General features: G+C 44.2%; 98 protein-coding genes, 3 tRNA genes and 1 riboswitch (2 of these 102 only partly in view). Of the genes, 55 read left to right on the top strand and 46 right to left on the bottom strand.

The genetic code is table 11. The features are described from left to right. A protein-coding gene (locus AAA942_RS10725; protein ID WP_338220268.1) for a tetratricopeptide repeat-containing sensor histidine kinase crosses the window boundary here: on the bottom strand, positions 1-279 show its 5' end (the start). 1665 nt of this gene lie to the left of the window's left edge; 279 of the gene's 1944 nt are visible here — the first part of the coding sequence; its start codon is at positions 277-279; the stop codon falls past the left edge of the window. A 179-nt stretch (positions 280-458) separates the two neighbouring features. Between AAA942_RS10725 and AAA942_RS10730 the strand changes: the two genes are divergently transcribed. The 6 genes from AAA942_RS10730 to AAA942_RS10755 all read left to right on the top strand — a co-directional run bounded on the left by AAA942_RS10730 (position 459) and on the right by AAA942_RS10755 (position 6154). Continuing rightward, positions 459-1217, top strand: a complete 759-nt coding sequence (locus AAA942_RS10730; RefSeq protein WP_338220269.1) for a hypothetical protein — start codon at positions 459-461, stop codon at positions 1215-1217. 48 nt (positions 1218-1265) lie between these two features. After that, the gene (locus tag AAA942_RS10735; protein ID WP_338220270.1) at positions 1266-1685 is read left to right on the top strand and encodes a nuclear transport factor 2 family protein; all 420 of its coding nucleotides are present in this window, start codon (positions 1266-1268) and stop codon (positions 1683-1685) included. A gap of 50 nt (positions 1686-1735) precedes the next feature. Continuing rightward, entirely contained in the window at positions 1736-2368 is a 633-nt protein-coding gene (locus tag AAA942_RS10740) for a DUF2306 domain-containing protein (protein WP_338220271.1), read from the top strand. A 97-nt stretch (positions 2369-2465) separates the two neighbouring features. After that, positions 2466-3338 (top strand): SDR family oxidoreductase, encoded by an 873-nt coding sequence (locus tag AAA942_RS10745; RefSeq protein ID WP_338220272.1) that lies wholly within the window; start codon positions 2466-2468, stop codon positions 3336-3338. A 74-nt stretch (positions 3339-3412) separates the two neighbouring features. Next, on the top strand, positions 3413-4579 hold the full coding sequence (locus AAA942_RS10750) for a DmpA family aminopeptidase (protein WP_338220273.1): 1167 nt from the start codon (positions 3413-3415) through the stop codon (positions 4577-4579). 264 nt (positions 4580-4843) lie between these two features. Beyond that, complete coding sequence (locus AAA942_RS10755; RefSeq protein WP_338220274.1) at positions 4844-6154, top strand: APC family permease; 1311 nt, start codon at positions 4844-4846, stop codon at positions 6152-6154. A 39-nt stretch (positions 6155-6193) separates the two neighbouring features. Here AAA942_RS10755 and AAA942_RS10760 read toward each other — a convergent pair whose 3' ends face one another. Then, a complete protein-coding gene (locus AAA942_RS10760) occupies positions 6194-9466 on the bottom strand; it encodes a S41 family peptidase (protein WP_338220275.1) in 3273 nt (1090 codons plus the stop codon). 211 nt (positions 9467-9677) lie between these two features. Here AAA942_RS10760 and AAA942_RS10765 point away from each other — a divergent pair, with 211 nt between their 5' ends. The 3 genes from AAA942_RS10765 to AAA942_RS10775 all read left to right on the top strand — a co-directional run bounded on the left by AAA942_RS10765 (position 9678) and on the right by AAA942_RS10775 (position 14883). Then, the gene (locus tag AAA942_RS10765) at positions 9678-11336 is read left to right on the top strand and encodes a carboxylesterase/lipase family protein (RefSeq protein ID WP_338220276.1); all 1659 of its coding nucleotides are present in this window, start codon (positions 9678-9680) and stop codon (positions 11334-11336) included. A 179-nt stretch (positions 11337-11515) separates the two neighbouring features. After that, complete coding sequence (gene glgP, locus AAA942_RS10770; RefSeq protein ID WP_338220278.1) at positions 11516-13174, top strand: alpha-glucan family phosphorylase; 1659 nt, start codon at positions 11516-11518, stop codon at positions 13172-13174. Positions 13175-13242: 68 nt separating this feature from the next. Next, entirely contained in the window at positions 13243-14883 is a 1641-nt protein-coding gene (locus AAA942_RS10775) for a GMC family oxidoreductase (RefSeq protein WP_338220279.1), read from the top strand. Positions 14884-14895: 12 nt separating this feature from the next. Here the strand turns inward: AAA942_RS10775 and AAA942_RS10780 are convergent, their stop codons facing one another. From AAA942_RS10780 to AAA942_RS10855, 16 genes are all read right to left on the bottom strand, one after another. Then, positions 14896-16569: a PQQ-dependent sugar dehydrogenase gene (locus tag AAA942_RS10780; protein ID WP_338220280.1), complete on the bottom strand. Its 1674-nt coding sequence runs from the start codon at positions 16567-16569 to the stop codon at positions 14896-14898. A gap of 144 nt (positions 16570-16713) precedes the next feature. After that, positions 16714-18507 (bottom strand): acyl-CoA dehydrogenase family protein, encoded by a 1794-nt coding sequence (locus AAA942_RS10785; RefSeq protein WP_338220281.1) that lies wholly within the window; start codon positions 18505-18507, stop codon positions 16714-16716. Positions 18508-18550: 43 nt separating this feature from the next. Beyond that, entirely contained in the window at positions 18551-18910 is a 360-nt protein-coding gene (locus tag AAA942_RS10790) for a four helix bundle protein (RefSeq protein ID WP_338220282.1), read from the bottom strand. 54 nt (positions 18911-18964) lie between these two features. Then, on the bottom strand, positions 18965-20140 hold the full coding sequence (locus AAA942_RS10795; RefSeq protein ID WP_338220283.1) for a thiolase family protein: 1176 nt from the start codon (positions 20138-20140) through the stop codon (positions 18965-18967). Between the two features lie 62 nt (positions 20141-20202). Then, complete coding sequence (locus AAA942_RS10800; RefSeq protein WP_338220284.1) at positions 20203-20562, bottom strand: four helix bundle protein; 360 nt, start codon at positions 20560-20562, stop codon at positions 20203-20205. A gap of 67 nt (positions 20563-20629) precedes the next feature. Beyond that, positions 20630-23035, bottom strand: coding sequence for a 3-hydroxyacyl-CoA dehydrogenase/enoyl-CoA hydratase family protein (locus AAA942_RS10805; protein WP_338220285.1), 2406 nt, complete (start codon positions 23033-23035; stop codon positions 20630-20632). Between the two features lie 42 nt (positions 23036-23077). Then, complete coding sequence (locus AAA942_RS10810) at positions 23078-23539, bottom strand: MarR family winged helix-turn-helix transcriptional regulator (RefSeq protein WP_338220286.1); 462 nt, start codon at positions 23537-23539, stop codon at positions 23078-23080. Positions 23540-23887: 348 nt separating this feature from the next. Continuing rightward, positions 23888-25636, bottom strand: a complete 1749-nt coding sequence (locus AAA942_RS10815; RefSeq protein WP_338220287.1) for an AMP-dependent synthetase/ligase — start codon at positions 25634-25636, stop codon at positions 23888-23890. A 431-nt stretch (positions 25637-26067) separates the two neighbouring features. Then, complete coding sequence (locus AAA942_RS10820; RefSeq protein ID WP_338220893.1) at positions 26068-27672, bottom strand: Ig-like domain-containing domain; 1605 nt, start codon at positions 27670-27672, stop codon at positions 26068-26070. A gap of 71 nt (positions 27673-27743) precedes the next feature. Further along, positions 27744-28637, bottom strand: coding sequence for a class I SAM-dependent methyltransferase (locus AAA942_RS10825; RefSeq protein ID WP_338220288.1), 894 nt, complete (start codon positions 28635-28637; stop codon positions 27744-27746). A 1-nt stretch (position 28638) separates the two neighbouring features. Next, entirely contained in the window at positions 28639-30504 is a 1866-nt protein-coding gene (gene mnmG / locus AAA942_RS10830; protein WP_338220289.1) for a tRNA uridine-5-carboxymethylaminomethyl(34) synthesis enzyme MnmG, read from the bottom strand. Between the two features lie 69 nt (positions 30505-30573). After that, positions 30574-30999, bottom strand: coding sequence for an rRNA maturation RNase YbeY (ybeY, locus tag AAA942_RS10835; RefSeq protein ID WP_338220290.1), 426 nt, complete (start codon positions 30997-30999; stop codon positions 30574-30576). Between the two features lie 3 nt (positions 31000-31002). After that, positions 31003-31404, bottom strand: coding sequence for an ATP-binding protein (locus AAA942_RS10840; protein WP_338220291.1), 402 nt, complete (start codon positions 31402-31404; stop codon positions 31003-31005). 34 nt (positions 31405-31438) lie between these two features. After that, a complete protein-coding gene (locus AAA942_RS10845) occupies positions 31439-32206 on the bottom strand; it encodes an exodeoxyribonuclease III (RefSeq protein WP_338220292.1) in 768 nt (255 codons plus the stop codon). An 83-nt stretch (positions 32207-32289) separates the two neighbouring features. Continuing rightward, positions 32290-32649, bottom strand: a complete 360-nt coding sequence (locus AAA942_RS10850; protein WP_338220293.1) for a hypothetical protein — start codon at positions 32647-32649, stop codon at positions 32290-32292. A gap of 3 nt (positions 32650-32652) precedes the next feature. Beyond that, entirely contained in the window at positions 32653-32997 is a 345-nt protein-coding gene (locus tag AAA942_RS10855) for a carboxymuconolactone decarboxylase family protein (protein WP_338220294.1), read from the bottom strand. 334 nt (positions 32998-33331) lie between these two features. On the opposite strand from AAA942_RS10855, the gene AAA942_RS10860 reads away from it, so the two are divergent. From AAA942_RS10860 to AAA942_RS10880, 5 genes are all read left to right on the top strand, one after another. After that, complete coding sequence (locus tag AAA942_RS10860) at positions 33332-33772, top strand: ComF family protein (RefSeq protein ID WP_338220295.1); 441 nt, start codon at positions 33332-33334, stop codon at positions 33770-33772. 8 nt (positions 33773-33780) lie between these two features. Beyond that, the gene (locus AAA942_RS10865) at positions 33781-34326 is read left to right on the top strand and encodes a YfiT family bacillithiol transferase (protein WP_338220296.1); all 546 of its coding nucleotides are present in this window, start codon (positions 33781-33783) and stop codon (positions 34324-34326) included. Positions 34327-34329: 3 nt separating this feature from the next. Next, on the top strand, positions 34330-35088 hold the full coding sequence (locus AAA942_RS10870; protein WP_338220297.1) for an SDR family NAD(P)-dependent oxidoreductase: 759 nt from the start codon (positions 34330-34332) through the stop codon (positions 35086-35088). 89 nt (positions 35089-35177) lie between these two features. After that, entirely contained in the window at positions 35178-35708 is a 531-nt protein-coding gene (locus tag AAA942_RS10875; protein ID WP_338220298.1) for a hypothetical protein, read from the top strand. Positions 35709-35718: 10 nt separating this feature from the next. Beyond that, positions 35719-36171 carry a PaaI family thioesterase gene (locus AAA942_RS10880; protein ID WP_338220299.1) on the top strand — a complete coding sequence of 151 codons (453 nt, stop codon included), beginning with the start codon at positions 35719-35721 and terminating at the stop codon, positions 36169-36171. Positions 36172-36226: 55 nt separating this feature from the next. On the opposite strand, the gene AAA942_RS10885 is transcribed toward AAA942_RS10880, so the two are convergent. Then, positions 36227-36760, bottom strand: a complete 534-nt coding sequence (locus tag AAA942_RS10885; protein WP_338220300.1) for an RNA methyltransferase — start codon at positions 36758-36760, stop codon at positions 36227-36229. A gap of 78 nt (positions 36761-36838) precedes the next feature. On the opposite strand from AAA942_RS10885, the gene mutS reads away from it, so the two are divergent. From mutS to AAA942_RS10940, 11 genes are all read left to right on the top strand, one after another. Next, positions 36839-39442, top strand: a complete 2604-nt coding sequence (mutS, locus tag AAA942_RS10890) for a DNA mismatch repair protein MutS (RefSeq protein ID WP_338220301.1) — start codon at positions 36839-36841, stop codon at positions 39440-39442. Positions 39443-39499: 57 nt separating this feature from the next. Then, positions 39500-40297: a LuxR C-terminal-related transcriptional regulator gene (locus AAA942_RS10895; RefSeq protein WP_338220302.1), complete on the top strand. Its 798-nt coding sequence runs from the start codon at positions 39500-39502 to the stop codon at positions 40295-40297. A 123-nt stretch (positions 40298-40420) separates the two neighbouring features. After that, positions 40421-40496, top strand: a tRNA-Gly gene (locus AAA942_RS10900). 80 nt (positions 40497-40576) lie between these two features. After that, positions 40577-40660: transfer RNA gene (locus AAA942_RS10905), tRNA-Leu, on the top strand. Between the two features lie 132 nt (positions 40661-40792). Further along, complete coding sequence (locus AAA942_RS10910) at positions 40793-43996, top strand: CHAT domain-containing protein (protein WP_338220303.1); 3204 nt, start codon at positions 40793-40795, stop codon at positions 43994-43996. Between the two features lie 55 nt (positions 43997-44051). Beyond that, on the top strand, positions 44052-45242 hold the full coding sequence (locus tag AAA942_RS10915) for a serine hydrolase domain-containing protein (protein WP_338220304.1): 1191 nt from the start codon (positions 44052-44054) through the stop codon (positions 45240-45242). A 70-nt stretch (positions 45243-45312) separates the two neighbouring features. Next, positions 45313-45870, top strand: a complete 558-nt coding sequence (locus AAA942_RS10920; protein ID WP_338220305.1) for an RNA polymerase sigma factor — start codon at positions 45313-45315, stop codon at positions 45868-45870. Continuing rightward, positions 45870-46601, top strand: a complete 732-nt coding sequence (locus AAA942_RS10925) for a tetratricopeptide repeat protein (protein WP_338220306.1) — start codon at positions 45870-45872, stop codon at positions 46599-46601. Before AAA942_RS10920 ends, AAA942_RS10925 begins: the two co-directional genes overlap by 1 nt. Positions 46602-46668: 67 nt before the next feature. After that, positions 46669-49182: a hypothetical protein gene (locus AAA942_RS10930; protein WP_338220307.1), complete on the top strand. Its 2514-nt coding sequence runs from the start codon at positions 46669-46671 to the stop codon at positions 49180-49182. A gap of 109 nt (positions 49183-49291) precedes the next feature. Continuing rightward, positions 49292-50500 carry a hypothetical protein gene (locus AAA942_RS10935; protein ID WP_338220308.1) on the top strand — a complete coding sequence of 403 codons (1209 nt, stop codon included), beginning with the start codon at positions 49292-49294 and terminating at the stop codon, positions 50498-50500. Between the two features lie 31 nt (positions 50501-50531). After that, positions 50532-52712, top strand: coding sequence for a hypothetical protein (locus AAA942_RS10940; protein ID WP_338220309.1), 2181 nt, complete (start codon positions 50532-50534; stop codon positions 52710-52712). Between the two features lie 126 nt (positions 52713-52838). On the opposite strand, the gene AAA942_RS10945 is transcribed toward AAA942_RS10940, so the two are convergent. Together AAA942_RS10945 and AAA942_RS10950 are read right to left on the bottom strand one after the other, a co-directional pair. Continuing rightward, complete coding sequence (locus AAA942_RS10945; protein WP_338220310.1) at positions 52839-53306, bottom strand: nucleoside triphosphate pyrophosphohydrolase family protein; 468 nt, start codon at positions 53304-53306, stop codon at positions 52839-52841. Positions 53307-53383: 77 nt separating this feature from the next. After that, entirely contained in the window at positions 53384-54139 is a 756-nt protein-coding gene (locus AAA942_RS10950) for a superoxide dismutase (protein ID WP_338220311.1), read from the bottom strand. Positions 54140-54308: 169 nt separating this feature from the next. On the opposite strand from AAA942_RS10950, the gene dapF reads away from it, so the two are divergent. The 9 genes from dapF (at position 54309) to AAA942_RS10995 (ending at position 64753) form a co-directional block, all read left to right on the top strand. Then, positions 54309-55094: a diaminopimelate epimerase gene (dapF, locus tag AAA942_RS10955; protein WP_338220312.1), complete on the top strand. Its 786-nt coding sequence runs from the start codon at positions 54309-54311 to the stop codon at positions 55092-55094. 76 nt (positions 55095-55170) lie between these two features. Further along, positions 55171-58551, top strand: a complete 3381-nt coding sequence (gene secA / locus AAA942_RS10960; protein ID WP_338220313.1) for a preprotein translocase subunit SecA — start codon at positions 55171-55173, stop codon at positions 58549-58551. Between the two features lie 5 nt (positions 58552-58556). Continuing rightward, entirely contained in the window at positions 58557-59102 is a 546-nt protein-coding gene (locus AAA942_RS10965; RefSeq protein WP_338220314.1) for a hypothetical protein, read from the top strand. After that, complete coding sequence (locus tag AAA942_RS10970) at positions 59083-60270, top strand: M20 metallopeptidase family protein (protein ID WP_338220315.1); 1188 nt, start codon at positions 59083-59085, stop codon at positions 60268-60270. The genes AAA942_RS10965 and AAA942_RS10970 overlap by 20 nt, the downstream gene beginning before the upstream one ends. A 59-nt stretch (positions 60271-60329) precedes the next feature. Beyond that, positions 60330-61100, top strand: a complete 771-nt coding sequence (locus AAA942_RS10975; protein ID WP_338220316.1) for a S1/P1 nuclease — start codon at positions 60330-60332, stop codon at positions 61098-61100. A 76-nt stretch (positions 61101-61176) separates the two neighbouring features. Beyond that, positions 61177-63048, top strand: a complete 1872-nt coding sequence (locus AAA942_RS10980) for a tetratricopeptide repeat-containing sensor histidine kinase (protein ID WP_338220317.1) — start codon at positions 61177-61179, stop codon at positions 63046-63048. 12 nt (positions 63049-63060) lie between these two features. Then, positions 63061-63711, top strand: a complete 651-nt coding sequence (locus AAA942_RS10985; protein ID WP_338220318.1) for a response regulator transcription factor — start codon at positions 63061-63063, stop codon at positions 63709-63711. Between the two features lie 83 nt (positions 63712-63794). Further along, positions 63795-64295, top strand: a complete 501-nt coding sequence (parS, locus tag AAA942_RS10990) for a type II RES/Xre toxin-antitoxin system antitoxin (protein WP_338220319.1) — start codon at positions 63795-63797, stop codon at positions 64293-64295. After that, the gene (locus AAA942_RS10995; protein WP_338220320.1) at positions 64295-64753 is read left to right on the top strand and encodes an RES family NAD+ phosphorylase; all 459 of its coding nucleotides are present in this window, start codon (positions 64295-64297) and stop codon (positions 64751-64753) included. The genes parS and AAA942_RS10995 overlap by 1 nt, the downstream gene beginning before the upstream one ends. A 75-nt stretch (positions 64754-64828) precedes the next feature. Here the strand turns inward: AAA942_RS10995 and AAA942_RS11000 are convergent, their stop codons facing one another. The 4 genes from AAA942_RS11000 to AAA942_RS11015 all read right to left on the bottom strand — a co-directional run bounded on the left by AAA942_RS11000 (position 64829) and on the right by AAA942_RS11015 (position 69088). After that, a complete protein-coding gene (locus AAA942_RS11000) occupies positions 64829-66916 on the bottom strand; it encodes a protein-disulfide reductase DsbD family protein (protein WP_338220321.1) in 2088 nt (695 codons plus the stop codon). Between the two features lie 88 nt (positions 66917-67004). After that, complete coding sequence (locus AAA942_RS11005; protein WP_338220322.1) at positions 67005-68393, bottom strand: dipeptidase; 1389 nt, start codon at positions 68391-68393, stop codon at positions 67005-67007. A gap of 147 nt (positions 68394-68540) precedes the next feature. Further along, the gene (locus AAA942_RS11010; RefSeq protein WP_338220323.1) at positions 68541-68849 is read right to left on the bottom strand and encodes a type II toxin-antitoxin system PemK/MazF family toxin; all 309 of its coding nucleotides are present in this window, start codon (positions 68847-68849) and stop codon (positions 68541-68543) included. After that, positions 68846-69088 (bottom strand): hypothetical protein, encoded by a 243-nt coding sequence (locus AAA942_RS11015; protein WP_338220324.1) that lies wholly within the window; start codon positions 69086-69088, stop codon positions 68846-68848. The genes AAA942_RS11010 and AAA942_RS11015 overlap by 4 nt, the downstream gene beginning before the upstream one ends. Positions 69089-69183: 95 nt before the next feature. On the opposite strand from AAA942_RS11015, the gene AAA942_RS11020 reads away from it, so the two are divergent. Next, positions 69184-70158, top strand: coding sequence for an NADPH:quinone oxidoreductase family protein (locus tag AAA942_RS11020; RefSeq protein ID WP_338220325.1), 975 nt, complete (start codon positions 69184-69186; stop codon positions 70156-70158). A 271-nt stretch (positions 70159-70429) separates the two neighbouring features. Here the strand turns inward: AAA942_RS11020 and AAA942_RS11025 are convergent. Together AAA942_RS11025 and uvrA are read right to left on the bottom strand one after the other, a co-directional pair. After that, positions 70430-70504: transfer RNA gene (locus tag AAA942_RS11025), tRNA-Val, on the bottom strand. A 52-nt stretch (positions 70505-70556) separates the two neighbouring features. Further along, complete coding sequence (uvrA, locus tag AAA942_RS11030) at positions 70557-73373, bottom strand: excinuclease ABC subunit UvrA (protein WP_338220326.1); 2817 nt, start codon at positions 73371-73373, stop codon at positions 70557-70559. A 375-nt stretch (positions 73374-73748) separates the two neighbouring features. Between uvrA and pnuC the strand changes: the two genes are divergently transcribed. Continuing rightward, complete coding sequence (pnuC, locus tag AAA942_RS11035) at positions 73749-74366, top strand: nicotinamide riboside transporter PnuC (RefSeq protein ID WP_338220327.1); 618 nt, start codon at positions 73749-73751, stop codon at positions 74364-74366. After that, positions 74353-74880 (top strand): ATP-binding protein, encoded by a 528-nt coding sequence (locus tag AAA942_RS11040; RefSeq protein WP_338220328.1) that lies wholly within the window; start codon positions 74353-74355, stop codon positions 74878-74880. The genes pnuC and AAA942_RS11040 overlap by 14 nt, the downstream gene beginning before the upstream one ends. Positions 74881-74901: 21 nt before the next feature. Here AAA942_RS11040 and AAA942_RS11045 read toward each other — a convergent pair whose 3' ends face one another. Both AAA942_RS11045 and AAA942_RS11050 read right to left on the bottom strand, forming a co-directional pair. Continuing rightward, the gene (locus tag AAA942_RS11045; RefSeq protein WP_338220329.1) at positions 74902-75984 is read right to left on the bottom strand and encodes a serine hydrolase domain-containing protein; all 1083 of its coding nucleotides are present in this window, start codon (positions 75982-75984) and stop codon (positions 74902-74904) included. Continuing rightward, on the bottom strand, positions 75981-78050 hold the full coding sequence (locus tag AAA942_RS11050; protein WP_338220330.1) for a S9 family peptidase: 2070 nt from the start codon (positions 78048-78050) through the stop codon (positions 75981-75983). Before AAA942_RS11050 ends, AAA942_RS11045 begins: the two co-directional genes overlap by 4 nt. A 152-nt stretch (positions 78051-78202) precedes the next feature. On the opposite strand from AAA942_RS11050, the gene AAA942_RS11055 reads away from it, so the two are divergent. Then, a complete protein-coding gene (locus AAA942_RS11055; protein ID WP_338220331.1) occupies positions 78203-79168 on the top strand; it encodes an alkaline phosphatase family protein in 966 nt (321 codons plus the stop codon). A 294-nt stretch (positions 79169-79462) separates the two neighbouring features. Here AAA942_RS11055 and AAA942_RS11060 read toward each other — a convergent pair whose 3' ends face one another. Further along, positions 79463-81028, bottom strand: coding sequence for a M20/M25/M40 family metallo-hydrolase (locus tag AAA942_RS11060; RefSeq protein WP_338220332.1), 1566 nt, complete (start codon positions 81026-81028; stop codon positions 79463-79465). A gap of 161 nt (positions 81029-81189) precedes the next feature. Here AAA942_RS11060 and AAA942_RS11065 point away from each other — a divergent pair, with 161 nt between their 5' ends. Continuing rightward, positions 81190-81393, top strand: a complete 204-nt coding sequence (locus tag AAA942_RS11065) for a type II toxin-antitoxin system HicA family toxin (RefSeq protein ID WP_338220894.1) — start codon at positions 81190-81192, stop codon at positions 81391-81393. 59 nt (positions 81394-81452) lie between these two features. Continuing rightward, positions 81453-81737, top strand: coding sequence for a type II toxin-antitoxin system HicB family antitoxin (locus AAA942_RS11070; RefSeq protein WP_338220333.1), 285 nt, complete (start codon positions 81453-81455; stop codon positions 81735-81737). Between the two features lie 6 nt (positions 81738-81743). Here the strand turns inward: AAA942_RS11070 and AAA942_RS11075 are convergent, their stop codons facing one another. The 3 genes from AAA942_RS11075 to AAA942_RS11085 form a co-directional block, all read right to left on the bottom strand. After that, complete coding sequence (locus AAA942_RS11075) at positions 81744-82319, bottom strand: sugar O-acetyltransferase (RefSeq protein ID WP_338220334.1); 576 nt, start codon at positions 82317-82319, stop codon at positions 81744-81746. A 70-nt stretch (positions 82320-82389) separates the two neighbouring features. Continuing rightward, positions 82390-82776, bottom strand: coding sequence for a PIN domain-containing protein (locus tag AAA942_RS11080; RefSeq protein ID WP_338220335.1), 387 nt, complete (start codon positions 82774-82776; stop codon positions 82390-82392). Position 82777: 1 nt separating this feature from the next. After that, positions 82778-82972, bottom strand: a complete 195-nt coding sequence (locus AAA942_RS11085; RefSeq protein WP_338220336.1) for a type II toxin-antitoxin system VapB family antitoxin — start codon at positions 82970-82972, stop codon at positions 82778-82780. Positions 82973-83164: 192 nt separating this feature from the next. Between AAA942_RS11085 and AAA942_RS11090 the strand changes: the two genes are divergently transcribed. The 9 genes from AAA942_RS11090 to AAA942_RS11130 all read left to right on the top strand — a co-directional run bounded on the left by AAA942_RS11090 (position 83165) and on the right by AAA942_RS11130 (position 93484). Next, positions 83165-84052 (top strand): EboA domain-containing protein, encoded by an 888-nt coding sequence (locus AAA942_RS11090; protein ID WP_338220337.1) that lies wholly within the window; start codon positions 83165-83167, stop codon positions 84050-84052. A 49-nt stretch (positions 84053-84101) separates the two neighbouring features. Beyond that, on the top strand, positions 84102-85013 hold the full coding sequence (locus AAA942_RS11095) for a TatD family hydrolase (protein ID WP_338220338.1): 912 nt from the start codon (positions 84102-84104) through the stop codon (positions 85011-85013). Positions 85014-85016: 3 nt separating this feature from the next. Next, entirely contained in the window at positions 85017-85931 is a 915-nt protein-coding gene (eboC, locus tag AAA942_RS11100; RefSeq protein ID WP_338220339.1) for a UbiA-like protein EboC, read from the top strand. A gap of 72 nt (positions 85932-86003) precedes the next feature. Beyond that, positions 86004-87158: a 3-dehydroquinate synthase gene (locus AAA942_RS11105; protein WP_338220340.1), complete on the top strand. Its 1155-nt coding sequence runs from the start codon at positions 86004-86006 to the stop codon at positions 87156-87158. Positions 87159-87172: 14 nt separating this feature from the next. After that, positions 87173-88384, top strand: a complete 1212-nt coding sequence (gene eboE / locus AAA942_RS11110) for a metabolite traffic protein EboE (protein ID WP_338220341.1) — start codon at positions 87173-87175, stop codon at positions 88382-88384. Between the two features lie 257 nt (positions 88385-88641). After that, positions 88642-90012, top strand: a complete 1371-nt coding sequence (locus AAA942_RS11115) for an alkaline phosphatase family protein (RefSeq protein WP_338220342.1) — start codon at positions 88642-88644, stop codon at positions 90010-90012. Positions 90013-90085: 73 nt separating this feature from the next. Further along, the gene (locus tag AAA942_RS11120) at positions 90086-91210 is read left to right on the top strand and encodes a DUF4221 family protein (protein WP_338220343.1); all 1125 of its coding nucleotides are present in this window, start codon (positions 90086-90088) and stop codon (positions 91208-91210) included. A gap of 6 nt (positions 91211-91216) precedes the next feature. Continuing rightward, positions 91217-92338 carry a DUF4221 family protein gene (locus AAA942_RS11125; protein ID WP_338220344.1) on the top strand — a complete coding sequence of 374 codons (1122 nt, stop codon included), beginning with the start codon at positions 91217-91219 and terminating at the stop codon, positions 92336-92338. A 6-nt stretch (positions 92339-92344) separates the two neighbouring features. Next, positions 92345-93484: a DUF4221 family protein gene (locus AAA942_RS11130; protein WP_338220345.1), complete on the top strand. Its 1140-nt coding sequence runs from the start codon at positions 92345-92347 to the stop codon at positions 93482-93484. On the opposite strand, the gene AAA942_RS11135 is transcribed toward AAA942_RS11130, so the two are convergent. The 5 genes from AAA942_RS11135 to AAA942_RS11155 all read right to left on the bottom strand — a co-directional run bounded on the left by AAA942_RS11135 (position 93485) and on the right by AAA942_RS11155 (position 97215). Then, a complete protein-coding gene (locus tag AAA942_RS11135) occupies positions 93485-94066 on the bottom strand; it encodes an HD domain-containing protein (protein ID WP_338220346.1) in 582 nt (193 codons plus the stop codon). Beyond that, positions 94066-94956, bottom strand: coding sequence for a YitT family protein (locus AAA942_RS11140; RefSeq protein ID WP_338220347.1), 891 nt, complete (start codon positions 94954-94956; stop codon positions 94066-94068). Before AAA942_RS11140 ends, AAA942_RS11135 begins: the two co-directional genes overlap by 1 nt. 128 nt (positions 94957-95084) lie before the next feature. Next, positions 95085-95687 carry a trimeric intracellular cation channel family protein gene (locus tag AAA942_RS11145; protein WP_338220348.1) on the bottom strand — a complete coding sequence of 201 codons (603 nt, stop codon included), beginning with the start codon at positions 95685-95687 and terminating at the stop codon, positions 95085-95087. A gap of 24 nt (positions 95688-95711) precedes the next feature. Further along, the gene (locus AAA942_RS11150; protein ID WP_338220349.1) at positions 95712-96338 is read right to left on the bottom strand and encodes a class I SAM-dependent methyltransferase; all 627 of its coding nucleotides are present in this window, start codon (positions 96336-96338) and stop codon (positions 95712-95714) included. Continuing rightward, positions 96313-97215, bottom strand: a complete 903-nt coding sequence (locus tag AAA942_RS11155; protein WP_338220350.1) for a patatin-like phospholipase family protein — start codon at positions 97213-97215, stop codon at positions 96313-96315. The genes AAA942_RS11150 and AAA942_RS11155 overlap by 26 nt, the downstream gene beginning before the upstream one ends. Before the next feature lie 56 nt (positions 97216-97271). On the opposite strand from AAA942_RS11155, the gene AAA942_RS11160 reads away from it, so the two are divergent. From AAA942_RS11160 to AAA942_RS11170, 3 genes are read left to right on the top strand one after another with little or no spacing between them, the layout of a single operon-like run. After that, positions 97272-97694 carry a VOC family protein gene (locus tag AAA942_RS11160; protein ID WP_338220351.1) on the top strand — a complete coding sequence of 141 codons (423 nt, stop codon included), beginning with the start codon at positions 97272-97274 and terminating at the stop codon, positions 97692-97694. A 9-nt stretch (positions 97695-97703) separates the two neighbouring features. After that, the gene (locus AAA942_RS11165; RefSeq protein ID WP_338220352.1) at positions 97704-98765 is read left to right on the top strand and encodes an aminotransferase class I/II-fold pyridoxal phosphate-dependent enzyme; all 1062 of its coding nucleotides are present in this window, start codon (positions 97704-97706) and stop codon (positions 98763-98765) included. Then, entirely contained in the window at positions 98762-100000 is a 1239-nt protein-coding gene (locus AAA942_RS11170; protein WP_338220353.1) for a serine hydrolase, read from the top strand. The genes AAA942_RS11165 and AAA942_RS11170 overlap by 4 nt, the downstream gene beginning before the upstream one ends. Positions 100001-100244: 244 nt before the next feature. Here AAA942_RS11170 and AAA942_RS11175 read toward each other — a convergent pair whose 3' ends face one another. Beyond that, positions 100245-101681 (bottom strand): DASH family cryptochrome, encoded by a 1437-nt coding sequence (locus AAA942_RS11175; RefSeq protein ID WP_338220354.1) that lies wholly within the window; start codon positions 101679-101681, stop codon positions 100245-100247. Between the two features lie 172 nt (positions 101682-101853). Between AAA942_RS11175 and AAA942_RS11180 the strand changes: the two genes are divergently transcribed. Further along, positions 101854-104259 (top strand): alpha-L-rhamnosidase-related protein, encoded by a 2406-nt coding sequence (locus AAA942_RS11180; RefSeq protein WP_338220355.1) that lies wholly within the window; start codon positions 101854-101856, stop codon positions 104257-104259. A gap of 54 nt (positions 104260-104313) precedes the next feature. Then, positions 104314-105282, top strand: a complete 969-nt coding sequence (locus AAA942_RS11185; RefSeq protein WP_338220356.1) for a TlpA family protein disulfide reductase — start codon at positions 104314-104316, stop codon at positions 105280-105282. Positions 105283-105290: 8 nt separating this feature from the next. Here the strand turns inward: AAA942_RS11185 and AAA942_RS11190 are convergent, their stop codons facing one another. The 4 genes from AAA942_RS11190 to AAA942_RS11205 form a co-directional block, all read right to left on the bottom strand. After that, a complete protein-coding gene (locus AAA942_RS11190) occupies positions 105291-107507 on the bottom strand; it encodes a DUF5916 domain-containing protein (protein WP_338220357.1) in 2217 nt (738 codons plus the stop codon). 85 nt (positions 107508-107592) lie between these two features. After that, on the bottom strand, positions 107593-108024 hold the full coding sequence (locus AAA942_RS11195) for a secondary thiamine-phosphate synthase enzyme YjbQ (protein ID WP_338220358.1): 432 nt from the start codon (positions 108022-108024) through the stop codon (positions 107593-107595). A gap of 22 nt (positions 108025-108046) precedes the next feature. Then, positions 108047-108763 carry a DUF4919 domain-containing protein gene (locus AAA942_RS11200; protein WP_338220359.1) on the bottom strand — a complete coding sequence of 239 codons (717 nt, stop codon included), beginning with the start codon at positions 108761-108763 and terminating at the stop codon, positions 108047-108049. After that, positions 108760-109605 carry a fumarylacetoacetate hydrolase family protein gene (locus AAA942_RS11205; protein ID WP_338220360.1) on the bottom strand — a complete coding sequence of 282 codons (846 nt, stop codon included), beginning with the start codon at positions 109603-109605 and terminating at the stop codon, positions 108760-108762. Before AAA942_RS11205 ends, AAA942_RS11200 begins: the two co-directional genes overlap by 4 nt. A gap of 92 nt (positions 109606-109697) precedes the next feature. Further along, a riboswitch (TPP riboswitch) is annotated at positions 109698-109794 on the top strand. A 142-nt stretch (positions 109795-109936) separates the two neighbouring features. Here AAA942_RS11205 and AAA942_RS11210 point away from each other — a divergent pair. Further along, on the top strand, positions 109937-112324 hold the full coding sequence (locus tag AAA942_RS11210; RefSeq protein ID WP_338220361.1) for a TonB-dependent receptor: 2388 nt from the start codon (positions 109937-109939) through the stop codon (positions 112322-112324). A 67-nt stretch (positions 112325-112391) separates the two neighbouring features. Here the strand turns inward: AAA942_RS11210 and AAA942_RS11215 are convergent, their stop codons facing one another. The 3 genes from AAA942_RS11215 to AAA942_RS11225 all read right to left on the bottom strand — a co-directional run. Continuing rightward, positions 112392-112805 carry a hypothetical protein gene (locus AAA942_RS11215; protein WP_338220362.1) on the bottom strand — a complete coding sequence of 138 codons (414 nt, stop codon included), beginning with the start codon at positions 112803-112805 and terminating at the stop codon, positions 112392-112394. A gap of 497 nt (positions 112806-113302) precedes the next feature. Beyond that, positions 113303-114415 carry an amidohydrolase family protein gene (locus AAA942_RS11220; RefSeq protein WP_338220363.1) on the bottom strand — a complete coding sequence of 371 codons (1113 nt, stop codon included), beginning with the start codon at positions 114413-114415 and terminating at the stop codon, positions 113303-113305. A 79-nt stretch (positions 114416-114494) separates the two neighbouring features. After that, positions 114495-115343: the 3' portion of a M14 family metallopeptidase gene (locus AAA942_RS11225; protein WP_338220364.1), read on the bottom strand. It continues 1704 nt past the right edge of the window; only the last 849 of its 2553 coding nucleotides appear in the window; the start codon falls outside the window, past its right edge; the stop codon is at positions 114495-114497.

Raw genomic sequence — 115343 nt, forward strand, 5'->3', positions numbered from 1 at the left:
GGCTTTTTGGGCTTCTTCCAATCCCTGATTGATCAGAATAAGGGATTTTCGGAGATTTCTCGTGTGAGAATAATAGCCCAAATCCCAAAGCATTTGAAGTTTGAGTTCGGTCTTCTTTACTTTTGGCAGTGATTTTTCGATGAGTTCAAGATATTCTGGACCAAAGTCATCAGTTTCTTCAAAAACAACTTGATATTCAGGCTGGCCCCCATTTTCAGAAATTTGGGCTCGAACTGATAGGGTAAAACTCAGTAAAAAGAAGATTAAAATTCTTTTCATTATTGAAAAATAATCAATTTTAAGTATTTGAAAATCATTTTTTTGCATTTTAAATGCATTGGGATCGAAAATAGCTTTCGTTGGGACAAAAAAATGCAAGTTCCGTCCTGAATCATTTTTTGAATTGCTTATTCCAAAGGAGATTGATCCAAATAATTTATCAATCTAAAAAAATAAAGATGAAAGCTACACTAAGATTATTCTTGGGGATTGTATTTCTATTTACAATCAGCCCCTTTATAAATGCTCAAGATGCTCCATTGGGGCCACTTACCTCCATCACTGAGTTTACCATAAAACCCGGTCATACCATGCAGTTTCGAGAGGGAATCAAAGCCTGGAAAGAATGCTATTTAAAGGCTGGAGGAGAATGGACATGGCGAATGTGGGAAAGACAGCAAGGAGAAGGAACTGTGTACATATTGGCCACCAACATGCCTAATTGGGCTGAAATGGACAAAACTGATGAAAAAGGAAAAGATTGCCAGTTGCTCGCTATAAACATGATCAATGCGCATATAGAAAAGGCCACAAACCATATGACCCGCTTCATGCCAGAAATTAGCAATACCAATCCTTTTGAGGCAAACCTTATTCGAGTTAGCTTCTTTAAAGCGAACCAAATCAATGGGTACAAAATGATGGAGGTGGTTAAAGAAGTCGAAGGAATCCGTAAAAATGCTGGATTAGATATCAGAGGATATTGGTACAATTGGCAGACTTCTGATCCTGATAGCCCAAGCTTTCATGTGGTAATTGGTTATCAAAATTACGCTGAAATGGATGTAATACAGGATAGTGTCTGGAAGTCTGTAGAAGATGCTGAAGGGAAAGAAAGGAGAGATGCCTTACAGGCAAAATTCCGATCATCTTTAGAAAGTACTTGGAGCTATATCTATAAAATGGACAAAGATATCAGTCACCTCGGAGGTAACTAAATACATACGTTCCTGCTCTTTTCCCTATTAAACCAAATCTAAAAACCCATGGAAGATTTAATCAAACAATCAACTGAAAATAAAGCAATTGTCGATCGCCTTTACGAGGCATTTTCAAAAGGGGATGTCCCGGGAGTTCTATCTGGCATGGATTCTAAAATAGTTTGGAATGAAGCCGAAGGAAATAAATATGCCAATGGAAACCCCTATATCGGACCAGATGCGGTACTAAATGGGGTATTCGGGCCTATTTTGGCTGATCATGAATACTTCAATTTGAAGGACATCGAACTCCACGAGATGCTCAACGGCAAAGTGCTAGCTACTTTGCGCTATGATGCCAAAACCAAAACAGGGAAGGCCTACAATGCGCAGGTAGCTCATTTATGGATCTTAAAAGGAGGCAAAATCACAGGCTTCCAGCAATTTGTGGATACCAAAAAACTAGATGAGGCCATGACCTCATGAGTTTTTCAAAGCTACCCGGCTAGCGCCAAGACCTGACCTATTCCCGTGCTATGAACAAAAACCCTTCTCTTGCTCCTATTCCCTTCAAAACTTGGATTTCCTGGTTGGGGATTACTTTTCTGGTGGTTTTTGCGGGTAGGTTTGTTCTAAATGATGCGCTTCCCTATTTCGGCTTAGAAGAGTCTGTTTTTGGGAGATTCTGGGTAATGAAATGGCCCTTGATCGGGCATATCTCAGGAGGTCTGATTGCCTTGACCTTGGGGCCATTTCAGTTTTGGACAGCATTTAGAACCCACTATCTCAAAGTTCACCGGATGATGGGAATGGCTTATATCTCTGGAATTTTGGTCGCAGTGATAAGCTCTATTGCGCTATCCCTGACCACTGGCATCGCCATTCATTGGACTTGGAGTCTCGCATTAATTGGCTTGGCTTTAGCTTGGTTTGGCACCACTGGCATGGCTTTTCGATTTATTCTTTTGCGTCGGATTACCCTCCATAAGGAGTGGATGGTTCGGAGCTATGTGGTGACCTTTGCCTTTGTCCTATTTCGGTGGTTGACGAGACAGCCTTTTTATGATGAATTGGGTCCTTTTGTGGAGACGGGTCCTACCGCAATTTGGCTTTCATGGGTCCTGCCACTTTTTATCACCGAGATCGTGCTTCAGTGGAATAAGCGATGAGCTATGTCTCTTAGAACTATCAATTGGCTTTCTGACTTAATAACCTAAGCATTTTTAAACATTCACTAATCCCAAAAGAACTATAATTCTAAAAATCATGAAAAAAATACTCATTACCGGTTGCAGTACCGGATTCGGATTTGAAGCAGCAGAATATCTGGCTGAAAAAGGGCATCATATCTACGCAACCATGCGGAATGTCCACACCTCAAACGCTGCTGCCGCAAAGGCTCTTAGCGATTTTGCAGAGAAAAAAAACTTGAAATTGGAGGTAATAGAACTGGATGTAACTTCAGACGAAAGCGTAGCCAAAGCCATGAAGAACATCCCTAGTGTAGATGTACTCATCAACAATGCCGGTAGAGGATTTGGAGGTGCAATCGAGACCTTCAGCTTAGAAGAATGCCGAGCACAATTTGACCTGAATGTACTGGGTAATATACGGATGATCAAAGCCGTGCTTCCCGGCATGCGGGCTCAAAAATCCGGCTTGATCATTCAGTTGAGTTCGATCGCGGGCCGATTAGCGGTACCTGGCTTTGGGATCTATTGTGCCAGCAAATGGGCCGTAGAGGCTATGAGTGAATCGCTTCGCTATGAAGTTGGCCCTTTAGGAATTGATGTGGCTATCGTCCAACCGGGACCTTTTTCCACCAAATTTCTTCCCAATGTCATCATCGGCAATGAAGATGAAGTGACAAAAGCCTACCCTCACATCCAAGCATTTAATGAAGGCTTTGTGGCCAATTCGGAAGCTGCCTTTGCAAACCAAGATGCACCTACAGACCCAATGATTGTGGTCAAAATATTTGAAGACTTGATCGATGCCCCGGCCGGACAGCGGCCATTGCGGACGGAAGCAGGGTTGGACTTTGGTGTTAAAGCCATCAACGAGTCCTTGGAACCACACCGAAGCACTACCATGAGCATGTTCCAAATCACCGATTGGGATGGAGCGAAAGTGAGCTAGCCTTTGACCACTTATCTTCCGATCAAGAAAAGAAGGAAATTGGCTAAACAAGATTTGTCAACTAGGTAAAATATATGAACAGACTGCTCTCAATTATTTCACTCCTGCTTATTTGCTCTCCTTCCTTTGGCCAAAAACAAAAGGCCAGAGATTTGGGAATTCCTTTGGATGGAAAACCCGGGAAATTGAATGCCATCACCGATGTCAAAGGAATCGAAGTCGGACATACCACCTTGATATCCGGAGAGGGAGAATTGGTGGTGGGAGAAGGTCCTGTCCGAACGGGAGTAACAGCAATTTTCCCAAGAGGTAAAAATTACGATCCCGTTTTCGCAGGCTGGTACAGTCTCAATGGAAATGGAGAAATGACTGGAACCACTTGGGTCGAAGAATCGGGTTTTTTGGAAGGACCGATTGCCATTACCAACACACACAGCGTAGGAGTAGTCAGAGACGCAGTGATCGAGTGGGAATTTAATAACGATCATTTTGATCCCTTGCCCGAAGAACCAGATGTATTTTGGGCCTTGCCGGTAGTTGCTGAAACTTACGATGGGGATTTGAATGACATCAACGGCTTTCATGTAAAAAAAGAGCATGTTTTTGCTGCATTGGAAAATGCCCAAGCCGGTCCAGTCGAGGAAGGGAATGTCGGAGGTGGCACAGGGATGATCTGTCATCAATTCAAAGGAGGGATCGGTACCTCTTCCCGTGAAGTCGTGATTAATGCTACCACCTACACTTTGGGTGTATTAGTCCAGGCAAATTATGGAACAAGAGAGAGTTTGACCATAGCCGGGGTACCTGTGGGAAAAGAGATTTCTGACCGTCAGATTCTTTCAGATCCATTGAAACGCCAAGAAGAAAGAGGATCAATCATAGTGATCGTCGCGACTGACGCTCCGCTGCTTCCCCATCAATTGAAAAGATTGGCAAGGCGAGTTCCCATAGGAATCAGCCGGGTAGGTGGATATGGAGGAAATGGCTCCGGTGATATTTTCATCGCTTTTTCCACAGCCAATTCTGGGGCTGCCGATCGAAAAAATGCTCAGCAAGTGAATATGATTCCCAATGACCAAATGTCTGCCCTTTTCTTGGCAACCGCCCAAGCGACGGAGGAGTCCATCCTAAATGCCTTGGTGGCAGCGGAAACGATGGTAGGAAAAAATAACACCACAGTCTATGAGTTGCCCGAAAACGAAGTCGTGGAACTTTTAAAGAAATACGGTAGAATCAAATAAATGAGGACAAGATTCAAATGTCTAAAGGCGGAATGATGTTGAAAGACTGTATTTTTCATATTCAACGCAAATTATTGAAAGACAGAAATCTGAGGATTGACTCGATAATAGGACAATTAGCCCATTAAACCATCCTTTGATTCTTATCCGAAAAGTAATGTAAGCTATCGGGGAAGCCCTTCGTCTCTTTCGTCCTAATTGGATGTAATCAAAGCACTCTGCCTATTACATTAATTCTTATTCATCTATCTTTTTTTCTATCGCATGAAAACCTCTCAAGAAGGACTGAAACGTGAAGTAGGCGTATGGGGGCTTTCGGCCAATATTGTCAATATTATGGTAGGCGCGGGGATATTCGTGCTGCCTGCCATCATCGCGGAGACCATGGGAGCTTCCGGGGTTTTGGCCTACCTGTTTTGTGGTCTACTGATCGCCTTGGTGATGCTCTGCTTTGCCGAAGCAGGAAGTAAAATCACCCAATCAGGTGGTGGCTATGCTTATGTTGAAAAAGCCTTTGGGCCCTTTATGGGATTGGTCGTCGCTGTTTTTTACATTGTTGCAGGCGTTTTTTCCATAGCGGCAGTATCCAACGCACTGATAGAAATTCTGGGTACAGCAGTCCCTCTTTTCAAAATATCAGGCATCCGAATCGGCACCCTATTCTTACTATTCTTTGGATTAGCAGGGCTAAACATTGTGGGCATCAAGCAAGGAATCGGCTTGGTTAAACTCAATACCTTGGCAAAACTCCTCCCACTCATTCTTTTAATCAGTTTTGGCTGGAAAGATGTAGCATGGGGCAATCTCTCCTGGCAAACCGAACCTACCGTATCCAACCTCGGAAGCGCTTCCTTGGTTTTGTTTTTCGCCTTTATGGGAGGGGACTCCGGCTTGCAAATCGGAGGGGAGATCAAAACTCCACACAAAACGATCCCCCGCGCGATTTTCATTGCCATTTCATTTGTTGTGGTTCTTTACATCCTTATCCAGCTCGTAGCACAAGGAGTCTTGGGAAACGCCCTTCCGGGATTCAAGGAAGCTCCTTTGGGAGAGGCTGCCGGCCTTATTTTTGGCCCGATAGGCTTTAGTCTATTCTTTGTAGGAGCTGGTATTTCCATGTTTGGAATGCTTAGCGGAGAAATCCTGAATACCCCCCGAACCATCTTTCGCTTATCTCGTGACGGCATCTTTCCAGTCAAAAAATTAGCCTCCATCCATCACCGATTCAAGACCCCACATCTTGCGATTTTATGCTACGCCGGGATGGGTTTTACGATGGCTTCCATTGGGGGATTTCAGACCTTGGCAGCGATTGCGGCATCCAGTCTACTTACATCCTATTTGATTGTATCGCTGTCGATAATTGGGCTTCGTAGAAAAAAAGAGTATAAAAACATAGGCTTCGAAATCCCTTTTGGGCTTACAGTGCCTATACTCTCCGCGGGAGTAATCCTCTATTTTTTATCCAACCTCAGCGGAATGGAACTAAGCAGAATTTTCATTTTGACAGGATTTTTGGCACTGATTTACTTCTCGGGAAAATCCATCAAAAAATGGAGGCAGCGAAACCAATGATCTCGCTGCCTCGCAAAAATTCAATAAACTAGCAGGTTATTAATCCTTCCCATTTTTAAAACTCAAATCCGGATAGGCCGGCGGAGCAGGTACTGGTCTTGGATCTTTTTTGATCAACTCTTTCAAATGCTCAATCGCTGCATCCAATTGGGCATCCTTTCCTTCAAAAGTTGCCTTAGGCAGATTGATCACTTCGATATCCGGAATAAAGCCCACACCCTCAATCAGCCATTCCAAACCTTGGTCGGTGTCTTCACCGACCAATTTATCCCCACCAACCACTCCATACACCCCATTCATCGGTGCCCGGGCAATTCCATTATCCGACAGCGTATTCACTCCGGAAAGCCAAACTTCCCCTCCCCAGGTTCTCGCGCCGATCGCTTTGCCTAAGCCCAATCTTCTGAAGCCTTCGGCAAAAGCCTCTCCGTCGGATGCGGTAAACTCATCCACGAGCAGCACCAAATGCCCTCGGAACGCATAATTCATGTTCCAGTAAGGTTCTCCCGTGCGGCTTTTCCAATAGAAAAAGGCTTCCCGCATCAGTTTTTCCAGAATAAAGGAATCAATGTTTCCTCCACGGTTATGACGCACATCGATGACCAAGCCTTTCTTCTTAAACTGCGGATAAAAATCCCGATACCACTGTCCGATATCGCCTGAAGTCATAGCTCTCAAGTGGACATAGCCAATATCTCCATTGGATTTGGCTTCGGTTTCCAGTCTGCGGGTGTACTCCCAATCGTTGTAGCGCAGGTTGCTTTCCTGGCCTGAACTCATAGGCTGGAGTATAAAGTCTCCTTTTCCGGCTACCGCCAGGCGAACTTGCTTTCCAGCCTTATCCCGAAGCAATACCTGCATATCATCCACTTCCAAAACAGATGTCCCGTCGATATGCGTAATCACATCGCCTTCCTGAATTCCGAAGGCAGGATGACTCAAAGGTGACTTTTCGTCCGGATAGTCAGGATCGCTTTGGAAGATGTAATCGATTTTGTAGCCATTATTGGTTTTGGAGAAAAGTCCTCCTAGCATTCCAAACTGGATGTTGTCATCTCCATCTCGGGTATCGCCTCCACGAACGGAAGTATGCAAGACGGAAAGCTCACCGATCAATTCGCCGATCACATCTGAAAGTTCATTTCGGGTGGTCACCCGATCCACGAGCGGAAGGTATTTCTCGTACATTTTGTCCCAGTCTACCCCATGCATGCCTGCGTCGTAGAAATAATCCCGCTCCATTCGCCAAGCATCGGTGTAGATCTGTTTCCAGTCTTCCCGAGGATTTATGCTGAATTTCCAGCCGCTCAAGTCCAACCTGTTTTTGGACAAATCCGAAACAGGAGAAGTCCCTAATTCCACCAAAAAATGATTAGAGCCCTGTCGAAGTAAGGCGTATTTGTTATTTGCTGAAACCGCATAGCTGTTAATTTTATCAGCAAAAACCTTCTGCTCCGCTTTTTCAGAAATAGGAGTCATCATCAATGCAGGTTCATCGTCATTGGAAGCTCCTCCTCCGTAATACACTCCCGGACCCGGGCCCACCCGATGGTAGTACAAGGCCTTTTCGGTCACGATCAGATTTTTGTAATTGCCTGCCGGCACGGGTACTTCTTGTACGCGCTCCATCAGTCCTTCCTCATCGATCTTCACGGCTACCGGACCTTCTGATTTTTTCTCCTCAGCTTTCAGCTCATTTTTTGGAGTGAAAGGAGAGATCAGGCCCTTTTGGAGTGGAATGTGATAGATCTCCATTTGTTTTTCCCAAAAGGGTTCGGGCTGACGCTGTCCCCAAGGGCTTCCAACTCGGGTTTCGAAATTGCGGTCCGAAAGGAAATAAATCCACTTCCCATCCGCACTCCATTGAGGATTAAGACTGTTAGTGCGATCGGAAGTCAAGGTAACTCGCTTTTCCGTAGTCGGATTGAAGACAAAGAGTTGGGTAAAGGTATTAGAAGCGGCCTGCCCATAAGCCAGCCATTGGCTGTCAGGCGACCAAGTCATACTGCCATGTAAGTCCTCGTCGGTCAGATTAGCTTTGACTGCTTTTCCTGTGGAGAGATTTCGGATCCAAAGGTCATTGTTCAAGTCGATCCAAGCCAGCCATTTTCCATCCGGTGAAGGGGTCAAATTGAATCGAAGGGTGGTCCCGTTATCCGTCAATTGCTTTCCCTGATCCAGACCCAAACCGGAATATTGATGGATTTCAAATTCCCCGCTTTCATCTGAAAAGGTCAGAATATCCTTGGAATCGGTGGTGAAAACCGCATCCCGGTATCGCACGCCGTCTTTTCGGCTGAGACGAAGCATGCGTCCGTCTTTCGCAGGAAAGACAAAAACCCGACCCCGGGCAGTCAATGCTACTTTTTCTCCATCATTGGAAACAGAAATATTGGTGATATAGCTGGCTGGGTTATCTACCCAATTTTCCCGCAACTGATCAAAATCCGAAACCAGATTGATCGCGATTTTCTGAGCTTGGCTTTGTCCCAAATCCATTCGGTATAAATCCGCTCCCGCCCGATAGACCAGCGTATTTCCGGAAAGGGAATACTCACGCACATCGTAGGAAGCTTCTTTGGTGTGCTGCTGAATATCCGATCCATCAGCATTCATGGACCAAACATTCTGAATGCCATCCCGAGAAGAGATAAAGTACACTCTCCCCTGATGAAAAAACGGGTGATGGTCTTCGCCAGTGTAGTCTTTGGTCAATTTGACCGCCTCCGCGGCTCCGTTGCTGTATTTCCAAAGTTGGCGGGCAGTACCACCTTGGTAGCGCTTGGTGACATTGTTGTGGTAAGTGGGTCTGACGAAAAAGTAGGTATCCGATTCCCGATCGAAACTACCCTCAGCGGCCATTTCCAGCGGAAGAACCCTCTTTTCCCTCGAATTGACATCCACCACCACCGTCCTCAGTCGTGGCAATGTAGAATATTGATTGGTGGTATACGCTAGTTCTGTGGCTGATTTCCAAGCCACCGGCACAGAGGCCGAAGGTTCGTAAGTCAGCCTTTTAGGCAAGCCTCCTGAAATCGGCATCACATAAACCTCAGTGGGACCTTCGTAGCTGGCAGCATAAGCCACCCATTTTCCATCCGGAGAGATTTTGGGATCTGTCTCATCTCCGAGATGGGTAGTCAATCGAGTGGCCATACCCCCAGAAAGTGGCGCCATCCAAATATCTCCCTCTGCGACAAAAACAACCGTGTTTTCATGCACGTCCGGATGCATAAAGTAGCCAGGGGCGGTTTGATTAAAACCAATCAATGGGGATAAAAGGGTGAAAAGAAAGAGCGTAAATTTTTTCATCATCATTCAATCATATGGTCTAGGTGAACATGTTGGAATTTAGGAAAAATTGAAAGTGGATTACTCGAATATTTGACCAGCTTCCACATTTTGTGATATCCGACCATCCCCATTTAATGCATCTAAAAGAAAATCATTCAGAGAATTAGGATTTTTTCTCCTATTCACACAAATTGAGACAATAGAAATTGACACCAAACCCTATCAAACCATGAAAAATAACCGACGTGATTTTTTACAGAAAATCGGACTGGGTACAGCAGGCATTGCCGCCGTTCCCTTTGCCAGCCAAGCCCAACCCCTGCAGGAATCCCACTCCGAGGCAGATGATGAGCAATACCTCCACATTGGGGACGACATTGCAGTAGCAAATACGGTTTATGGAAAAATCCGGGGCTATCAGCTAAATGGGGTCTATACTTTTTTGGGCGTACCTTATGGAGCAGACACTTCCGGCAAAAACCGATTTATGCCGCCCCAAAAACCAGCCAAATGGGAAGGCATCAAGGATACTATTTGGTGGGGAAATACAGCTCCCCAGATCATGGACAATCGATACGCAAATGTTCATTATTCCTTTGCTGATCATTGGAACTACGACGATGTCAGTGAGGATTGTCTCAAGCTAAACGTTTGGACGAATGGCCTTGCCGATGGGAAAAAAAGACCCGTTATGGTTTGGCTGCATGGGGGAGGTTTTACCAATGGAAATGGAATCGAGCAAGATGGCTATCATGGAGAAAACTTTGCCAAGAGAAAGGATGTGGTATTTGTCTCAATCAATCACCGCTTGGGTCCAATCGGATTTACAGACCTGTCAGGCGTAGGAGGAGCCAAATATTCGGCTTCAGGAAATGTCAGCCAACTGGACATCATTGCTTCATTGGAATGGGTGAGAGACAATATCGCCAATTTCGGAGGTGATCCGGGAAATGTCACCATCATGGGACAGTCTGGCGGAGGAGCAAAAGTCACCTGCACCATGTCTATGCCGGCGGCAAAAAGACTTGTGCACAAAGGGGTTGCTCTCAGTGGCAGTATGCTGCGGGCAAACGATCAAGAGTACAGCCGAAAATTGGGTCAATATGTGGTCGAAGCGGCAGGCTTATCCCCAAATGAAGTGGATAAGCTTCAGGATATTCCCTGGAGAGAATACATCGACATCGCCAACAAGGCCTTGGACCGGATGAGAAAGGAGTTTCCTCAGCCTGGTTTCCGGGGAGGATTTGGCCCGGTGGCTGATGGAGTCCATGTGCCAAAAGGGGAGTTTTTCTCCAACCCCAACGACCACACGGCCGAAATGCCTCTGATGATTTGCACCACTTTCCACGAATGGGGAGCTACCCGCACCAATCCCCAGCTGGACAATGCCGGAGAAGCCGAAATTATTGAAGCGATGAAGCAGCGATTTGGAGAAAAAGCAGGGGAGGTGTATCGGGCTTATGCAGCCAATTTCCCCGGGAAAAAACCTGCCGAAATCATGACCCTAGCCGCTTCAAATCGTGCGAATGCGGTAGCCTGTGGGAATGCAAAAGCGAAACAAAAAGCCCCGGTTTACATGGCTTGGTTTGGCTGGGAACCCAATCTCTACAATGGCCGCATGAGGGCTTTCCATTGCATTGATATCTGCTTTTGGTACGACAATACCGATCGGATGTATACCCATACCGGCGGTGGCAAAAGACCTAGGATGCTTTCCGAAAAAATGTCTGCTTCCCTTTTGGCATTCATGAAAACCGGAAATCCGAATGCCGGCACACTTCCCGAATGGCCAAAGTTTTCAGAAGCAAATGGAGAAACCATGGTCCTAAATGACGTGAGTGAAGTAAAAAATGATCCTGATCGGGAGGCGAGAAAAGCCTTAAGTTAATTTTCCCTTCGAGACAAAGTTTTATATTTCCCGGCTAGACTGATTTAGATTCATCTTGCCGGGATTTTTTATCTCTACTTTGCTGATCAATTTGGGCAATAGAATTTATGTTAATTCACTTTTCTTCGCTTCACGGATAGTCCATAATCCTTATCTTCAAGGCCTAAATATTAACTACTATGCAATCCATAGATTTCAGAAACTATAAAATTCCCTATTCCCCAGCCCCTGAATACTCCAAGTCGGTGGCTTATTTCTCCATGGAGTTTGCCATCCATCAGCCGCTCAAAATCTACAGCGGTGGATTGGGATTTCTTTCAGGTTCGCACCTGAGAAGTGCCTATGAGCTGAAGCAAAACCTGATCGGAATCGGGATTCTTTGGAAATACGGATACTACGACCAAAGCCGCCACCATGATCAAACACTCAAGGCGGACTGGTATGAGAAAACCTACAGCTTTTTGGAAGATACAGGAATTAAGTTCACTGTTCCGGTTCATAATCAGCCCGTATGGGTAAAGGCTTGGTATTTGCCTCCAACTACATTTAAATCCGCGCCCCTTTTCTTGCTCAGTACCGATTTGCCAGAAAATGACTACCTAAGTCAAACGATCACCCATAAATTGTATGATTCGGATACCGCAGCAAAAATTGCCCAAATGATGATATTGGGACTTGGCGGAGCCAAACTTCTGGATGAACTCAACTTCAATCCGGATGTCTATCACCTCAATGAAGCGCATGGACTGAGCAGTGTCTTCCATTTGCTAAAGAAGTTCGGAAGCAAGGAAGAAGTGAAAAAACGACTGGTATTCACCACCCATACTCCTGAAGAAGCCGGAAATGAGAAGCACGATTATTTCCTTTTGGACAAAATGAGCTTCTTCTACGGACACCCCATTCAGGAAGTGCAAAAACTTACCGGAATCGACGGAACGGTCTTCAACCATAGTTTGGCCGCTCTGCGATTTGCCAGAGAAGCAAATGGCGTAAGCCAACTTCACGGAGAAGTCAGCAGAAGAATGTGGGGTGGATATGCCGACGTCCCGGAAATCAAAGCCATCACCAATGCCCAAAACTGGAACTATTGGGCAGACAAGCAGCTCTACCGGTTTATGGAAGAAGGCGACAACGACGGATTTGATGACCGAAAGCGATATCTGAAAAAGAGAGCCTTTGAAATAGTAGCAGATCAGACCGGCAAGCTCTTCGATCCGGATGTGCTCACCATTGTTTGGGCGAGGCGATTTGCTGCCTACAAGCGTCCCGATTTAATCACCCATGATATGAAGCGCTTCGAGGATCTAGTGGCAAATACACAACACCCTATCCAGATAATTTGGGCAGGAAAGCCCTATCCTATGGATTATGGGGCTATTTCTGTTTTCAATTCCCTAGTCCATCTCAGCAAACGATTTAAAAATGTCGCAGTCTGCGTGGATTACGAACTAGCACTTAGCAAGCGACTCAAGCAGGCATCGGATATCTGGCTAAACAACCCTCGGGTTCCCCGGGAAGCTTCCGGTACTTCAGGAATGACCGCTTCCATGAATGGATCCATCAATTTCAGCACTTATGACGGATGGATTTGTGAATTTGCCCGTCATGGAGAAAACTGCTTCATAATCCCACAGGCAGATTACCATAATCTGAGCATTCAGGACCAGGATAAGTGGGATCTGGATCACCTCTATGAAATCCTGCAGGAGGAAATTCTCCCACTCTACTACAGCAACAAGCGAAAGTGGAGAGATATCATCCAAGATGGAATGCATGATGTTCGCCATGAATTTGAAAGTAATCGCATGGCCAAAGAATACTACCAGTTGATGTATTGAATTGAGTTAAAAAATGGAAACCCGGACTGATGATCCGGGTTTTTTTGTGTCCTGAAATGATTTAAATTATGCCAAGTCTCACCCAAAATATCCCCATGGCATCTCCCCAAACCTTTGATTATATCATCATTGGCGCTGGTTCGGCAGGCTGTGTCTTAGCCAACCGCCTTTCTGAAGACCCCGGCAATTCCGTCCTACTGATTGAGGCAGGCGGTCCGGATAAAAAAATGGAAATAGGAATTCCCGGAGGTTATGCCAAGCTGCACCGATCAGAGGTAGATTGGGGGTTTTGGACAGAATCCCAGTCGTTTGTCAACAACCGAAAACTCTACTTGCCCAGAGGAAAAGTCTTGGGAGGGTCAAGCTCGACTAATGCCATGGCCTATGTCCGTGGGAATAGGGCAGATTTTGACGAATGGGCAGCTTTGGGCAATAGTGGTTGGGACTACGAATCGGTTTTGCCATTCTTTAAAAAATCAGAACACAACGAGGATATCACCAACAGGTATCACGGTCAAGGAGGCCCTCTGAATGTGACTTTTGCCAAAAATTTTCAAACCCCTTTTGCTCAAGCTTTTGTGGAGTCCTGTACAGAAATCGGCCTAACCAAAAACGAGGACTACAATGGGGAAAGGCAGGAGGGAGCAGGTTTTTTCCAGTTTACCATTCAAAATGGGAGAAGACATAGTACTGCCGCTGCATTTTTAAGACCTGTTTTGCACAGGAAAAACCTCCAGGTTTTCACCCGCTCTGCTGTCCAAAAGATTCTGATCCAAAAAGACCGGGCGGTAGGAGTGGAGTATGTCTCGGGAAAGTCTGCAGTAAGCCAGGTTTTTGCCAAAAAAGAAGTAATTCTTTCAGCCGGAGCTTTTCAGTCCCCTCAGCTACTGATGCTTTCGGGAATAGGAGAAAAGGAAAAACTGAAAAAACATGGGCTAGAACTCAAAAAGTCTCTTTCAGGGGTAGGGCAAAACCTTCAGGACCATTTGTTCTTTCCCATTTCTGCGCTTTCCAGTGTTCAAAAAGGCTTCAACCATGAGCTTTCCCCATTCAATCAACTCAAAAATCTGGTCCATTACGGCATTACCCATCAAGGAGTGTTGACATGCAGTCCTTTGGAAGCGGTAGCCTTCTATTCTATCAAGCCGAAAAAACCTGTTGATTTTCAAATTCATTTTGCGCCAATCCAGCTAGGAAATGACAGAAATTCCGACATGTACGACCTGAACACATACCCACATCAGGATGGGTTTACTCTTTTGCCCAGTCTTTTGAAACCAAAAAGTAAGGGCTTTGTAGGTATTCGGTCCGGCAATGCTCAGGATGCTCCGCTCATCCAGCCCAATTTTCTCTCAGAAGATGAGGATCTTAAGAGCTTGGTCAAAGGAGCTAAAAAAGCTTTGGAAATCCTGGACACAAATGCTTTCAAGCCCTTTTTGAGCCGATTGGTCTATTCTTTGGACCCTGAAGATGAGGAAGGACTAGCAAATCACATCCGTGAATGGGTCGAGACCATCTATCATCCGGTAGGCACCTGCAAGATGGGGCAGGATGTAGACGCGGTAGTCGATGAAAAACTTCGGGTAAAAGGAATCGAAGGCCTTCGGGTAGCAGATGCCTCCATTATGCCTCGAATAGTGGCTGGAAATACCAATGCAGCAGTGATCATGATCGGGGAAAAAGCAGCTGATATGATTCTAAATGGGTAGGAACTCTCCCAGTCAGTTTCTTTTGATTCTGTAGATTTTTCCTTCCGCCTTGGACATGATGTAGACCAATCCTGAATGATCCTGCCCAAATTTCAGATCAACCCTGCTGGTATTGAAAAGCTCTTTGAGATTCACTTCTTTTCCTTCGTGGATTACTCCCCAAGTTTGGACCAATGGATTTGGACTTTTACTCAAATCTGCAAAAAACAGCCTTCCTGAGGGAATATCTCCAAAGACAAACTTGCCCTCAAGGGGACCATAGGGTAGGGTATATCCACCGATGATGGCTACTGTCTCATCGTGCTCCAATTGAATCAAAGGATAGCTCACACCATATTTCTCATCATCTGCAGGCAAAGGATAGAGAGACCGGAAGCTTCCAAAAGGATTGATGGTAAAAGTCCCTTCTCGAATCGGCCATCCATAAAACTTGCCCGGCTCGATTCGGTTGATCTCTTCGATGCTATGCTGCCCGATATCGGTGGCATGCAGGTTTCCCTTTTCATCCCAAAAGACTCGATTTGGATTACGGAAGCCATAAGCCACAATTTCCCCTGCATTACCTTTCTGTTCGGCAAAGGGATTGATTTTTGGAATGCCATATTGACCATTGATTCCATCTTTTCCTAAAGGGTCAATACGAAGAATACTGCCGTAAACACCACTTCCCTTATGATTGGAAATTTCCGGAAAACGCTTTTCGGCAGTACCTCCATCACCAAATCCTACGTAAAGCAAGCCGTAATCCGGATCCCCTTTTTTGGAATTGGGATTGAAAGTGAGTTCCTGCATCCCGTGAGCTTGAGAGGCATTGTCGATGCGGAGGATTTCCCTGCTTGAACCTTGGAATATTTTGGCTTGGGGATTATCGGCTTTCCACTCGGTAAGCACCCACTGCATAAATACCTTCAGACTGTCTGTAAATCCAAAATCAGAAGGCGCTGTACCTCCTGGTTCGGTATGAGAAGTGTAAAAAAGCCCATTGCTTTCGAAGTCCGGGTGAAAAGCAAAACTTCCCACGCCAGTGGCCCATCCAGGTTTACTGACCATAGCAGGTCGGTTCTCGAGAAGATTGAGATAAAGACGGGGAATTTGATTTTCTATTTCATAAAGGCCAATTCGCTGATCGTTGATGAAAAGTCTTTCGCCTCCGGGAATGGCTTCCATTTTGGTCATTTTTGCCAATGGGGAAACTGAATCGGTAGGAGGAAGCTGAGCGAAAAACTCCACTTCCAAACGAATCCCGGAGTCTTGAATTCTCTCAGGGATCAGGTTGGAGGTGGTATCTCCGACTATTTCCAAAGGAAGTGTCTCGAAGGTATGGAGGTAGCTGAGCAAGTCATCGAGGTCTTGATCGGAAAAGTCAGGGAATGCCGGCATTGGGGATTTGTATTTGGCCAACACGCTCAAAGCACGCTCATCCTGAGCTTCGATTAGGGCTGCTGAGTTTTTGATAAAAGACTTGATCCAGGCAGATTCTACCTGTCGAGTAAGGCCACTTAGATTGGGGCCTATGGCGTCTTGGTTGAAATTGTGGCATGTCGAGCAGTGCTGCTCAAACAGCTTTTTCCCTTTCAAAATCTGAGCCCCGTCGGTAGAGATGTCCGAGCCGGGCTGCTGAGTCGGCTGGCTGCAGGAAAACATGAGCCATCCTGAAAGTGCTGCAAGTGCTAAACCATATTTCATCCCTACTAAATTGGGCTTTTCGGCAGATTGAAAAAATAAATGGGAAGAAATAAGGCTTAAAATTCCGGATTTTTTCCGCAATGGATTCCGAAAAAAAGCCCCCTGCTTTGAAAAAACAGAGGGCTTGATAGGAAAAAACTCTCCTTAGAAAGGATACTTTCCTTGTTCGATCATATAGTCTGCAATCGATCTTCTCAGTTCTTTGGTATTGATAAAATCAGGCTTGGTGTAGCGCTTCAATCCCATCAAAAGGACTTTTTGCTCGTCCCCTTTGGTAAAGGAAACGATGGCTTCCTTCGCTGCGGCCTCGATTTTATCCACGGCTTCATAGAGATATACCTTAGACATAGCAATCTGATGGGCACAGGCAGCTTCTCCCTGGATTCCTACCAATTTTTCAGTTCGTAGAATCCCTGATTCGGCAGCATAAATCTCGATCATCACATCGGCAAGATTCATCATAATCTCCTGCTCGTCTTCGATTCGATCCTGAAGAGCCATAGCAGCTTTGCCTCCTACCATAAGGAAGACTTTCTTCAGTTTTTTCAGCATGTCTTTTTCCACTGCGAAAAGCTCCGAAGCATCAACCGTCTCAAAAGAAGGCACAGATGTCAACTCGGAAGCTACCGCCATAGCAGGCTCAAAGAGGTTGATTTCACCTTTCATCGCACGCTTGAGCAACATGCCCACCATTAGCATACGGTTGATTTCGTTTGTTCCTTCGTAGATTCTGGAAATCCGGGCATCCCGATAGGCTCTTTCCATCGGTGCATCTGCTGAGTAGCCCATTCCTCCGTATATCTGCACTCCCTGATCCACTACATAATCCAACACCTCGGATCCGTGAATTTTGGAAATAGCGCATTCGATGGCAAACTGCTCCAAAGCTTTCAGCTTGGCTTCAGCATCCGGAAGCCCTTCTGCAGCCAAGGCAGCCATTCGGTCCTCAATATCCTGACCTGCACGGTAGGAAAGGGACTCACTCACATAGGATCGGATGGCCATCTCTGCCAATTTGGATTTGATCGCTCCGAAAGTATTGATACTGACTCCAAACTGCTTTCTCTCGGTAGAATACTTGATACACTGAGAGGTCACAGCGCGCACTCCTCCCAAAACCCCGGCTCCGAGTTTTACCCGGCCGATATTCAGGATATTTACTGCAATCTTAAATCCGTTTTGTCTTTCGGAAAGCATGTTTTCCACAGGTACAGGGCAATCGTTGAAAAACACTTGTCGTGTGGAAGAGCCTTTGATTCCCATTTTCTTCTCTTCCTCATTCATGGTAATGCCTCCGAAGGTTTTCTCTACTATAAAGGCAGTCAGGTTTTTATCGTCTTCGATTTTGGCGAAAACAATAAAGAGATCTGCAAAACCAGCATTGGAAATCCACATTTTCTGTCCGTTGATCAGGTAATGCTTTCCGTCAGGAGTCAAAGTAGCCTTGGTTTTCCCACTGTTTGCATCAGAACCTGCATCAGGCTCGGTCAAGCAATAGCAAGCAGCCCACTCTCCGGTAGCCAGCTTGGGCAGATATTTCTGTTTTTGCTCTTCTGATCCGTAGTACAAAATCGGAAGTGTACCAATTCCCGTGTGGGCACCATAAGTGGTCGAAAAGGAACCGGCGGCACCGATGATATCGGCGATTAGCATGGATGTGTTAAAACTCATGCCCAATCCTCCGTACTCTTCTGGGACAGAAACACCCAAGAGCCCCAAGTCTCCTGCCTTCTTGAAGATGGAAGGAACGAGATCAGGGTTTTTCATACTGTCAATCGCTTCGATATTCGGTGTGATCTCGGTATCGATAAAGTCCTGACAGGCCTGAGCCATCATTTTTTGCTCTTCGGTAAACTGCTCAGGGATAAAAACGTCCTGTGCGGCTGTCTCCCTGATGAGGAATTCTCCTCCTTGGATGGATTTTGAAATTGTGGTCATATGTTATTCAGATTTAAGACGTGAGACTTAAGACTTAAGATTGTCACGCTTGATTTTCAAATTTTTGGATTAGTGCGTATAGCATTTTTTGGATTTCTGTTATTTCGGAAGTAATGGAATCGATTTGCTCAAAATCGACAAACTCTAATTCCACACTTACATAGAGTTGGGACTCCAATTCACAAATAGACCCATGGGCTACCCCAAGAAATTGAAGAAATTCCCGGTCTTTCCGCCTGCCTCCACCTTCGGCAATATTTGAGGGAACGGATACAGACGCTCTTCTCATTTGAGAAATAAGGCCGAAGCGTTCCTCGATAGGAAAGTTTGCTGTAAGCTTATAAATAGTGGCGCAAAGCTTTATCGACCTTTTCCAAACATTCAACTCCTTGTAGTTATGCATATCTTTTGTCGGAAAGTCTAACGTCTTGTGTCTAGCGTCTAATGTCTTTAAATACTACTTCAATAGCTCGTAAATACCCGCGACACCCTGTCCACCGCCTACGCAAGCGGTGACCATACCGTATTTTTTATTCTGTCTTCTCAGCTCATTGAAAAGCTGAACGGAGAGTTTTGCTCCTGTGCATCCCAAGGGGTGACCCAATGCTACAGCTCCTCCGTTGACATTGACGATGTCCGGATTCATATCGAGCGCTTTCATGACTGCCAATCCCTGAGCGGCAAAAGCCTCATTCAACTCGATCAGGTCGATATCATTCAGGGTAAGTCCTGCCTGTTTCAAAGCTTTGGGTACAGCTTCCCTTGGTCCGATACCCATAATCCTTGGGTCCACACCTGCTACAGAGTAAGACATCATTCTGGCAATTGGGTCTATGCCGAGTGACTTCATCAGACGCTCAGACATCACCACCACAAATGCAGCTCCATCTGATGTCTGGGAGGAATTACCTGCAGTGACCTGACCTCCGTTTTTGAAAGCCGGACGAAGACTGGCCAAGGCTTCCATTGTTGTACCCGGTCTAGGCCCTTCATCGGTATCTACCACAAATTTTCTGGTCTTCTTTTTCCCTTTTTCATCCAGATAGGTCTCTTCTACTTCTACAGGGACTATTTCATCTTTGAATTTTCCTGCAGAAATAGCTGCTAAAGCTTTCTCATGAGATCTTACCGAAAATGCATCGGCTTCTTCTCGTGTGATGCTATATTCCTTTGCCAATTCTTCTGCTGTCAAGCCCATGCTCAGATAGTAAGAGGGCGTCTCAGAAGCAATCTTCCAGTTAAGTGCAGTCTTGTAGCCCATCATGGGTACCAAAGACATGGATTCGGTACCTCCTGCAATGATGCAATCAGCCATTCCCGCTTTGATTTTACCTACTGCCAAAGCAATGGCTTCCACACCGGAACCGCAGTATCGGTTCATTACAAACCCGGGATTGTCTATTCCCAAAGCAAGAAGGGAAATCATTCTCCCCATCTGCATGCCTTGTTCTGCTTCAGGCACGGCATTTCCGACGATCAGATCATCGACCATTTTTGCTTCCAAACCTGGGGTATTTGCAACCAGGTGTTTGATGACATCTGCAGCCAAATCATCGGGACGATAAAACCGAAATCCTCCTTTTTTGGCTTTGCCTACTGCCGATCTATATCCATTAATTATGTATGCTTCCATTTTTGATTAGTTATTGGTAATTGGGTTATTGATTTGTAGTATCAAGTAGCTGGAATCAAGTATCAAGATTTCGACTCAATCGAGTTTTTCAATCCCATAATCATCCGCTGGACTTCCATAAGATCTGCTTCCATTTCTCTCGCAATTTCTGGATCAAGTATTCCCACTCGCTCTGAAATGATCATTTGGGTCTCCAGTTCAAAACTTTCTCCAAGGCTGACTTCCAACGAATTCACAAAAGACTTCGAAGAAGTTTTTGCACAACCTTCAGCAATATTTGATGGCACAGAAACGCCCGCTCTTCTCATTTGAGAAACTAGGCCAAACTTTTCCTCTGAAGGAAAAGATTTGGTGATGGTATAAATCTTTACAGCAAGATCAACCGCCTTTTGCCATACTTTGAGTTCCTTGAAGTTGTGCATAGCCTTTGGATTAAATGTCTTGATACTTATGTCTTGATACTTATGTCTTGATACTTGATACTATTTTTTAGTTTCTAAGCGGTTTTCCTTTGAACAAAATACTGTGGATTCGTTCCAAGGTCTTTTGCTCCCCTGTCAAACTCAGGAAAGCTTCCCGCTCTAAGTCAAGCAAGTACTGCTCTGACACCTCCGTCGGTGAGGATAAGTCTCCTCCTGACATTACCCAAGCCAGTTTTCTGGCGATTTTTGCATCGTGCTCAGAGATATAAGCTCCGTAGCGCATCCCGGTAATTCCCGCTTCAAACAGGGCCAAGGCCGTTTTTCCCAAAACTTTGATATTTGTTTGCTGAACAGGCTGTGTATATCCTAATTCGTGAAGGGAAAGCACCTTCGCTTTGGCATCGGATAGCTGTCGCTTTTTATTCAACGAAATCCCGTCGTTTGATCTCAGGTATCCCAAACCTCTTGCTTCTTCAGCCGAGGTGGAAACTTTTGCAGTAGCAATATTCATGAAATACTCCTGAAGCTGATTGAGCTCCACATCTCCTGCAATCACCCCATTGGCAAATCTTCGGGTCATTTCCTTAGTACCACCGCCTGCAGGAATCAAACCAACTCCCACTTCCACAAGTCCCATGTAAAGCTCAGCATGAGCTTGGATATGGTCAGCGTGAAGAGATAATTCACAGCCACCTCCCAAGGCCATATTATGTGGGGCGACTACTACCGGAACGGAGGAATATCTAGCCCGCATCATGGTATTCTGAAACTGAGCGATCATCATATTGATCTCATCAAACTCCTGATCTCCTGCAAACATGAATAGCATGGCCAGGTTGGCTCCTGCAGAGAAATTGGCCCCTTCGTTTCCGATAACTAATCCTTTGTAGGACTTTTCTGCCATGCCGATCGCGGTATTGATGCCTTCGATCACTTCTGCACCCATAGAGTTCATTTTGGTATGGAATTCCAAGCCGATCACCTCATCACCCATATCGTAGATGGAGGCCCCAGGATTTCCCCAGACTTTTTTACCGGCAGATTTCAGCGTATCTAAAATGATGAAATCTTCGATTCCCGGAATTTCCACATAGGATTTGGAAGGAATGTCATAGTATTTTTTCTTGCCACCTTCGATTTTGTAGAAGGATTCATGACCTGCAGCAAGCATTTCATGAACCCAAGGAGCAGCTTTTTCTCCTGCAGCCTCCATTTTTTCCACAGTTTCCTTCACACCCAAAACATCCCAAGTCTCGAAGGGTCCCAATTCCCATCCAAATCCTGCGGAGACCGCCTGATCTATCCGATAAAGCTCATCGGAAATCTCCGGAATCCTGTGTGAACAATATTTAAACAGATCATAGAAAGAAGCCCGATAAAATTCCCCGGCTCGGTCATCAAAGTTGACCAGAAACTTGATTCGTTTCTTGAGGTCTTCAATCTCTTTGGATGCCTCTAAAGCTTTGAATTTGGGTTTTTCTACGTCCTTGTATTCAAAAGTCTTCAGATCAAGCTCCTTCAATTCTTTGGAGCCATCCTTGTGGCGAATCATTTTGAAGTAGCCTTGGCCGGTTTTGTCACCAAACCACTTGTTGTTATAGAGGACCTCGACGATTTTGGGAAGTTTGAATTTATCTCTTGATTCATCGTGAGGAAGGGCCTTATAAAGGTTATTGGCAACGTTGACTGTCGTATCCAATCCGACCACGTCCATAGTACGGAAAGTTGCAGATTTGGCTCTACCGATCACCGGTCCGGTCAGTTTATCCACTTCGGAGACTCCAAAACCAGCCTTTTCAATAGCATGCATACCGGAGATGATGGCATATACGCCAATTCTATTAGCAATAAAGGCTGGAGTATCCTTACAGAAAACCGTCTCTTTTCCCAAAAATCTATCTCCATAATCCATCAGGAAGTCGATAATTTCGAGGTTGGTCTTTGGACCTGGGATAATTTCCAGCAGGCGTAAATATCTAGGTGGGTTGAAAAAGTGAGTTCCTGCAAAATTCACCTGAAAGTCTTCCGATCTGCCTTCACACATCAAATGTATGGGGATCCCGGAAGTATTGGAGGTGATCAATGTACCGGGTTTACGGTATTTTTCCACTTTCTCAAAGAGCTGCTGCTTAATATCCAATCGCTCCACGACTACTTCGATTACCCAGTCGTAATCCTTGATTTTTGGAAGATCATCGTCAAAGTTTCCCGTGGAAATTCTGGATACAAAGGAGGAATCGTAAATGGATGAAGGCTTTGCTTTCAAGGTGTTTTGCAAAGCTGTGTTTACGATCCGATTCCTAACGGCAGGATGCTCTTTGGTCAATCCTTTCTTTTGCTCTTCTTCCGAAAGCTCAAAAGGAACAATGTCCAGTAAAAGTACCTGCACACCGATATTGGCAAAGTGACAGGCTATTCTGGATCCCATCACTCCTGAACCTAAAACGGCGACTTTTTTAATGGTTCTGTTCATTTTTTTGGGTTTTTGGTAGTTAAATCCTGAATCAGGAAGGGTTTATAATTCAAATATGGGCTTATAGATTTCAGCTTGATTTACTTCGTCGATTACGGATTGTATTTTGGAAAAGACCTGAAAGAAGTTTTGCAGTTCTTCTTCGGTGACTACTTCTCTAACGCGCTCATTGAACTTCATGATCGTCTTTACCGATATTTCCTTTTTCGTCTTGCCTTCTTCAGTTAGGTAGATGCGTACAGATCGCTTGTCTACAGGATCTGCTTTTTTAAAGATGAGTCCCTTCTCTTCCATGGTCTTGAGCATCCGAGTCAGACTTCGGGTCTCTAGGCCTATCATCGGAGCTATTTTGGTAGCTGGAGTGCCTTCTTTTGAATTGATATTGATCAATACAAATCCAATCGCAGTGGTGAATCCTTCTTCAGCTGCCTGCTGATTGTACATCCTGGAGATAGCATGCCATGCACTTTTTATATGATAATCGACCGTTTCCTCTCTTTTCATTACTTCTTAATTAGGTACTGAATCCAAAAAACTCCCCGATGCTGAAGAAAAAGTCCAAAATCCAACTGAATAGATAAACTGTGATTCTTGTTGTTACACTTTGGAAAGAAATCGACAAGGAATTTTTTGCATGCCTAATCTAGGGAAAAATTTTGTATGCATGCATACTATTTTGAAAAAAAGTTATGCATGCATCACAAATTATAATTTGGATTTAATCCATTTTCCTAATAAATTTTGGATTTAATTATAGAATTTGAAATTTTTCAGAATAAATGGTAAAAAATACTCCAATAATCAAAAAGTAATTTTGAAGTCTTTTTTTCCAGGTAAAAAAAATACCGGAGATCAACCCCGGTATATTTCTTCGATTTCGTCCTCGTACATTTTTGAAATTACTTTCCGCTTAAGCTTCATGGTTGGTGTAAGCTCCCCGGAATCCACTCCCCAAGGCTGTTTGAGGAGTTTAAAACGCTTGATTTGCTCCCATTTGCCGAAGTATTTATTGTAGTGATCTACCTCTTTTTGAAATTTTTCCAGTATCTCAGGTTTTTCTACCATTTCCTGATCAGAAGTATATGGGATTCCTTTTCTGGTACAATATTCCTTGATTCCGTCAAAACTCGGTACAATCAAAGCCCCTGGGAAATTGCGGTTGTCACCGACTACCATAAGCTGTTCGATCATGGGAGATTCTTTGAATTTGTTTTCCATCACTTGAGGAGCAATATATTTTCCTCCGGAAGTTTTGAACATTTCTTTTTTCCGATCGGTGATCTTGAGGTACTGTCCGTCGAGTTCACCAATATCTCCGGTATGGAACCAGCCGTCCTTGATCACTTCCGCAGTCATTTGGGGTTCTTTGTAATATCCTTGCATGACATTGGGTCCTTTGACTAGAATCTCTCCGTCATCGGCAATTTTGACTTGCACGTCTCTGACGATTTTGCCTACATAGCCGATTCTGATCTCTTCATGATTGCCGATTGAAGCGGAGACTACAGGAGAAGTTTCGGTAAGGCCATAGCCTTCGCAGACTTTGATCCCTGCTGCCCAAAATACTCTTGCCAAACGAGGCTGAAGTGCAGAAGCTCCCGAATTGATTTGCATCACATTGCCACCCAAAGCTTCCCTCCATTTCGAGAAGATAATTTTATTGGCGAGCTTCAGCTGGAAAATATACCATCCTCCCATATCCGCAGCTGGATCATATCTAAGTCCCAAATTCAAGGCCCAGAAAAAGAGTGATTTTTTGATCCCTGTGAGCTCGTATCCTTTAGCCACAATTTTATCATAGACTTTTTCCAAAAGTCTGGGAACCGTGTTGAATACATGGGGCTGTACCTCCTTGAGGTTTTCTCCGATTTTTTCCATGCTTTCAGCATAGTAAACAGAAAAACCAAGGTAAATAAAGCAAAAAGAGGCTGTCCGCTCATAGATGTGGCATAGCGGTAGAAAACTCAACACTTTGGATACACCGGGAGGAGGTGTCATGATATCCGCTACAGAGAGCATATTGGATAAGACATTGGAATGGGATAACATAACTCCCTTTGGCCGACCTGTGGTACCTGAAGTGTAGATTATCGTGAACAAATCACCCGGCTGAACTTTGCTCTTAAGTTCTTCCAACTTGGATAGGTCACCATTTTCACCCCTTGTTTCCAAAGCAGTCCAATGCTCGACTCCGGCCAAACTGTCAAAGGAGTAAATTTTTCGATCATTGGCGACTTCTGCAGCCTTTTGATAGATCGTATCGTCTCCGACAAAAATGATTTTCACCTCAGCATGATCAAAAATGTACTGATAGTCTTCGGAAGTGATGGTGGGATACATCGGAACGGAGATTGCACCAATCTGCTGCAAGGCGAGATCGACGAAATTCCATTCAGGACGATTTTCAGATATAATGGCCACTTTATCACCCGGTTTCAACCCGGACTCAATAAATGCCATCCCTAAATTGTCAACAATCCGTTTGAAATCTCGGGCGGAATAGGTTTTCCAAGCCTCATTTTCCTTTTTGGCAAAAGCGACTTGGCTGTCATAAGTCGATATCTGATATGGAATCAGATCAAAGAGTCGGGTCAGCTCCATGGATGGCAATTTTGGGTTTGTACAACCTAATATTACCAAATCCTAAATGGATAAACAAAAGCTATTCACAAATCCACAAGGCTATAATTTTATTAAATTATTTATATAAAAAAATCTATTAAGGTTATTAAGGATGTGGATTTGTGGATAAATGATTTATTCTTTTCAATTCACAAATTTTGAAACTTGGGTTCCTTAGATTCACAGGTTTTCCACGAGTTATTGACATGAATGGCATTGAAAAACAATTACTTATATTTTTTACCTTATTTGTGTTGATATATGTATCCTTCTCTTTTGTTATCAAGTGACTTGTGGAAAGCCTTAAACTTTAGCGTGGATAATGTACGTGTTTTAAACATCGACAGCTGGAATGAGGGATAAAATTATTTGCTCTGGGGAAAAATACATTCTTATCCACAGCTTATCTGTCAGTTGTCCACGGCGTTTTTTCCTGTGGCTATTCCTGTTGACGGGCTTGCAATGATTACCTGGTCTTCCAGTGTCCAACCGCTTCTAATAATAATCTGATCTTTTCCGTCCTCTCCTTTAAAGAAAAAGACTCTTTCTGCCAACCTCTTTTCAAAAATATTGGATGGATCCCATCGCCTGTTTCCATTACGATCTTCAATTACTCGGATTTTGAAAGTGCCGGGCTCGATTAGTTGGATTGAAAAATCTTGGGTATTGAGGTATTCCTCTCTGATTATTTGGTTTTTGGTATCCAATACCTGCAAAATAAAAGGAGGTTTTGCACCTTCAATTCTCCCTGATATACCATCAGCTAAGCTTTCTCTTTTTAGCTTACGATAATTTGCCTCAAGTACATTTTCATTGAATTGATCTTCTACATCCTGAAATGTTGAGTCAGCCGCAAATAGGGTGAAAATATCCTTTGATATTGAATCAGGAATTGTCAAGCTGATTTTTAATAAGTCCCTCTTTGTAGAGTCTGAGAAATAATAGTCATAGGGATTTATTTTGATGAATGAGGCAGAATCATACTTGATATAAAGTGAATCGGGATTGATGGTTAATACAGGTTTGTTGAATTTCAGTTCCATATCCAGTTTTCCGACAAAGTTCTTTCCTGAATTAGCATTGATGGTCAATTTTTCCGGCTTTCTCTCGGTTTCTGGGAACTTAGCATAAATCACAGTGTCTATTTGGAACCCTGTGGAATCCCTGAGTTCTATAGGAAATGCAATGCTGTCTTCTTGTACCGTTTTGGGATAAATTCTGATTCTCTTGTCACTTTCAATAATGAAGTATTTTTGACCTATCGATTCCTGCTTGATTTCAGGTTGAACTGCATTTTTGTTCAGGATCAGGTCAAAATTTCTTCCAAAATTTGAAGTTCTTAAAATCCTTATTGGGGTAAGGTCTGACTTTGATAGGTTGAATTGAACAGCAGAAATATCATTTTCGATTTGAAGAGTGTCAATTAAAAAGTCGTATTCTTCGCTTTTAAATTCTGCCTTGAGGTTACCGTTATCATCTTTCCAAGCATAAGCTCGGTAGAGTCCATTTTTGATGTTGCTGATCCTAAAATTACCACTTGTATCCACTTGGCTCAAGTAGTATGGATTGGCCGTAAAAACGTCCGTGGTGTCATTAAGTGGGTATATGCCTACTAATACATTCTTAAAGTCTACCTTACTTGGTGGAAAAATATAATTTACGTTTCCTGAAATACTTAAGCTGTCGATATAGTTTGTTGTCGAAAAAACCAATTTCAGGTTTTCCGCAGGATTTTTTTCAGACATATCCACCACAGACTTCTGAAAATCAAAAACATAAGTCGTATTTTCCTCTAACTCCTGATTCAGAGCCACAGTTACCTTGTTTTTGTTTGAAGTAAATATGACTTCTTCTTTATTTATCCTTGGGGTAATGATGATTCCTTTGCTTGGATTGTCTAATTGGACGTATTCATCAAAAGTTAATACTAATTCTTCTGGTTTGATATTCAAGGATTGGTCAGCAGGATTGGCTTCTAGAAGTTTTGGAGGGTCCTCATCTACTGGCCCTCCCATAGGTGTACTGACTTTGGCACATGAATAAATAGCTGCTATGGAAATAAGGTAAATGAGTGGTTTTAGATTTTTCACTTTTTCTGAAAAATATAAATGTTGCTTGAATAATTGTTCTGGGTCTTTGCCAGTTTATTTGATTGGTAGCCTGAAATAACAGCGTTTAGATAACGCTTAATCATCGATGCTTTTTCTTCTATATAACCCTCTGAAAGTAATGAAACATAATAGCTGTCAAATTTCATGGGTTTTTGATCTACCAAATTCAAATTGAAAATCTGTTGGAATTGCTGGATGGAATGTTGGTTGAAATGATATAGATGTCTAGGTACATCCCATCCTGCCCAAAGACTGCCATATTTTTTTGCATCCCATGATTCAGGATTTGGTACAGCTATAATTAAGTAACCTTCTGAATTTAAATGGGTTAAAATTTTTTTTACTGTTTTCCTTAATTCGTGGATATGCTCTAATACGTGAAATAATGTGATGATTGAATATTCTTTGTTTTTCTTCAGCTCTTTGATACTTTCTTTGACCCTGTTCTTTGTTTTTTGATTTGCTATTTGCCTTGCTCCTGGGTTGGGTTCTATACCCGAGACTTTCCAACCATGATTTTGTGCAATCTGGATCAAATCTCCTGCGCCGCATCCGTAATCGAGAAGTGTTTTTTCTTGCGTGAGCGATTCGATTAGAGATAATTTTTCTCTCAGGTTTTTCTTTTTTACCTGATTGTAAATCCAATGCGTCAGGGATTTTGCTTGGGTCTGATGTGAGTAGTAATCCGGAAAATCGTAATAGGGACCTATTGCATCTTCTGTTGGTCTTGGGTTGGTGAAAATTAATTGACAATCAGCACATTTATTCAACAAAAAGACCTCTTTACTTACTGCAAAGTCTTTGATTTCCTGATAGTTAAGAAAATGCCCACTTTTACAAAGTGGGCATTTGACTAGTCTTTCTGTCATTTTATTTTCCAAGGTACACCGTAAGAATTGACAAATCTGCTGGAGATACCCCACTTATTCTTGAGGCTTGTCCTAGAGTTTCAGGGCGGATCTTATTTAGTTTTTGTCGGCCCTCAGCAGAAAGGGCAGTGATTGCTAGATAATCAAACTTATGAGGAATCCTAAAATTCTCCATATTGGATAGTTTCTGAACCATTTGCTGCTCTTTTTCCAAATAGCTCTCGTATTTGATTTGGATTTCTGCCTGTTCTAAAACCTCTTTTGAATATTTGGAAAGATACCCATCAAATTCTGGTTGGATTGCTTTTAATTCCTGAATTCCAATTTGTGGTCTTTTCAGTAGTTTTTCTATGGTTGTTTTTTCTTGGATTGTGGCTGTTCCCAATTCTTCCAGATTTGTGTTGATTTCTTCGGGGGTCCATTTCTTTTGCTTGAGATCGTTTATTAGCTGAGCAGTTTTGGTTTTTTTATCCTGCATTGCCTGTAGTCTTTCTTCATCTGCTAGACCAATTTGGTATCCCTTTTCTGTCAATCTCAAGTCTGCATTATCCTGTCTTAGCAACAGACGAAATTCTGCCCGGGAGGTGAACATTCGGTAAGGTTCCTCAGTGCCTTTATTAATCAAATCATCGATTAAAACCCCGATGTAAGCATCTGATCGCTGAAGGAGAAAAGGATCCTTTTCCTGAACCTTCAAGCTTGCATTTATTCCTGCAATCAGGCCTTGTGAAGCTGCTTCTTCGTATCCAGTTGTTCCGTTGATTTGGCCAGCGAAAAATAGATTTTCTATCAGTTGAGTTTCCAGTGTTAGATGAAGCTGGGTTGGTGGAAAGAAATCATATTCGATTGCATAACCCGGTCTGAACATTTTTGCATTTTCAAAGCCTGGAATTTGTCTCAGTGCCTTGTACTGTACGTCTTCAGGAAGAGAGGTAGAAAAACCATTGACATAGATTTCTACTGTATTCCATCCCTCCGGCTCTACGAAGATCTGGTGTCTTTCCCGTTCGGCAAATCGGTTGATTTTATCCTCAATGCTTGGGCAATAGCGTGGCCCAAGTCCCTGGATTCGTCCATTAAACATAGGAGATCTTTCAAATCCTGTTTCTAGAGTTTGATGGACCTCCTTATTTGTGTATGTAATCCAGCAGCTTTTCTGATTTTTTAGAGGTTCAGTAATATCCAAATAAGAAAACTTTTCCGGATTTTCATCTCCTAGTTGTTCTTCCATTTTGGTATAGTCGAGGCTGCGTCCGTCGACCCTTGGTGGAGTTCCGGTTTTCATTCTTCCTGCCTCAAAACCTAACTGTACCAGTTGTTCGGTAATTCCTTTGGCTGCTGCTTCTCCTGTTCTACCACCTCCAAATTGTTTTTCGCCTATGTGGATGATTCCATTTAGGAATGTACCATTGGTCAGGACTACTGCATTTGCTTCTATTTCTATTCCTATTCCTGTTTTTACACCTCGAACTCTTCCGTCTTTGACAAGAATTCCGGTTATCATTTCTTGCCAAAAGTCTACGTTTGGAGTTTGTTCCAATGTCATTCTCCACTCTTCGGCGAATCGCATTCGATCATTTTGTGTCCGTGGGGACCACATTGCTGGACCTTTGGATCGATTAAGCATGCGGAATTGTATCATAGACCGGTCAGATACAATTCCTGACATCCCCCCAAGCGCATCTATTTCTCTTACAATTTGGCCTTTTGCGACTCCACCCATTGCAGGATTGCAAGACATCTGCGCGATGGTATTCATGTTCATTGTACACAGGAGTACTTTTGATCCCATCTTTGCGGCGGCATGTGCAGCTTCGCATCCTGCATGTCCTGCTCCTACTACAATTACATCATACTTCTGAAACATGTGTATTTATGCTGTGTTCCACGTGAAACATTAAATGATTTCTTAATGGGGATGTTCCACGTGAAACGTTTATGAATTCTTATACAGATTTATAGCTTTCTCCTCTTGCGCTCTCATTTCCTCGACTTGTTCTTTTGTTTTGTCCTTATACCCCATCAAGTGGAAAAGCCCATGAGAAATGACTCGACTCAATTCATCTGTTTCGGATACATTTTCTTTTTGTGCGTTTTCTCTTACTCGTTCTATTGAAATGAAAATATCCCCTTCAATTTCATTTTCCCCTTCTGAGTTATCAAATGTGATTATATCAGTGTAGGTTTTATGATTGAGGTATTCCAGATTGATTTGGTAGAGGTGCTCGTCTGAACAGAAAATATAATTCAATTCTCCTATTGAGAATTTTTCACCAGATGCTAATAATTTCAGCCAGGATTTTCTTTTCCTTTTTTCAGGGAGATCAAATCGAATATCTTCTGAGAAGAATAGGATCGCCATTTTCTAATCCATGTAAAAGGAAAGAATCGCCTTCTTCCCGCCTTCCTCAAACTTCACTTCATCACTGAGGTGTCTTATCAGGAAAATTCCTCTTCCTCCTGGTTTTTCCAGATTCTCAGGAGCGGTTGGATCTGGTAATTCAGATAAATCGAATCCCTGTCCTTCATCTTGGATTATGAATTTCAGTTGGTCATCTTCCATTTTAAGTTCGAGGTTCACCAATTTATTCTTGTCTCCCTTGTTACCATGAATGATGGCATTGCTGATGCATTCCGTCACAGAAATCATAATATTCCCATAGATATCATCATTGATTTCGAAGCTTTCTTTTGCATTGTCAATAAAGCTTTCGATAATTTTTATATTCTCAATCAGAGAAGGAATTGAAATTTTTATGGATTTCATTAGGGAATTATTCTTCTGTCAAGACTTTATTTACTTATTCATTTGCTAATTCAAGGACAATCGGACAATGATCCGAATGCTTTACATCCTGCAAAATTACGGCACTTTTTAATTTGTTTTGCAATTCATTGGTTGCCATATGGTAATCTATCCTCCATCCCAGATTTTTTGCACGGGAATTGGCACGAAAACTCCACCAGGTATACTGATGAGGCTCTGGATTGAAGTGTCTGAATGTATCAATAAATCCCGATTCAGTAAATCTATCCATCCATGCCCGCTCTTCTGGAAGAAATCCTGATGAGTTTTTGTTAGACACGGGGTTGTGGATGTCTATGGGCTTATGGCAAATGTTATAATCTCCGCTTAAAATCAGCGTAGGATTGTCACGTCTCAAGTCTTGCATGTATCCATAGATATCATCCAAAAATTCATATTTGAAATCCTGCCTTATATCTCCTGTAGTTCCGGAAGGGAAATAGGAGGAAATAAAAGAAAAGCCTTCAAAGTCTGCTTGAATCACTCTTCCTTCATCATCGTATTTGTCTAAGCCCATTCCATATTTTACTGATTTGGGTTTGATTTTGGTAAAAATAGCCACGCCACTATACCCTTTTTTCTGAGCAGGCATCCAATAGAGTTGATACCCGAGATCAGTGAAGATACTGGCATTGACATCCTTTTCCTGAGCTTTAATTTCCTGTAAACCAATGATATCTGGGTTTTCCTGAGCCAGCCAATCCGCAAATCCTTTATTTAAAGCTGAGCGAATTCCATTGACATTGTAAGAAATAAGTTTCATTAGTTCAGTTTTGATTTGTATTCATCATCTGGAATCGCTTCCATCTTCAATAAGGGGCTCTTTTGCATTATTCTTGATTCCATTTAGATTTCTATTTGATATTCTTTTTCGAAATACTCCAAAACCTGAAGTTTAAGCAGTTTTTCCTGTTCCAATAAATCTATATGGGGTAATTCCTTTACCAACTTCCAATGCGGCCAACCTTCTTGGTCCACAAAATCCAATTCATAGAATCCAGCATAGCTCAGCACTTTGCAAATGGCAATGTGCATCAAATCCTGCTTTTGTTCCTTGGAAAAGGAATGAGGTCCTTTTCCCAATTCTTGCACTCCAATCAAAAACAATACGCCATTCAGATCCTTTGGTTTTTTCCCTACGGCATTTTCCAAGCCTATCAATAACTTCGACCACTTTTTTTCAAGATCCAAATCTCTCTTAAACATACTTTATCCTTGATTTTCAAGCTCTTCCCAATATTCTACTGCTCTTCTTAAATGGGGAATTACTATAGAACCCCCTATGATCATCCCTATAGAAAACACCTCGAAGACTTCTTTTCTGCTTACTCCTGCTTCAAAAGATTTCCCCAAATGATACTTGATGCAATCGTCACACCTTAAAACCATAGAACAGGCTAAACCAATCATTTCTTTAGTTTTGATGTCCAAGGCACCTTCTGCATAGGTGTTTGTATCCAGATTGAAAAAGCGCTTGATCACCTTGTTGTCCTCGGCCATGATTTTTTCGTTCATCTGAGAACGATAAGCATTGAATTCTTCTATCAGATTCATTAAATTTTAGGGATATAGTTCAATGGTGTAAATATACCGCATATTTTACCTTGAGGTTGTTCAACATTACTTTTTACCGATGCGTTTGTTTTTGTGGAAAGATTTTTTGGATTTGGTTTTTCCCCGCAGCTGTTCTATTTGCGGTACTGATTTGTACGACTTCGAAAAATGCCTTTGCACTACTTGTCAGGGAACGCTGCCTGTGGCAAATTTCCACTTGAGACCCTTTGATAATGAACTTACATCAAAGATTCAAGGATTGACTCAGGTGAATCGGGTTATGTCATTTTTAAGGTTTTCAAAGAAGGGAAAAAGTCAAAAACTCCTTCATCAGTTGAAATATCGTAATCAACCAGAACTGGGAGAGGAACTCGGACGGCTGTATGCTAGAATCCTAATCACTGCAGGATATCAAAATGTTTGGGATGCTGTGGTCCCAGTACCACTCCATCCGATGAAACTCAAAAGAAGGGGATACAATCAAAGCGCGGAATTTGCAAAAGGACTTTCTCAATTCCTTGAAATACAAGTTTTTAACTGTTTGGAAAGGAGAAAATTTACCGAAACGCAGACCAAAAAATCCCGATTGGAGCGAATGGAAAATGTGGATGAGGTCTTTGCCGTACCTCAAGGAATATCAGTATCGGGCTTGCGGTTGCTCTTGGTAGACGACGTGATTACGACTGGAGCTACCCTGTGTTCCTGTGCGAATGTTCTTTGGGCTAGTGGGGCAAAAGCTGTAGATTTAGCCACCATCGCCGCAGGTGGCCAATAATTCAGCTTATGACAACAGATATCGAGTTTTTAAAGTATCCGATCGGGAAATTCCAGGTTCCGCAGATCATTTCGGCCCAGGATATTGAAGAAGCAAAACAGGTTCTCCGCAGTTTTCCTACCCACCTTTTCACAGCTATAAGCTCCTTCTCTCCTGTCCAACTGGACACTCCCTATCGGCCAGGTGGGTGGACAGTGAGACAGGTCATCCATCACTGTGCAGATAGTCATATGAATGCATTTATCCGATTCAAACTGGCCCTCACTGAGGACCAGCCGACTGTCAAACCCTATGATGAAGGGGCTTGGGCCAATCTGGCAGACTATTCCATGCTTGTGGAGGACTCACTTCACCTGATCCGGATTATCCACTCCAAGTGGAGTCTATTGTTGGATTCTATGGAATCAGCGGATTTTCAAAAGACCTATTTTCATCCAGAAAGCAAGAAAATTCAAAAGCTGGAGGAAGTGACGCTGATGTACGCATGGCACTCTTCCCACCATTTGGCGCATATTCAGCATTTGTCGATCAGAGAAAACTGGACAAGTAAATAATCCATGAACATTTCCCTTAAAAACCAAAGAATACTGGTCACAGGTGCTTCTAGAGGCATAGGTAGGGCGATAGCCAGACAGCTCTCCGAGTCTGGGGCTGAAGTGATTATTCACTACAATTCAAACAAATCCGAGGCTGAAAGTCTCCTTGCTCAACTCAAAAATCCAGCTCACTTGGCTGCTTGCAATCTATCTCAACCGGCGGAAGTGGTGGGCTTTATTCCCCGACTGGCGAAAGAGTTTGGACCATTGACCGGTCTGGTGAACAATGCCGGAATTTCCCCTTCCGCACCGGATACTTTGCCTACTGGTGAATGGCTGGAAATTTGGGATCAAGTCATGGCTGTCAATGCCACGGCTGTGGGTATTCTCTGCAAGGAATTTGTGGACCAGGCAAAAGCTCAGGAAAACGGGAGAATTGTGATGATTTCATCCCGGGCTGCTTTTCGGGGAGATACGACGGACTATTTGGCTTATGCTGCTTCTAAAGGGGCTTTGGTGAGTCTAACCCGCTCTATAGCAAGGCATTATGGAAAAATCGGAATCAAAGCTTTCTTGATTGCACCTGGATTTACACGTACGGATATGGCTAATGAGATCCTCTCGGAATATGGAGAAGATTTTGCGCTTAAGGATATTGCACTGAAAGAACTGACTTTGCCTGAGGATATCGCTCCCATGGTTACTTTGCTGTGCTCAGGATTGGCTGACCACGCTACCGGAACATCTATTGATATGAATGCCGGATCGTACGTGAGGTAAACCATCTTGAGATCGTAGGGGTTATCCTTGTGACTGATTTTGGCATGCCTGCACGAGACCCTATTCTGAGCCCGGAAATCTTCCGAATTTTGAAAATCTTCATCTTTTCCTCCTTAGGAATGGTGTTGGTATTCTCCTTTTTTGACGGATATAGAGCAGATAATTCCGGTAAGGACCGATCTTTCCTTGCTGCAGACGCCAATCGAATTTATTTTCTCAATGTACGTGGAATTCACTATGACCGTGAAATGAGAAGAGATGCGGGAATGACCCTGTTTAGACATTCCAAACGGGTCGAATCCGATTCTATTCCCAGCTTTTTCCCGGTGATTATTCTCAATCCTGCCAAAGACGAAGCCTACATTTTTTTCGAATTGAAAAAGGCTGATTATCCCATCCAAATCTTTGCCCAGAAAGGCGAAGAATCGGAAATTCTAAACTTTTCTAATGGAAATAATTCCGATCATTTTCAGCTCCTTAGCCAGTTGAAACCCTACTTGGAGGAGGATTATTCATTTCAGCTGAAAGTGGGAGATAATACTTTTACCCTTTGGGCAGAGGAAAATGAGCTTTCCATTTTGAAAACGGTAATGGAGGATTATTTTCGGCTTTTGAATTAAACCACTAGTAATGGAAGCTTCTACCCGATTAATGTATTTTCAGTCCCAAATCGGACAAACCTTGGACAAAACCCCTTCAGCAGCTGGAAATTGGCTTGCCGGTAAGCTTCTGGAAATCGATCACCATCACATCAAAGTGCAGTATACCGTTCGCCCGGAAATGTGCAATCCGGGAAAAGTACTGCATGGAGGGGTCGCTTCTCTGATACTGGATGATGTGATTGGCATGGGAAATTTTGTCGCAGGATCAGAATATTTGATGACTAGCATCAATCTCAATGTGGACTTTTTATCCTCTGCCCAAACCGGCGAGGTATTGGAAGTCACCGCCAAACTGATTCGCTCTGGATCCAATCTCAATCATTGGGAGGCGATCATCCGTAAAGAATCCGGGAAAACGGTAGCCAAGGCAAGTTCAAACCTAATCAAAACCCACCTGAAACTGGCGGATTTGGGCTTCTGAAAAATCCCGATGATCCGAGCAGTGCGAGTTTTATCTCCAATTCCCAAAAAAAAGCTTAAAACTGGTCCAATTTGACCATCATATCCCAAACGGCAATACCCAAAGAAACAGCAATATTCAAAGAATGCTTGGTCCCGAGCTGTGGGATTTCCAAGACATGATCGCATGATATAAGTACTTCTTCTTCCACTCCAAATACCTCATTTCCAAAGATTAATGCATATTTTTTGCCTTTTTTAGGAGAAAATTCATTTAGATTGATCGATCGGTCCACCTGTTCCAAGGCACAGATCTGATAGCCTTCCTCTTTTAATTTCTTTACGGCATCCATGGTATTGAGGCAATATTCCCAATCTACGGATTCGGTAGCACCTAATGCTGTTTTTTGAATGTCCCGGTGAGGTGGAGTACCGGTAATTCCGCATAGATAAATCTTTTCTATACGAAATGCATCCGCAGTCCGAAATGCGGAGCCCACATTGTTGAGGCTTCTTACTTGATCGAGGACGATTACTAATGGCGATTTTTCGGTTTTTTTAAATTCCTGGACAGACATCCGGTCCAGTTCTTCCATGCTTAATTTCTTCATCTTGTTTGAACTCCTAGACTAATTCGGCTATTTTCAACCCTCATTTTCATTCCAAAAGTAACCCATTTCTCTCAACTCATGAGCAAGTCCAAAGACGGAAAAGAAACCCCGCTGATGAAGCAATACAATGCCATCAAAGCCAAACATCCCGGTGCTTTGCTGCTTTTCCGTGTCGGGGATTTTTACGAGACTTTTGGAGAAGATGCGATTGTGGCCAGCAAGGTACTGGATATTGTCCTGACCAAAAGGGCAAACGGTGCGGCCTCTCATATTGAGTTGGCTGGTTTTCCCCACCATTCCCTGGACAATTACCTGCCCAAACTGGTCCGAGCAGGCAATCGGGTAGCCATCTGCGATCAGCTGGAAGATCCCAAAATGGTCAAAGGGATAGTCAAGCGTGGCGTGACAGAGTTGGTCACTCCAGGGCTATCGTACAACGATCAGGTATTGGACACCCGAAAAAACAACTATTTGGCTTCCATTCATTTTGGGAAAGAAAAGCACGGGATTGCTTTTTTGGATGTATCTACCGGAGAATTCATGTGTGCGGAGGGAAGTTCTTCTTATGTGGAAAAGCTCCTTCAAAGCTTTGCTCCTTCTGAAATCATTTTCTCCAAGGCGGCAAAAAAAGTAGCTGCAGATCTCATCAAGAACGATTTTATCACTTTTCACTGTGAAGACTGGGTCTTCCAGTTTGACTTTACCTACGAAAAACTCAAAAACCATTTTGGCACAGCTAACCTCAAGGGCTTTGGCATCGAAGATTTGGATTCAGGAGTCATTGCTGCGGGTGCCATTTTGCACTATCTCGAAGAGACTGAGCACAAGGAAGTGCAGCATATTTCTTCCATTTCCCGAATTGCCGAAGAAAAATACGTTTGGTTGGACAAGTTTACCATCCGAAATCTCGAACTGGTTTTTGCCCAGCATGAAGGAGGGGTGCCCCTCATTCAGATTTTGGATCAAACCGTGACCCCTATGGGCTCAAGGATGATGAAAAAGTGGATGGTTTTACCTCTGAAGGAGAAAAAACTGATCGAGGAGCGACTCAATGCAGTGGAGTTTTTCTACCAAAACTCAACCCTGATCGAGGAAATTCTCACTCAGCTCCGGCATATCGGGGATCTTGAGCGATTGATTTCCAAAGTAGTGGTGGGCCGGGTCAATCCTCGGGAGATGAATCAGATCAAGCGTGCGCTGAAATCGACTTTACCCATCCGAGATCTGCTCAAAAATCAACAAAATCCCACGCTCAAGCGCCTGGCTGATCAGATTCATCCCTGCGAGTATATTTTGGAAAAAATCGAACGGGAGCTGCAGGAAGATGCTCCTATGTTGGTTCATCAGGGTGGAGTCATCAAGGACGGAGTAGACGCTGAGTTGGATGAATACAGGGGATTGGCCAATAAAGGCAAGGATTTTTTGGTTCAGATTCAACAGCGAGAAATTGCCAACACCGGAATTTCTTCCCTAAAAATCTCCTACAACAAGGTTTTTGGATACTATCTGGAAGTGACCCATGCGCACAAAGATAAAGTGCCTCAGGAGTGGATTCGCAAACAGACCCTTGTCAATGCCGAGCGGTACATCACTCCTGAGCTAAAAGACTACGAAGAGAAAATCCTCAATGCAGAAGAGCGTATGATTGCTCTGGAGCAGAAGTATTTTCAGGAATTGGTCAATGAAGCTGCCCAATTTGTAACCCAGATTCAGCAAAATGCCCGGATCTTGGGGACTTTGGACGCCCTGATATCATTTGCCAAAGTGGCCTTGTCCAATTCCTACTGTAGACCAAAAATTTCTGAGACCGAGACCTTGGAAATTAAAGACGGAAGGCACCCGGTCATCGAGAAGCAGCTTCCCCCCGGTGAGCACTATGTACCCAATGACATCTATCTCGATCACGACAGTCAGCAAATTCTGATCATTACAGGTCCAAATATGGCCGGTAAATCCGCTCTTCTTCGACAGACGGCCCTGATCGTCCTGATGGCTCAGATGGGAAGCTTTGTTCCGGCTACATTTGCACGAATAGGAATCATCGACAAGGTTTTCACCCGAGTGGGAGCTTCGGACAATCTTTCTAAAGGAGAATCTACCTTTATGGTCGAAATGACCGAGACGGCGAGCATTCTTAATAACCTTTCGGACAGGAGCTTGGTTTTGATGGATGAAATAGGACGAGGAACCTCAACCTATGACGGGATTTCCATAGCTTGGTCTATTGTGGAGTATTTGCATAATAACCCCACTTTCAAAGCTAAAACGCTTTTTGCCACTCACTACCATGAGCTGAACCAATTGACGGAGGATTTCCCCCGAATTAAAAACTTCAATGTATCCGTGAAAGAAGTGGGAAACAAAGTCATTTTCATGCGAAAGCTAAAGGAAGGAGGAAGTGAGCACAGCTTTGGGATTCATGTAGCACAAATGGCAGGAATGCCAAACCCAGTAGTATTGAGAGCTGCAGAGATTATGGCTCACTTGGAAAAAGACAAGGCCATGTCAGAAAAAAAGGAAAGCTTCAAAGCGGTTCCCAAAAACAATTATCAATTGTCTCTGTTTGAAATGGATCCTAAATTTTCAGAGGCCAAAAAACTGTTGGAAAGTATTGATATCAATTCGATTTCCCCTATTGAGGCTTTACTGAAACTTCACGAGATTAAGAAAAAATTGGAGTAAGTATGATCTAAAAGGTTGCTATATTCAAGTTTTAAAATTTAACACAGAAGGTTTTTTATGGACAAGGTATTGCTTAAAGACCTAAAAAAGCAGGAAAAGTTTACCAAGTTTTTCCAGGAGTGGAAGGAGCAGGAATTCAAGGGAAAGCTGGATGAGAAAAAGCTTTTGAATGAATTGGAGACCCTGGCAAAAAATATTGGAATTCAGGAAGGCTTGGTCGTAGCTTGTTTTGATTACCGAAACTTAAATCTTGCTTTTTTTACCGGAAATGTTGAAGAGATATCAGGATATCCGGAATCTATGTTTAGAAAGAAAGGAATGGAAACTTCCTTTACCATGATCCACGAAGATGATCGTCCCGAATTATTTCGATTCCAAAAAATAGTTTTTGATGCATTCCATAGTTTATCCTTAGCAGAGCGACATACTTTCCAATTTTCCTATACCACACGGTGGGTACACCGCACCACCCAAGAGGTAATATGGATGACATCAAAAGTTCGTCCTTATGTGATTGATGAAAAGGGAAATTTTATCATGGACCTTCATATCATTGTCCGGTTGGTGTCTCCTCCCAAACTTAAAAATTACGACTGGGATTATTCCTACACCAGAGATGATGGCAGTAAGATCATTGTGAGTAAAAGCTCTCCCGATGACAAGGCAGTAAATCTTACCCAAAAAGAAAAGGAAATCGTGTCCTTGATTTTGCAGGGAAAAGAATCCAAGGAAATTGCTGATATGCTAAATATTTCGTTTAATACTGTGGCTACACACAGGAAAAACATTCTTAGAAAGCTGGGAGCAAGAAATGTGGGAGAAATGGTGAAAATTCTTGCCTCTTATGAGTTTTGATTCCCTTGGTTGCCAACTAAATCGGGGATTTTGGAAAAAATTATTAGCCGGGTTCTTGCAAAAATATTTTCTCGCCTTACCTTTGCATCCACAATTCGCCTAGACAACGGTCTGGTCATACAAGCGAGAGTAGCTCAGTTGGTAGAGCACGACCTTGCCAAGGTCGGGGTCGCGAGTTCGAATCTCGTCTCTCGCTCCAAAGCCCTTGAAAAAGGGCTTTGTCATTTCAGGACATTTGAATTTTCAATGCCTGAAGCTCTAGCAACATACCTAGAGTAAGCCGGGATGGTGGAATAGGTAGACACGCAAGACTTAAAATCTTGTGGCCATTAGGCCGTGCGGGTTCGATTCCCGCTCCTGGTACTCAAAGCCCAGCATTTATGCTGGGCTTTTTGTTTTCTTCAGGACCTGATCAGAGAGGTAATTCCCTTAATTCCGATGACTTTTTTCTATCTTAATCGATGACGGTTAAAGGTAACTTAGCGCTCATCCCCCATGGACAGATTTTTAATCTTGCTCTTCTTCTTTTTATCCTCTTCACTTTTGGCTCAGGAAGTCTCTCCTAAAGCTTCCTGGGAAAAAATGCTTGAAAATGGTGAGTCCTCACTAGCACTCAGCCAAATTCAAGACTTCAGCCAAAACTTGATCGATGACAAAGCCTATGACAGCCTACCTGACTATCTGGTCTTGTATGGCCGAATTCTCCAAGCAAATAATCCCTCACCTCAGGCTAATCAAAAGCTCGAAAAAGTATATCTGGATTGGGAAAGGCTTTCCTCAACCCCTGCTTTTCGCAGAAGAATGGCCAAAAGCTTGGCCAACTGGTACGAATACCTTGGCAATACCACATTGGCTTATGAACAGACTTTGCTCGCATTGGATTGGGCAAAAAAAGACCTAAACCTAATCTCGGAAGTGCTTGCCGGCCTATATGTGAATCTCGGTGGATTGGCCGTAAAAAACATGGACCTTCCCGCAGCCAAAAAACATCTCGCTCAAGTCCTCCAAATCAAACCTGCCGAAAATGATGCTGAGCATATCTATTTTGCCAATAGTTATCTCGGGAATATCGCCTACTTCACGTCCAATCTCGATTCTGCAGCCTATTTCTACCAGAAAACACTGGAGGCCATAGACCTTCTGGAATCCAATCCGAGAAATCAATTCTACCGCAAAAGCATCATTCTTAATAACCTGGCAGGAGTTCAAATGGCCCAAAGTGACTTCGATGCCGCTGAAAAGTCCATGAATCAGACCATCCTTTTCCGAGAAAAATACATGGCCACTAATCTCGATGCCTTGGAATACCAAAAGGTCCTGCAGGATTACCTGAGTTCTCTCGATAATCTTGCCGGCCTTTACAAGCAGCTGGGTCAATACAGTCGGGCAAAGCAGCTATTGGAGTATTCCTATCAGAGAAAATCAGAAGAACTTGGGGAAGAAAACCTCAATACCACCAAATCCCGAATCCTCTTGGGACAAATCTATTTTGACACCCAAGATCTGGAAGTAGCTAGGAAATACCTGGAAGAAGGTCTGAGAAGGTTGCAGAATAGTGGACAGGAGAGTGCCTATTGGCAGGGGGATGGGATTCACACTTTGGCCAGAATGGAGGACTTTCTTCAAAATGAAGCTACAGCAGACTCCCTTTATCGCAAGGCCAAAGTAATTTTCGAAGATGAGTTGCAGGGAGAATTCGACGTGATTTACCTGGATTTTCTGAAGAATTTTTCTCTCTTTCTGGCAGAAAATCAGAAAAGCGAAGAGGCTATTTCGCTTTCCCAGACTGCCAGAGCTTATCTGGCTGAGATCAATTCAGACAATTTGTATCTGGATTTGAATCAGGCGGTCAATCAAGCAACCATCTATCAGCTGGGCAATCAATACCAGAAATCCCAGCAAACCATCTCAGAGGCTTTTGCACTTTGGAACACCCTGGTAAGCCGTCGCACCACTGTCCGGGACTCTCTTCAGGCCGTTTTTCAGAAGCCTCAGCTTATCCTGATTCGAAATAAAAATCGCTACAACCTAAGCAATCGGGAGCTGGAGCTTCTGAAATCCATTGAAAAGGAACTTTTGGAAGGGCTTCAGATTTTGGATTCCCAGTCTGATTTTCTTTTTGAACCCTCGGATATCAGCATCCAACTTGACCTCAACCGGCAGTACTTTGAGTTTTTGGAGCAGGTCGAGCTCGATCTGTATCAGAGAAGTGGTGCAGAAGTCCACCTCGATCGGCTTTTGGCTTACCACGAGCATGCCCGATATCGTCAGATTCGCTCAAGGCTTCAAAGGAATCAGCAGGTAAGGTACGGGGGCATTCCGGAGAAAATTCTCCAACGGGAAAAAAGCCTAAAGGAACGCTTGACAGCCTCTCTTCAAAAAGAAGTAGATAATTTAGAAGAATTCACCCAAGCCAATCAGGAATGGACAGCCTTTTTGGATATGCTGAGGAGAACCTATCCGACCTATTTTCAACTCCACTTCGAAAGCAGTGAAAGTATCCTAAAGAGGGTTTTTGCCCAGCTCAAACCGGACAGGACTTACCTCCGCTACTTACAGGTCGGTCAGGAGTGGCATGTATTGGTCATCAGCGGAAAAAACAAAAAACTGATCCCTTTAGACACTCAGCCTCTTTCCTCCCTGTTGCAAAAACTGGCAGTTCAGTCCTCGGATAACAAATTTCAGCCTGCCCTTTTTCATGAATTGTATCAGCTGCTCTGGAAACCTGCACTAGCTCAACTTCAAACTCAGCGCGTTGTGATCATTCCAGAAGGATTGCTGTTCAACTTGAGTTTTGAAGCACTGAGCCAAGAGCCTGTCTCTAAATGGTCGGATCTTATCGCTCACTCCCTTTTGCAAAAGCACAGCTTTTCGTATCAATATGGGCTGCTGTTACTAGACCAACAAAGCCCCAATGCCTACGAAGAACAACTGGTCGCCTTTGCTCCGGGCTTTTTTGACCAGATGAAGCAGTCCTATCAGGCATCTTTCAGGGATAGACAATATGTGGACAAAAGCTATCTGGAGCTGATTCCCCAGCCTTTCACCAGAAGATTGGTGGAGGAGATTTCGGCGAGATTTGAATCCAAAGTATTTCTGGAAAGTGGATCCACCGTAGCCAATTTTAAAAAGGAAGCCGGAAAATCCCGAATTCTCCACTTGGGGACCCATGCATTTTCCAGCAATGTCAATCCGAGCGATTCCCGTTTGATTTTTGCCAAATCTTCAGAAAACCCCTTGGAACCCCACGAACTTTTCGCCAGTGAAATTTACGGGTTGAATTTGAGTTCCGAGCTTGCCGTACTCCTGGCCTGCGAATCCGGCAAGCCAGCTTATGCACCGGGAGAAGGAATGATCTCTCTGGCACATGCCTTCAATTATTCCGGTACCCAAGCGATGCTCATCGGCCTGGGCAAAATTGATGAAAAAACAAGCGTACGGATTGCCGAGGATTTCTACAGTTTTTTAGAGGAAGGAATGCCCAAAGATGAAGCGCTGAGGAAGGCCAAACTGAGCTATTTGTCCCAATCTCAAGGGAGGGAATTGGCCCCCTCTTTTTGGGCAAGTCTCATCATTTTAGGAAATCCTGAGCCGGTTTCTCTTAAGCCAAGGTCTCATATCTTGTGGATTGCATGGGGATTGGTAGCCCTAAGCCTGTGTTTGGCCTGGATTTATCGAAAAAAAATTTTTCCAAGTTGATGACTTTGGGATGTGTCTTTCGATGAGTAGGTAAATATCAAACCTTCCCTACTTTATGAAAAAGCTCATCTTAACCCATTTTCGATTTTTAGGTATGGTACTTTTGATCGGCCTGATTGGCTGTTCAGAAAGCACAGATCCCACTCCTACCCCACAGCCTAATGCCGCTCAGGAGGATCTAGCAGTCATTGACAGTCAGGTCGAGGGTTTTATTTCCCAAAACAATATTCCCGGAGCGAGTCTGGCCATCTCCAAAAACGGCAAGCTGGTCTACCAAAAAGCATATGGAGTCGCAGATCAGGCCCAAAATAAGCCGATGCAAACCCAAACTCAAATGAGGGTTGCCAGTGTATCCAAAACCTTCACAGGATTGGCAATCATGCTCTTGGTTCAGGATGGAAAAATCAGCCTGGATGACAAAGTATTCGGAGACGGAGGCATTCTCGGCACCACTTATGGAACGAAGGCCTATTCCAATCGTGTCCTGCAAGTGACTGTCCGGAATCTGCTTCAAATGACCTCAGGAGGCTGGGTAGTGGCAGGAAATCGGGACGCAATTGATTATGAACAGCAAAGAACCAATGCTGGCTTTTTCGATTGGATGATGGACAACGGTACCTTGAATTTTGACCCCGGTTCCCAATATTGGTATATCAATACCAACTATTTTGTAGCAGCGCGGGTGGTGGAAAAGGTCTCCGGAAAGAGTTTTGCCCAGTTTATCAAAGAGCGGATTACCGATCCTCTGGAGATGAAATCGACCGTACTTGGCAAGAATGGTGTTCAGGGCAGACAGCCCAATGAAGCGGTGTACTACGGACAGGGCGGCACGAAAGGATTCGAATATAATTTCAATCTGGAAAGAAGAGACGGCGACGCTGGGATTGTCACCTCGGCTCCCGATTTGCTGAGATTTGTCACAGCCATTGACGGAAATCCTTCCCGTCCTGAACTACTTCAATCGGCCATTTATAATCAGTTTATCCAAGGCTCCACAGCCAATGGAAACTTTGCTAATGGAATTGCCATATCCAATCAGTTTAAGTTCTTCTATGGAGCCTTGCCTGGGACTAGATCCGGCTACATGTTCCATTCCAACGGCATGGCTGTGGCGCTGATCTTCAACGGAAATGGAGATTATACCCAGTCTAACTACAACAGTACTTTCGCCAGAGCTCATGATGCCTTGATGGTCAATTTGCTGACAACCAATACGAATATTTACCAAGACATCGACCAATTCTAATCACTCTTCCTGCCCTGCTATCCTTGGGATAAAATAGATTTACTTGTATCTTTTTGGCAATTAGCAAGCTATGCCAAAAGATTCTCTCAATCACCTATCGCAGCAAGAACTCATCAGCGGAATCAGAGAAAATGATCGAAGAATCATGACCTTGCTTTATCAAGACATATTTCCCAAAGTCAGAAGCTATCTTTTGCAAAACAATGGAGATGAGGATCAGGCAAAGGATATTTTTCAGGAAGCTTTCTTGGTAGTTTGGCAGCAGGTAAAATCCGGAGATTTCCAACCCCAAAACAGCACTGCGCTTCAGGGATTTCTTTATCAGATTTCAAAAAATAAATGGTTGGACTTTCTCCGATCCAGTCGTTTCAAAAAAGAGCAATCTCTGAGTGGATTTCCTATCGAAAGATCAGATAAACAAGAAACCGGGGATCAGGAAGAACAATTAACTCTGATGGAAAAGGCCTTTTCTCAGCTTGGGGAAAACTGTCAGGAGTTACTGAGGAAGTTTTATTTTGAAAAAATATCCCTTCCCGAACTTGCCCAAAACTTTGGCTGGACTGCACAGACCGCCAAAAACAACAAATACCGCTGCATGGAGACTCTCCGCAAAATCATGAAACCCTAATGGAAAATAACCTAAACATCAGCCCGGCCGAATACGAACTCATCGAAGGATGGCTGGAGGGCACTTTATCTGACAGTCAGCGGGAAGAGGTGAAGGTATTGGAAAATGAGGATCCGGATTGGTTGATCAAGGTGGAGCAGATAAAAGTGCTTCGGGAAGACTTGGAGTCTATCTTGGTCATAGCAGAGCTTGAAAAAATCCATGAGGAAGTAATAGGAAAAAGCCCATCCAAAACCTATCCTTTTCCGAGATGGATTTTGGCCGTTGCGGCAACCATTGCCCTGATTCTAGTAGGTTGGTGGGGATTTCAGAGCGTTTTCCAAAGTTCCAATGAAAAACTTTTTGCGGCCTACTACCAGACCGACCCGGGATTGATTACTGCCATGTCGGGCTCAGATTCATATGAATTTGACCGGGGGATGGTGGATTTTAAAGAAGGAAAATATAGGGAAGCTTTGGTACGATGGGAGCTCCTTCTAGAAGAGGACCCTGCCGATGACACGCTGCTGTATTTTGTGGCTATGGCTCATCTGGAAATGGAAAATTACCCTTTGTCTCAAGAACTTTTGAAGCAGGTAGCCGATGAAGATTCCTCTGAATTCAAGGAAGATGCCAGCTGGTATCTTGCCTTGATTTATCTGAAGAAGGGAGAAATGGAAGCGGCTAAACTCATCTTGTCTAATTTGGAAAAGCCAGAGGCTCAGGAGCTATTGCAAAAAATTCAAGAATAATCTTTGCACTTTTGATGACTTTTTGAAGACCATCCGATGAGTAAGCAAACCACTACTTACTTGTCTTATGAAAAAGTTACTTTTCCTCTTTTTGGCGACCTTGACTATTTCTTGTCAGGAAGACACCGAGCCAGCAAATCCTACCGATCCGACCACTCCCCCTGTAGGAGAAAACCCGCCCGTAAATTATCAAACTCAAGATGTTCAGATTGTCTTGCCCGAGGGAAGCTCTTTGGACCTAACTGGGGCGGAATTGCTTTCATTTGGAGAAAGATTCCCTGTTGGAAGTGAGGGAAAGGTAAAAGCAATAGCAACTCCCGGCGAAGGCAGTGTTACCTTTCTTTTGGATAAAAATGGGGAAATAGTTCTGATGGGGTACCTTTCGAGTGATCAAAATAAACTGTCTCCTCAGACCACAGCGGATGTGTTATTGTACCAAGGAAGCCGCCTATGGTTAATTCCCGGACAAAATGCCCCAAGTTTCTTTGCCAAAATAGATGAAATTTCTCCCGCAGTTTCCTGGAGAGAAGAATTTGAAGGATTATGGAAGCAAGATCCACTCATTCTTTCCAAGGGGATTTTTGTTGAGCCATTGAAGGAAGTATTAAAGCAAATCATGCCCGAACCCAATGAATTGGATATCCGAGCCAAAGTATCCGATATTCAAGTAGATGCGGCAGATATCAAAAGCGGTATTCAGGTTTTTGAAAGCGACCTAGGAAAAATTTCCGTTACCAATTCCTATCGAAGAAGAGCGCATGCTTTCCTGTACAAAGTATCTTCAAAGGATGAATCCGGGGTGAAAACAACTCTTATAACCAACTTAGGAGGCAGTACACCAGCCAAAGAGGATTTTCCCATTGACCCAGCCTCAGCTGCCAATTCTTTAACAGGGATATTGGGCAGCCTGGTGGAAAATACACAATCGGAAATAGCAGCGAAAACAAGTGGTCCAGCATCCTTGCCTTTGGAAGATAAGGAAAGTGAGGCTGAGTATAAGCTGCATATCGTAGGCCCAGGAATAAGCTCGACCAATCCAAAAACCGAAGCAGAGTTCCTCAAATTGACCCGGCTGGAAGTGGAGACTTTTGCCATTGATTTTATGTTCCCGCTCATCATGGAGATTTTTGGGTACAAGGGAGATCTAAAAGAAGGTGGGATTGATATCAAAAATGGGAGAGTTGAGGCTTTTATCGAAAAGACTGAATTGTTTTTAAAGGCTAGCCCCGATGTTTATGAGGAAATAAAAAAAGGTCAATATGCTGCTGCCTTGAAAAAAGGAATCGAAAAAGTGGAAACAGGCCTAATTGAATCTAGTTTTAAGGAGTTGGCTTTCACAGGCTTTGACATCATGACTGAATTTGGAAAAGACTACGTGAAGGATTTTCCCAAAGTAGACGCCAGTAAATATGATGAGGTTTTTGAAAGTGCAGGAAGAGTCCTTAAAGTTTTGAATTCAGCCCTTTTGGCAGGAGATTTTCTTCGAATTGGTCTGGATTTTAGAAATTCCCGTCAGTTTGAGGAATGGACAGTCACAGCCCGCTCTGCCAAAGTCAGTCTGCTTCCCGCAGAGGCAACGGTTTCCAGCCGAGGTAACAAAGAGATCAAAGCCGAAATCAAAAATTTAGAAGAAGAAGGGGGCGATAATTTCCCCTATTTCAAATGGAGCACTTCTGGAAAATACGGCTACATCCAGGACAAAAAAGGTAACAAGGGCAAGTCATTTGACAGTTCGGACAAAGAAATCACTTATTACTCCGAGACCAGCGCCTCAGATCTCCCTGAAGAAAACAACTTCGAATACGTCTATGTGGAGGCTTATTACAAAAATCAGCTCATAGGTAGGGACACTACTGTCCTCAATCTGAAAAAGAGCACCTATATCCTGAAACCGGGAGGTCTAGTACTTTCCGGCAAGGAAGATCAGATAAATACAGCCAAACTCTATATCGAGCCAGTGAATCAACGAGACGCAGATTTCACAGGGAAAAAGGTGGTGTGGACCACCGAGGGTAAACACGGGCGCTTAGTGAAATTTGCAGAAAACGGGACCGTCATCACCACCTACGATGAAAACTGGATCAATTATTTAGTGACAGATGAGGACACAGAAAAAGGAAGGGAGACGGTCAAGGCGAGAATTTATGAGAAATCAGCAGTAGATGGAGAGTATTTTCTTTACGAGGAATTGACCCTGGATATCGAGATAGATAATTCAGATAATATCAAAATCATTACGGTAGACCTTTCGCTCACCAGTTTCCAAAACAACTCGGATAAATTCTATACCTGTGGGTCAAGGTTACAGTTTCTGGTGGAGCCCGAACCAAATGCAATTTCCTACACAGCCAAAATCATAGACTTGACTCCAGGAGGTAATTTTCTGGGCCAAACAGCTAGTTGGAGTGCCAATAAAACTCCAGAGGAAGACGGAAAGTACAGGGCTTTCATCGTAGCCTTCAAAACCCAAAGCCGACCTGTAAATTTAGGACCTCCCAATTGTGCGGCAATTGCGGCAGAGGTGAATTCTAAATTTGTGGGCAAAGCTCAAGTCGTCATCCGGTTGAAAGATCCCGGCTAAGAATGCATAGCCACAGAACGTAGAAAAGTCATTGGTGATAAAGTAAGTCCTTTCTCCACCAATGACTTTTTTATAAAAATTCTTTGATGACTTTTTTCAATTCCCCACGATGAGTAAGCAAACCACTACTTACTTGTCTATGAAAAAGCTATTCTTTCTACTCTTTGGGCTTTATTTGTCCTATCCTGTTTTTTCACAAACCACCTACTATTATCCTCCCGGTTATTTTGGGTTGTACAACAATCAATCCACCAGTGCCCGAGCCCAGGGGATGGGTTTCAATACGCTGACCAGAGCCGGAATCGAAAATTCCTTTTATAATCCTGCAGCCATCGGGAGTTCAAAGGCTCCCATTCAGGCCTACGCTAACTATGCCAACGGCCATTCTTATCGACCAAATTCCAGATATTATTTCGTAGGAGGGGCGGTAAGGCTGAAAGAAAAAATCTCCGTCGGTCTTTCCTATTTCAGCTATCAGAATCCCGATCCCGTTTGGACGACTATTATCGGTGGTGGAACATTTGACACCGATTTCTTCTCTCAGCGGGCTATTTCCATTTTGGCTGCATATGAGCTTATGGAGGGCCTTCAGGTCGGCCTCAGTGCCAATATGATACAGGAAAATGCAGTAAATGGAGAAAAGACCAATTCCGACTTTATCCCAAGTCTTGGGGCTCAATACCAAAAAGGGGTAAATTTTTTCAAGTCTGAAAAGATCCGAAATCAGCAGTTTTTTGGGGCCTTATCACTCTCTAATTTCCTCTTCAATGGCGAGACCAATCAGGAATATCAGGACTGGATGTCCATCAGTTATTTGCCCATTATCCTCAGACTGGGTACAGGGTACTCTTTCCAGCTTCCTCTTAGTTCTGGTCTTACTTCTGGCAAGGCATACTTTAGAGACGGGGCTCAGGCAGTTGACCTTAGACTCGATCTCCAATTTCAGGATTACCTTCCGGGAGGCCCCGAAAATAATACAGATCATGAGCTTAGTACCGCTTTTGGGGTCGGTGCAGAGGCTTGGTTTTTCGAAAGACTGGCCTTTAGGATTGGATATTTCACCGAAAAAGGTCCTTCGGGTATTCAATCCGATGGGGATATCTGGGTGACCGGTAATCGAGCCGGCTTTTCTTGGGGCTATGGTACCCTGATTCCGACCTACCAGCTCACGGACGGAAAAATGCCATTTGATATAGAAGTCAATCTGGTCACCGGCAAGCAGATTTCTTCCCTGAATGAAGAAATATACACCCATCCGGCCATTTTCGCTGATGATACCTTCCAGTTTGCTTTTGGGCTCAATCTGCTTTGGAGATAAGACCCTAATTCCTCTTTAAACTTCTTAAATCATGAAAAAAAGAATTTTCTCCTACATTTTTCTAGCCACACTCCTTTGTCTTTCCTGCAATACAGAAGAAGACATCCTTCCCCAAGATCCCGTAAACCCAGATCCTTTGGCAGGATTGGAGACCTACAGCGTGACTGTAGAATTTCCAGAGGGAAAAAGCCCTGATTTGACCGGCGCTTCCCTTTGGTCTTGGGACAAATCCAGTCCGCTGAACGAGCAGAACTCCGGGAAGGTGATGAAATTTCCCTCCGAATCTGCTTTTGCCTATCTTCTGGACAGGCAGGATCGACTCCTTTTAGCTGGAGTGATTGATGCAAATCAGCAAAAATTGGACGTAAGCACCACCGCCAAAACCTTGCTTTTTTGGGGCCTTGGAGGGCCATTTTTCGAGCCTGAACTTGCGCCTCGGTTTTTTGCGGAAGTAGAGTCTTTTCCCATTTGGCCAGAGTGGAAGTCCCAAGTGGATCAGGCTTTTGAAAAGGATCCTTACTTCCTGTCCGATCCCAACCTTGGGCTACTCTTAGGGGAAATGATTAAGGGATTGGATCCTAATTTTCCTGATGCCCGCATCAGTGAGGAGACAAAAGCCTCCGACTTATTGGTGGATGGGGAAATCAAAAGCGGTATCCAAGTATACCAGATCGGATTGAGCCAGTTTGAGATCGCAAACACCTTCAGAAGGCGGGCGACGGGATTTCTCTACAAGACCAAAAGGATAGATGAGTCAGGCAAAGAAGAAGCGATCAATGAATTTCCAGGATCAAGCAATCAGAAGAGTGCGGACAAAATCGTGGAAATCCCCGTGGTCACCGGAATTACCAGCTTTTCGGGAACGGTCTATGAATACCTCTTGGGCAATACGGAGAAGTCCTTTCGGGTCAATACCGATCCCATAGAGATTCCCTTGAATCTGAATGAAAAGGAAGCTACTTGGCAGTTACGGGCCATCGGTATGGGAAAAGGCGGACAAAATCTCAATCAGGCTGAAATCTCCGAGCGGACCAAACTCATGCTTTTGACCTTTACCCTTGATTTTGTCGTGCCTTTGATTGCGGACGGACTTACTGCCAAAGCCACAGCAGCCAAGAATACAGGAGCACCCAAAACACAGCAGGATTTCTGGGAGGCGATGATCATCGCTACCGCGGGCTATCTGGACCAGATGCCCAGCGTCAGCCAAAAAGTACAAAACGGAGAGCTATCCGAGGCGGTCAGGGACTTTTTCACCATCGGCTATAATCAGTTCGGCTCGATTTTTCTTGAGGATTTGGCGCGGGTAGCAGCAGAGACGATTTGGGAAAACGCCCCAGCTAATCTTCCCAAACCTAGTTTGGAAGACTTCAAGCAAAGCGCCATCAGAAAGGCCAAGATTTTGACCACGATCGATCTCATGCTAAAGGGAGCTGACTACGCAAGAAAAGTACATGATATTCAAAGCTCCAGGAGTTTGGAGGTCTTCGAAATCAAGGCGCGGGAGATCGAAACCAATTTGGAGCCAAGAGAATCAAAAGTATCCCCTGAAAACAGCCGGGAGCTGACGGCATTTATCAAGTCCTCTGTAGCAGACGGGCAGGTGATCGAATACGAATGGTCCACCACCGGGAAATTTGGGTACCTATTCGACGATATCCATGAAGGAAAAAGCTTCTCGAGTTCCAAAAACAAAGTGAAGTATTTTGCCTCAGTCAAGGCAGGAAGCGTTCCCACCAACGCAGTCGATACCGTCAAAGTGAGCACATATATCAAGCAGGGCACCAATCGCACCAAAATCGGGCAAGACGTAGCAGTCATCCGAATAGAGGATAAGATACAATTCATAACCAGTTGGGAAATTTGGGTGCCAGTCAGCGAAAGACAAACTCCGCTGTCTCCAACTGGCGTGGAGTATACTATTTCCAACGGGGGATTTGAGGCCAAATTCAGTACAGAAGTAGAACCTAGAGCTTTTCAGTTTCAGCTTATCCGACAGGATGGTACCAGAGGAAATATTGTAAATAAAAATGCCTCCGATTTGGAAAAAGAAGGAAATGCCTATATCTATCGAGTGGGGGTAGGAAGCATTAGAATTGTGAAAACTTACAGCAGGGACGAAAGGAATGAATGGGTGACAAAATTTACCGAAGAACTGGAAGCCAGAAGAAATGTCTACCATTCCCTTGAGGTGACCGTCATACCCAAATAATTTCTCAAAGAAGGACCAAGTCTTCATTGGTCCTTCTTTTTTAGGTATCAAAAAACAAAACGTTTGAAGGTTAATTTTGCAATCCTGAAGAAGAAGACCATTTTTCTCCAGACAAGGAAGTGAAATTTACCTCTCCAATATCCCCTTCAAATCTGCCGGGGAATAGTTTACTGACTTTAAGGTCTTGTGATCCCCTTCTCTGAAAACCAGATATAGGTCCCCCTCCTTTTCGTAGAAGCATGGAGTGCCTTTTGCCTCGTAATGAGCTACCGTAGCTTTTGCTTCTTCCTCCGTTTTGCAGGCTTTACTCATATTGGAGCGCTGTACTTCGTCAAAAAGGGCCTTGAATTTTTCTCCCAAGCCAAACTCCAAAATCGCTCCGGAGAGCACATACTGCAAGTCACACAAGGCATCGGCGATTTCGACCAGATCCTTGTTTTCGATTGCCTCTTCCAATTCTTTGAGTTCTTCAGACAAAAGAGAAACCCGGAGATTGCATCGTGTTTCGGAAGGAATCGTAGGCTCAGGAAGTACAGGGTGCTTGAAGGTTTGATGAAAAAGGGCTACTGAGGTAAGTGACTTAGGGTCTTGCATGATTTAAGGTTGATTTGAGTTTTGAAATAAATGAAAAAGACCGGAAAACCGGCCTTTTCCCAAGGGCTTTTTCCAGCTTAAAGAGCAGCCATATACCGGTCGCTCACTGTATTCCAGTTGATTACATTCCAGAAAGCTGTCACATAATCCGGTCTTCTGTTTTGGTAGTTGAGATAGTAGGCATGCTCCCAAACGTCAATACCTAAAAGAGGGGTTCCTTTGAAATCAGAAATATCCATCAATGGATTATCCTGATTTGGGGTAGATCCCACGGTGAGTTTTTTGTCCTCGCCTACGACTAGCCAAGCCCAGCCTGATCCAAACCGTGTTTTTGCAGCGGTCTCAAACTGCTCGACGAAGGCTTCATAGCTTCCAAAAGCGCTGTTGATTGCCTCTGCAAGCTGCCCTTCTGGCTGCCCGCCTGCATTGGGAGACATGATTTTCCAGAACAATTCATGGTTGAAGTGCCCGCCTCCATTGTTTCTCATTTTGGTAGAATACTGGGAAATATTGGCCAAAAGGTCCTCCAAAGGCTTGTTGGTATCGACATTTTCTTCCCCTATGGCATCGCCCAAATTTTTAGCATATCCGGCAGCATGCTTGGTGTAGTGGATTTCCATGGTCATGGCATCGATATGCGGAGCTAGCGCAGAGAAATCGTAGGCTAGAGGTGTCTGAGAAAAACTGGTCACCAAGATGGCCTTGCTGTCTCCTTTCACTTCACCGGAGCAAGCACTCAGGATGCCCGTTCCTACTAAACTTACCGCAAGACCTGCTTTGGAGGTGTTGGATAAAAATTCCCTTCTGCTCAATCCGTTTTCTAGATTTTTCATGATATAAATAATAAGGTTAATACAGATTCAATGCCTGAAATTAGGCAATCTCGCTAGGATTAAAAATTGATAATCAGACATTCCGTCCGATTTCCTGACATCTTGGTTATGTTTGTAGGCAGATTGGTCCTTGGACAAATTTTTGTCTGGACCATTTAAAATTTTCTCAATGGAAATCACTTTCTATAAATATCAGGGTACGGGCAATGATTTTGTCATGGTCGATGACCGAGGTCGGCGATTTGACGAAAAGAATCTGGGGCTGGTGCGACAGCTTTGTGATCGAAAGTTTGGAATAGGTGCAGATGGGCTGATTCTGATCAGAAATCATCCGGATTTTGATTTTGAGATGATCTATTTCAATGCTGACGGCAGCCAAAGTATGTGTGGAAATGGAGCAAGATGTGCAGTAGCTTTTGCCTCCTTTCTCGGAATCATCTCTTCCAAGACCCGGTTTTTGGCAATCGATGGTCCCCATGAAGCCTTAATTTCCGAAGGCCTAGTGGAGCTTTTGATGGGAAATGTTGATACAATCGAAAGCATGGCGGAGGATTTCTTTGTAAATACCGGATCTCCGCATCATATCCGATTGGTTGAGGATGTTCATACCTATCCCGTGTTCGAAAAAGGAAAAACTATTCGTTATGATTCGGTCTACTCTCCGGGAGGGACCAATGTCAATTTCTTTCAGCCGCTCGCTGAGGATGAAATATTCGTTCGGACCTATGAGCGTGGAGTGGAAAATGAAACCCTCTCCTGTGGCACGGGTGTGACTGCAGCGGCCTTAGCTTTTGGATCCAAAAACAATCAAAACTTAATCAAAATCAACACCCTGGGAGGAAAGCTTTCCGTTAAATTCCAGATGGGGAAAAAAGGAGGTTTTGAGAATATCTGGCTTATTGGCCCGGCTGAGCAGGTCTTTTCCGGCAAAATAAGCCTTCCGCCAAACCTGTAGAACCGGATGGTTAATTATCAATTCTAATAAAAAGGAATTAATTTTAAAGCCCTATTTGGGGATTCAATACACAAACATGCTAGAATTTATTGCAAAAGGATTGGCCAAAGTATTCGGCACCAAGTCCGACAGAGATATCAAGGAACTGCTTCCAAGAGTAAAAGAAATCAATGAGATTTTTTCAGGCCTAAGCCGCTTGTCTGATGATGAGCTAAGAGCAAAAACTACAGAAATCCGGTCAGTGATCAATGAAAGGCTCAAATCCATCGATAATCAAATCGTGGAGATTCGAGCTCAGATCGAAGGTCTTCCAGTAGATGCGATCCAGCAAAAAGATCAACTCTTCAATCAGATCGACAAGCTGGAAAAAGATAGGGATACCGAGCTGGAAAAAGTCCTGGACGAAGTCATGACTCAGTCTTTTGCAGTGGTGAAAGAGACTGCGCGAAGATTCAAAGAAAACGGAAAGCTGGAAGTGTCAGCTACGCTTCGGGATCGAGAACTTGCAGCCAGCAAATCCAATGTAGTCATCGAAGGTGAAAAAGCCATCTGGCACAACAAGTGGATGGCAGCAGGCAATGAGGTAGTCTGGGATATGGTACACTACGATGTGCAGCTGATCGGAGGGATGGTGCTGCATAAGGGCAAAATTGCCGAGATGGCCACCGGGGAAGGAAAGACCTTAGTGTCTACCCTGCCGGCATTCTTGAATGCGCTATCTGGTCGTGGAGTCCATTTGGTGACCGTCAATGACTACCTGGCCAAGCGGGATTCCGAATGGAATGCCCCTCTTTTTGAATTCCATGGACTCACTGTAGACTGCATAGACAAGTATCAGCCTAATTCTCCGGGAAGAAAAAAAGCCTATGGGTCAGACATCGTCTACGGTACCAACAATGAATTTGGCTTTGATTACCTGCGGGACAATATGGCTCGTGAGGCCGGAGACTTGGTGCAGGGCAAGCACCACTTTGCCATGGTGGATGAGGTGGACTCGGTTTTGATCGATGATGCAAGGACCCCATTGATTATTTCAGGTCCGGTTCCCCGTGGAGATGTGCATGAGTTTGATGCGATGAAGCCAAGAGTTTCGGCTTTGGTTGATGAGCAGCGGAAACTGGTACAGGGCTTTTTGGCACAGGCCAAAAAGCAAATTGCTGACGGAAACGAAAAAGAAGGAGGATTGGCCCTATTCAGAGCTTATCGGGGTATTCCAAAATATAAGCCCTTGATCAAATACCTCTCCGAACCGGGGATTCGGGTGATTCTTCAAAAGACTGAGAATTACTACCTCCAGGACAACAAGAGAAACATGCCTGAGGCGGATGAGCCTCTGTTTTTTACCATTGACGAAAAGAGCAATGTGGTCGATCTGACCGATAGAGGGATTGAAGCCATGACTTCCAAAAATGAAGACCCGACGTTCTTTATACTACCGGATATCGGAGTAGTCATCGCCGAATTGGAAAAAGACGAAAGTCTGGATGACAAAGAAAAACTTATCCGAAAAGAAGAGGTCATCAAGGATTATGGGGTAAAAGCCCAAAGAATTCACACCGTTAACCAGTTGCTCAAAGCCTATTGTATGTTTGAGCGGGATACGGAGTACATTTTGGTTGATGGCAAAGTGAAAATCGTAGATGAGCAGACTGGCCGGGTAATGGAAGGACGTCGCTATTCCGATGGACTCCATCAGGCTATCGAGGCTAAGGAAAATGTAAAAGTGGAGGATGCTACTCAGACCTATGCCACGATTACGCTGCAGAATTACTTCCGGATGTACCACAAGCTGGCTGGTATGACCGGTACTGCGGAAACAGAAGCTGGAGAGTTCTGGGAAATTTACAAGCTGGATGTGGTGGTGATTCCTACCAATAAGCCAATCATCCGAGCTGACCGGGAAGATAAGGTGTACAAGACCGTCAGGGAAAAATTCAATGCCGTCACAGACGAAATCAACGAATTAGTCGCAGCCGGAAGGCCCGTATTGGTGGGTACCACTTCTGTGGAGATTTCCGAAGTATTGAGCAGAATGCTCACCCTGAAGAAAATTCCTCATCAGGTACTCAATGCAAAGCAACACGCCAGAGAGGCCGATATCGTAGCCGAGGCCGGAAAACCGGGAACCGTGACCATTGCAACCAACATGGCCGGACGGGGAACGGATATCAAATTGACCCCGGAATCAAGAAAGGCTGGCGGTTTGGCCATCATCGGTACCGAAAGACATGAATCAAGACGGGTAGACCGTCAGCTCAGAGGTCGTTCCGGGCGTCAGGGAGATGTGGGTTCATCCCAGTTTTTTGTCTCCCTCGAAGATTCCCTGATGCGATTGTTTGGCTCGGATCGAATCGCCAAGTTGATGGACCGAATGGGTCTAGAAGAGGGCGAGGTGATTCAGCACAGCATGATTACCAAGTCCATTGAGCGTGCTCAGCGTAAGGTAGAGGAAAACAACTTCGGTACCAGAAAGCGTCTTTTGGAATACGATGACGTGATGAATTCCCAGCGGGAAGTGGTTTATAAGCGCCGAAGAAATGCGCTCAAAGGCGAACGGCTGGAGTTGGATATCCTCAATATTCTTTTCGATGTCTGCGAAAGCTTGATCGGGATGGGTAAATCCACAGAGGATACCGAAAATCTGAGAATGAACATCTTCACTACCATTGGGGTAGATTATCACATTTCTGAAAATGACCTGAAAAGCAAAAGTGCTGAGGCTTTGACCCAGGAGCTTTACAAGGTGGCTTTTGAAAACTACTCCAAGAAAAATGAATTGATCAGGCAGACTGCTCTTCCGATTTTCCAGAGGGTATTTGAGGAAAGAGGAGCTACCGTAAAGGACATCATGGTGCCGATCACCGATGGCATCAAGCAGATTGGTGTGGTTTGCAACTTGGAATCAACGCTGAAGTCCGAAGGCAGAGAATTGATCAGGGCTATTGAGAAAAATGTGACTCTAGCCATTATCGATCAAAACTGGAAAGAACATCTCCGGGATATGGACGACCTGAAGCAGTCGGTTCAGAATGCGGTTTACGAACAAAAAGACCCACTTTTGATTTACAAATTTGAGGCTTTTGAAATGTTCAAGCGCTTTATCGGAAAGCTGAACGAGGACATGATTTCCTTCTTGACTCGGGCTGATTTGCCTAAGCAGGACCCGCAACAGGTACAGCAGGCCCAAGCACAGCGTGCGGCCGAACCTAAAGTTCAAGCTTCCAAAGCAGAGGTAGGCAGTAGCCTAAATCCGGGTGCAGGAAGAGCCGCAGTAGCGGCTGCCAACGCAGGTAGACCAGCACCTCAGGTAGTGGCACCTCGAAAGTCTGAAAAATCTTATGGCAGAAATGACAAAGTCTCTGTTCAATACACCAATGGCACGACCAAGACCGATGTCAAATACAAAGCTGTAGAGCAGGATATCGCGGACGGAAAATGCGTGGTAATAGAAAACTAAAGCTCATGAAAATCAATTGGGGAATCTTCTTGGTTATTTTAGTCATGGTGGGCTGTAAGTCTTCCCAGACGGGTAATACCTCCGGGGCAGATGTTTATGCCAACTACCAAGAAGATCTTTCCATGACCTTGACTGAGTACGAAGATTTTGAAGAAAAGCTGAGCAACCAAAAGAGTGAGGAGATGGAAATCTCTGTTCAGGCTGTTGACAATCAGTTGCTGGAACTTCAAAAGAAAGGATTCGAAAAGAACAAATCTGAGCTCTATTTCAGCGGCTACACGGTTCTGGTTTATTCCGGAGTAAACCGGGATCAGGCGTTCAAGACTCAGGAGGACCTCAATACTTATTTTCCGGATATCAAAGCCGAAATGCAATACCAGCAGCCTAGGTATTTACTGAAAATCGGCCGGTACGCTTACAAGTTTGAGGCGCAAAAAGTGTTTTCCCAAATCAAGGGCTCTTTCCCTACCGCACGAATTATCCAGGATAGATTCCAGAGAAAAGAATACGTCTCGCCTACAACAGACTCGAATGCTGAAAGACAGAATTAAATCTTTGGCAAAAGCCTACAAGGAGGAAATTATTTCTACAAGAAGGCATTTGCATGCTCATCCTGAACTCTCATTTCAGGAATTTGAGACGGCGGCTTTTGTCAAAAAAAGACTGGGAGAAATAGGAATAACGGAAGTGGAGTCCAAGGCCAATACAGGCTGGGCAGCACTGATCAAGGGTAAAAATCCAGACAAAAAAGTAGTGGCTCTTCGGGCAGATATGGACGCGCTCCCTATTGTGGAGGCCAATGATGTTCCCTACAAATCCCAAAATCTGGGGGTAATGCATGCCTGTGGTCACGATGCACATACTGCATCTCTTTTGGGAGCAGCCAAAATTCTAAATGAAGTAAAAGATCAATTCGAGGGGACAATCAAGCTAATTTTTCAGCCAGGTGAAGAGTTGGTTCCCGGAGGAGCATCTTTGATGATTAAGGATAAAGTGCTCGAAAACCCACGACCTGCTTCGATCATCGGACAGCATGTCATGCCTTTTATTCCTGCTGGGAAAGTGGGATTCCGCCCAGGTTTGTACATGGCAAGTACAGATGAAATCTACATCACAGTGAGCGGTAAAGGTGGTCATGGAGCGATGCCGGAGACGTTTATTGACCCGGTGCTGATCTCCTCTCACTTAATTGTGGCTTTGCAGCAGATTGTCAGTCGGGTAGCCAATCCAAAGATTCCCTCTGTACTTTCTTTTGGACGAATAGAAGGCTTGGGCGCTACCAATGTGATTCCAAATGAAGTGAAAATCCAAGGGACTTTCCGTACCCTGGATGAGGAGTGGAGGGCAAAAGCTCATCAAAAAATGCTGCAAATCGCTCATGGCATTGTCGAAGGCATGGGAGGAAAGTTGGATTTTGAGATCAGAAAAGGCTATCCTTTTCTCAAAAATGATCCAGAGCTTACTTTAAGGTCAATGGATGCTGCCAGAGAATTTCTTGGAGAGGAAAATGTCCTCGATTTGGATATTTGGATGGCAGCGGAGGATTTTGCCTTTTTCTCACAGGAAATCGACGGCTGCTTCTATAGACTGGGTACCCGAAATGAGGAAAAGGGCATCGTTTCCGGAGTTCATACGCCCACCTTTGATATTGAAGAAGACGCTTTGGAAATCGGCGCAGGCTTGATGGCTTGGCTTGCTGTTTCCGAGTTAGCATATTGATAAACTAGAACTAATCCCAAATTGAAGGCGAGGAGATATCTTCGCTTTTTTAATTCCCTATGAAAACAAGAATAACAGCAATTCTAACTATGGTCATGGTTTTGGCCGGTTCTCAGGCTTTTGCCTGGGGACAATTGGGTCATTATTTGATCGGTCTCATGGCTGAGAAGCAAATGAAAAGATCCACACTCAAAAAGGTAGAAAAAGTTCTCTACCCGATGTCTTTGGGCAGAAGCGGGACTTGGATGGATGAAATCCGCTCTGATCGAGCCTATGACTATGCGACTACTTGGCACTACCTGACCAGTAAAAATGGGGAATACGACCCCGAGATTCAGGAGAAAGACGGAGATGCATTTGAAGCGATCCAAAGGCTGAAAGAGGAATTGAAAAAAGGGGGACTGGACCCAAAAACGGAGGCAGAAAAGCTCAAAATGCTGATCCATATGGTGGAAGACATTCATCAGCCCCTGCATGTCGGTACTGGAGAAGACCGTGGAGGGAATGACGTAAAAATTGAGTTTTTTGGTCAGCCCACCAATCTCCATGCGCTTTGGGACAGTGGAATGATCGAGCGGCAGGGAATGAGCTATTCCGAAATCGGAGAAGAACTCTATCGTAGATTGACTCCTGAAATGAAATCAAAGTACCGTTCGGCGAGCATGGAAGACTGGCTGAAGGAGGCTGTCAGCTATCGTCCGATGGTATACAATCTTCCTGAAAACAAGCGGATCAGCTATCAATACATGTATGAGAATTATTCTATCGCTGAAGAAAGACTCATTGCAGCCAGTGTGAGGTTGGCGCAGATCCTGGAAGAGATTTACTAAAGGGGCGAATTCTAATTCTTTACGGCTTTTTTCTTTGGAGAGGAAAGCCGTTTTTTTATCTTCATTTCTTTCCGGAATGAGTGATATGCTGCGACGTATTTTCCTTGCTTTGCTTTTACTTCCTTCTTTTTTCTCTTCTTATTCTCAGGATATTTCCAAGAGATTGGAGGCTGCCTTGAGTCAAAAGGATTCTGCAAGGCTAATTTTCGAAGAAAAACTCATCCAACTACCCACTCAGAGAGATTCTGGTCTGTATTTCTATTTTTTGGGGCGATATCAAAGAACAAAAGGCGAAAGAAGAGAAGCGGTTAAGTCTAACCTCAAGGCTTTGGAGCTGCTAAAACTGGAAGAGGATTCCTATTATTTTATTCGGGCATACAACAATTTGACCTATTTGGAGTCCATTCTCGGAGATTGGGAGAAGGCCATGCTCTATGGACAAAAAGCTTTGGAAAGCGCCAGGGCTGTAGGAGACTCCAATCGGATGGCCTATTCCTATGCCGATATTTCCATCGTATACCATGACATGGAGCAGTATGACAAAGGAGTCGAGTTTTCCAAAAAGGGATTGGAAATTTTGGGTGAGTACTCTGACCCAAGTCCTCAGGTCAAGGCTTTTACGCTTAACGCTGTTGGGATTAATTTTGACGATTGGAATCAGCCGGATTCCGCTCTCTATTACCACTATCAGGTGCTGGATCTCTACCCCCAGATGGACAGTTCCTCCTTTACCAACACCTTCAATAATATCGGAAATACCCTGCTCAAACAGGGGAAATTTATTGAAGCCAAGAAGTGGATTGATATTTCCCTTTACTACAACACCAAGTCAGGGGATAAGTACAAGATCGCCTCGAATTACAATAATCTAGCGACAATTGCGTACAACATAGGCGATTTTTCCAAAGCTGAAACGCTCATGGATTCTACGTACAAGTATGTGGTTCTCTCTGAATCCAGAGAGAAGCTACGGGATTATTTGTATGATCAATTCCGTTTTCAGCAGAAAAAAGGGGATTTAAAGCAGGCGATTTCTTATTTGGAAAGATATTCTGAGCTTAAAGATTCGATTTTTAAAGAAGACCGGGTGCGGATGATTGGGGAGATTCAAACCCTTTATGAGGTGGAAGCCAAAGAAAGAGAATTGGCCGAATCCCGGGCCGCCTTGGCAGAGGAGGAAGTGAAGTCCAAGTCAAGAAATGTCCTTCTTTTGATTCTTTTATTAGGATTTTTGATAGTTCTTGGCACCTCTTTTTTCATTTATTACCGGCAGAAAAACAAAAACAGACATCTGGAACAGGAAGCCAAGCTTCAGGCTGTTTTTGCGGAGCAGGAAACTCAAAAACGGCTCAATGATCAGCGAAACCGCATAGCTGCTGAGCTGCATGACAATATTGGTGCACAGTTGACTTTTATTGTCTCTTCGCTCAATCACTTGAAGTTTGCTGATTTTGGCAAGGAAGTTTTAGGGAAAAAGATCGATCAGATCTCAGATTTTACGGTGGAAACAGTCAATGAACTTCGGGATACCATTTGGGCGATGAATAAAGATGCCATCTCCCTGGAGGATCTTCAGTTGAGACTTGCTGGATTGATCCAAAAGGCGAAGGATTTTTGTCCCCAGGTAAACTTTGAACTTAAAATGGATGAGGGTTTGGATACACAAATTCAGTTAAATTCTCTGGAAGGAATCAACCTTTATCGAATCGCACAGGAAGCGCTTAACAATGCAATTAAATATGCTGAGGCTGAGAGAATAGAAATTTTCATTGCTCAAAACGGTGAAAACCAAATCAGTCTTTCCGTAATGGATAATGGAAAAGGCTTTGATGAGCACAGTCTGGAAGGTAATGGAATGAGTACCATGCGAAGTCGGGCAGAGCGAATAGGAAAGGAATTGAAAGTGGAGACTCAGCCAGGTTCAGGTACACTAGTAAGTGTCGGTTAAACTGATGAAAAGATGAAAATAAAAATTGCAATTGCTGAAGATAACAGCTTTTTGCTGAAAGCGGTCCGGGATAAGCTTGCCCTATTTGAGGACTTGGAGGTCAAGTTTTGGGCGATGAATGGTGAGGAGCTGCTTAAAAAGCTGGAAGAGGATTCCAATGTTCAGTTGATTTTGATGGATATCGAAATGCCCAAAATGAATGGAATCGAAGCTGTTGGAAAAGTGACTCAAAAGTACCCTCAGATTAAAATCATTATGCTCACCGTTTTTGATAACGACGAGAATATTTTCAAAGCGATCCAAGCTGGGGCAAATGGGTATTTTTTGAAAGAGGTGGATCCACCTACTCTCCATCGGGGCATTTTGGATACATTGGAGGGAGGGGCAGCGATGACGCCTTCGATCGCAATGAAGGCCTTGAAGCTCCTTCGTAATCCACCCAATTTTGAAGAGGCCAAAGAAGAAATCAATTTGACAGCAAGAGAAATTGAAATTCTGGAACAAACCTCCAAAGGGCTCAATTACAACCAAATTGGTGAAAACCTATTCATTTCACCCAAAACCGTCCGCAAGCATATCGAGAATATTTACGCCAAACTTCAAGTCCACAACAAAATGGAGGCTGTCCAAAAAGCTGTTAAAAACCGGATTATTGAAGGTTGATTTTTAGGGATTGTAGAAAAAATCAGGTAATCGGGAAACTTTTTTGGAAAAATGTCGTAATTTTAAAGACAAATTTCTGAGACATGAGTGATTCTGATTTTCAACACATCAATATGGTGGCAGAGGAGATAGCGACCTATGTCACCAGCCTTCCTCGTTATTCTCGTTACCCTACCTTGAAAGGGGTTCCGTTGACCCGTTTTTTTTCAGATCGGATGATGGTGATTGATGTGATCCGACAGGGGATTCCGACCTCGCTTTTTATGGCCATCAAAGAGATGACCCCTTTTTCAGATCAAGAATGGTCTGATTTCTTGGACATATCTCTCAAATCGTTACAGCGGTATAAGAAGGAATCCGATTATATTTTTCGATCCATTCACTCAGAGAAAATCATTGAGCTGATGGAAGTGACTGCGGTGGGTTTGGAGGTATTTGATTCAGGGGTGGATTTTGCTTCATGGCTTAATTCCAATAGCCATGCCCTCGGTAATCGACGTCCGATTGAGCTGTTGCGGAATTCCTACGGCAAAGAATTGGTGGTCAATGAGCTTCACAGGATCGATCAAGGCGTATTTGTCTGATGCGGGTTTTTCGACTGATTCGGAAAAAGTATGGAATAGAACTGTCCGGAAAGGGGGCGGCTCTTTGTGGCAACCGATGGAATTCCAAAGGAACTGAGCTGATTTATTGTGCAGACAGTAGGGCTTTGGCCATGGCTGAAGTGGCGGTTCACCTTTCCTTATCCATTTTGCCAAAAGATTATGTGAGGGTGGAGATTGAGATCCCTAGTTATCTTTCTATCTCAATCCTTTCCAAAGAAACTTTACCTTCCAATTGGAGCAGTTTTCCGCATGTTTTGGAGACACAGCAGATTGGCGATGCATTTGTAGCTGAACGCAAAAACTGCGTTCTGAAAGTACCTTCAGCCGTGGTTCCGGGTGATTTTAACTTTTTGATCAATCCGCAACATCCGGATTTCCCAGCGATCCAAATTGTCGGTCAGGAAGACTTTCCTTTTGATTCGAGGCTTTTTCAATGATCATCCCGATAGCTATCGGGACAAACTCAATTTTAAATACTCAAGGATTTTCCTCTTTTGAACATTGAAAATTGATCATTGCTTATTGAATATTTTCTTCGCCCCATCCAAAAACTCCACAAAAGCACCGATATCTGTATTGTATCCCCTCGGCTTAGCCAAAAGCTGTTCATTATGATCTAGAATCACATAATACGGCTGGGCATTGTTGTTGAATCGGGTGATCTGGAAATCCGCGTTTTGCTTGCCCAGTGTTTTTTTCACTTTGCCATCATAGCTCGAGGTGTACCACTCGCTTTCCGGAAGTTCCAGTCGCTCGTCGATGTAGAGTGCGACCATCACAAAATCATTTTTCAGCCGAGCCAAAACCTGCGGATCCGACCAGACATTTTCTTCCATCTTTCGGCAATTCACACAGCCATGTCCAGTGAAGTCAATCAAGAGTGGCTTTCCTGCTTTTTTTGCAGCAGCCAAAGCCTCCTCGTATTCGAAATACCCTTCGATTCCAAAGGGAATGTGAAGGATGTCTCCATACTTCACTGATTTGGGAGAAGTAGTGGAAGTGCTTCCGACTTCTCCAATTTTAAACTGCTGGGTGGTCAAAGGAGGCAAATAGCCACTGAGGTATTTGAGTGGAGCTCCGAAAAGACCCGGAATCATATAGACCACAAACATGAAAGTCAGCAAGGCTAAAAGCAGTCTGGGTACACTGATGTATTCCAACTTGGAATCGTGCGGAAGTCGGATTTTTCCCAATAAATACAATCCCAAAGCCCCAAATATTACAATCCAGATGACGAGGAAAATATCCCGATCCAAAATGCCCCAATGGTACACCAGGTCGGCAATGGAGAGGAATTTGAATGCCAAGGCAAGTTCCAAAAAACCCAAAACCACTTTCACGGAGTTTAACCAACCGCCGGATTTTGGGAGTCTTTGCATCCATTCAGGGAAAATCGCAAACAAGGTAAACGGAATCGCAAAGGCCAATCCGAAAGAGAACATGCCCAAAACCGGCTTGACTAATTCTCCACCAGCCGATGAGATCAAAATCGACCCTACAATCGGCCCAGTACAGGAGAAGGATACCAATACCAAGGTAAAGGCCATAAAGAAAACACCTGCCAATCCACCTTGTTCGGATTTTGCATCGACTTTATTCACCAAACTGGAAGGCAAGGTTAATTCAAACATGCCCAAAAAGGCCAAGGCGAAGAAGATAAAGATGCCGAAGAAAAAGAGATTGGGAATCCAGTGGGTTGCTAACCAATTGGCGAACTCAGGACCCTGAATTGCCGCAACAGCGGTACCTGCCACAGTATAGATCGCAATGATGGATATCCCATAAATAAATGCCTGACGGATTCCCTCGGATCGTTTTTTGGATCGACCGGTAAAGAAGCTTACCGTCATCGGAATCATCGGAAACACACAAGGAGTCAAAAGAGCCGCTAATCCAGCCAAAAAAGCCAAGACCATAAAGCCCCAAAGTGATTCAGTTTCGCCTTCGGCAGTGAAGTCTTGAGGCTCTGAAATGACTTCTGTATCGGTTTCTGCCAAAGCAAACGGAGTTTCTGTAGCTATCGAATCCTGAGAAATAATTGCTGTATCTGCTTTACTTTCTTCAAAACTGGTTGGAGCGGCTTCTTCAATGGATGCTTGTGGCTTTGGAGCTCCTTCTTTAGCTATAAACTCAATTTCTATATCCTGCTCGTAATTGATGCACTGCCCAGTTAGGTCAGAGCACATTTGGTATTCGAGAGAGCCTTTGATAGTTCCGGAAGTGACTTTGATAGTGATCGGCTGCTCAAAACGCCCTTTTCCCATGAAATAGGTCACATCACCTTCCCAAACCTCGTCAAACTTCTTCTTGGGATTAATGGCTTCCAGCTTGGAGGCTATCGCAAAATTTCCTGATTCGGCAGGAACGAATTCGGTCAAAAGTGGTCCCAGATCCTTGTCAAAATCATTGGAATAGACATACCACCCCATGGGAATCTCCGCCTCCATGATCACCGTGGCATTTTCTCCTACTTGCAAGGTCGATGGCTCAAGAGTAAAGGTCCACTTGGGAGGCTTCACCAATTGAGCTTGGGCAAAGAAGGAGATCAAAAGAAAAACCGGAAGCAGGAGCCTACCGATCTTTTGAGAATTTGGGGTCATGTGAGGTGATGATTTACTCTGGCAAACAGGGAATAAGGTCTTCAGGTTCGAAATTAAGTCCTTGACCAAGGGCTTTTGGCGACTTTGATCACTTTCCGCTGAGAATTCTGAAGTGCTTGAAGAACGCTGCTATGGTCTCGATGCCGATGAAATAGTTTTTCACCCCGTAATGCTCATTTGGAGAATGAAGGGCATCGGTATCCAAGCCAAATCCAAACAAAATCGGATCGCTTCCTAATTCTTTCTGGAACAGAGCCACAATCGGAATCGAGCCACCTTCACGGGTTGGGATTGGTCTTTTTCCAAAGGTTTCCTCCATCGCTGCTTCCGCTGCCTGATAGCCGATCGATGAATCAGACACTACTGCAGGAGCACCACCATGGTGAGCTTTAACTTTTACTTTGACGGATTTGGGTGCGATGGCTTTGAAATGCGCTTCGAAAAGCTGGGCAATTTCATGCCAATTTTGATCCGGAACGAGGCGCATCGAGATTTTTGCATAAGCCTTTGAAGGCAATACGGTCTTCGCGCCTTCTCCGGTGTACCCACCCCAGATGCCATTTACATCGAGGGTTGGTCTGATGCCCACTCGCTCGATGGTAGTGAAGCCTTTTTCCCCATGGACATCCTCGATGTCGAGTTTGCCTTTGTATTCTTCAAGGTCAAAAGGCGCTTCATTCAGTCGCTGACGCTGCTCTTGGGTCAATTCCTGGACCTTGTCATAAAAACCGGGAATGGTGATGTGCTCATTTTCATCCTTGAGCGAGGCGATCATTTTGCATAGTACATTGATCGGGTTGGCAACGGCGCCTCCGTAAGTACCCGAGTGAAGATCTCTGTTTGCACCGGTCACTTCCACTTCCATGTAGGTCAGTCCTCTCAAGCCTACTGTAATGGAGGGGTCTTTCATGGAGATCATGTGGGTATCCGAGATCAAAATGACATCTGACTTCAACTTTTCCTTGTTGGCTAGGACAAAACCCTCTAGGTTGTCAGAACCCACTTCTTCTTCCCCTTCGATCATAAATTTGACATTGCAGGGCAGATCTCCGGATGCCATCATGGCTTCGAAAGCCTTGACATGCATATAAAATTGTCCTTTGTCATCGGCAGATCCTCGGGCAAAAATGGCTCCTTCGGGATGTATTGCAGTTTTTTTGATGACGGGTTCGAAAGGGGGAGAATCCCAAAGTTCATACGGATCTGCCGGCTGCACATCGTAGTGGCCGTAGATCAATACGGTAGGGAGAGATGGATCAATGATTTTTTCCCCATAGACGATCGGGTAGCCCGGAGTCTCGCAGATTTCGGCTACATCGGCCCCGGCTTTTTCCAAAGATTCTTTGACAAATTGAGCTGCCGCAAAGACATCATTTTTGAATTTGGGATCGGCACTCACGGAAGGAATGCGAAGAAGATCCAAGAGCTCATTGAGGAAGCGGTCTTTGTTTTTTTCAATAAATGAAGTGGCAGACATATTTGGGTAAGTTTAAGTTCTAAAGGCCTCAAAATTATTCCTTTCGGAAGGATTTGCCTAGGAATTTTCTTTTTTTGCCACGAAGGCGCTGAGGTCGCAAAGATTTATCCTTAAGGAGAAAAAGTTTAAGTTGAATATCAGATTAATTCAAGGCTTAAGATGGAACAGATCAATCAAGCCTTTGTCCACTTCATTTAACTCTTTTTGGGATAATTCCCCCAACTTTCCCAAAATTAGGTCTTTACTTACCGTTGCCATTTTACTAAGTCTAACGAGCGATTTCACCTTTATGCCGTTTAGTAAAGACGGGAATAAAACGATGTCATGGTTTGAGGACCATTTGATTTGAGAGGTGATAAAAGAAACGGTTACATCTAATTCATTGGAAATTAATACTAGAGCAGGTCGATTTTTAGCTCCCGTCAAATCAGAAAAGGGAAATGGAATTAATATCAAATCGCCTTTCTTAACTTGTACTTTTCTTTAAGGTCTTCCTCAGAATAAATCTCCTCGTCCTCTTCCAGAAAATCGAATGATTTGGACTCAGATACCATTTTTTGAATTCCTTCGGTTAGGATCTGATTGTCAATTTTGAATAATAAAAACTCGGCAAAGTCAGAGACTTCTTTCACTTTCTGATCTGGTAATTGAGCCAAATGCTGAAGAGTCTTTTGGATTAGGCTTTCCCGAGTCATTTCTTGAATTTTTGATTATAACCGAAATTAAAAAGAAATTGGTTTACTATAAGTCATAAGTAACACATTCTTCCCTTTGCGGCTATTCAAAAACTATGAAAGCATTACTCTGTACCCAATTTGGCCTTCCTGATACATTAACGGTAAAGGAAATCCCTGATCCCATACCTGCACCAAACCAAATCCTGATCGAGGTGGAGGCTTGCGGGGTCAATTTTCCCGATGTGCTGATTATTCAAAACAAGTATCAGTTTAAGCCGGAATTGCCATTTGCACCGGGAGGAGAAGTAGCGGGAAAAATCATCGGTTTGGGCGATCAGGTACAGGGATTCCAAATCGGGCAGCCGGTTTTGGCGCTTTGTGGATGGGGTGGCTTTGCGGAAAAGGTCGCTGTGGATATCGATCGGGTGTTTCCCTTGCCTCCCGGTCTTTCTTCCGAAGTGGCAGCGACTACACTTTACACCTATGGGACTTCTTACCATGCGCTTAAGGATCGGGCAAATCTCCAGGGCGGAGAAACTTTGCTCGTACTTGGGGCGGCAGGTGGAGTAGGTTTAGCCGCAGTGGAGCTAGGGAAACTGATGTGGGCCAAAGTCATTGCAGCAGCTTCTTCAGAAGAGAAGCTTGCCCTCTGCAGGGAAAAAGGTGCAGATCTCACCATCAACTACGAAACGGAAGATCTCAAAACCCGCATCAAAGAGCTCACCGATGGCAAAGGGGTGGATGTGGTCTATGATCCGGTTGGGGGAAAATTCACCGAACCGGCACTCCGGGGCATGGCTTGGAAGGGGCGCTACCTGATTGTGGGCTTTGCCAATGGGGAAATTCCTCAAATTCCGATGAACTTGCCGCTACTCAAAGGCTGCTCAATTATGGGCGTCTTTTGGGGACAGTTTTCTAAAGTGGAGGCAAAAGCCAGTTTCCAGAATATTCGCCAACTCGTTACCTGGATTCAGGAAGGAAAGATCAAGCAGCATATCGGAAGGACCTATTCTTTGGAAGAAGCACCAGAAGCCTTGCAGGCGATCTTGGATCGCAAAATGCTGGGAAAAGGGGTTGTGGTGATTTAGATGTCCGATGACGGATGTCAGGTGACCGATGTTTTTTGCTCCAGTATAGTTGTCCTATAAATGCATTTTAAAGAAAAAGCTCGTGTCGGAGATTGATCTTGCAATAAGCATTTACCATGAAAAACGTAAATCAAATTTTCGATTTCCATGGTAAAATTGGAGGTGATTTTTCAGTAAAAATCTGAAAAACAATTATTTGTGATCTTTCTTCTCAAAAACCAAAGCGTATGAAAAAAGGCACAAAATCCTAGCGACTTTGTGCCTAAATCAGTGGAATCTAAGGGATTCGAACCCATGACCTCTGCTCTGTCAAAGCAGCGCTCTAAACCAGCTGAGCTAAGATTCCAATTGTGCTTGCGAAGATAGGAAACCTTCGAGGTTTTCAAAACCTCAAAGTTTTAAACCAAACTTTCCCTTACATACTTCGCCGTGTAATTTCCCTTTTCTTTTGCCAAATCCTCCGGAGTTCCGGCAAAAGTCAAATGTCCTCCTTTATTTCCTCCCTCAGGCCCCAAGTCAATCACCCAATCGGCAGATTTGATTACCTCAGTATTGTGCTCGATGATGATGACTGAATGACCCTGATCGATCAGCGCATTGATGCTGTGAAGCAATTTACTAATGTCGTGGAAATGTAGGCCGGTCGTGGGTTCGTCGAAGATAAAGAGGATATGATCACCGGATTTTGTTCCGCCTTTTCCGAGAAAAGAAGCCAATTTCACCCGCTGAGCTTCACCGCCGGATAGCGTATTCGAGCTTTGCCCCATGCCGATATAGCCCAATCCCACTTCTTGAAGAGGCTGAAGGCGGTTGACGATTTGGGTTTTTCCTTTGAAAAACTCCAAAGCTTCATCAATAGTCATGTTCAAGACTTCGGAAATATCCTTGTCTTTGTATTTGACCTCAAGAATCTCATTTTTGAAGCGCTTGCCCTTGCAGGATTCGCAAGTCAAGTGGATATCGGCCATAAATTGCATTTCCACCGTGGTCGTACCTTCACCCTGACAGCCTTCACAACGCCCGCCGTCCACATTGAAGGAGAAAAAGGCAGGTTTATACCCTCGTTGTTTGGAAAGTGGTTGCTCCGAAAAGAGGTTTCGGATCGCATCGTAGGCCTTTACGTAGGTCACCGGATTGGATCGGGAAGATTTGCCGATCGGATCCTGATCTACAAATTCCACTTGCGTGATTCGCTTGTAGTCTCCTTCGATTTTGTCGTATTTTCCTCCCTCATCGATGACTGTACCCAGCATTTTTCCCAAAGCAGGATAGAGCACTTTTTTGATCAAGGTCGATTTACCCGAACCCGAAACGCCAGTCACTACTGTCAGGGTATTGAGCGGGAATTTGACGGTCAGGTTTTTCAGGTTGTTTTCCCGGGCGCCTTTGACGGTGATGGCATCTTTCCACTTTCGGTTGCCGGTTTTAGTGAAAATTTTTTCCTCACCTCTCAAGTATTTGGCTGTGTAGGTACTACCACTGGTGATTAGATCTTCAATTTTTCCCTGAAATAGTAATTCTCCGCCATTCACTCCTGCATCCGGCCCGATATCAATAATCTGATCAGAGGCTTTCATCACTTTTTCCTCGTGCTCGACCACAATCACGGTATTGCCCAGATTTTTCAGCTCTTTCAGCACGCCAACCAAGCGGTCGGTATCCCTTGGGTGAAGTCCGATGCTGGGTTCGTCGAGGATATACATGGAGCCGACGAGTGCAGAACCCAAGGAAGTAGCTAATTTGATCCGCTGGTATTCCCCTCCGGAAAGCGTGGAGGTGAGTCGATTAAGCGTCAAATAGCCCAAACCCACTTGATCCATAAATTCCAATCGGCTGGTGATTTCCTTTAGCAGTCGGTTGGCAACTTTGGCTTCGTGATCAGGGAGATTCAGGTTTTTGAAAAAGGCCAAAGCATCCTCGATGGGCATCAGGACCAGATCGGTGATGGATTTTCCATCAATTTTGACATAGCTGGCATCCTTGCGCAGGCGGGTTCCTCTGCAGTCCGGACAAGTCGTTCGTCCACGAAATCTGGAGAGCATCACCCGGTATTGGATTTTATAGGTTTTGCTTTCCAGATCCTCAAAAAAAGCATTCAAACCGTCGAAGTACTTATTTCCAGTCCAGAGCAGTTCCTGCTCTTTCTCCGTGAGTTCATTGTAGGATCGGTGAATCGGAAAGTCAAATTCGATCCCTTTTTTCAAAAGAGGCTCCAGCCACTGCTTGCTGGATTCTCCTCTCCAAGGTGCGATCGCCCCCTCATAGACCGAAAGCTCCTTGTCCGGAATCACCAAATCCCGATCGATACCCAATACATTTCCAAAACCTTCGCATCGCCTGCAGGCCCCGTATGGATTGTTGAAGGAGAAAAAGTTGACCGAGGGAAGCTCGAAGCTCATCCCATCCAACTCAAAGCGATCCGAAAAAGAGCGAGTTTCTATTTCTGGCACGGTGATTTTACAGTCTCCATGTCCTTCGAAAAGAGCGGTTTGGACGGAGTCTGCGATTCGAAACTGATTGTCTTCGTCGTCTTTTCGAACAGAGGCTCGGTCAATAAGAATTTCATAAGTCCCTTTGGGGATCTTTTTTACACCTAGCAAGTCCTCTACAAAAAAGGCCTCCTCATTAATCAGAATTCTGGTGTATCCTTTTTGAAGCAAAAGCTCCAATTCCTGTTCGATTTTCCTACCCTTGGCTATCTGAAGCGGACAGGAGATCATGACTTTGCTGCCTTCCTCAAAAGAAAGGATGTAATCCACAATATCCGAGACCGTATGGTGCTTGACTTCCTTTCCTGAGATTGGTGAAAAAGTCTTTCCCACTCGTGCAAAAAGCAACTTGAGGTAATCATAAATCTCGGTAGTAGTGCCGACTGTGGATCGAGGGTTTTTGGTGCTGACTTTTTGTTGGATGGCGATGGCCGGCGCCACTCCCTTGATGTATTCTACATCGGGTTTTTCCATTCGACCGAGGAATTGGCGGGCATAGGAACTCAGGCTTTCCACATACATCCGCTGTCCTTCTGCAAAAAGGGTATCAAAAGCCAAGGAAGACTTACCGGAGCCGGATAGACCGGTAATTACCACAAATTCATTTCTGGGAATGGCCACGCTCAGGCTTTTGAGGTTATTGACCCGGGCGTTTTTGATGATGATGTATTCTTTGGGATCGAGGGTGTCGATGTCTTGGGTAGCTGGTAAAGTGCTCAAAGTCATAGCTGGCAAAGTTAGCAATCAAACCCTGCAAGTGGGAGAAAAGTTGTGGATTTGGCTTGGTTGTTTTACCGCAAAGTCGCAGAGGACGCTGAGAAAAGTTTACCACAAAGGCCACCAAGAATAAGAGAAAAAAGAGCTGAAGTTTATTCTGGACTCCCTGCATGGCTTTTTTGGGCTTCTTAAGAGCACAAAGTTGAAAAGCTGAAGCCTTATGAGCGTAATATTGGCAAGAAATTCGAAAAGACACTATGGTTGATAATTTCTAATTCCTCTTCAAAATATAGCTCAATCCAAATCTAAAATCCTTCGTGCTTCTTAGTGTTCTTTGTGGTTGAGAATTACTTGTGGTTCAAAAAACTATTCCTTACTTCGAAAATGGATTTTCAATTTCTCCTCGATGGATTTGCCGAAGGCCTGCAAAATATGACTTGGCTGGAGGCGGTGGCGGTATTTTTTGGAATTGCCTCGGTTTTTTACTCCATGCGGGAGCATATTTGGGTTTATCCCACAGGAATTGTGTCCACGCTTATTTATGTCTGGATTTGCTTCGAATACAAGCTTTATGCAGATATGGGCATCAATGCCTACTACTTCAGCATGTCCATCTACGGTTGGTACGCATGGACTCATCCCAAGGAAAATCAAATTGTCTTGCCAGTCACTTGGTTGAACGGCAAGGGTTGGTTGATTTCCGCCGGGCTTTTTGCGGTTTCCTATCTTGTTTTGGCTTTTGTCCTGAGTAATTTTACAGACAGTGATGTGCCTTATTGGGATTCATTTACCACTGCCTCTGCCTTTGTGGGCATGTGGCTGATGGCGAAAAAGAAGGTGGAAAACTGGATTTTCTGGATCATCACAGATTTGGTTTCGGTGCCTTTGTATTTCTACAAGGGCTTGGTGTTAACCTCTTTCCAATTTTTGTTTTTTACAGTCTTGGCTACCATGGGACTATTAGCTTGGATCAAATCTGCCAAAGTCTATGCAAAAGCTTAATCGAATTTTAATCCTTGGTCCGGAATCTACCGGAAAAAGTACTTTGGCAGCCGACTTGGCCAATCATTTCTCAGAACCTTGGGTACCGGAGTATGCACGGGAATATCTGGAAAAAATAGACCGTTCCTATCGTTTTGAAGATCTGACCGAAATCGGAAAAGGGCAGATTTTTCAAGAGGATAAGCTGGCGCAAAAAGCCAAAAAATTCCTTTTCTGCGATACAGATTTGAGAGTTATTCACATTTGGTCGGAGCATAAATATGGAAAAACGGATCCTTGGGTGTTGGAAGAAATCCAGCGGAGAAAATACGAATTGATTTTGCTGACGGACACGGATTTGCCTTGGGAACCTGATCCTTTGCGGGAATACCCTGAGCTTGAAATGCGCCAATATTTTTTTGAAAAATATCTAAGACTGGCAAAGGAAAGCGGATTCCCGTTTTTGATTGTGTCAGGAAATAAGGAATCCCGACTCCAATCCGCTGTAGAGGCAATTGAGAATCTGGGTTATTAATCTTTCAATTTTTCAATCCTCTCACCACTTCCTTAACGCCAAGGTCGCTGCTTCCACCAGTTTGATTTGATCCGGATGGTAGTTGTTATTCAATACGATTATGGTTTTGTTTTCTTCAATAAATCGGACGATGATGGTCTGATAGCCCGGATTGTCACCGGTATGCATCACCATTTTTCCGTAGGGACTTTTGGGTTCGATATCCCAGCCAAAACCATAATAGCTTCGAGTTCCATCATTCAAAATCATCGGGCTGAAGGCTTCATTAAGGGTTTTTTCACTGACCAATTTGCCAGAGTACAAAGCCTGGTCCCAAATCAGCAAGTCCTGCGCAGTGCTACTGACTCTACCGGGCCCTTTCCTGTTCCCTAGCCAAAGGGTGTAGTCCGAAGAGCGAAACTGATTGGCATTTACGTATTTTCCACTTTCATCCTTGAGGTGTCCCGCAGCGAAGTTATCCACATTTGCTTTTTCTTCTAAAGTGCGGATATCCGTGTTTCTCATTTCCAAGGGCTGAAAAATCCATTCTCTGCTAAGTTCGATGAAATCTTTTTGGGTCACTTTTTCTAAAATACTTGCCAGAAGGACATAGCCCGTATTGCTGTACTCGTATTTTTCTCCCGGTTCGAAACTTTTGGGCGGAGCATAGCGATTGAGGTATTCCAAAATATCCGGATTTCCCGCGGCTTTGCTTTTATCCCAATACGCATCCATGATGGCCTGATAATCGGGAAGGCCGCTGGTATGCGTGAGAAGATGACGTATACTGATGCCTTTGTATGGGACGTCCAAGTATTCTTCTGCGAGGTCGTCGAATTGGAGAAGCCCCTTTTCCTGACATAGCATCACCATCATTGCCGTGAACTGTTTGGATACTGAGGCCATTTCAAAAATATCTGTGGATTGTAGAGGGATGCTTTCTTCGAATGAGCGAAAACCTATGGCTTTTTCAGACAGGATTTTACCATCATTGGCCACTAAAACTACCCCTGAAAAACCATTTTGCTCCGCCTGAAGATAGGCTGCTTCCAGGATTTTTTGCTGGGAAAAGGAAGCGTAAGCTCCAAAGACCGAGAGAAGTAAGAGTGTGGATAACTTTTTCATTTCGTACGGGAGTGTTTATGAATGAACTCAAAAGTGGCAGTCAAAGCTTCCACCCAATTTCGGTGAAGTAGGAAAGAATGTACTTCGTCCGGAAAGACGATTTGTTCCACTTCAACCCCCTGTTTTCGAAGGACCTCAGCTAGTTCAACACTTTCGGAGAAAAGCACATTCCGATCGTCATCTCCATGGATCAGAAGCACCGGGTCTTCCCACTTATCCACATAGGCCATTGGGCTTGATTTGAAAGCCAGTTCTGCCATTTTTGGAAATTTCTCCGGCGCGTACCAAGGTGCAAAAACTGGAATATCATTGTTCCAATTATGCACTCCATGAATGTCTACCCCGACATGAAATTTTTCCGGGGCTTGACTCAAGGCATGAGCAGTCATATATCCCCCATAGCTTCCTCCCCATGGAGCTATTCTCGACTTATCCACATCCTGTCTTGAAGCGAGAAAGTCTGCCGCTGCCATCAGATCCTGGACTTCGCTGGCTCCTCCAGCTCCGTAATTTTCTGCTTCCCGGAAATCCATTCCATAGCCGATTCCGCTTCTGTAATTCAAGGTCAAGGCAATGTATCCTTGAGAAGCAAAATACTGCTGAGCCGCGTACGTATTCGAATAGTAGGCTCCATAATTGTAGCCAAGGAGCATTTGTCGACGGCTGCCTCCATGGATAAAAATTACTGCAGGATATTTCTTGGTGGGATCATAGTCTTTTGGCAGAAAAAGCTGTCCGAAACTCTTGAATCCATCTTTCGCCTTCAATTCGATTGCTTGAGGCTCGGCGTGGAAGTCAGGAAAGTTTTTGGGGAATAGGGTTTCGGCCAAGGTTTTTGTTTGACCATTTATGCGGACCATGGGCCAGCCGGGTTTATTCCAATCAGAGGAAAAGAAAGCAATTCCATTTTCGATCTTCACAGCACCCCAGTTTATGGTTTTCGGATCGCTGACTAATTCAAGGGAGAATGTGGATAAGTCCAGTTGGGAGATCTGCCTTCTGTCTATTTTTCCGATATTATGCATGACTAAAAGGGTATTTTTATCCGTTGATTGATGTACCCATTCCACTTGACCTTCTCCTGGCGTCAGGTGTTTGACCTCCTTGGTATTTGGATTTACAGCATATAGGTGCATCCAGTTGTTTTTTTCCCAAGGAAAAACCAAAGAACCATCCTTGGTCCACCAAAGCCTTTCGGCCTGAGCGGGCAAATCGTCCACCATGATCGATCCCGGACCTTTATCTGCCTTCCAGATTTCTATCCCCTCCCACTTATCCACATCGAAAATCCGGATGCTCCATGGGTTCGACTCTTTGATGGCGGTAAAGGGAAGCAGGTTATTGATATTGGGGATTCTTAGGTAGGCTAGCTTTTTTCCGTCAGGGCTCCATGCCGGATAAGCGTCAAAATCCAGGCTGGTTTCCACATATTTCAATTCCTTTTTCTCCAGATTCCAAAGTCCTACGTAGGAATGGTCACCTCGTTGAGACACAAAACTTAGGTATTTCCCATCCGGTGAAAAGCCCAGCATAGAAGCGCTTCCTCTTCCAGTGAAAAGTTGCTTGACCGATTCACTGGTATCCTTGGCGGCCTTAAGGTACACCGATCCTCCCATTAAAAAAGCCACCTGCTCTCCATCAGGGCTGAATATAGGCGAGGCACCTGGAGCAAACCATCGGCTTTCTTTGGACAACAAATCCACAGAATAAATTTTTTTGTCTGTGTTGATTTGTAGCTGAGCAGGATTGGCTGCCTGACCGGAAGAGTTTCGGCTGTTTCCTCTCACGAAAAGCAGCGTTTTTCCATCCGGTGAAAAGGTAATTGGTCCCAAGTCCAATCCTTCGTCTCCTTTGAAATCCGTGAGTTGTATCGCGTTAAAGTCTGGCGATTGAGCCAAAAATATGTTTCGCTCTCCTTGGTCATTGAACACCCACGCTATGCTTTTTCCATCCGGACTTGCTGTCAGGGAGGTTGGAAATGGAGCCGAAAGATAATCGGCCATGCTTTGGGCTTGAATGAATAATGGCAGAAGCGAAAGCAAAAGGGCACAAAGGTTTTTTCTCATAGCCAGCCTGATGGTTTTGTTCAAGATAAGCATCACTGTCAAGCTCTCCAAGCTGGTTTTCACCTTTGAATTGCCACTTGCTCCTTTGAGATAAAGTTTTGTGCCGAAGCAGGAAATTATTAGTAGCTTTTCTTTAATCAACTAATTGATCTATGAGACCGATTATTCTTTTTTTCTTGGCATGGTTTATCATCGCTTTTGAATCTTTTTCTCAGGGCAAAAAAGTAGTCTTCATCATTTTGGACGGTATTCCCGCCGAGGAATTAGAAAAAGCTCAAACACCTATTCTGGACAAAATCTCCAAAGTTGGTGGTTATGCCCGAGCTTTTACCGGAGGTGAAAAAGGTGGTCCGTCCGAGACGCCAACCATCTCTGCGGTGGGCTACAACTCGCTTCTGACCGGGACTTGGGCCAACAAACATAACGTCTGGGACAATGACATTGCCGCTCCAAATTATTCGTACTGGACGATCTTCAGAATGATGCGGGAAGCAAAACCAAAATCCAAGTTGGCTATTTTTTCTACCTGGGAGGATAATCGAACCAAACTCCTGGGAGAGGGGCTAAATGAAACCGGAAATTTGAAATTGGACTTTATTTTTGATGGTTTTGAAAAAGATACGCTTACTTATCCACATGATTTGGACAAGGAATACATCCGAAAAATCGATAATCTGGTTTCTTTTGAAGCCGCTCATATTCTGAAAACCGAAGCTCCCGATTTGTCTTGGGTCTATTTGGAATTTACCGATGATATGGGCCATCGATTTGGCAAAAGCCCGCAACTGACTTCGGCAATAGAATTAGCTGATGAGCAGGTCGGCAGAATTTGGGAAGAGGTTCAGGCTCGAGAAAAGAACTATGGAGAAGAATGGTTGATTTGGATTACGACCGATCATGGGAGAAAAGCTCCCGATTTCAAAGACCATGGAGGACAAAGCGACTCCGAGCGGGAAATCTGGATCGTGACCAATGCAAACAATCTCAATGATCGCTTTCGGTCAGGAAAAGCAGCCATGGTGGATATTTTGCCCAGTTTGATTGATTTTTTGGAAATTTCTGTGCCTGATGTTCAAAGGAAAAATTGGGATGGCAGCTCGCTTTTAGAAAAGAAATAGGTGAGATGGGGAACTAATTTAGGACTCTCAAAAAGTCAAATTGAGCCTTAGATTTGATGATAAACAGATTAATCGTAGGTTACTTAAAATGGATTTTGAAGTAGGATTGAAGTCACCCTGAGCGGAGTCGAAGGGTCCTCGACTCCGCTCGGACTGACATAATTTTCGTATCTAGATTTAGTCTATTATTTCTAGAAAAGTTGAAAGGTCATCCACTCAGCCATTTTCGATAAATTTCACTTTTGAAATTGTCTCACAATCTTTAGCAGATAGACAAATTCGCATTAGCCTTTTTTATCTCGAAATGCGCTGAAATAGAATTCCTCCCTGTCTGGTCGGAGATCTTGGAGTAGGCCAGTCTGTCGGTTCGCCGGTACGGAAATCAATTGGAATTCTTCGTTCTCTTGACACCATATTTTCCTCTTCGCAGGCCATGTAAACCAAGATCGCAGTCAGGATCGCGTTATTTTTGATGTCGTCGAAGACCAATTTGTCATAGGTATCCAAGTTGGTATGCCAAGTGATCGTACCATAATCCCATGCCAAAGAGCTTAGATTGAAAGCAGGGACTCCAGCCGCCACGAAGGAAACGTGGTCCGTTCCGCCCGAACCCGGATTGCCAGGGAAGGAAGTCTCGATGTCTCTGGTGATGTTTCTTGGCACTTTGTTGAGCCATCTACCGAGGTATTCGTAACTATCCACGAAGCCTTGTCCTGAAATATTGGCTATTCGTCCGGTTCCATTGTCTTGGTTGAAAAGCACCTGGATTTTTTCCAGCATTTTGGGATGGTCTTCTACGTAAGCACGGGAACCATTAAGCCCTTGTTCTTCAGAACCCCAATGGCCCACTAGGATAGTTCGCTTAGGATTTGGGTAGACTTTCTTTAAGATCCGCATTACTTCCATCATGAGAATGGTCCCTGTACCGTTATCGGTTGCCCCGGTGCCGCCTTGCCAAGAATCCAGGTGAGCAGAAAGCATCACATATTCTTCAGGCTTTTCGGTTCCTTTGATTTGTGCGATGCTGTTGTAGGTAGGCTGTAGTCCGGTTTCTTTGGACTGGGCATTGACATGGATCTTCGGTTTTTTGCCGCTTTCCACTAGTCTAAATAACATTCCATAGTCCTCTATCGAAAGATCGATGGTTGGCACTTGTCTGGTTGAAGCAGAGAAGATTTTATTTGCCCCCAAAGCCCTGGACCAATAGGAAGTGACTACCCCAACCGCACCGGCATTTTCCAATGCTATCGGTAGGGAAGTTCGGTTTTTACCGGTTTTTTGGGTGCGCTCCAACCAAGCTTTTTCCAAGGCGGCTCTTTTTTCTTTGATTGCTTCGAAAGATTCTTCGGTTCCCCATTTTTCCCAGTTGTCATCAGGTCTACCGGTAAGTTGCGGGGCAGAAATCATGACGTATTTGCCTTTCACGGATGGAAGCCAATTTTGGAATGCTACCGAGTCTTGCAAATTCGGCAAAACGATTACTTCGGCCGTCAAGCCACCCTCAGGCGAAGATGGGCTCCAGGAAAGTTGGGTTCCTGCCAAAGTTCTTACCCAAGGTTCGACCATATCGATGTGGGTGGTACCACGATCCCAACCTCTCCATTCCCCCCATTTTTCATTTTTGGCTTCGATACCCCAGGATTGGTATTGATTTACAGTCCAATCATGGGCCTGCTGCATTTGTGGAGTACCCACGAGTCTCGGTCCGATTCCGTCCAACAGTTCGTGGGCAAGCGTTTCAAGTTGAGAGTTTTCACTGGCTTCTTTGATGATCGCATCAATGACTTGTTGATTTTGGGCCTGTACTTTGACAGACACCAAAAGCAAAAGTCCAAGGCCGTAGCGATAGATTTTTTTCATAGGATTCTAGTTTAGGTGCTAAAAATAAATGTGTGGGGTAGATTTCGGCTAACCGCTGGTGGATATCAATCGAATTCTAAAATAATTTTTGTGTTTGCAACTATATACAGTTACATTGGGTTGTGTCAAAAAAAGAAAAACTCCTGGCTCGATTTATTGAGATGCCTAAAGACTTTCATTTCGATGAGTTGGTAAGTCTATTGGGATATTTCGGCTATCAAGAAGTACGAAAAGGAAAGACAGGAGGATCTAGGGTCCGTTTTGAAAGTGAAGCGGGTGCACCGATTATGCTACATAAGCCGCATCCTAGTGGCATTTTGAAACATTATCAACTAAAACAAATCAAAGATTTATTGAATTTATGAAGTATTTAGAATACAAAGGATATACGGGAAGCATCGAATACAGCCCCGAGGATAAGCTGATGTTTGGGAAAGTCGTCGGTATCCGTGGCTTGATTTCTTATGAGGGAGAAACAGGGAATCAGTTAGAAGAGGATTTCAAATCTGCTATTGATGAGTATTTGGCGATTTGCAAAGAGGAAGGGAAAACTCCGGAAAAGCCATTTAAAGGAAGTTTTAATGTTCGAATTTCAGCTTCTTTACATCAAAAAGCAGCTTTGAAAGCGATGGAAGAAAAAACATCTTTAAATAATTTGGTTGCTGAGGCTATTCGGTCACATTTGAGCCGAGAAGAAGAAATTGCCTAATTTTACTTACAACTTCCTCACCACTTTGCAAGGATTCCCAAAAGCCAGCACATCATCCGGCAGGTCTTTGGTCACCACTGAACCCGCCCCGATCGTCACATTATTGCCGATGGTCACGCCGGGAAAAATGACCGAATTCCCACCAATCCATACATTGTCACCGATGATTACGGGTTTGGTGGAGGTGTGATAACGAGTGCTGTTGCCATCTTGGTAGATTCGATCGGAAGCCTTTAGCGGGTGAGTTGCTGTGTAGATCTGCACATAGGTAGCGATCAGCCCGTTTTTGCCGATGCTGATTTTGTTGTCGTCCAAAAACATGCAATTCGTATTGACAAAGGTGTTTTCCCCAATTTCGATATTGATTCCATAGTCGCAGAAAAAAGGAGTTTCGATCCAAACGCCTTTTCCCACCTTTCCCAAAAGTTGACTGATCAGCTCATTTCTCCTTTCCAAATCCCGGCTATCACAAGTATTGTAAGCTAAAATTAAGACCCGAGCCCGATGATAAAGTTCCAGAAGTTCCGGATCGCGGGAGTCGTAAGCCTCTCCGTCTAGCATTTTTTGGAGGTTGGTTTTCATCCGAAATTAGTTTCAATACTTATGGCTTTATGGATTATCAACCTCTTGGATTTTTTTCTAAAAGGTTATTTCAGGAGATCAATTTGAAGTTCAAAAAGCTTTGCATCAATTTGAAATGCTTATCAAAAGAATATAAAGTCAGGTTTTCTTCAATCACTTGTTGTAGAATGATCAAGTCAGGAATACCAACCTTGTTTATTCCATTTTTGAGATTAAGAATTTGATATTGCCTTATCAAGTCCCAATCAATAGCAAATGGGATCTTTTCAATTGAAAACAAGCTTTCAATAGCTTCTGTCTTTCGTTGAAGCTTTAATTTTGGAATTAATTCGCATAAGATAATGTCGTTAGTGGAAACTATATCTTCTTCAAGAAACTGATCTAAATGAGTAGGCTTAGAGTTTTTGAAGAATTCGATCCAAACGGAACTATCTACTAAAACCGGAGATCTGTTCATTCTACTTTCTATCTCTTAAAACATCTAAATCAATATCCAGATCTATTGATCCTTTCATGTTGATTAGTCTTTTCCTCTTGTTTCTGGCGATTTTTTCCTCCAGAGCCAACTTTATAGCTTGGCTTTTGGTAGTTGAGCCGGTTATTTTCATTACCTCCGCGATCAGTTCTTCGGGAATTTCGATGGTTGTTCTCATGGATTTATATGCAGTATTGCATCATTATTTATGTAAATCTAACCTCTTATTCAAAAATAAGGTTCTCCTCAGAGTAAATTCTTCATGATTTTAATCAGGACTGGCCTTTTCACCTTCCTTTTACCACATTTCCCTTGGCTTTTCTGAGGCTTTTGGATTTACTTTAACTCCGCTTCAAATCCGAAGAAAAACATGCAAACCCAAACTGACTTATTGGCTTTTTTTGAAGGTATTTTGGCTTCAAGGGCTGATTCCAAATCGCTTGATTGGCTCAGCTTCCAAACCGAAAAAATCAAATCGGAGGCCTCGCCTACCAAGTTTTTTCTGGCATTTTCCCAAGCTTCCCGGTTTTTCAAAAAGGACGGTCTTAATTTATCAGAGACCGAGAAAAAAACTCCAGGTAGCTTGGTCTCAGGATTTGATCCCAATCATTGGGATGTATTGCAGACTGCAAGGACGTATTTACTATTAAAATTTGGCCCCGGAAAAGAGGCTTGGCTCAAAGCGGTCAATCAGCTATTTGAAACGGGGGACTTGCATGAGCAACAGGCCTTGTATTCGGCTCTGCCGCTAATGCCTTATCCGGAGGAAATGCTTTCCCGAGCGATCGAAGGCTGCCGAACCAACATGACTCTTGTATTTGATGCCATTGCCTTAACTAACCCCTATCCCAAGGAAAGATTTCCGGAGGCCAACTGGAACCAAATGGTCCTGAAATCCATATTTATGCAGCGTCCGATATATCGGATTTTGGGCTTGGACGAAAGGAGAAATCAGGCATTGGCGGAAATCGCTTCGGATTTTGCCCATGAGCGCTGGGCAGCCGGACGGCCTGTGATGCCTGAATTATGGCGTTTGGTGGTTCCTTTTCTCAATGACAAATTGCTGGAAGACCTGAAAAAAGTCGTCTTTTCCGAAGATCAATTGGAATCCGAAGCCGGAGTCTTGGCCGCCTACCAATCCGACTTTGCGCCAGCTAAAGACCTGCTTAAATCCTTCCCCGAAACAGTCTCCGCCATTGAATACGGAGAAATTTCTTGGGAGAAAATCGGAAAAGATTTTCAGGAAAAAAGAGCGTAATCAGGCTAAATTCAAATAATTTCAGAAACTTATCCACATCGATACAACCATGGAAATGTACATAGATCCCCATATTCACCTCGTCTCCCGTACCACAGATGACTACGAAGCCATGCGAAAAGCCGGTATCGTTGCGACGATTGAACCTGCATTTTGGCTGGGTCAGCCGCGTACGGAAGTAGGATCCTTCAAAGACTACTTTTCCACTTTGGTCGGCTGGGAGCGGTTCCGTGCCAGTCAGTTTGGAATCGTGCACTATTGTACCATGGGATTGAATTCCAAAGAAGCTAATAATGTGCCCTTGGCCGAGCAGGTCATGGAATTACTTCCACTATATGCCGGAAAAGAAGGTGTGGTGGCAATTGGGGAGATCGGCTATGATGATCAAACCGAAGCTGAAGATCGTTTTTACCGCCTTCAACTGGAACTGGCTAAAGATGTCAACCTTCCCGTATTGATCCACACTCCTCATCGAGATAAAAAGAAAGGAACAACCCGCTCCATGGATGTGGCCGAAGAGCATGGCATGGACCCAGGATGGGTGGTCGTCGATCACAACAATGAAGAGACGGTAAAAGAAGTGTTGGATCGAGGATTTTGGGCAGCATTTACTATTTATCCACATACCAAAATGGGTTCCGAAAGAATGGTCGAGATCGTGAAGCAATACGGTCCCGAGCGGATAATCGTCAATTCTGCTGCAGATTGGGGGATTTCGGATCCCTTGGCGGTCCCAAAGACCGCTAACCTGATGCGCAAAAAGGGAATTCCTGAAAAGCACGTACGACTTACTACCTACCAAAATGCTCTCGCTGTTTTCGGACTCAGTGGACAAATGCATGAAGACGATTGGCTCAAAGCGCCTCCGATCGATCAGACCAAAAAATTGGGGGGAAATTCCGTACTTCGCGGAGGTCAGGTGCCTCGGGTCGAAGGTCCTGCCGATCGGGTAGAAAATTAATCCATGAAAAACACCAAGCTTTTCGCTTATCTACAGCTAACCCGCCCAGCCAATGTGATCACTGCGATCGCAGACATCTGGGCGGGTTTTGCCATTGCAGGTGCCTGGGACTATATGGCCACCAACTGGATCTTTGGAGACCAGCAATTTTGGTGGAATCTCATCTGGCTTTCATTGAGTACAATTGGTTTGTATGCAGGTGGAGTCGCATTCAATGATGTCGCAGATGCTGATTTGGATGCCATCGAGCGGCCTGAGCGCCCTATTCCGAGTGGAAGAGCCTCCAAAAATGCTGCTTTTTTTATGTCTTCCTTGCTTTTGGTTTTTGGAGTGATCTGTGCCTTTCAGGTCAATCCAATTGCGGGGATTTTAGCTATTGCCGTTGCCGCCTGTGCGGTGCTCTATGATTATTGGGGAAAGCATCAACGAATTTTTGGTCCGATCAATATGGGGCTTTGCCGCTCAGGAAATCTTCTTCTTGGGGTGAGCGTGGCTCCTGAAGTGCTGGAGAAAATCTGGCCCATCGGTCTTTTGCCGTTGATCTATGTAGCCGCCATCACCATGATCAGCCGGGGAGAGGTGCATGGTAAAAACCGAAAAGCACTTTTCGCAGGAGGTGCTATGTATGCCTCCATCTTGTTGGCGATTTTTGGCTTTGCCTATCTGGAGAGTCCGGGATACCTGCAAGTGATTCCTTTTTTAGCTTTGCTGGGCTATATGATCTTTCCTCCTTTGGCAAAAGCCATCCGAACTCAAGAACCCAAATTCATCGGCAAATCGGTGAAAGCAGCTGTGATTTCACTCATCATTGTCAATGCATCTTTGGCTTCTGCCTTTTCGGGATGGCCCATTGGAATCATCGTTTTGCTGCTTCTTCCCATTTCCCTTTGGTTAGCCAAAAAATTTGCTGTAACCTAGGCCCGATTTAAACCTATTTCTTTCACAACTTGTATTGAAAGAAAATCCCGAATAACCTATTGCCCGCAGACCATGAATACGATTCTCGAACAGTCCTTTTCGGTTCCTTTCCGCTACCCGGTAGCGTTTACCGAGAATCTATTTGATCCACAAAATCAAATCCTCGCCAATGTGCTTCGTGGGCAGCGCGTGTCCAAGGTACTTTTTGTCATCGACAGCGGAGTGAAAGACGCTCATCCTAACCTGATCACTGAAGTGAAAAACTATGCTTTGGCACATGCAGATGTCTTCACTTTGGCAACCGAACCTATGATTGCGATCGGGGGAGAAGCCTGCAAAAATGGGGAAGCCGAATACCAAAAGATCGTGGAAGCAACGCATCTCTATGGCATCGACCGTCATTCCTACATTGCAGCTATCGGTGGGGGTGCCGTGCTGGATATGGTGGGTTTTGCAGCGGCAATTTCCCATCGGGGAATTCGTCTGATTCGGATTCCGACCACCGTTTTGTCCCAAAATGACTCCGCTGTAGGTGTCAAAAACAGTGTCAACGCCTTTGGGAAAAAGAATTACCTCGGGACCTTCGTTCCGCCTGTCGCGGTATTGAATGATTTCAATTTCCTCAAAACCCTCGATGACCGTGACTGGAGAGCAGGAATTTCCGAGGCCATCAAAGTGGCCTTAATCAAGGATTTGAGCTTTTTTGAGTGGTTGGAAAATGCGGGAGAAGCCCTTGCCCGAAGAGAGATGGAACCCATGAAAGTCCATATCATTCGCTCTGCGAAAATGCACATGGACCATATTGCAGGCAAGGATCCTTTTGAATTTGGAAGCTCCAGACCCCTGGATTTCGGACATTGGGCCGCACATAAATTGGAAAAATTGAGCGATTTCCGTATCCGTCACGGGGAGGCTGTAGCCATCGGGATTGCCTTGGATTCTGCTTATTCCTTTTTACTAGGCCGAATCACCGAGTCGGATTTCAACCGGATCATTCAACTGATGCATACCCTGGGTTTTGAACTTTTTGCTCCCGAACTACAAGGTGAAAATCTGATCCAAGGGCTAAAGGAATTCCAGGAACACTTAGGAGGTCAATTGACCATAATGCTCTTGGAAAATCTGGGTAAAGGAGTTGAAGTCCATGAAATGGATCACGACTTGATCTTTAAATCAGTGGAAATTCTTCGTAGGTTAGAGAAAAAGTCTGCCGTTCACGCTTCCTGATTTTTTCCCAGCCTATGCAAATTCATGACTTTCATCTGAGCTATTGCAGCAATATCCATCCCGGAGAAACTTGGGATGCGACCTTCGAAAACCTCAAGATCTATATTCCTGAGGTCAAAAATCGGCTAAAGCACAAAGGTCCTTTCGGAATTGGTCTCCGCCTTTCTCATGAGGCATCCTTGATATTGCAGCGTCCGGAGCGGATGCGGGAGTTTCAGGACTGGTTGAAAAAGGCAAATGCGTATGTGTTTACGCTGAATTGCTTTCCGTATGGAGGCTTTCACCGAACCAAAGTGAAAGAAAATGTCCACACGCCGGATTGGACTACTGCGGAAAGAAAGGAGTACACCATTCGGAGTTTCCGGATTTTGGCCCAACTCCTTCCTGAGGGAATGGAAGGTGGAATTTCTACTTCCCCGCTTTCCTACCGACACTGGTTTTCCTCAGAAAAGAAAAAAAATGAAGCCATAGCTAAATCCACCGATCACCTCATCGAGGTGGTGGAGGAATTGGTGAAAATCCATAAGGAAACCGGTAAGCTCCTGCATTTGGACATCGAGCCCGAGCCTGACGGAATTTTGGAAAATTCCGACGAACTGATCAGCTATTTCCAAAATTGGCTTTTGCCCAAAGGGAAAGTGGCCTTAGCAGAAAAGCAAGGAGTTTCAACTGATGAAGCGGAAAAGCTGATTAAAACCCACATTCAGGCCTGCTATGATGTTTGCCACTTTGCGATCGTCTATGAAAATCCGGCTGATACCTTCCAGAAGTTGGCAGCAGTGGGAATTCAAATAGGCAAAATTCAGATTTCGGCTGCGCTGAAGGTGATGATTCCCGAATCGGCCAATGAGCGTTTTAGCTTGGGTAAACGCCTAGAAGAATTTGCCGAATCGACCTACCTCCATCAAGTAGTGGCGAGAAGAAAGGACGGTCAGTTTGCCTCCTATCCGGATTTGCCTCAGGCTCTTGAACACTTGGGAAAAACCAAAGATTTGGAGTGGCGAATTCACTTCCATGTACCGGTCTTTTTGGACAATTATGGCTCATTCCAGTCTACTCAAAGCGATATTTCCCTTGTACTCAATCAAATTTTATCCTATCCAAAAATCACCAAGCACCTGGAAGTAGAGACCTATACTTGGGAAGTTTTGCCTGAGGATACACATTTAACCCTTGGCGAATCGATTGCTAGGGAACTCAGCTGGGTGATCGAAGAGATGAAGTAAAATAGCCCTTCGACTCCGCTCAGGGTGACCAAGGTGTCAGGCTGAGCAGAGTCGAAGCCATAAAGAGCATTTGAGAAAGTCTTAATGATCTGTGCATCTACGATTGTTGAAATTCGATTTACGAGGAGCGGAGTAGTTTTGGGCTTTTTCTCAGGATTTATCCTTTTTGAGAACAAGGTTTGAAGTTCCATTGGATGTCGTAAATCGTAAATCTGAATTCGTAAATAAAATTTGGTTTTGCCAAATGATTAAAAATTATGAAAAAGACCGTAGTCCTGGATATCGTTGCCTTGTCTCCCCGAGTGATCGGAGAGCATACGCCTTTTTTGAAAAATTGGATCGCGTCCAAGAAGCAAGCCGTCATCGAACCTGTCCTTCCTGCGGTGACTTGCTCGGCTCAATCGGTTTATTTGACTGGAAAGTGGCCCACCGAAAACGGCATTGTGGGCAATGGCTGGTACTTTCAGGATGAATGCGAGATCAAGTTTTGGCGGCAGTCCAATAAGCTGGTGCAGGCTGAAAAGGTATGGGAAGTCCTGCGCAAAGAAAACCCTGATTTCACCGTAGCCAATATGTTTTGGTGGTACAATATGTACTCCTCCGCCGATTATGCGGTGACTCCGCGTCCTCTCTATCCGGCGGATGGCCGCAAATTGCCCGATTGCCACAGCCAACCTATGGAGCTGCGAGACCGGCTTCAAGCCGAGTTGGGCCAGTTTCCGCTTTTCACTTTTTGGGGACCGAATACCACGATCGAATCCAGCAAGTGGATCGCCGAAGCAGCCAAAAAGGTGGAAGAATGGTATAATCCCACGCTCAATCTGATCTACATTCCGCATTTGGATTACAACTTGCAGAAGTACGGCATCGACTTCTCCAAAATCTCCAAGGATCTTCGCGAAGTAGACGACTTGGCCAAGGACCTGATTACCTTCTTTGAAAATCGGGGTGCTGAGGTCCTGCTGCTCTCTGAATATGGAATTACGAGTGTGAATAAACCAGTTCACCTCAACCGGATTTTCCGTGAGAAAGGCTGGATTCAGGTGAAAAATGAGTTGGGTCGGGAGACACTGGATGCCGGAACCTCGGCTGTTTTTGCGGTAGCAGATCACCAAGTAGCCCACATCCATGTCAACGATCACTCCAAACTTGCAGAAGTTAAAACCTTGCTGGAAAAGACTCCCGGTGTGGAAAAAGTGCTGGATGCCCAAGGCAAAAAAGACTACCATATCGATCACGAACGCTCGGGAGACTTGGTCGTGATCGCGGATGCAGATTCTTGGTTTACCTACTATTTTTGGCTGGACGATGCCAAGGCTCCAGACTATGCCCGCTGTGTGGATATCCACCGCAAGCCCGGTTACGATCCGGTGGAGTTGGTGCTGGACCCGGCGATCAAGGTTCCGATCCTGAAAATCGGTTCCAAAGTCCTGAAGAAAAAGCTGGGCTTCCGCTATCTGATGGATGTGATTCCCTTGGATGCGACTTTGGTGAAGGGTGCTCACGGACGAATTCCAGAGTCAGATTTGGACAAGCCGCTTTTGGTGGCCGATTCCGGTATCCTTGAGGCAGAACGAATCCAACCCACAACCGTCTTTGACCTGATCATCAAGGCGGTGAACCGTTAAGATTCGCAAAAAACCCAAATCGATTCTTTGATCTTAGTTTATTCTCGCTTTCTTAGTAGAAAAATTATTTTCTATGAGAAAGCTGTTTTTGTTTCTCTCCGTTCCTTTGATTTTTTCCTGCGGAGGCAATTCGTCGGAAAACGAATCTGATTCCGGAATTCTCAAAAATTTTTCCTACACCATCGATACCGTTATGATCGATGCAGGAGATGATTTTATATTTCTCCAAGGCCTGAACTTCTCTGCCCTTTCCCCAGACAAAAGCCTACTGTACAGTTACAATTACAAAGATGTACAGTTGGAGGTCACTGACCTAAACACCCTACAATTGAAAGAAAAGATCAAGCTGGATAAGGAAGGACCTCTGGGAGTAGGGAATCCCAATTCCTTGTTCATTTCCGAAAGCGGGGAGTTTTTCTTCTCGGGTTTTACCGGTCTCCATCGCTTTGATCCTTCCCTTCAGCGGATGACCAAATATGCATTGAGGAAGGAAAAATTTGACGTTTTGGAAGAGGATGAGGCCTTGGATTTTGACATTTTGATTTCCAGGGATGGTAACTGGGCCTTTGGTGCCTATGGCAAAGACAATATGGATGAAGCTAAAAAAGGGCTTGCGGTCCTTTCTTTACAGGATTTAAGCCTTCGCAAAATTCCTGCCTCCATTTGGGAAACCCAAAGACCGTATGTTAGAACCTTGATGGAGGATGGGCAAATGCGGATGCAGACCCTCGAGAAGGTTTACCTATACCATCAGGATAATCGGATCATCCTTTCCTCGGGCAACATCAATGAAATCTATGTGGTGGACTTGGCCACAGATTCGGTAAGCACAATCCAGTACAGTTCTCAACTGACCCGAAACGTCAAAAAAGTCCCCGAAAGGACAGTAGTCAATTCCAATGCAGAAATGCGTGAAATGTTCCAGCAAGCCAACCAAGAGGTTGAGTTCAGGGAATTTCATTTTGAGGAACAAAGCCAAAAGTTTTTCCGCTTATCGAGGGACGTTTCCAAGACCATCGGGGACTCGGTGGTGTACAAGACGGTAATGACCATATTTGATCGGGACCTTCGTCAGATCCATGAGGAGGAAATTCCATTGGACGTTTTTGGCCTGAAATTCTTCAAAGACGGCAAGCTTTGGTCCTATGTCAATGTGGAGGATGAACTGGGCTTTGCGGTGATGGAGTTAAAGTTTTAACAAACCATGAGAAAATTAACCCTGCTTCTAGGTCTTCCTCTAGTGTTTTCCTGCGGAGGTAACTCCTCTGAAAAGACCGAATCTGGAAATATCTTGGAGAATCTGACTTACACGGTGGATACGGTGATGATCGATTCCAAAGAAGAGCTTTTGTTTCTTCAGTGGGGATTGGCAGGATCCACTGTTTCCCAAGACCAAAGTGAATTTTTCAACTTCAATCCCAAAGATTATGAGCTAGAGCAGTTTGACCTTGATTCCCGGACTCTTTTGAAGAAAATTAGTATGGAAAGGGAAGGGCCTTTGGGAACAGGAGATGCTCAATTGATCCAAATGGATAATCAAGGTAACATCTACTTTATCGGTTTGTGGGAATTACGGATTTTCAATCCCAGTTTGGACTCGATGACCTTGATCAAGTTGACTCCTGAGACGCTCAGTGGACTGGAACCCGAAGATGCGGTTGGTTCAGAAGCTATGGTTACGGCCGATGGCAAGTCTTTCATTTCCACTTATTTCTCAAAAGGGCAGACCCAAGCTGGCATGTTGGTTGTGTCCCTTCAGGATCTGGCTGCCAAGAAATATCCCTTCGATCTGGGTAAGAAATTAGACCCTTTTGCTTTTAAGCTGGTCGAAGATGGAGCCCTCAGGATGAGTACGATGGAGCGGATCTTTCTTACGGAAGTGGACCAGAAAATTATTGTTTCTTCAGCGCATTTCAATGAGGGGTATATTTTGGATTTGGCCAAGGATACTTTGATGTTCAAATCCCATCATTCTCAGCTTACTGCCTATGAGAAGAAAAAGCCTGAAAAGTCAATCGCTGAATCCTTTCCGGAATTGGAGAACCTTATGGAAGCATCGGGAAGCCAAGTGCGATTTGGCGGATATGTTTTTGACCCGATTCAAAATCGGATTTGGAGATTCTCCCAAGAACCGGATAGTCCGAAAGGAGGTAAAAAGTCGTACAAAAATGTGGTGACCCTTTTTGATTTGGACCTGAATCAGCTTGGAGAAACGATCCTTGAGATTTCGCCTGAAATGCCCATGTTTTTCAAAGACGGCAAGCTTTGGTCTTATGTCAATGTGGAGGATGAATTGGGCTTTGCGGTGATTGATTTTAAATTTTAACAAACTATGAGAAAATTAACCCTACTTATATGTCTTCCTATTGTGTTTTCCTGCAGCGGCAACTCCTCTGAAAACACCGAATCAGGAAATATCTTGGAGAATCTGACTTACACGGTGGATACTGTAATGGTAGACTCAGGAGATGAAATCATCAATTTGGCTATGGGTCTTCGATTGGCTGACCTTTCTGAGGATAGAAATACCCTGTATCTGTTGGATATGACTGACCATGCTCTTTCGGTAATTGATCTGAATCAACGTCGTCTAATTAAGAAATTACCATTTGAATCCGAAGGTCCCGATGGAATCGGGAATTACATAAACAATATCCAACTACTTCCAAATAATAGGATTCTATTTTCCAGCTTTGAGGCGAATACTGTTTTTAATTTAAATGGAAGCAAAGAAATGGATATCGAGTTTTTGACTGATAAGATCGATAGTCTTTCTGAAGTAGAGCAATCCAATGCTTGGTATGGATTAATGATCACTCAGGATGAAAAAAAGATTCTTTCTATTCCCGGCAACTTTTTTGAAGGTGGCAGAGACTTGCTGGTTGCAGATTTTCCAAGCTTGGAAGGAAAAATTATTGATATCCCTGCGATGGATATTGCAGGCGAGCTCCGGGTAATTCTTAGTTCCAAAGATATGATGAGTGTGTCTATACAGGAGGTTCATTTGCAGGAATTGAGGGATAAAATAATTGTCGGTAATTCTGCCTCCAGTGACATTTATATCTACAATCCCCAAGAAGATTCCTTGAAATTGAAAACATATCAACATTCGCTGGTGGCAAATCGCAAAGAGGTGAGTGTGAGATCTGAGGTAGAATCTCAAGAGGAATTTCAGGCTGAGATGGAAAAAATCAATCAGCAGATCGGCTTTCAGCGCTTTTTCGAGGACCCCGATTCCAATCGATTTTATCGATTTGGTAGTATCTATCTTCCCAAACCTGACCCTGATGCCGAACAAAAGGCCGAGGTTTACCTTTTTGCTTATGATGCGGAGTTAAATCTGATCGGAGAGACCAGATTGGAGGAGTTGACCCGAGTTCCCCAATTTCTCTTCTTCAAAGACGGCAAGCTTTGGTCCTATGTCAATGTGGAGGATGAATTGGGCTTTGCGGTGATGGAGTTTACCTTTTGATTAAACCAGCCCCAATCGCTTCTTCACTGTCAGCAGATTTTCCTGCTTTTTGGGTTCGCGGTTTTGACGGCAGTATTCGGTGTGGTAGTGGTGCTTTTCCATAAACACCAACTGAAGTTCGTCCCAAGCCTGCCGGGTAAAGCTAGGATTGAAATGCTTGAGTTCGGTGTAAAGATTTTCTCCTACTTCTTCAAATAGATCCGTTCCCAGGTATTCCAAATCCGCATCAGCAAGAATATATTCCAGATGGTTTTTGGGGCTTTGGGGGATTTTGGTGGCCATGATCATGCCTTTGATTTTATCCAGGTCTTCGGTCGAATAGGCTTGGGAAAGGTACCCTTCGGCGATCACACAGCCTTTTTCTTCATGATCTTTGGGGTTGTCGATAAATCCCGTATCGTGAAAAAGTGCCGCTAGTTTTAAAAGTTCAAGATCATAGGCGCTCACTTTCTCTTCCTTGGCGAGGGAGATGGCCTGCTGAAGCACATAGTCAGTGTGCGCCAGATTGTGGTAGGTCAGGTGGGCCGGAAGTTTTTCCAGAATATCCCGATAGATCGTATGTTGGATTGTTTCAAATTCCATCAGTCATGTTTTTTTCCGACTTTTTTGATGACTCCTCCTTTGACTTCCTTGATGGTCTGCACATAGAAGAAAGCCTTGGGGTCTATGGCCTGAATCGCCAGTTTGATCCGGTGTACTTCCAGTCGGGTTACTACGGTCATTATGATATCACAGGGGTGATGAATATGAAAGGTCTCGGGTAGGTAGCCCCGTTCTCCTTTATATACCGAGATCGCCTTGCCAAATTCCTTGACGATCAGCTCCTTCACTTTATCATCTTCTTTAGAGATGATGGTCAGTGCAGTGTATTCTTCAAATCCCTCTACCACATAATCAGTGGTCTTGATAGCGGTAAAATAGGTTAGGATAGAATACATGGCAGGTTCTATGCCAAAAACAAACGCAGCAGAAAGCATTATAAGGGAATTGAGGAATACGGTGATTTCACTCGCGGAGAGGGCAGAATTTTTCTGAAAGTACTCCGTAATCACCTCAAACCCGTCAATCAATCCTCCTCCACGGATAATCAAACCTATTCCTGTCCCCATCAGAAAACCTCCGAATACCGCAATCAGTACCTTGTCTTGGGTTACCGTGGGGAATTCTACAAAGTGGAGAATCAGAGTAAGCAAGAAAACGGATATGGCAGATTGTACTGCAAAAGTTTTTCCTACCTTTTTCCAACCCAAGGCCAGAAAGGGAATATTGAGCAAGACCAATAGCAGATTCAGATCTACGCCAAAGCCCAGATTGACCAAGATAGCAATACCGGTCACTCCCCCATCCAAGAACTTGTTGGGAAGCATAAAGGCCTCCAAGGCCACTGCTGCAAAGGCAACTCCAACTATAATGTAAACCAGGGAGGTCGGATCAAAAATCGACTTCCAATCTATACTGTCTTTCGGGTTCATTAAGGGCGTTGAAAAGTTTCTTTTTCAAAATTTGGAATAAAGTAAGGAAAAATTAGATAAAAACGACTCTCGACCAATTTTTTAAGGCCAATTCTTTCCTTAATTCGGTAAAAATTGACAGTTTATATTTAATCCAACCTAGGAAGGCTCAACTTGTATCTCATGGCGATGAGGCGAATGGAGATAATGATGCTCATGGATATCAAAAGATTGTAGTTTCGTTCCAATCCTAAATAGTCAAATATTAAATAGGCAACTGCCCCGACCAAACAGGCCGAAGCATAGATTTCTTTCCGAAATAGAATAGGAATCTCATTGGTCAAGGTATCCCGGATGACTCCACCCATAACGGCGGTAAACATTCCCATAATGGCGGCGATTTCGGGCCTTACTCCGAGATTCAGTGCTTTTTCTACCCCCAAGACAGTAAAAAAGCCAATTCCCAAGGTGTCAAAAAGGAAAAAGGTCTTGCGAAGACGGCTAAGAAGATTGGGAAAAAGGAAGGCCGCCAATATTCCCAACAGGATGGCATAGAGAAAATGAATATCCCCGATCCAAACCAATGGATAGCTGTCCAGCAAAATATCACGGAGTGTTCCTCCACCGATAGCCGTTATGAATCCGGTAAATCCTGCACCGAATAAATCATGTTCTTTTTCCCGGACTGCCAAAGCGCCGGAAATAGCGAAGACGAAAGTACCGATCAATTCTAAGGCATATTGTAGCTCCATGAATTTGTAAATTGACTTGTCAAACTAGACCTTTTCCAACAAAAAAACTCCCATTTCCCGAAGGCCGAGAACATGTACTGTTTTGGGATGCTCCAAGAAGCGGAAACCCATTTTCAGTAAGTTATCCACATGGCTGGAATTGAGCAAAAAACGCTCTGAACCATCGGGAAGGGCGTATTTTCCATTTTCCAGTAAAATACTCCTCTCTGAAATCCCACAAAAATCCGTGGTCATCCGAAACCAGAAAATGCCTCCCTGCTGAAGAAGCCGATGAATTTCCCGGACCATTTGCCAGAAGTTATCCACATTTTCTGCAAAGTGGAGAACTGCCGAGCAGATTATGGCATCAAAGGCTTGGGGATGAAAAGGAATCTCCTCCAACCGACCCCTTTGAAATCGGTGGATATCAAATTCCGGATTAAGACTTTTGGCCATATACCGGCAATACTGAATTGCCGTCTCATTGGGATCTACCCCAAAAATCTGATAACCCATTTGGATAAAGTACACGGCATTTCTTCCTTCTCCGCATCCTGCATCGAGAATCTTCATTTCTTTGGTGAATCTGCCTTTTAGGATCTGGTCCAAAAGGTAGATATCCACATTTCCAAGGAGTCGATTGAGCTCAGCTATTTCCATCTTCGAACGCATTCAGGGCCTTTTCGGCTTTGATTCTGCCGATTTCTATCATTTCTGCCGAGCGGTGAAACTCCAGTGTTCCGGATTGCTTTCTCGATACCTTGATCAGGATATCCACAGCGTATTTCTCCAGAATCATCTCACAATAGCGATCCTGTAGGAGGTCAAGCGATCGGGTGACCAGGTCCAAGGCAGAATAGGAAACCTCCTTGCTCTCTTTCTCTTCATCCGGGAAAAACTGCTTCATTTTCCGTTGATATTCTTTCAGCCATTTGGGCATAGAGAGAAAGCTTTTTCCGGAAGAATCCTTTTTTGGCGGGGAGATATAATCTTCCTCCAGTCCGTTTACATCCACTACCACAAGAAGTGATTCTTCTTTCTTGTTCAAAAGCGAGATGGGTATCGGATTGACTACTCCTCCGTCAATAAAGAACTGATTGTGGACCTTGGCTGGGAGAAATACCGAAGGGATGCTTCCCGAGGCCCGAATAGCCGTGTAAAGACTGCCTTCTTTGAAAATATGTTCTTTTCCGGTCTTTACGTTTACCGCATTGCAGGAAAAGGGAAACTCCAACTCTTCGATTTTGCTATCCTGAACTACCTTTTTTAAAGCATTGAATACTTTTTCACCCTTGATAAAGCCTCTGCTTGAAAAGGTAAAATCCATCAGGGAAAAGACATCTATCCGGTCCAGATTGCAAATCCAATCCCGAAAATCATTCATCTTTCCAGCCGCATACATTCCTCCAACCAAGGCCCCTGCCGAACAGCCTGCAATTTCTGAGATCTCGTAGCCTCTTTTTTCCAATTCTTCGATGACACCCACGTGTGCCAGACCCCTCGCCCCACCGCTACTCAAAACCAATGATACTTTCTTCTTTTTTGACATATCTTTAGGGAGAAAAAGTCCTTTTTACTTAAAAATTTATTTCAAAAGTAAGCAATATGAGCGAATTTAAACCCTTTCACTTAGCCTTCCCGATTCGGGATATTGAAGAGACGCGCCAATTTTATGGAGATCTCCTGGGCTGCGAGATCGGAAGAAGTACCGATAAGTGGATCGATTTCAACTTCTTCGGCCATCAGCTGTCTGCCCACATCAAGCCGGAAGAATTGGCCAATGCGAAAACGAATGAAGTGGATGGAAAAAATGTTCCGGTACGGCATTTTGGGGCGATTTTGGGCTGGGAGGAATGGCATCAGCTGGCCGATAAGCTCAAAGCTCACGGGACAGAGTTCGTGATCGAGCCTTACATTCGGTTCAAAGGGGAAGTGGGTGAGCAGGCGACCATGTTTTTCCTGGACCCCTGTGGCAATGCCCTCGAATTCAAATCTTTTCAGGACCCATCTCAGATTTTCGCTAAATAAGCTTCTCTTTTGAAAATCTTTCAACTAAAGCACCGAATTGGACCTGCGTTTCAAGTGGGGAAAAAGGAGTATCTTTTTTTCAGTGGGACCTCCTATTTGGGTATGGACCAAGATCCCCTTTACGAAGCTGTACTGTTCGATTGCATCCGGCAGTACGGTTTCAATCATGGGCTCAGTCGGGTGAATAATCTTCGATTGAAGGTATTTGATGAGTTTGAAGCCTTTTTTGCCAAAAAAGCAAAGGCGGAAGCTGCTGCCGTAATGAGCTCTGGATACTTGGCAGGAATTACTGCCTGGAAGTGGCTTTATCCACAATCTGATCTTTGTTGGATTGCTCCTGATACCCATCCTGCGATCTTACCTACTGACTTGATTCCTAATTTTCAATTAAATTTTACACAATGGAAAAATCAGTGTTTGGAGCATTCAGAATCACTTTCTTCCCGAAAAATTCTCATTCTGGGCAATGCAGTTGATCCGCTAAAGGCCGAAATTCATTCCTATGAATGGGTCAAGGAAATCGCCCAAAAACATCAAGTCACACTTCTGATTGATGACAGTCACGCTTTCGGAGTCTTGGGAAAAGGTGTTTTTGGAACTTATTCCCACTGGATCGACCCGAAAATCAATTTGGTCGTTTCTGGGTCTTTGGGAAAAGGCCTGGCTATGCCTGCCGGAATCATTCTTGGCAAAAAGGAAGTAATCGAGGGGATGAAATCACAAACGGTATTTACCGGAGCTTCTCCTGGTTCTCCGGCTAATCTTCAGGCTTTCTTAGAGACTCAGGAAATCTATCAGGCACAAAGCAAAAAAATCAGAGACTTTTCGGCGATCTTCAGTCAGGAAACCCGGTCTTTTTCTTCTGTAACCGGATCGAGACATTTTCCAGTATTTATTCTCAAGGATGATTCTTTGGCGGATCGTCTGGAGAAAAAGGGCATTATTGTCTCCTCTTTCCCCTATCCCAAGCCGGATAGTCCTAAAATCAGCCGTGTCGTCCTTTCCGGATTCCATACATTGGGTGACTTGATGGTCTTACTTGAATATTTGTATCAATTGTCAGAAAAATGATCAAACGCTTAGCTTCTTTGCTGATTCTCTTTTGGGTTTTCGGTTGCCAAAACCAAGAGCCAGTTCCTTTTCAGGATGGATTGAATGATTATCCAACGCTCTCCAAAGTTTTGGGAGATCCGGAAAAATATCAGGTTCAAATTCTGTTTACCCGGATTGACAGAAACGAGCACGGCAAACCCATTTTCACTGATTTTCCGCTTCATGTGGATGATACCCACTATTTCTATCCGGCTTCTACTGTGAAGTTGCCTATTGCAGTTTTGGCTTTGGAATGGCTCGAAGAACAGCAAATCCAAGGTTTGACTCTGGAGACAAACATGCTGACTGATTCTGTGAGGACTTCTCAAATGCCTGCCTTGGTGGATTCTTCCTCTCAGTCAGGTCTTCCTAGCATCGGTCACTACATCAAAAAGATTCTTTTGGTATCTGACAATGACGCTTCCAATCGCCTCTACGAATTGATGGGAATGGATTACATCAATCGAAAGCTTCGGGAAAAAGGATTGGACAACACCATCATTATGCAGCGCCTGAGTTTTCCGGCTACTCCTGAGGAAAACAGGAATTTCAATCCAATCCGATTTGTGGATAAGTCCGGAAAAACACTCTTAGAACTTCCTGAAAGGCAATCTGACAGTGTCTTTGTCGTGCCTGGAAATCCTAAAATCGGGAAGGCGCATTATGTAAAAGGAACATTGGTGGAGGAACCTATGGATTTCTCCTATAAAAATAAATTTTCCTTATCCGATTTGCACGGGGTGGTGCAGCGCCTGATTTTTCCTGAGTCCTTTTTGGAGTCTGAGCGATTCGCCATCAATGAGGAGCATAGGAAATTCATTTTGAAATACATGAGCATGTTCCCTGCAGAAAGTGATTATCCAAGTTATGACCCGGTAGAGTATTACGATGGGTATTCGAAATTCTTCAAGTTTGGAACGTCAAAAGAGCCGATTCCCGATCGATTCCGCATTTTCAACAAAACGGGTTGGTCCTATGGTTACCTGATCGACGGAAGTTATTTCGTGGATTTTGAAAACGGGGTAGAGTTTTTTGTTTGCGCGGTAGGGTATTTTAATGATAACCAAACGCTCAATGACGACACCTATGAGACGGATTCCATTGGGTTGCCTTTTTTCACCGAATTGGGTGAATACCTCTATCAGATGGAGCTAAGGCGGAAAAAACAGATTCCAGCGGATTTGACACCCTTTCAAATGGACTGGAAAAAATGAAGGATTTTTTAGAATACTTAAAATCCAAGACCACCCTGTTTTTGATGGGTTTCTTTATGGTCTTTTATTTCGTCTTTGTGCAGGCCTATGTTTATCCTACCTTGACTTTTGATTTTTCGGTAGCGAAAGAAACTAAAACTTGGTCTGAGTTGGGTTTTATGACTTTGTTTATTTTAGTTTCCCAATATTTCTGGTTTTGGAAACCAAACAGAAAATTTTTGGTCAGAAAAAATCCTAAGGTTGATTAAGCTCTTTCCAGACTGGAAACTTTGACTAAGGGCTGTGGATAAGTATGGCCCAATTGAATTTTTAATTCGCGTAATTGACTCGAATACAGTTCCCAAGGATGGTGGATGGAGAATCCTGATATCGTCGCAAGTTCTGGAACCCAAATCCGCACATAATCTCCATTGGGATCGTAGTTTTTTGCCTGACGGAGAATATTGAAATAGCGGTTTTCTCTCGGGTCATTGCCTACGCCACCCACATACATCCAGTTGCCCCAATTAGAGCAGACATCATAATCGATCAATTGGCTTTCAAAATAACCTGCTCCCCAGGTCCAATCAATTCCCAGATCGTTGACCAAAAAACTGGCTACCAACTGACGTCCCCGATTGGACATAAATCCCGTAGCTTTGAGCTCCCGCATGTTTGCGTCAATAAAGGGGACTCCTGTCTTCCCTTCCACCCAAGCCTCAAATTGAGACTTATCTCTGCGCCAGGAGTCCACTTGATTTTTTATTCCCCCCACATGGAAAATTTTATCTCCGTGCTTTTGGGCGATAAATCGGAAATAATCCCGCCAAATCAATTCAAATATCAGCCAATAGGTACTGTTGTTCTTTTTGCGTTGACGTTCGTATTTTTTCACTTCCTCGAATATGGACCTCGGAGAAATGCACCCCAAAGCAAGCCATGGAGAAAATTTGGAGCTATAATCCATGCCAATCAACCCATTTCGGGTTTCCTTGTAGGATTTGAGTAAATCTTTTTCCCAAAAATAGGACTGAAGTCGCCCGAACGCTGATCGCTCTCCACCTTTCACCTTCATCCACGACTTCGATTCAGGCTCGGGTTTCTCCAGTCCAAGTTCTTTGAGGGATGGAATACCTGTCGAGGAGATATCCACATCTTTAGGATAGTTTATTTTAGAAGGTTTTGGGAAAGTCGGTCTTACCTTACTCAACTTTTCCACTTCCTTTCGGAAATGAGTAAATACTTCTGGGGTTTGGTTTACCGGGAAAGGCAAGTCATCCTTATGATAGAGTGTACTCTGCCAAAAACTTTCTGTTGGGATCCCCAAAGAAAAAGCCCCTTTTTCCAAGGCTGCTTCTACTTTTCTTTCTTCAGAAGTCACTTCCTTGGAAAAGAAGATGGCATCAACCTTAGCTTTTTCCACTAGTTTGAGCAGTTCTTGTTCTGGATTCCCCCTTAGAATTATTAAATCCCCACCAAGTTCCCTGAAGGTTTTTTGCAAATCTTCCAAGGATTCCAAAAGGAATTGGGCCCGGAAAGAACCGGTTTTGGGCAAACCAATTTCGATTGTATCAAATTGTCTTGAATCCAAGACATAAACCGGGAGAACTTCTCTTCCCTGTTGGATAGCCTTGGACAGTGTTTCATTATCTGAAACTCTGAGATCATTTCGAAACCAAACCAGAACCCTGTTGTACTTCATGACTTGCGAACAGGGTGTTTAAGAAAAGTGTTTGAAAAGTTCCACAAAAAAAATTTCCTTATTTCTGTTTTTCGGGAGAAATCGATTTCCTGTATTCTGGTCATGTTATTTTTTGGGAAGTAGCCTGTTATTGTTCCTTTCGTGGCCTATTTTGGTCTAAAATCAAAAACCCATGCGAAACCAAACTTTCTCTCTTCTTGCTTCTGTTTTGCTTTTTTCCTGTCAAGGAACCACAACTCCTGAATTGAGGATTTTCGAAGACTTAGCTACTCAGGAAGGGCTTTCCGGTATGGCAGACTATTTGGCTTCCCCTTTTACTGCAGCTGGAGATCGTGTTTATTTGATAGGTCATCAAAATGGGCGGTTTCCGGACATGGGATGGCATGTGGAAGGAGAAATGGGTGGCATTTGGCTGCATCCCATCAAACTGATGGATGGATTTACTGCTTCGCTGAGTTGGGATCAGCAGACATTTTGTCTCGATCAGGCAAAGACTTTTACCAATTATCCCTTCAGCAATCTCCATCATTTCCCTTTGGAAGGTTCCGGTGTCGAAGTGGAGCGGGTTCAGTTTGTTCCGGACGGAAAGGAAGGAATGGCGGTACTTTTTCGGATCAAAAATGTGGATAAGTCAGAAAAAAAGGTTCGATTTCAGTTTAATGCCTTTGTGGATTTGATGCCGGTCTGGCTGGGTGAGCGTACAGGAATGATCGATCAGGCTGATGTGATTTCCTTTGATGAAATGACCAATACTTTTTCGGCAAAAGACCAAGGCAATCCTTGGTTTACTGTTTGGGGTACGAATGAGGGGATTTCACTTTCCCCTCAGGATGTACTTTCCTGTACTTATTCTCCAAAAGGGAACGGCGCTGCAGCAGGCTTTTCGCTGGAGATGAATATGCCTGCTGGCGCTGAGCAGGTTATTCCTGTTTTTATTGCGGGTTCTACCGAAAGTGAATTGAAGGCTATGGAAACCTTGGTGGATCTAAGGAAAAATTTAGATGCTGATTGGTTTGCCAAGAAAAGAAGATACGAGACTTTGGCCACACTTTCGGAGATAAAGATTCCCGACGCAGATTTGCAAAAAGCTTTTGAGTGGATCAAGTACAATACGGATTGGCTGGTGCGGGACGTGCCCGGAATCGGAAGGGGTTTTGGAGCAGGCTTACAGGATTATCCATGGTGGTTTGGAGTGGATAGTGAATACACGATTCAGGGCTTGGTTGCGACTGGTCGGAAGGATTTGGTTTACTCTACTTTGGGACTTATCCACAGTCTCTCGGAAAAAGAAAACGGGAATGGCAGGATTGTACATGAAGTCAGTACCAACGGAACGGTATTCAATCCCGGAAATATCAATGAGACTCCTCAATGGGCTTCTACCATTTGGGAAGTATATCGGTGGACAGGTGATCGTGAATTGCTGGAAAAATATTTCCCTTCAATTGAAAAGGGTTTGGATTGGTTGCTTCGGGAAAATGACAAAGACGGGAATCTCCTGGCCGATGGCTATGGAATGATGGAAATCCACGGTCTCAAATCCGAGATGATTGATGTAGCCGCCTATTCCCAAAAAGCTTTTGCCGATGCGTCAAAAATGGCTGAAATCTTGGGAAAAACTGAACTTTCCAAAAGTTATCAACAAACGGCTGAGGCTTTGGCTGCAAAGATCAACTCTGATTTTTGGGTAGAAGAATTCGGAAGCTATGCAGATTTTATTGGTACTGCCGAAGAGGCACTTCATTTGATTGATGAAGCAATCATCCGGGCAGATACCTTGAATAAACCTTGGGCTGTGGAAGAATTGAAAGCAACAAAAGCCAAGTTATCCACATTGCCAAAAGACAAAAAGCAGGGTTTTGTACTCTATCACAATTGGGTGGTCAATACGCCTATGGAAACTGGGGTGGCCGATCCTGAGAAGGCCAAAATTGCTTTGGCTACAGCCAAGAAATACACCAATCCCTTTGGTACTTTCGTAACGGGAATCGATCGGGATGAGAAGGCTGAAAATGAAGATGGTTCTTTTGCCGGAAGTAAGAGTTTTTCCTACACTGGAGCGGTGATGACTTTACCCACAGGGGTATCTGCCATTGGAGAAAACAACTACGGCAATCCGGATCAGGCTTTGGATTACCTTAAGCGAATGACCAGAAGTTTTGGCTTTGCCTTACCGGGCTCGATGTATGAGGTTTCTCCAGACTACGGCATGTTTACCCAAGCTTGGAACATGTATAGTTTTGGGGTGCCGATCGTCATGCAATTTTATGGAATTCAGCCGGATGCCGGCAATAAGGTGATTTACATCCGTCCACAAATGCCTTCTTCTTGGGAAGAGGCTTCTATTCAAAAAGTCATTGTCGGAGACAATGAAATAAACCTTAGCTATGTGGATAAGTCAGGAGTTCGGTCAATTGAAGTGGAGCAAACCCAGTCTAAATGGGGGATTTCCATTGAAATTCCTGAGGAATTCTCGAAGGTAAAAATCTTGGGCAAGGAGGTGAGTTCGGATACTCAAAATGGATTTAGGAGGATTTTAATGACGGGAAAAAAAGTGCGAGTGGAAGCTGAAAAGTAAGATTTAACCCAACCTAAATTTCTAAATGGGAGTATATAGTTTGAAAAACAGCTTATGAAACCAATTCTTTTTTTGCTCCTTGTTCTTTTTTCCTTCGACTCATTTAGCCAAACAACTGTAATAAGTGAATTGGAGGCTGACTTCACAGGTAATCGGTTTCTGAGAATAATCCACGGTGATCGTTTCTTTGATGTTTTGGGAGAGAATTATACATTTTCACACAATGAAGGTTCTAAGGGGCCCAAAAAACTTAGCCTTGAGTTCATAAAAAATTCTGGGAAGGTCCAGGAAAGGAAAGATTTCTGGATAGAAGATGGTGAATACCGATTAACTGGAAAAGTAAATGATGAATCCACTTGGGAAGTATATCCAAATCATCCATACAATCAAATCGATCAAGAAATTGAATCGGCAGACCTGGAAACTCGGAAAAAACTGATTTTTCAACAACTTGAAAATGAACTGGGTCAGGAAAAATTGATCAAGTTCATAGCAGATTTTACGGACGAGGAATTAAGGAATGCCTTGAATTTAATCCCTTCAGACTCGTGGTACCATGGAGAAATTGGGACTTATCTAACCTTAAATGAATCTACCCGCGCCAAAATTGGAGAACCTGCACCAGATTTTTCTCTTGAAAGTAAGTCGGGTGAAATGTTCCAATTAAGTGAACAAAAAGGCAAATATACCTTACTCGAATTCTCCTACACCGGATGCCCTTATTGCTTTTTAGCCATTCCTGAGTTAAGAAAACTTCATGATGAGATGGGGGATAAAATCCAAATTGTCAGCCTTTGGAAAGATCCAAAGAAAACGACCTGGCTAAACAATCAAGCAGATAAAAAAAGCCAGATTGTTTGGACTGACGTATGGGATCCCAATGGGTTAGCCTCAGCTTTATTCGAAATAGATCTTTGGCCGTCTTATGTGCTGATCGATCCAAATGGAACTGTAAAATCCATTTGGAGTGGATATAAAAAAGGAGATAACCTCAGCAGAAAGATTCGCCGAGCCATGGAATAAGGATGTCCTTAGAGATTCAACCAATAATTCAACTTCAGCACCAAGGACCGCTGCTTGGGCATAAAGTCTCCAGGGAAGTAATTGTCTGTGTAGACCAGGAAGAAATCCGAGACCGGAGCATATCTCCACTGTAGTCGGGTGTTGATATTCAGGTTGTCGATCTGATTATTGTATTGGATGAAGGTCGTCCAGAATAGATTTTTGGTAAAAGTCAAATCGATCCGAGGTCCCACCAAAATTAAATCCGCATCGTTTTGTGGTTCAGGTAGGCGAATTCGGGCATAATTGAAATTCATGGAAATATTGGCCACGTACCCTAGTCGTACCCCCATCTGACTGGTAACTCGTTGTATGTGTCCGGTAAAATACTGACCAAATTCTCCCGTGGCTTGGATATTGAACATTTTCCGGGGATTGCTTCTGTAATCCACGAGGAGATTTCGGAAACTGTAGTCCGAGCCTGCCGGTAAAGCCACTCCTCCCGTCCGTGTTGGATCGAAGTCATTAAACAGGTAGATGTACCGATTTCTCAGACTCAATTCCAGTCTCGAAAGAGAATTGAATCGGACCTCATAGCCCAAGTTGATATCCCTATCGGTGGTGCCCAGTGTTTCATTCCAAAATCCCTCAAATTCCAACGTAGGGCCGTGACGGTTGATCAGCTTGGAGTTGGGATAAAAAAGATAGCTCACATCCGGATTGAGGCGCTTGTAGTCTTTTCTAGGAACAAAACCCACCTCCGGATTGAATTCCTTTCCTACATCCTGATAGCTGAAGCTCCAGTTCCAATGCAAATCGGAATACAGAACATAAGCATTGAAGGAGTAGGGGCTCTCAGTTTCTCCTGCTTCAAAAGTTCGGTGATAGAATACTTTTCCAGTCCATCTGTTATCTGCTGAAGCAAGGTTGAAGTCCATGCCCAACAGCCTATTGTAGGCATTGGGATCAAATAGCTGCTGGAACTCATCCACAGCTAAGGATTCCCGATCTACGAAAATCAAGCCGATATTGCTTCGTGTCCAGACTTTTCGTTGCACTGCCAGCACGCTGAAGTTTTTTCCTGCAATTCCTGCATCTTCATCGGTAGCAGTTTGCATATTCATCAGACCTACCCTCCAGTCATCGGTGACTTTCCCGCTCAGACGGGCACCATAGATGATTTTGCTCTGCACGTTTTGACCAGTCGCTGAATCAATGTCCACACCTATCCTTCTGGAGAAAAAGGGTCTCGATCGCGGCTGCCCAAAACTTTCAAATAGATCGGCATTTTCGAGGAAAAACTGTCTTCGCTCTGGAAAAAAGATCTCAAAACGGTCCAAGTTGGTCACTTGCTCATCTACTTCTACCTGAGAAAAGTCGGGATTGAAAGTCAAGTCCAGATTCAATGCAGGCCCGATGCCTATTTTGGCATCTCCTCCTGCTGTGGGGGTTAGTTCTTCCTGAGTTCCTTCCAGAAAGTTTTTGGAAGTTCTCCCCGCTACATAGGGAATAATGGAAATATTTGCCGAAGATTTCTCCAGAGCTTTTTCAAAAATCAGCTTCCTGCTGAATGCCGTGGAGATGATGGGGAAATTCCTTGGAATGGGTGACCAAGAGCTTCTTTCCCCTTTGTGACTGTCGATCCGGTAAAAATTGACGTTCCAGTTTTGCGCGCCATCATTGAATCGAAGGGTCGAAAAGGGAATGATCACTTCTACCTGCCAGTGATTTTCCATGATTTTGGCTTCGGCATACCATTTATTGTCCCAAGCCAGGTTGAGATCCTCTGAGCGGGCACCTCCATTGGCCAAAAGGGCTTCTCGCTGTACACCGTATGGATTGACTCCAAACTGGAAGGCATTGGTTTTATCGTTGAACGTGTCAAAAACGAAGCTAATCCCGTCATTTTGCTCACCCCTATAATCTCTTCGAAGGGAGGTAGATACATATTTTCGGGGGCCTGTATTCTCCATGATGGCTGCGATGTAGATGTTATTGGCATCAAAAGCCACCTTGATTTTGGTCTGAGCATCTGCCAGAGAAGTATCTGAAGGAAAATATTGCATGAAACCGGTATTCCAGCCCTCTTCACTGGTCCAAATTTCCTCGTCCAAAAGACCATCAAGTTTAATTGGTTCCTGCAAAAAGAAAGCAAATGCATTCTGATCTGGATTCAGGGACGACTGGCCCATGGCAGGAATGAAAGCAAGTATTGCTAGGATAAATAGGCAAAAAGAGAATTTCATATAAGGATGATGGTCCTCAAAAATACTTGCACACAGGAGTTTTGATTCAATATTTTGACCAATGGCAGTATAGATAGGCGGAAGATTATTTTTCCATTCCGAAAGCTGTCAAAACTAAATTTCTTGAACCTCCATTTCTTCTGAATTCGCATAGGTAAATTCCCTGCCAAATTCCCAGGGCAAGTTTTCCACCGGAAACAGGGATTTGCAGGCTTGTACCGAAAAAAGCGCTTTTGATGTGCGCAGGCATATCATCTGCACCCTCGTAATTGTGGATAAACCGTGGATAAGTTTCCGGAATGAGCTCGTTTACAAAGGTTTGGAAGTCTTTCCGGACCGTTGGGTCTGCGTTTTCATTGATGCAGAGTCCGGCAGAAGTATGCTGGAGAAAAACGTGAAGAAATCCAATCTTGATTTGTCGGATTTCTGATAGGGCTTGCTCCACTTGCTCCGTGATCAAATGATAGCCTTGGGGATAAGCGGGAAGTTGAAGTTGTTTTTGAAAGTAAAGCGACATAATTGATGTTGAATAGACGCTCTTAATTTTCAATACCTTTCAGCATCTCTTCTAAGGTCTTGGATGCATGCTCGATTTGGAAATAAACTGGCGCTGTTTTCTGCTGCCCATTTTCATCCGTAAAAACCATTTCGAGGATGTCTAAAAAGTTGCCAAACTGATCACTTCCCGAGCCCATGGTACCAATCGATTGGCCAAGGAAAATTTGGATAAAATTTTGTCCATCTGCCGGTCCGAGAGCAAAAAAGGCTGTTTCGGGGCTTGTTCCATCTCCTGACCAGGCCATCGCTTCCATGATCTTTTGAGATTTCCAGATTTCCAATCCGGATTCTTCCGGTCTCTCCAAGTAATAAAGCGCTGCTGCTTTGCTCAAAATAGTTTGTTGGCTAACAGGCACTTTTGCCAAAAGAGAATCAGCACTTTCCAATGCTTTTAAGTATTGGGCTTCTTCCACCAAACTGAAAATCTCCCGTTCTTTTCGAAAATATTCGTAGGGCTTGAATTCCTCCTCTGAAGTAAACCCGATTAAAAGGTGGAGAATTTCCCGACTGTTTAAGGCGGTGTCTCCCTGATTAAATCTTTCCAACAGGGTAGAGTAGAAAAATTCACTTTTTGGGTCTTGAGATCGGTTAAAAAAGCCTTCAAAATCCTGTTGATAGTTGAAATTTTGAGCTCTTATGGAGAAGGATATTCCGATCCATAAGCAGGGGATGAAAAACAGTGCTCGAGTAATTTTCATATTTTTCCTACCGGGTTCTCTAATGTACCAATCCCATCAATCGAAATTCTGACCACATCGCCTGCCTGGAGCGTGAAATTATCCGGCACAATGCCCGTTCCGGTCATCATCAGGCAACCGATCGGAAAGGTGTTAGCCCGAAACAGCCAATCGGCCAGCTCTTGAGGTTTTCTTTTCATCTGTGCCAGTGTCGTTTCTCCCGAGGCCTCAGTTTTTCCATTTTTTTCTATTTCCAGGCTGATTTTAGTGCTGTCGGGGAGCATATCTTCTTGAAGCAGAATGCAGGGACCAACTGATGCACAACCTTGATATACTTTCGCCTGAGGGAGATAGAGTGGGTTTTCCCCTTCGATGCTTCGGCTGCTCATATCATTTCCCACGGTGAAGCCCTGCACTTTACCGGAGGGAGAAATCAGCAGGGTCAATTCCGGCTCGGGAACATCCCAGCTGGAATCCTTGCGAATATTGACTTTTTCACCCGGATTGGATACTCGGCTTGCAGTGGCTTTAAAAAAGAGCTCTGGCCGTTCGGCAACATACACTTTGTCATAAAAATCAGCACCTCCCGCATCTTGGGATTCTTCCATTCGTGCAGTTCGGCTTCGGTAATAGGTGACCCCGGCGGCCCAGATTTCCTGATTGCCCATCGGAGCTAAGAGGCCCTCTGCTTTGAGCTGTTCGGCATCTTCTGCAGAGATTTTTTCCCAATGGGCGGCTTCGGACTTCAATAGTTTGGGTAGATGCTCTCTTCCGAGAAGCTGATCCCAGTCGAGCTCTGGGCCGAGTAAGTACTCAGAATCAGTCTCCAGAAGTGTACCTGAGTTTAATTTAAAGAGGCGCATAAGGTTTTGGGTTTGAGGTTTGGATTTGAATTTAGGAAAAAGGGATTGAAGCAAAGGCCTTGGAAAAAAACTTTTCACGCTTACCTTTGTTCCCAGATCATAAGGGGTGCCTTAATACAACGGGCTGAGATCATACCCATACGACCTGATCCGGGTAATGCCGGCGAAGGGAAATGAGAAAGCAGAGTAAACATTTCAAAAAATTTGACCAAAGCGGTACCCTTTGGGCATGTTATGACTTGAATGCTGTGCTGGCGGGTAAAACAATCAACGGAAACCTCCCCTAGGCTTTCCCATGTTTCACTCAACCTCCCGAAAGGGAATAAGTATCATGAAAAAATTCATCTTTGGCCTCGCGCTTTGCCTGGCCAGTACAGTCCTTTGGGCACAAAACAGCCTCAAAGGAAAAGTAGTGGATGCCCAATCCAACCTGCCTTTGGTTGGCGCTTCAGTTTGGGCTGAAAATGCAGGAAGAGGAGCAGTCACCGATCAGGATGGGCTGTTTGTCCTGAGTAAATTGTCCTCCGGGAGTGTGGAAATCCGGGTTTCCTATTTGGGCTATGAGACCCGAAGGGAAAGTGCCACCCTGCCTACAGCAGATGTTCTGGAAATCCGTCTCGAGCCGAAGGATTTCCTTACAGAAGAGTTTATCGTGTCTGCTACCCGGGCATCGGAAAATACCCCGACCACTTTCACTACAGTGGATAAAGCGGAGATAGCCAAAAGAAATCTGGGTCAGGATATTCCCATCCTGCTCAATTTCACCCCATCGGTAGTGTCCCATTCGGATGCCGGAGCCGGTGTAGGTTATACCGGCCTTAGAATCAGAGGGACCGATCAAACCCGAATCAACGCCACCATCAACGGTATTCCGCTCAACGATGCCGAATCACATGGGGTATTTTGGGTGAATATGCCTGATTTTGCCTCCTCTGTGGAATCCCTCCAAATCCAACGGGGAGTCGGCACTTCTACCAATGGAGCGGCCACCTTTGGAGCGAGTCTGAACTTCCAGACTGACACGCGAAGGGATGAGGCTTACGCTGAGTTGGACAATGGCTTTGGCTCTTTCAATACCTGGAGAAATACAGTAAAAGCAGGGACAGGATTGCTTAATAACCGATTTGCAGTGGATGCCCGGCTTTCCAAAATCACCTCGGACGGATATGTGGACCGGGCTTTTTCTGACCTTAGCAGCTGGTTTGTATCCGGAGGATATTACGGGGAAAAAAGTGTGATCAAGCTGATTGCCTTCTCCGGAAGGGAGCAAACCTACCAAAGCTGGTACGGACTGCCGGAATCCAAGCTGGAAAATGACCGAACCTACAACTTCTACACCTACGACAACGAAACGGACAATTACCAGCAGGATCACTATCAGTTGATCTATACCGGCATCCTAGGGTCCAACTGGAAAACCAATTTGGCCCTGCATTACACCTACGGTAGAGGATATTTTGAGCAGTACCGAGAGGATGATGCGTTTGAAAATTATGGATTGTCGCCGGTTCAGATTGGGAATGAGCTTATCGAAAGCACAGATATCATCCGTCGTCGCTGGTTGGACAATGATTTCTACGGATTTGTGGGTTCTGCAAATTATATCTCGGACGATGGACGCCTTGACCTGATTATCGGTGGTGGAGCCAATCGCTACGACGGGGATCATTTTGGAGAAATCATCTGGGCTCGGGTGGCAGGAAATACGGATATCCGTGATCGCTACTACGACAACAATGCGGTAAAAGACGATCGGAACATCTATTCCAAGGCGACCTTTGAGGTAAAACCCGGATTGAATCTATTCGGAGATTTGCAGGTGAGAGGGATAGATTATTCCTTCTTTGGGGTTAATGACGATCAGCGAATCGTGGACGGTCAGGAGTCTTACACCTTTTTTAATCCCAAGTTTGGAATCTCCTACGAAAAAGGTCCGCAAACTTGGTATGCCAGCTTTGCCGTGGCCAACCGAGAACCTACCCGCTCGGATTTCATCGACAATCCGATCACGGAAATCCCAAGACCCGAGCGGCTAAACAATATCGAGGCAGGGGTTCGTGCAAAAACAGGCAACTTCACCTACAATGCCAATTTCTATTACATGGGCTACCAAGACCAACTGATCCTCACTGGGCAAATTAACGATGTCGGAGCCTACATTCGGGAAAATGTGGCTTCTTCCTATCGGGCAGGCATTGAGCTGGATGGAGCCTATGCCCTATCTCCGGCTTGGACTTTGGGTGGGAATATTGCTTTCAGCCAAAACAAAATCCGGGAGTTTACCGAATACATCGACGATTACAGCGTAGAGGAATTTCAGCAAGAGGCGTTTACCTATACCAACACGGATATCGCCTTTTCTCCAAATGTGGTAGGTTCTGCGATTATTGAGTTTAAGCCGATCAAAAACCTCTCCCTTAACTGGCTGAGTAAGTACGTGGGTCGTCAGTTTTTGGACAATACGGCCAATGAAACCAGATCGCTGGATGCGTTCTTTACCAATGACTTGCGAATTAGCTATTCTGCTACTCCGAGGTTTTTCAAAGGCTTGGAAGTCAACTTGCTGATCAACAATATCTTCAATGAGCTATATGAGCCAAACGGCTATACGTTCAGCTACTTTGTGCCGGGAGATACAGGAAGGGAATTGATCACCGAAAACTTCTACTATCCTCAGGCAGGGACCAATTTCCTGCTCGGATTACGAATGAAGTTTTAAAAATTGCTCACAGATGGCACAGATGAGCGCAGATATAAATCTGTGAAAATCTGTTTCATCTGTGAGATCAATACAATTGAAGCCCTTTCTGGATTTGTGCCAAGGCACGAATCGCATCTTTCTCCCTGGCATAATCAAACACCAGCAGCTCATTTCCTTCCAGCTTTAGCACGCACTTGTAGGTGGTTATTTCAGAAGAAATTGTAGGGCTGATTCCATTGGGGAGGTTTCTGTGCTGATAGGTATGGTGGATCAATTCAGCATGATTTATCCCGGGAAGAGGTTCCCATTTGCCGGTTTTTACCCACAACATGCTTTGATATCTTTTGATCTTTTTCTTCTCAAAATCAATCAAGGTGCCGGAGAATGTAGAAATCAATCCCAATCCCAACAGCAAAGGGATTCCTCCTACCAATAGAATTTTTAAAAAGGGGGTCTCTACCTCCAAAAAGAAAGGAGTAATCCAAACAGCTAGCCCCATTAAGATTGATACTGTTCCTGCAAGCAGATAGCCTGAATTTTTGTGGCGAGTATTGTGATGAAAGAGTCGCAAATGATTAATTCAAAATGGAAAATAAGATTTATTCGCTGCCAAGAGTAAGAATATTCTCACAGATTACACAGAATTGCACAGATACAAAAATCTGTGGGAATCCGTGTCATCTGTGAGCTATTCATTTTACCAGCTACTCAGAAAGGCAAACAACCTCTCGGTCATGCAGGAAACTCCGAGATCTCAGACTTGGATAAATGGACCGGTTTTCAAGCCAAACTTTGTAAAGAAAAGAAACATTTGCTTTACCTGTGGAGTGCGATAGGTAAAGAAAACAAGCTTTTCTTTACATAAGCCGAAGTCTTTGCAAAGGTTTTCCAATTTTCTTTACAGAGTGAGGCAGTATGAAAAGCAACTTATCATTTAAGAAAAAGGCCAAGGATTATCTTGTATCCTTGGCCTTTGCAGTTTTTTTAAAAGATCTATCAATCCGGAAACTGTGACTTATCCATCCCCGGCACGATTCGCAGCGCATTTTTGTAATAAACCTTCTTCAACACCTCATCCGGAAGCCCCAATCCATACATTGCCCAAAAGGCATGGTACTTTTTGTAGTAGGGGAAATATTCGTCCTCAGTTTCCAAAACTCGGAAGTAGGTGTGGAATTCCTCGGGATTGTAGGCGTCTTTGCCGAATAGCAATCGGTCCTGATATCGGATGAAAAACTCTTTGGCTCTTCTCGGCTGTCTTCCAAACTCCGCAATCACCGCTCCGATGCCAAAGTTGACGTTGGGATATTTTTCCAAATGCGCACTCGCGGCGTCGAGGTCATTGGCCATCCAGCCCATGTGGGCATTGATGAAGGTTGTTTTGGGATGCTTTGCAAATACGTTATGCTGCTCTGCGATGATTTGCTCAAAGGGCACCGGGTCGGTATCGGATCGCTTTCGGTTGGGATTCAGTTTCAGTTCCAGCCAGCGTTCGTTGTTGGCATCCATGGGCTGCCAGAAAGGCGCCGGATCTGCTGAGTGAATCAGCACAGGGATTCCCAATTCCCCGGCTTTTGCCCATACCGGATCCAAATCCGGATGATCCACGGGGATTCGGTTGCCATTGATGTCTTTGGAGTTGAGCCCGAGACTTTTGTAGATCTTCAGACCCACAGCCCCAGCAGCTACGTCTTCTTCCAGCTCCTTGACGGCGATTCGGCTCCAATTTTCATCCCCAAATCCAGCAAAATTCAGATTGGTAAATACCATGAATCTTCCCGGTGCATGGGTATTGAAATCCCTGATCATAGCTCGAATGTATTCCTGTTGGGTATTGCTGTCCCCTCTTCCAAAACCTCTTCCGCTCAGGTTGACCAGCACTCCCATGTTGAGTTCTTTCATTTCTCTGACCAGCTGATCGATTTTTTCCTCATTGATGCCTCCCTGATGGCTATGGATATCCACAAAGGGGAATTTGGCCCGAGTGACCGGATTTTGGGGGACTTTCAGCGTGGAGGGGGGATTGTATTCTTCGAAGCTCATTTCCTGGGCAAATGCTGAAGTCATTCCCAACAGGAAAAGAATCAGAAGATTTAGACTTTTTTTCATGGAAGTAAGGTGTTAAGATTTTTGGCAAACAAGAACAAACAAAAAGAAATCCTGACTTTTAAGCCAGGATTTCTATGAATCAGCGCGCGGTGCCCCCATCGATGACCTGTCCGAAATAAATGGCATTCATAAACAGCTTGTTAGTACCAAACCAGAATGCCCGGAAGTTCATGTTATCAGCAAATCCGATGACTCTTCCTCTGCCTACTGCAGATACCCGAATCACTGCACTTTGCTGTAATCCCGGTAAGTTGCTTGGGTGGAGATAGCCTGAGGCTAAGGGGTCTTGGGTGTAAACCAAAGGATTGGCGTACGGGTTGGAAGAGGGCTCGAGGAAGAAGTTATCATTTCTGAAGGTGTGTATTTCTTTTTCCTGATAGCCATATCCTATCGGATGTGTGATATCAAGGTTGGCTTTGAAGATGGCTCCAAAGGTTCCTTTGGCTCCGGTGGCATTGTCATAATTCGCATAGCTTTTTTGCAAACCTTTTTCGGAATTATCCACCATTCGCTGGGCAAAGTTTCCGATTTCATTTTGGATCAACCAACGAACTGCTCCTCCTTTTGCAATCAGGGTATTCCCGGCACTGACCCAGGACTTGATCGCATTGGCGCCTGAACCTCCCAGCCTTCCGTAGTTGCCGTCTGCCATGATAATCACATTATATCGGGACAGATTGGCTCCTGACACGGCATCCAGAGGAAGTAGGGTGATCGGCATATTCATTCGCTGATCGAGCAGGTGCCAAATCTCTCCTGCTTCGTAACTATCCACACCACCATCCACCAAAAGCGCAATTTTTGGCGCATCAAGAGGACTCATGAAGGTGGATCCTAAATTGGCTCCGGAAGTGTATCCGGTCGTCAGCGCGTGGATATCCACGGTGGACATTTTGGCGATTTCCTGAAGCTTGCTATGGAATGCCAA

The organism is Algoriphagus sp. oki45, from assembly GCF_036245605.1.
Taxonomy (GTDB): domain Bacteria; phylum Bacteroidota; class Bacteroidia; order Cytophagales; family Cyclobacteriaceae; genus Algoriphagus.

Coding starts and splice junctions, on each gene's coding strand:
- AAA942_RS10825 (WP_338220288.1), bottom strand. CDS start 28,637: ATGACAGAAAGACTAGTCAAATGCCCACTTTGTAAAAGTGGGCATTTT.
- AAA942_RS11135 (WP_338220346.1), bottom strand. CDS start 94,066: ATGGAATTTGAAACAATCCAACATACGATCTATCGGGATATTCTGGAA.
- AAA942_RS10855 (WP_338220294.1), bottom strand. CDS start 32,997: ATGAATCTGATAGAAGAATTCAATGCTTATCGTTCTCAGATGAACGAA.
- AAA942_RS10740 (WP_338220271.1), top strand. CDS start 1,736: ATGAACAAAAACCCTTCTCTTGCTCCTATTCCCTTCAAAACTTGGATT.
- AAA942_RS10765 (WP_338220276.1), top strand. CDS start 9,678: ATGAAAAATAACCGACGTGATTTTTTACAGAAAATCGGACTGGGTACA.
- AAA942_RS10735 (WP_338220270.1), top strand. CDS start 1,266: ATGGAAGATTTAATCAAACAATCAACTGAAAATAAAGCAATTGTCGAT.
- AAA942_RS11050 (WP_338220330.1), bottom strand. CDS start 78,050: ATGAGAAAAAACCTTTGTGCCCTTTTGCTTTCGCTTCTGCCATTATTC.
- AAA942_RS11120 (WP_338220343.1), top strand. CDS start 90,086: ATGAGAAAGCTGTTTTTGTTTCTCTCCGTTCCTTTGATTTTTTCCTGC.
- AAA942_RS10910 (WP_338220303.1), top strand. CDS start 40,793: ATGGACAGATTTTTAATCTTGCTCTTCTTCTTTTTATCCTCTTCACTT.
- AAA942_RS10805 (WP_338220285.1), bottom strand. CDS start 23,035: ATGAACAGAACCATTAAAAAAGTCGCCGTTTTAGGTTCAGGAGTGATG.
- AAA942_RS10810 (WP_338220286.1), bottom strand. CDS start 23,539: ATGAAAAGAGAGGAAACGGTCGATTATCATATAAAAAGTGCATGGCAT.
- AAA942_RS10895 (WP_338220302.1), top strand. CDS start 39,500: ATGGACAAGGTATTGCTTAAAGACCTAAAAAAGCAGGAAAAGTTTACC.
- AAA942_RS10750 (WP_338220273.1), top strand. CDS start 3,413: ATGAACAGACTGCTCTCAATTATTTCACTCCTGCTTATTTGCTCTCCT.
- AAA942_RS10820 (WP_338220893.1), bottom strand. CDS start 27,672: ATGGGAGGGCCAGTAGATGAGGACCCTCCAAAACTTCTAGAAGCCAAT.
- AAA942_RS11185 (WP_338220356.1), top strand. CDS start 104,314: ATGAAACCAATTCTTTTTTTGCTCCTTGTTCTTTTTTCCTTCGACTCA.
- AAA942_RS10870 (WP_338220297.1), top strand. CDS start 34,330: ATGAACATTTCCCTTAAAAACCAAAGAATACTGGTCACAGGTGCTTCT.
- AAA942_RS10760 (WP_338220275.1), bottom strand. CDS start 9,466: ATGAAAAAATTTACGCTCTTTCTTTTCACCCTTTTATCCCCATTGATT.
- mnmG (WP_338220289.1), bottom strand. CDS start 30,504: ATGTTTCAGAAGTATGATGTAATTGTAGTAGGAGCAGGACATGCAGGA.
- AAA942_RS11080 (WP_338220335.1), bottom strand. CDS start 82,776: ATGAACAGATCTCCGGTTTTAGTAGATAGTTCCGTTTGGATCGAATTC.
- AAA942_RS10975 (WP_338220316.1), top strand. CDS start 60,330: ATGAAAACAAGAATAACAGCAATTCTAACTATGGTCATGGTTTTGGCC.
- AAA942_RS10985 (WP_338220318.1), top strand. CDS start 63,061: ATGAAAATAAAAATTGCAATTGCTGAAGATAACAGCTTTTTGCTGAAA.
- eboE (WP_338220341.1), top strand. CDS start 87,173: ATGCAAATTCATGACTTTCATCTGAGCTATTGCAGCAATATCCATCCC.
- AAA942_RS11180 (WP_338220355.1), top strand. CDS start 101,854: ATGCGAAACCAAACTTTCTCTCTTCTTGCTTCTGTTTTGCTTTTTTCC.
- AAA942_RS11150 (WP_338220349.1), bottom strand. CDS start 96,338: ATGCGTTCGAAGATGGAAATAGCTGAGCTCAATCGACTCCTTGGAAAT.
- AAA942_RS10730 (WP_338220269.1), top strand. CDS start 459: ATGAAAGCTACACTAAGATTATTCTTGGGGATTGTATTTCTATTTACA.
- AAA942_RS11220 (WP_338220363.1), bottom strand. CDS start 114,415: ATGAAAAAAAGTCTAAATCTTCTGATTCTTTTCCTGTTGGGAATGACT.
- AAA942_RS11215 (WP_338220362.1), bottom strand. CDS start 112,805: ATGGGGCTAGCTGTTTGGATTACTCCTTTCTTTTTGGAGGTAGAGACC.
- parS (WP_338220319.1), top strand. CDS start 63,795: ATGAGTGATTCTGATTTTCAACACATCAATATGGTGGCAGAGGAGATA.
- AAA942_RS10840 (WP_338220291.1), bottom strand. CDS start 31,404: ATGAAATCCATAAAAATTTCAATTCCTTCTCTGATTGAGAATATAAAA.
- pnuC (WP_338220327.1), top strand. CDS start 73,749: ATGGATTTTCAATTTCTCCTCGATGGATTTGCCGAAGGCCTGCAAAAT.
- AAA942_RS11040 (WP_338220328.1), top strand. CDS start 74,353: ATGCAAAAGCTTAATCGAATTTTAATCCTTGGTCCGGAATCTACCGGA.
- AAA942_RS10995 (WP_338220320.1), top strand. CDS start 64,295: ATGCGGGTTTTTCGACTGATTCGGAAAAAGTATGGAATAGAACTGTCC.
- AAA942_RS11020 (WP_338220325.1), top strand. CDS start 69,184: ATGAAAGCATTACTCTGTACCCAATTTGGCCTTCCTGATACATTAACG.
- AAA942_RS11060 (WP_338220332.1), bottom strand. CDS start 81,028: ATGAAAAAAATCTATCGCTACGGCCTTGGACTTTTGCTTTTGGTGTCT.
- AAA942_RS11070 (WP_338220333.1), top strand. CDS start 81,453: ATGTTTGGGAAAGTCGTCGGTATCCGTGGCTTGATTTCTTATGAGGGA.
- AAA942_RS10970 (WP_338220315.1), top strand. CDS start 59,083: ATGCTGAAAGACAGAATTAAATCTTTGGCAAAAGCCTACAAGGAGGAA.
- AAA942_RS10940 (WP_338220309.1), top strand. CDS start 50,532: ATGAAAAAAAGAATTTTCTCCTACATTTTTCTAGCCACACTCCTTTGT.
- AAA942_RS11130 (WP_338220345.1), top strand. CDS start 92,345: ATGAGAAAATTAACCCTACTTATATGTCTTCCTATTGTGTTTTCCTGC.
- AAA942_RS11045 (WP_338220329.1), bottom strand. CDS start 75,984: ATGAAAAAGTTATCCACACTCTTACTTCTCTCGGTCTTTGGAGCTTAC.
- AAA942_RS11170 (WP_338220353.1), top strand. CDS start 98,762: ATGATCAAACGCTTAGCTTCTTTGCTGATTCTCTTTTGGGTTTTCGGT.
- AAA942_RS10780 (WP_338220280.1), bottom strand. CDS start 16,569: ATGAAATATGGTTTAGCACTTGCAGCACTTTCAGGATGGCTCATGTTT.
- AAA942_RS10925 (WP_338220306.1), top strand. CDS start 45,870: ATGGAAAATAACCTAAACATCAGCCCGGCCGAATACGAACTCATCGAA.
- AAA942_RS10790 (WP_338220282.1), bottom strand. CDS start 18,910: ATGCATAACTACAAGGAGTTGAATGTTTGGAAAAGGTCGATAAAGCTT.
- AAA942_RS10935 (WP_338220308.1), top strand. CDS start 49,292: ATGAGTAAGCAAACCACTACTTACTTGTCTATGAAAAAGCTATTCTTT.
- AAA942_RS10850 (WP_338220293.1), bottom strand. CDS start 32,649: ATGTTTAAGAGAGATTTGGATCTTGAAAAAAAGTGGTCGAAGTTATTG.
- AAA942_RS10755 (WP_338220274.1), top strand. CDS start 4,844: ATGAAAACCTCTCAAGAAGGACTGAAACGTGAAGTAGGCGTATGGGGG.
- AAA942_RS10920 (WP_338220305.1), top strand. CDS start 45,313: ATGCCAAAAGATTCTCTCAATCACCTATCGCAGCAAGAACTCATCAGC.
- AAA942_RS11195 (WP_338220358.1), bottom strand. CDS start 108,024: ATGTCGCTTTACTTTCAAAAACAACTTCAACTTCCCGCTTATCCCCAA.
- AAA942_RS11055 (WP_338220331.1), top strand. CDS start 78,203: ATGAGACCGATTATTCTTTTTTTCTTGGCATGGTTTATCATCGCTTTT.
- AAA942_RS11105 (WP_338220340.1), top strand. CDS start 86,004: ATGAATACGATTCTCGAACAGTCCTTTTCGGTTCCTTTCCGCTACCCG.
- AAA942_RS10865 (WP_338220296.1), top strand. CDS start 33,781: ATGACAACAGATATCGAGTTTTTAAAGTATCCGATCGGGAAATTCCAG.
- AAA942_RS10950 (WP_338220311.1), bottom strand. CDS start 54,139: ATGAAAAATCTAGAAAACGGATTGAGCAGAAGGGAATTTTTATCCAAC.
- AAA942_RS11095 (WP_338220338.1), top strand. CDS start 84,102: ATGGAAATGTACATAGATCCCCATATTCACCTCGTCTCCCGTACCACA.
- AAA942_RS11175 (WP_338220354.1), bottom strand. CDS start 101,681: ATGAAGTACAACAGGGTTCTGGTTTGGTTTCGAAATGATCTCAGAGTT.
- AAA942_RS11210 (WP_338220361.1), top strand. CDS start 109,937: ATGAAAAAATTCATCTTTGGCCTCGCGCTTTGCCTGGCCAGTACAGTC.
- AAA942_RS11140 (WP_338220347.1), bottom strand. CDS start 94,956: ATGAACCCGAAAGACAGTATAGATTGGAAGTCGATTTTTGATCCGACC.
- AAA942_RS10980 (WP_338220317.1), top strand. CDS start 61,177: ATGAGTGATATGCTGCGACGTATTTTCCTTGCTTTGCTTTTACTTCCT.
- AAA942_RS11145 (WP_338220348.1), bottom strand. CDS start 95,687: ATGGAGCTACAATATGCCTTAGAATTGATCGGTACTTTCGTCTTCGCT.
- AAA942_RS10775 (WP_338220279.1), top strand. CDS start 13,243: ATGCCAAGTCTCACCCAAAATATCCCCATGGCATCTCCCCAAACCTTT.
- AAA942_RS11115 (WP_338220342.1), top strand. CDS start 88,642: ATGAAAAAGACCGTAGTCCTGGATATCGTTGCCTTGTCTCCCCGAGTG.
- AAA942_RS11160 (WP_338220351.1), top strand. CDS start 97,272: ATGAGCGAATTTAAACCCTTTCACTTAGCCTTCCCGATTCGGGATATT.
- AAA942_RS11190 (WP_338220357.1), bottom strand. CDS start 107,507: ATGAAATTCTCTTTTTGCCTATTTATCCTAGCAATACTTGCTTTCATT.
- AAA942_RS10965 (WP_338220314.1), top strand. CDS start 58,557: ATGAAAATCAATTGGGGAATCTTCTTGGTTATTTTAGTCATGGTGGGC.
- AAA942_RS10815 (WP_338220287.1), bottom strand. CDS start 25,636: ATGGAGCTGACCCGACTCTTTGATCTGATTCCATATCAGATATCGACT.
- AAA942_RS11090 (WP_338220337.1), top strand. CDS start 83,165: ATGCAAACCCAAACTGACTTATTGGCTTTTTTTGAAGGTATTTTGGCT.
- AAA942_RS11075 (WP_338220334.1), bottom strand. CDS start 82,319: ATGAAAACCAACCTCCAAAAAATGCTAGACGGAGAGGCTTACGACTCC.
- AAA942_RS11015 (WP_338220324.1), bottom strand. CDS start 69,088: ATGACTCGGGAAAGCCTAATCCAAAAGACTCTTCAGCATTTGGCTCAA.
- AAA942_RS10745 (WP_338220272.1), top strand. CDS start 2,466: ATGAAAAAAATACTCATTACCGGTTGCAGTACCGGATTCGGATTTGAA.
- AAA942_RS11005 (WP_338220322.1), bottom strand. CDS start 68,393: ATGTCTGCCACTTCATTTATTGAAAAAAACAAAGACCGCTTCCTCAAT.
- AAA942_RS10945 (WP_338220310.1), bottom strand. CDS start 53,306: ATGCAAGACCCTAAGTCACTTACCTCAGTAGCCCTTTTTCATCAAACC.
- AAA942_RS10795 (WP_338220283.1), bottom strand. CDS start 20,140: ATGGAAGCATACATAATTAATGGATATAGATCGGCAGTAGGCAAAGCC.
- AAA942_RS10885 (WP_338220300.1), bottom strand. CDS start 36,760: ATGAAGAAATTAAGCATGGAAGAACTGGACCGGATGTCTGTCCAGGAA.
- ybeY (WP_338220290.1), bottom strand. CDS start 30,999: ATGGCGATCCTATTCTTCTCAGAAGATATTCGATTTGATCTCCCTGAA.
- AAA942_RS10785 (WP_338220281.1), bottom strand. CDS start 18,507: ATGACCACAATTTCAAAATCCATCCAAGGAGGAGAATTCCTCATCAGG.
- AAA942_RS11205 (WP_338220360.1), bottom strand. CDS start 109,605: ATGCGCCTCTTTAAATTAAACTCAGGTACACTTCTGGAGACTGATTCT.
- AAA942_RS10800 (WP_338220284.1), bottom strand. CDS start 20,562: ATGCACAACTTCAAGGAACTCAAAGTATGGCAAAAGGCGGTTGATCTT.
- secA (WP_338220313.1), top strand. CDS start 55,171: ATGCTAGAATTTATTGCAAAAGGATTGGCCAAAGTATTCGGCACCAAG.
- AAA942_RS10915 (WP_338220304.1), top strand. CDS start 44,052: ATGAAAAAGCTCATCTTAACCCATTTTCGATTTTTAGGTATGGTACTT.
- AAA942_RS11065 (WP_338220894.1), top strand. CDS start 81,190: ATGCCTAAAGACTTTCATTTCGATGAGTTGGTAAGTCTATTGGGATAT.
- mutS (WP_338220301.1), top strand. CDS start 36,839: ATGAGCAAGTCCAAAGACGGAAAAGAAACCCCGCTGATGAAGCAATAC.
- AAA942_RS10845 (WP_338220292.1), bottom strand. CDS start 32,206: ATGAAACTTATTTCTTACAATGTCAATGGAATTCGCTCAGCTTTAAAT.
- dapF (WP_338220312.1), top strand. CDS start 54,309: ATGGAAATCACTTTCTATAAATATCAGGGTACGGGCAATGATTTTGTC.
- AAA942_RS11155 (WP_338220350.1), bottom strand. CDS start 97,215: ATGTCAAAAAAGAAGAAAGTATCATTGGTTTTGAGTAGCGGTGGGGCG.
- AAA942_RS11085 (WP_338220336.1), bottom strand. CDS start 82,972: ATGAGAACAACCATCGAAATTCCCGAAGAACTGATCGCGGAGGTAATG.
- AAA942_RS11125 (WP_338220344.1), top strand. CDS start 91,217: ATGAGAAAATTAACCCTGCTTCTAGGTCTTCCTCTAGTGTTTTCCTGC.
- AAA942_RS11200 (WP_338220359.1), bottom strand. CDS start 108,763: ATGAAAATTACTCGAGCACTGTTTTTCATCCCCTGCTTATGGATCGGA.
- uvrA (WP_338220326.1), bottom strand. CDS start 73,373: ATGACTTTGAGCACTTTACCAGCTACCCAAGACATCGACACCCTCGAT.
- AAA942_RS10880 (WP_338220299.1), top strand. CDS start 35,719: ATGGAAGCTTCTACCCGATTAATGTATTTTCAGTCCCAAATCGGACAA.
- eboC (WP_338220339.1), top strand. CDS start 85,017: ATGAAAAACACCAAGCTTTTCGCTTATCTACAGCTAACCCGCCCAGCC.
- glgP (WP_338220278.1), top strand. CDS start 11,516: ATGCAATCCATAGATTTCAGAAACTATAAAATTCCCTATTCCCCAGCC.
- AAA942_RS10930 (WP_338220307.1), top strand. CDS start 46,669: ATGAAAAAGTTACTTTTCCTCTTTTTGGCGACCTTGACTATTTCTTGT.
- AAA942_RS11000 (WP_338220321.1), bottom strand. CDS start 66,916: ATGACCCCAAATTCTCAAAAGATCGGTAGGCTCCTGCTTCCGGTTTTT.